The 82,722-nt window shown below is 37.0% G+C and carries 70 protein-coding genes and 1 riboswitch (1 of these 71 running past the window's edge); of the genes, 22 read left to right on the top strand and 48 right to left on the bottom strand.

The features are described 5' to 3' along the window. Positions 1-849: 849 nt before the first annotated feature. The 6 genes from EO244_RS06635 to EO244_RS06610 form a co-directional block, all read right to left on the bottom strand. On the bottom strand, positions 850-1,581 hold the full coding sequence (locus EO244_RS06635; RefSeq protein WP_129253869.1) for a hypothetical protein: 732 nt from the start codon (positions 1,579-1,581) through the stop codon (positions 850-852). A gap of 1,012 nt (positions 1,582-2,593) precedes the next feature. After that, positions 2,594-3,283, bottom strand: coding sequence for a YARHG domain-containing protein (locus EO244_RS06630; protein WP_129253868.1), 690 nt, complete (start codon positions 3,281-3,283; stop codon positions 2,594-2,596). Between the two features lie 159 nt (positions 3,284-3,442). Beyond that, entirely contained in the window at positions 3,443-4,330 is an 888-nt protein-coding gene (locus EO244_RS06625; protein WP_129253867.1) for a PhzF family phenazine biosynthesis protein, read from the bottom strand. Between the two features lie 60 nt (positions 4,331-4,390). Continuing rightward, positions 4,391-4,921, bottom strand: coding sequence for a sigma-70 family RNA polymerase sigma factor (locus EO244_RS06620; RefSeq protein ID WP_129253866.1), 531 nt, complete (start codon positions 4,919-4,921; stop codon positions 4,391-4,393). 216 nt (positions 4,922-5,137) lie between these two features. Beyond that, positions 5,138-6,007: a hypothetical protein gene (locus EO244_RS06615; RefSeq protein WP_129253865.1), complete on the bottom strand. Its 870-nt coding sequence runs from the start codon at positions 6,005-6,007 to the stop codon at positions 5,138-5,140. 787 nt (positions 6,008-6,794) lie between these two features. Further along, positions 6,795-7,718 carry a carboxypeptidase-like regulatory domain-containing protein gene (locus tag EO244_RS06610; protein WP_129253864.1) on the bottom strand — a complete coding sequence of 308 codons (924 nt, stop codon included), beginning with the start codon at positions 7,716-7,718 and terminating at the stop codon, positions 6,795-6,797. A 320-nt stretch (positions 7,719-8,038) separates the two neighbouring features. Here EO244_RS06610 and EO244_RS06605 point away from each other — a divergent pair, with 320 nt between their 5' ends. The 3 genes from EO244_RS06605 (at position 8,039) to EO244_RS06595 (ending at position 10,873) form a co-directional block, all read left to right on the top strand. Continuing rightward, complete coding sequence (locus EO244_RS06605; RefSeq protein WP_129253863.1) at positions 8,039-8,362, top strand: hypothetical protein; 324 nt, start codon at positions 8,039-8,041, stop codon at positions 8,360-8,362. Between the two features lie 847 nt (positions 8,363-9,209). Further along, positions 9,210-10,421 carry an L-serine ammonia-lyase gene (locus tag EO244_RS06600; protein WP_129253862.1) on the top strand — a complete coding sequence of 404 codons (1,212 nt, stop codon included), beginning with the start codon at positions 9,210-9,212 and terminating at the stop codon, positions 10,419-10,421. Between the two features lie 182 nt (positions 10,422-10,603). Continuing rightward, positions 10,604-10,873 carry a transporter suffix domain-containing protein gene (locus EO244_RS06595; protein WP_129253861.1) on the top strand — a complete coding sequence of 90 codons (270 nt, stop codon included), beginning with the start codon at positions 10,604-10,606 and terminating at the stop codon, positions 10,871-10,873. Positions 10,874-10,875: 2 nt separating this feature from the next. Here the strand turns inward: EO244_RS06595 and EO244_RS06590 are convergent, their stop codons facing one another. Both EO244_RS06590 and EO244_RS06585 read right to left on the bottom strand, forming a co-directional pair. Next, the gene (locus EO244_RS06590; RefSeq protein ID WP_129253860.1) at positions 10,876-11,301 is read right to left on the bottom strand and encodes a DUF3592 domain-containing protein; all 426 of its coding nucleotides are present in this window, start codon (positions 11,299-11,301) and stop codon (positions 10,876-10,878) included. 75 nt (positions 11,302-11,376) lie between these two features. Beyond that, positions 11,377-12,537 carry an iron-containing alcohol dehydrogenase gene (locus EO244_RS06585; protein WP_129253859.1) on the bottom strand — a complete coding sequence of 387 codons (1,161 nt, stop codon included), beginning with the start codon at positions 12,535-12,537 and terminating at the stop codon, positions 11,377-11,379. 296 nt (positions 12,538-12,833) lie between these two features. Between EO244_RS06585 and EO244_RS06580 the strand changes: the two genes are divergently transcribed. Then, positions 12,834-14,447, top strand: a complete 1,614-nt coding sequence (locus EO244_RS06580; RefSeq protein WP_129253858.1) for a dipeptidase — start codon at positions 12,834-12,836, stop codon at positions 14,445-14,447. A gap of 69 nt (positions 14,448-14,516) precedes the next feature. On the opposite strand, the gene EO244_RS06575 is transcribed toward EO244_RS06580, so the two are convergent. The 3 genes from EO244_RS06575 to EO244_RS06565 form a co-directional block, all read right to left on the bottom strand. After that, positions 14,517-15,236 carry a protein-L-isoaspartate(D-aspartate) O-methyltransferase gene (locus EO244_RS06575; RefSeq protein ID WP_241687953.1) on the bottom strand — a complete coding sequence of 240 codons (720 nt, stop codon included), beginning with the start codon at positions 15,234-15,236 and terminating at the stop codon, positions 14,517-14,519. A 168-nt stretch (positions 15,237-15,404) separates the two neighbouring features. Then, a complete protein-coding gene (locus EO244_RS06570) occupies positions 15,405-15,680 on the bottom strand; it encodes a hypothetical protein (RefSeq protein ID WP_129253857.1) in 276 nt (91 codons plus the stop codon). A 293-nt stretch (positions 15,681-15,973) separates the two neighbouring features. Then, entirely contained in the window at positions 15,974-16,291 is a 318-nt protein-coding gene (locus EO244_RS06565) for an ASCH domain-containing protein (RefSeq protein ID WP_164977429.1), read from the bottom strand. 100 nt (positions 16,292-16,391) lie between these two features. On the opposite strand from EO244_RS06565, the gene EO244_RS06560 reads away from it, so the two are divergent. Continuing rightward, a complete protein-coding gene (locus EO244_RS06560; protein WP_129253855.1) occupies positions 16,392-17,891 on the top strand; it encodes a M28 family metallopeptidase in 1,500 nt (499 codons plus the stop codon). 170 nt (positions 17,892-18,061) lie between these two features. After that, positions 18,062-18,847, top strand: coding sequence for a hypothetical protein (locus EO244_RS06555; protein WP_129253854.1), 786 nt, complete (start codon positions 18,062-18,064; stop codon positions 18,845-18,847). On the opposite strand, the gene EO244_RS06550 is transcribed toward EO244_RS06555, so the two are convergent. The 14 genes from EO244_RS06550 to EO244_RS06500 all read right to left on the bottom strand — a co-directional run bounded on the left by EO244_RS06550 (position 18,848) and on the right by EO244_RS06500 (position 34,946). Continuing rightward, on the bottom strand, positions 18,848-19,645 hold the full coding sequence (locus EO244_RS06550) for an alpha/beta hydrolase (RefSeq protein WP_129253853.1): 798 nt from the start codon (positions 19,643-19,645) through the stop codon (positions 18,848-18,850). 133 nt (positions 19,646-19,778) lie between these two features. Continuing rightward, positions 19,779-23,003 carry a carbamoyl-phosphate synthase (glutamine-hydrolyzing) large subunit gene (carB, locus tag EO244_RS06545; protein ID WP_129253852.1) on the bottom strand — a complete coding sequence of 1,075 codons (3,225 nt, stop codon included), beginning with the start codon at positions 23,001-23,003 and terminating at the stop codon, positions 19,779-19,781. Positions 23,004-23,058: 55 nt separating this feature from the next. Continuing rightward, complete coding sequence (gene carA / locus EO244_RS06540; protein ID WP_129253851.1) at positions 23,059-24,141, bottom strand: glutamine-hydrolyzing carbamoyl-phosphate synthase small subunit; 1,083 nt, start codon at positions 24,139-24,141, stop codon at positions 23,059-23,061. Positions 24,142-24,198: 57 nt separating this feature from the next. Next, on the bottom strand, positions 24,199-25,536 hold the full coding sequence (gene argH / locus EO244_RS06535) for an argininosuccinate lyase (protein WP_129253850.1): 1,338 nt from the start codon (positions 25,534-25,536) through the stop codon (positions 24,199-24,201). 21 nt (positions 25,537-25,557) lie between these two features. Then, positions 25,558-26,634, bottom strand: a complete 1,077-nt coding sequence (locus EO244_RS06530) for a M20 family metallo-hydrolase (protein WP_129253849.1) — start codon at positions 26,632-26,634, stop codon at positions 25,558-25,560. After that, positions 26,634-27,413 carry an acetylglutamate kinase gene (gene argB, locus EO244_RS06525; protein ID WP_129253848.1) on the bottom strand — a complete coding sequence of 260 codons (780 nt, stop codon included), beginning with the start codon at positions 27,411-27,413 and terminating at the stop codon, positions 26,634-26,636. The genes EO244_RS06530 and argB overlap by 1 nt, the downstream gene beginning before the upstream one ends. A gap of 2 nt (positions 27,414-27,415) precedes the next feature. Continuing rightward, on the bottom strand, positions 27,416-28,543 hold the full coding sequence (locus EO244_RS06520; protein ID WP_129253847.1) for an aspartate aminotransferase family protein: 1,128 nt from the start codon (positions 28,541-28,543) through the stop codon (positions 27,416-27,418). Positions 28,544-28,635: 92 nt separating this feature from the next. Beyond that, a complete protein-coding gene (gene argC, locus EO244_RS06515; protein ID WP_129253846.1) occupies positions 28,636-29,601 on the bottom strand; it encodes an N-acetyl-gamma-glutamyl-phosphate reductase in 966 nt (321 codons plus the stop codon). Position 29,602: 1 nt separating this feature from the next. Continuing rightward, on the bottom strand, positions 29,603-30,802 hold the full coding sequence (locus tag EO244_RS06510; RefSeq protein ID WP_129253845.1) for an argininosuccinate synthase: 1,200 nt from the start codon (positions 30,800-30,802) through the stop codon (positions 29,603-29,605). 26 nt (positions 30,803-30,828) lie between these two features. Then, positions 30,829-31,398, bottom strand: coding sequence for a GNAT family N-acetyltransferase (locus tag EO244_RS06505; protein WP_241687952.1), 570 nt, complete (start codon positions 31,396-31,398; stop codon positions 30,829-30,831). Between the two features lie 1,128 nt (positions 31,399-32,526). Further along, on the bottom strand, positions 32,527-32,700 hold the full coding sequence (locus tag EO244_RS16905; protein WP_164977428.1) for a hypothetical protein: 174 nt from the start codon (positions 32,698-32,700) through the stop codon (positions 32,527-32,529). 138 nt (positions 32,701-32,838) lie between these two features. Continuing rightward, positions 32,839-32,994 (bottom strand): hypothetical protein, encoded by a 156-nt coding sequence (locus EO244_RS16900; RefSeq protein ID WP_164977427.1) that lies wholly within the window; start codon positions 32,992-32,994, stop codon positions 32,839-32,841. A 117-nt stretch (positions 32,995-33,111) separates the two neighbouring features. Continuing rightward, a complete protein-coding gene (locus EO244_RS16895; protein WP_164977426.1) occupies positions 33,112-33,267 on the bottom strand; it encodes a hypothetical protein in 156 nt (51 codons plus the stop codon). Positions 33,268-33,347: 80 nt separating this feature from the next. Continuing rightward, the gene (locus EO244_RS06500) at positions 33,348-34,946 is read right to left on the bottom strand and encodes a vitamin K epoxide reductase family protein (RefSeq protein WP_129253844.1); all 1,599 of its coding nucleotides are present in this window, start codon (positions 34,944-34,946) and stop codon (positions 33,348-33,350) included. A gap of 537 nt (positions 34,947-35,483) precedes the next feature. Here EO244_RS06500 and EO244_RS06495 point away from each other — a divergent pair. Continuing rightward, positions 35,484-35,792, top strand: a complete 309-nt coding sequence (locus tag EO244_RS06495) for a YciI family protein (RefSeq protein ID WP_129253843.1) — start codon at positions 35,484-35,486, stop codon at positions 35,790-35,792. 105 nt (positions 35,793-35,897) lie between these two features. Here the strand turns inward: EO244_RS06495 and proC are convergent, their stop codons facing one another. The 7 genes from proC to sfsA form a co-directional block, all read right to left on the bottom strand. Next, complete coding sequence (gene proC / locus EO244_RS06490; RefSeq protein WP_129253842.1) at positions 35,898-36,698, bottom strand: pyrroline-5-carboxylate reductase; 801 nt, start codon at positions 36,696-36,698, stop codon at positions 35,898-35,900. A 198-nt stretch (positions 36,699-36,896) separates the two neighbouring features. Beyond that, on the bottom strand, positions 36,897-37,385 hold the full coding sequence (locus tag EO244_RS06485) for an AAA family ATPase (protein ID WP_129253841.1): 489 nt from the start codon (positions 37,383-37,385) through the stop codon (positions 36,897-36,899). Between the two features lie 53 nt (positions 37,386-37,438). Beyond that, the gene (locus EO244_RS06480) at positions 37,439-37,987 is read right to left on the bottom strand and encodes a GNAT family N-acetyltransferase (protein ID WP_129253840.1); all 549 of its coding nucleotides are present in this window, start codon (positions 37,985-37,987) and stop codon (positions 37,439-37,441) included. Between the two features lie 140 nt (positions 37,988-38,127). Further along, entirely contained in the window at positions 38,128-39,168 is a 1,041-nt protein-coding gene (locus EO244_RS06475; RefSeq protein WP_129253839.1) for an endonuclease/exonuclease/phosphatase family protein, read from the bottom strand. 42 nt (positions 39,169-39,210) lie between these two features. Continuing rightward, the gene (locus EO244_RS06470; RefSeq protein ID WP_129253838.1) at positions 39,211-40,110 is read right to left on the bottom strand and encodes an aldo/keto reductase; all 900 of its coding nucleotides are present in this window, start codon (positions 40,108-40,110) and stop codon (positions 39,211-39,213) included. A 39-nt stretch (positions 40,111-40,149) separates the two neighbouring features. Beyond that, entirely contained in the window at positions 40,150-40,683 is a 534-nt protein-coding gene (locus EO244_RS06465; protein WP_129253837.1) for a YkgJ family cysteine cluster protein, read from the bottom strand. 114 nt (positions 40,684-40,797) lie between these two features. Beyond that, a complete protein-coding gene (gene sfsA, locus EO244_RS06460) occupies positions 40,798-41,517 on the bottom strand; it encodes a DNA/RNA nuclease SfsA (protein ID WP_129253836.1) in 720 nt (239 codons plus the stop codon). A 150-nt stretch (positions 41,518-41,667) separates the two neighbouring features. Here sfsA and EO244_RS06455 point away from each other — a divergent pair, with 150 nt between their 5' ends. Both EO244_RS06455 and EO244_RS06450 read left to right on the top strand, forming a co-directional pair. Beyond that, positions 41,668-42,894 (top strand): hypothetical protein, encoded by a 1,227-nt coding sequence (locus EO244_RS06455; RefSeq protein ID WP_129253835.1) that lies wholly within the window; start codon positions 41,668-41,670, stop codon positions 42,892-42,894. Between the two features lie 418 nt (positions 42,895-43,312). Beyond that, positions 43,313-43,504 (top strand): cold-shock protein, encoded by a 192-nt coding sequence (locus tag EO244_RS06450; RefSeq protein WP_129253834.1) that lies wholly within the window; start codon positions 43,313-43,315, stop codon positions 43,502-43,504. A 284-nt stretch (positions 43,505-43,788) separates the two neighbouring features. On the opposite strand, the gene EO244_RS06445 is transcribed toward EO244_RS06450, so the two are convergent. After that, positions 43,789-44,244, bottom strand: a complete 456-nt coding sequence (locus EO244_RS06445; protein ID WP_129253833.1) for a cold-shock protein — start codon at positions 44,242-44,244, stop codon at positions 43,789-43,791. 270 nt (positions 44,245-44,514) lie between these two features. Beyond that, positions 44,515-45,696 (bottom strand): MalY/PatB family protein, encoded by a 1,182-nt coding sequence (locus EO244_RS06440; protein WP_129253832.1) that lies wholly within the window; start codon positions 45,694-45,696, stop codon positions 44,515-44,517. Between the two features lie 355 nt (positions 45,697-46,051). On the opposite strand from EO244_RS06440, the gene EO244_RS06435 reads away from it, so the two are divergent. Then, positions 46,052-47,233 carry a phosphopentomutase gene (locus EO244_RS06435; RefSeq protein ID WP_129253831.1) on the top strand — a complete coding sequence of 394 codons (1,182 nt, stop codon included), beginning with the start codon at positions 46,052-46,054 and terminating at the stop codon, positions 47,231-47,233. A 156-nt stretch (positions 47,234-47,389) separates the two neighbouring features. Then, positions 47,390-50,773: a ligand-binding sensor domain-containing protein gene (locus tag EO244_RS06430; protein ID WP_129253830.1), complete on the top strand. Its 3,384-nt coding sequence runs from the start codon at positions 47,390-47,392 to the stop codon at positions 50,771-50,773. A gap of 59 nt (positions 50,774-50,832) precedes the next feature. Here EO244_RS06430 and EO244_RS06425 read toward each other — a convergent pair whose 3' ends face one another. Further along, entirely contained in the window at positions 50,833-51,786 is a 954-nt protein-coding gene (locus tag EO244_RS06425; protein ID WP_164977425.1) for an ankyrin repeat domain-containing protein, read from the bottom strand. 386 nt (positions 51,787-52,172) lie between these two features. On the opposite strand from EO244_RS06425, the gene gatE reads away from it, so the two are divergent. Together gatE and gatD are read left to right on the top strand one after the other, a co-directional pair. Further along, a complete protein-coding gene (gatE, locus tag EO244_RS06420; protein WP_129253828.1) occupies positions 52,173-54,143 on the top strand; it encodes a Glu-tRNA(Gln) amidotransferase subunit GatE in 1,971 nt (656 codons plus the stop codon). Positions 54,144-54,152: 9 nt separating this feature from the next. After that, the gene (gene gatD / locus EO244_RS06415; protein ID WP_129253827.1) at positions 54,153-55,535 is read left to right on the top strand and encodes a Glu-tRNA(Gln) amidotransferase subunit GatD; all 1,383 of its coding nucleotides are present in this window, start codon (positions 54,153-54,155) and stop codon (positions 55,533-55,535) included. 126 nt (positions 55,536-55,661) lie between these two features. On the opposite strand, the gene EO244_RS06410 is transcribed toward gatD, so the two are convergent. The 3 genes from EO244_RS06410 to EO244_RS06400 all read right to left on the bottom strand — a co-directional run bounded on the left by EO244_RS06410 (position 55,662) and on the right by EO244_RS06400 (position 61,438). Then, a complete protein-coding gene (locus EO244_RS06410) occupies positions 55,662-58,856 on the bottom strand; it encodes an efflux RND transporter permease subunit (RefSeq protein WP_129253826.1) in 3,195 nt (1,064 codons plus the stop codon). 125 nt (positions 58,857-58,981) lie between these two features. Further along, positions 58,982-60,067 carry an efflux RND transporter periplasmic adaptor subunit gene (locus tag EO244_RS06405; protein ID WP_129253825.1) on the bottom strand — a complete coding sequence of 362 codons (1,086 nt, stop codon included), beginning with the start codon at positions 60,065-60,067 and terminating at the stop codon, positions 58,982-58,984. A 39-nt stretch (positions 60,068-60,106) separates the two neighbouring features. After that, a complete protein-coding gene (locus tag EO244_RS06400) occupies positions 60,107-61,438 on the bottom strand; it encodes a TolC family protein (RefSeq protein WP_129253824.1) in 1,332 nt (443 codons plus the stop codon). A 296-nt stretch (positions 61,439-61,734) separates the two neighbouring features. On the opposite strand from EO244_RS06400, the gene EO244_RS06395 reads away from it, so the two are divergent. From EO244_RS06395 to EO244_RS06380, 4 genes are all read left to right on the top strand, one after another. Beyond that, positions 61,735-62,955, top strand: a complete 1,221-nt coding sequence (locus EO244_RS06395; RefSeq protein WP_129253823.1) for a 6-phosphofructokinase — start codon at positions 61,735-61,737, stop codon at positions 62,953-62,955. A 193-nt stretch (positions 62,956-63,148) separates the two neighbouring features. After that, entirely contained in the window at positions 63,149-63,592 is a 444-nt protein-coding gene (locus tag EO244_RS06390) for an STAS/SEC14 domain-containing protein (RefSeq protein ID WP_129253822.1), read from the top strand. 585 nt (positions 63,593-64,177) lie between these two features. Beyond that, the gene (locus EO244_RS06385; RefSeq protein ID WP_129253821.1) at positions 64,178-64,756 is read left to right on the top strand and encodes an acetate uptake transporter; all 579 of its coding nucleotides are present in this window, start codon (positions 64,178-64,180) and stop codon (positions 64,754-64,756) included. A gap of 168 nt (positions 64,757-64,924) precedes the next feature. After that, positions 64,925-66,085, top strand: a complete 1,161-nt coding sequence (locus EO244_RS06380) for an ATP-grasp domain-containing protein (protein WP_129253820.1) — start codon at positions 64,925-64,927, stop codon at positions 66,083-66,085. Positions 66,086-66,169: 84 nt separating this feature from the next. Here EO244_RS06380 and EO244_RS06375 read toward each other — a convergent pair whose 3' ends face one another. Beyond that, complete coding sequence (locus tag EO244_RS06375; protein WP_129253819.1) at positions 66,170-67,465, bottom strand: voltage-gated chloride channel family protein; 1,296 nt, start codon at positions 67,463-67,465, stop codon at positions 66,170-66,172. 24 nt (positions 67,466-67,489) lie between these two features. Beyond that, positions 67,490-67,552, bottom strand: a riboswitch (Fluoride riboswitch). A 211-nt stretch (positions 67,553-67,763) separates the two neighbouring features. On the opposite strand from EO244_RS06375, the gene EO244_RS06370 reads away from it, so the two are divergent. Continuing rightward, complete coding sequence (locus tag EO244_RS06370; RefSeq protein WP_129253818.1) at positions 67,764-68,168, top strand: hypothetical protein; 405 nt, start codon at positions 67,764-67,766, stop codon at positions 68,166-68,168. A 52-nt stretch (positions 68,169-68,220) separates the two neighbouring features. Here the strand turns inward: EO244_RS06370 and EO244_RS17095 are convergent, their stop codons facing one another. The 9 genes from EO244_RS17095 to EO244_RS06330 form a co-directional block, all read right to left on the bottom strand. After that, entirely contained in the window at positions 68,221-68,475 is a 255-nt protein-coding gene (locus EO244_RS17095) for a heavy-metal-associated domain-containing protein (RefSeq protein ID WP_394343724.1), read from the bottom strand. After that, the gene (locus EO244_RS17090; protein ID WP_241687950.1) at positions 68,463-69,197 is read right to left on the bottom strand and encodes a hypothetical protein; all 735 of its coding nucleotides are present in this window, start codon (positions 69,195-69,197) and stop codon (positions 68,463-68,465) included. The genes EO244_RS17095 and EO244_RS17090 overlap by 13 nt, the downstream gene beginning before the upstream one ends. Positions 69,198-69,269: 72 nt before the next feature. Further along, on the bottom strand, positions 69,270-69,803 hold the full coding sequence (locus EO244_RS06360; RefSeq protein WP_129253817.1) for a hypothetical protein: 534 nt from the start codon (positions 69,801-69,803) through the stop codon (positions 69,270-69,272). Between the two features lie 132 nt (positions 69,804-69,935). After that, positions 69,936-70,367 carry a heavy-metal-associated domain-containing protein gene (locus tag EO244_RS06355; protein ID WP_129253816.1) on the bottom strand — a complete coding sequence of 144 codons (432 nt, stop codon included), beginning with the start codon at positions 70,365-70,367 and terminating at the stop codon, positions 69,936-69,938. Positions 70,368-70,556: 189 nt separating this feature from the next. Then, entirely contained in the window at positions 70,557-71,060 is a 504-nt protein-coding gene (locus EO244_RS06350; protein WP_129253815.1) for a hypothetical protein, read from the bottom strand. A gap of 39 nt (positions 71,061-71,099) precedes the next feature. Then, complete coding sequence (locus EO244_RS06345) at positions 71,100-72,959, bottom strand: efflux RND transporter periplasmic adaptor subunit (RefSeq protein WP_129253814.1); 1,860 nt, start codon at positions 72,957-72,959, stop codon at positions 71,100-71,102. Between the two features lie 56 nt (positions 72,960-73,015). Then, positions 73,016-74,263, bottom strand: a complete 1,248-nt coding sequence (locus EO244_RS06340) for a TolC family protein (RefSeq protein ID WP_129253813.1) — start codon at positions 74,261-74,263, stop codon at positions 73,016-73,018. Positions 74,264-74,278: 15 nt separating this feature from the next. Further along, positions 74,279-78,073 (bottom strand): efflux RND transporter permease subunit, encoded by a 3,795-nt coding sequence (locus tag EO244_RS06335; protein ID WP_129253812.1) that lies wholly within the window; start codon positions 78,071-78,073, stop codon positions 74,279-74,281. An 86-nt stretch (positions 78,074-78,159) separates the two neighbouring features. Continuing rightward, positions 78,160-78,528 (bottom strand): HYC_CC_PP family protein, encoded by a 369-nt coding sequence (locus EO244_RS06330; RefSeq protein WP_129253811.1) that lies wholly within the window; start codon positions 78,526-78,528, stop codon positions 78,160-78,162. A gap of 587 nt (positions 78,529-79,115) precedes the next feature. Here EO244_RS06330 and EO244_RS06325 point away from each other — a divergent pair. The 4 genes from EO244_RS06325 to EO244_RS06310 form a co-directional block, all read left to right on the top strand. Further along, the gene (locus tag EO244_RS06325) at positions 79,116-79,901 is read left to right on the top strand and encodes a hypothetical protein (protein WP_129253810.1); all 786 of its coding nucleotides are present in this window, start codon (positions 79,116-79,118) and stop codon (positions 79,899-79,901) included. 667 nt (positions 79,902-80,568) lie between these two features. Then, positions 80,569-81,342, top strand: a complete 774-nt coding sequence (locus tag EO244_RS06320) for a sensor histidine kinase (protein WP_129253809.1) — start codon at positions 80,569-80,571, stop codon at positions 81,340-81,342. After that, a complete protein-coding gene (locus EO244_RS06315) occupies positions 81,342-82,037 on the top strand; it encodes a response regulator transcription factor (protein WP_129253808.1) in 696 nt (231 codons plus the stop codon). The genes EO244_RS06320 and EO244_RS06315 overlap by 1 nt, the downstream gene beginning before the upstream one ends. Before the next feature lie 42 nt (positions 82,038-82,079). After that, positions 82,080-82,722: the 5' portion of a hypothetical protein gene (locus EO244_RS06310; protein WP_129253807.1), read on the top strand. The gene runs 581 nt beyond the window's last position; only the first 643 of its 1,224 coding nucleotides appear in the window; the start codon lies at positions 82,080-82,082; the stop codon falls past the right edge of the window.

Here is an 82,722-nt window from a genome sequence, read left to right as displayed (position 1 = left end):
ACTTAACTCAACAGCATTCAATTTAAACTCTCTACTAAATTTTCGTCTTTCTTTTTCCATAATCTAAGATATAAATTATTAATATTCTATATCTTAACTCACTGTCCGTATAAATGTAGCAACTTCATTCATTATAAATTCTCCTCCTTTTTAAGGAGGAGTACCCAAACTTGTTTGGGGGAGGTGGTTATAATTGAAAAAGGTTTTGAAGACTAAGGATACTGGAGGGGAATTTATTAACCTGATTCAATTTTGGTAAAATATGGGGTCTAGTCATACCCTGATAATTACAGCTTACTTATAATCAGAGCATGACTATTCAATTCGCCACACATTTCTCCTCCTTTTTAAGGAGGAGTACCCAAACTTGTTTGGGGAAGGTGCTTATTAAGAAGGGGAAACTATTAGTATAGAATAAAGCTGATTTTAAAAAAACAGCTTCTCTCCTCCTATTAGGAGGAGAATTTTTACGTTTTGCTTCATAAAGCCAGGCGCTAAAGAGAAACTTTTTATAAGCTGTACATGAAGCCCGTAAAGGACTTGGGGGTTAATGAGCATAAGCACTGAAGCGTAATTGAGGGTCTCACTTTTTTTTGTGAGGCTCTCAATACGGCGCATCTCGACTCCGCTCGATGCCCGGCAACTCGCACACAAAAAAAGCTGTGGCTCTCACACCACAGCTTAGGTCTGTCTGTTTAAATTTTAAGCTTATTGCTTTACCAAGCAAAAGCTTACTTTCTTTTATCGCCTACTGGTTTTTCATCTATTTTATCATTTACAATAAACGATTTACATCCCCTTCCTTTTGTTTTTATTATTATTTACATTTTTTTTTCTATCGGACGGGCACTAATGCAGACCCGCAGCTTTTTCTTTCTTGTCAGTTGATGCAGCTTGCCCGGCGCCAATTTCATCGAAAGTTGATATAAATTTTGATTCGACTTTATTCCATCTGGCCAGAGCCTCAGGGTATCCCAGTTCTAAATAAAAACGATTTTCTTTAGACATACCTGCGCCTCCGCCATTATCCGATTCCTCATTATAACTATCGACATAAGCCTTCACATTTTGAAAACCTCCAAGACGGTTTTCAGCAAGCCAGGTAACAATATCTCCCAATGGTTTAATCACCGGAATATTCTCATCAATGCTAAAAACAGTATTACTTGATTGGTGTAACATCACATAAAAACCATAATCTGCTGCCCAGGGGTTTGATCCAATTACGATATAGTCTTTCATTGATGTACTTGGACAATTATTATCTCTAAAAATACCAGGCCACCAATCCGGATCATCCATTATGGTGTTCATGCTTGATTTATCGAATCTCACCCATGTGTCTATAGGAGCGAGAGTGGCCTCGGCAGAAAAATCGATACTGTATCCGGAAGGAATGTCAAATGCACTATAAATGCTAATTAATTCTTTAAGTCTGGGTTGAAGTATAACATCTTCCTTCATCTGGAAAGCTTCAATTTGTTCTGTACTTGCCCCCGGCACCAATAAAAATGAAAAAGGAGACCAAAATGAGATCAGCTCATCCCATGCTTGTTTAGGTGTTACTAAATTTTTATTCATCATTTAAGTTTTTAATATTAAAAAAGGGGAATCTCTTTATAATAAAAGTCACCACACATTGCCTTAATCGACAGATATACTTATAGCATCCTCTTCATTCACCCATAAAGAGCACTATTAATCAGACACATAAATACACCAATTATTTAAACTCTATTAAATTTATGAAAAACAAACAGCAAATAATAAATTATGATTAAGCAAAATACAAACTAGACATAAAATAGAATAGGTCTACATAATTACGAACACCCCTAGCCCCTAAAGGGGAACTTTTCTTTAGCTATACTTTAAGCCCCTTCAGGGGTTTGGGGTTAATTTTTAAAGAGAACGCACCACCCAATCCTGCTTCGCAAGCCACCCTTTCTCCTCCTTTTTAAGGAGGAGTACCCAAACTTGTTTGGGGAAGGTGCTTATTAAGGAGGGGAAACTGTTAGTATAGAATAAAGCCTATTTTAGAAAAAACAGCTTCTCTCCTCCTATTACGAGGAGAATATTTACTTTTTGCTTCATAAACCCAGGCGCTAAAGGGAAATTCTCCTAAGTTGTACATGAAGACCCTTAAGGAGTTAGGGGGCAATTTTTAAATAAAATGCAACACCCCGACTTGCTTCGACAGCCACCCTTTCTCCTCCTTTTTAAGGAGGAGTACCCAAACTTGTTTGGGGGAGGTGGTTATTAAGAAGGGGAAATTGTTAGTATAGAATAAAGCTGATTTAAAAAAAACAGCTTCTCTCCTCCTATTAGGAAGAGAATTTTTACGTTTTGCTTCATAAACCCAGGCGCTAAAGGGAAACTTTTCCTAAGTTGTACATGACCCCTACAGGGGTTTGGGGTTAATTTTAAATAAAATGCAACACCAAATCCTGCTTCGCAAAACAAAGCATTCCCCATAAGGTAGCAATTCTCTGAACGGTTACGTCAACCCACCGAATGTTAGCTCCGCTGTTCTTCGAAACATGTTAGGCGGTTCCCGCCACACGAACGCTTAGTTGTTGTATGTAGTATTTATTTATTTATTTTCAAATTTTAGGATTAAATCTATATTTTCCTTATCAATATTGGTCAAAAAGTGCTGTACATTAATATAACGTGGATTGTACCAATCTTTATTAGTAAAATAGTCCTTTAAATCTTTTGATTTAAAAATGTAGCCATATCTAGCAAAAATCAGATTTCTTTTAATTCTAAGTTCCTTTTTTGTCAAACTCAACAAATCTGTTTCATTTAGAAGTTTTGAGGAACTTTGGAATGTTACCCAGTTAAAAGTTTTGAAATCCGTAATCTTTAAAGAGTCGATAACATAACCTCCATAGTCAGGTAAATTGTTTAAATCAATTATTTCATTTTCTGATATCTGTTTATGGATTGATTTGTATTTATCACAATCCATCGTATTACATCCTACTTGTGATGGGACTTGTTTCCCAACACATTCTCCGCCATAGAAATCTGAAAATTCCATTTCAACAATCCCTTGATGACATTTCCAAGTGCCGATCATTGTAAAATTGTCATAATCACTAATATGCTCTTTCTTTATTGCTACACTATCAGGAAGGAAATAATAATCTTTTTGGAATACACAACACGCATCACAACAATGACTTGCTCCAATTCTTAAGTTTGCAGCTGAATTATAATTTTGTCCGAATATTATACTCGGGATAATAGTAATAAGAATTATAAAATATAGCTTCATTTAATTGAGTTTGTATATTACACACAACGGTCTTGTATAAGAGTAGTCGCGGATAAAAAGCTCTATTTTTTTTTAACAATTTGCATTATTAAAATTAAATAGTGATTAAGGTTGACACCTAAACCGCTATTACTTTTATGCGGTTTTACGTGCTGGTTTTTAGTTATTCAGTTCTAATTTTATTTGTTTATTTAGTAGTCCTTTTCCACCAGCCATTAAATCTTTAATTTCTCCTTTCTCTATTCGTAAGTTAACGATAATTAAACTTGGAGAAGGCTCTTTCATATACTTACCTTGTTGAATATTAAAACTTTTTTTATTAATTTTTAAAGTATCAAATAAATAACATCCAAGTGGTCCAGCTGCCATTCCTGTCCCTGCCTCTTCTAATATTCCATAGCGCGGTCCAAACATTCTTGAAGTGGCATCATATTCAGCATTTTCTGTATTGGTAGAAAATACATAATAACCAATTAAATCAAATTCTTCGCTAATTTCGCTTATTAAGTTAAAATCTGGAACTATATTTTTTAAAATCTCTTTGTTTTTAACAGGAATCAATATAAATGAGTTTCCAGTATTTACCAATTGAATTGGTGCGTTGGGTATAAGGTCATTCTTTTTTAATCCCAAAGATTTTAAGATAACCCTTTCTTTATTGCTTATGTCAAAATATTTTGGAGCTAACTGTTCCATAAATGCTAGGTCTCCAATCATTTCTATTTTTCGTTTCCCATCTATAGTTTCTTTTGAACAACTATCATTCTTTAAAGCACCTATTTGTTTTAAATATGAAAATGTTGCCACTGTAGCGTGCCCACAATGCGCTATTTGTTTGTTTGGTGTGTAGAAATCTAATTTAAAATCTTCGGTTTTTGATCTTGAAACAAAAGCAGTTTCTGATAAACCTACTTTTTTAGAAATCTCAAGCTTATTCTTATCAGATAATTTATCTGCATTTAAAACAACACCTGCTGGATTACCGCCTTTGCCGTTTTCAGCGAAAGCATTAAGAATTTGTACTGTAACTATTTTTGAATTTTCCATTTTAATATGTTTTATATTTATATAATGGACGCAGTTAATTAGAAAAGGACGTTATTACTTTTAATTATTTTCAAAGTCTAGTAATTTTCCTTTGCTATCAGATTCCACATTTGGGCAATCTAAAATATTTTCTCTTAAAATTTCTTTAGCTTTTTGAACTCTTGACTTTGTGCCAGAATATGAGATTTTTAGATGTTCTGCTAGCTCTTTTTGAGAGTAGTTTTTAAAGGATGTCAAAATAATTGCTTCTTTATGAGGAGCCGAAAGGCTTTCTATTTTTTGATTGATACAGTTAGTAAGGTTTGAGTAATCAAAATTATTAGCTTCCGTTTCTGGAATTTCTAAATCATTTATTGATATGTTTTTGTTGTTTACTTTTCTGAAGTAGTCAATAATGGTATTTCTTGTAATTTGATAAACCCAAGATGTGAGTTTAGAAGTATGTTTTAGTTGATGAATTTTAGTTTGAATTTTTAAGAAAACCTCTTGATGAATATCTTTTGATGTTTGTTCATCTTTTATTTTTCCTAAAATGAACTTATATAGTTCTTCATTAAGGTCAATCCAAATAGTATTGATTTCAGTTTTCATGATTTTAGTTTTTCAGATTGCACATAACGTTGACGTGTATGGCAAGTAAGGCACTTCAAAGGTCTGACTTGTCCGACCGCTAATGAGCCGAAGCTTTTGCTTTGGCACCGCTGAAATGTTTACTTTGGCACCGCTGAAATGTTTACTTTATAGCCGAAGCAAAAGCTTCGGCGGGGTTGCAACGAAGAGCTGCCGTTGAATAACCTACTTTCTGCCTTATTTGCTATATACATTGTTGTGTGGTCGTACTTTTATTAATTCGTCAAACAATTCTGTTTTTGTTATATATTTCTTTCTATCAAGGGTTTTCCCTTGTTTTTCAATTTCAACAAGTCCAAAATAACTTAGAAATCGTTCAAAAGTCCTGACCGAATAGCAGTGGCTAGCATATTCTTCAACAGTCCCATAAGTCGGTGTAATCGATTCTATAAATTGCGGAAATGCTTTTAGGTATTTATCGGAATAAAAATTGTCCAACCGTTTCTCTGCACCATATTTTGACAAAAGTATCAATGAAAAACCAAAACCAAATTGCCCGATTTGTTGGTCTTCATAGCCGTCATAGAATGCCCAACTAAATTTTTGAGTCATTGTTTTAAAAATCAAATCAAACAATTCCTGATTATCCGAAGCCATTTTTTCTCCGGTTTTTGTTAGGCTTAATTTACCATTTCTTTTTTTAGTAAGTCCGGCTAATTCAGCCAAAAGTCTGGTTAGATTAACAGTTAAGGAATCAGTTTCTTTGTAAAGTTTCGAAATTCCTGATGAAAACTGATATTCCTCCAAAAATCCTTGACTATAAATCTCTTGGACAATTTTTGTTGGTAAAAATCCTTTGGTAGTCAATTTAATTTCTCCTAGATTTTTAACTAAGTCCAAGTAATATTTGACCACATTAAACATTGGGCACATAGAAAAATCCGAGTCTGCAAGTTTTTGCAAAATTATCGGGCTGTTAGGTTCGAACGTAAAATGTAGAATATGGTGCATTTCAAACGGTGAATATCCTTCAAAATCTGGGATTTCCCGATTGTTCTGTTCGTTCATTACTTGGTCTATATGTTTTTGTAGGTCTCTTAAGTCCATTAAAGTTATTGTTTAGTACGAATTTGGTATGCCACACAACTTATTTATATATTCACAAAACCTGACCTATATTTCCAAATAAGGGATATAATGTACAGGTTTATGGTCTTTTATTATTTTTCAAAATAATAGAGCCTATCAAATTTATAAAAATAAGATATCAAACAATAAATATGGATATCGTAAAACCTCAGACACACATAAAATAGAATAGGTCTACATAATTACGAACACCCCTAGCCCTAAAGGGGAACTTTTCTTTAGCTATACTTTAAGCCCATTCAGGGGTTTGGGGTTAATTTTTAAAGAGAACGCACCACCCAATCCTGCTTCGCAAGCCACCCTTTCTCCTCCTTTTTAAGGAGGAGTACCCAAACTTGTTTGGGGGAGGTGCTTATTAAGAAGGGGAAACTGTTAGTATAGAATAAAGCTGATTTTAAAAAAACAGCTTCTCTCCTCTTATTAGCAGGAGAATTTTTACGTTTTGCTTCATAAACCCAGGCGCTAAAGAGAAACTTTTTATAAGCTGTACATGAAGCCCGTAAAGGGCTTGGGGGAAAATGAGCATAAGCACTGAAACGTAATTGAGGGTCTCACTTATTTTTTGTGAGGCTCTCAATACGGCGCATCTCGACTCCGCTCGATGCCCGGCAACTCGCACACAAAAAAAGCTGTGGCTCTCACACCACAGCTTAGGTCTGTCTGTTTAAAAAGAAACCTCCAAGCTCTTTTTAAACAGGCAGATGTTTCAACAATTATGGCCATTGTCGAAAGTTTTTAGCAAGTCTTAGGCAAGCTGCGTTTGCTCAACAGGAAGTGCCTCCATTTGTAAGTTCAGCTTCAGTTTTTCGGGCGCATACCGACTAATTGGCACATAAAGTGTCTTGTAATCCATATTCTCCACTCTCAGCTGGTATTTACCCGATGGAATGCTCTTAAACCTAAAGGCCCCGGTTTGTGTGATGTCGGCCTTCATATCGAGTTTTTCAATCCAAGCCGTACCATAAGCAATAGGCTTGCCCGTTGCAGCATCGGTAATATACCCCAGCAGGTCGTACGAATGATGAGCTGGTCTGCTAACTTTACGCAAGGAAAAATACTGGCTTACAAATTTGGGATAGCTTGCTCTAAGGTTCTCGATTCTACGATCCAGCTTATTATTCAACAGGCTATTGATCTCTTTCTTTAAGCTGGAAAATCCCTTTTTATCATCTTTCTTTGCATCCATCCGAATCTTATACTCTATTATTTTTTTTTCAAAAGAAGCAAAATCAGTTTCCAGGCTTACAAGTTTAGCCTCTGTTAATCCATAAGGCGTCAATTCATCGATATGTTCCCGACATATAACTAAGGCCTGTTTGGTATAGACTGTAAACTTAACCTCAGACATTCGCCTCAATTCGGCATTCGAGATAGACACCTTCTGTAGCATCGAACTATCCGAAAGGTTATCAGCCAAACACTCTAAAGCATTTACTACAAGGTAAAGCTGCGGAAGAAGAGATGCTTTTATGGTATTTTTATCAGCAATCAACCAGCCCAGGGGTTCGTCCATTTTATTGGAATAACTTAATAAAGATGCCAATAAACTTGAAAATGAGTCAACTTCTGCTTTCGTCCTTACATCGGTTTCATAACAGCTTATATTCTTCACCAACAATTGGTTTGTGTCGATATATGCGTTTACTTTTAAACTATCATACGTATTCATGTTAGTTGGGTTTTAGGCAGTACAAATAAATCGAGAGCATATGAAAAGCAGAGCTCTTCCTTAAATTATACTGCATGATTAACACTCGAATCGTTTGTATGACACAAACAGTTCAGTCATTTAACACGGATAAGCCTAATTGATGAAGATCTTATTTCATGGGGCTTTCAGCCATTTTCCTGGTCCTTATCAATCTTCATTTTTGTCTTTACTTTGACTTTATCAGGAGGCTGTAAATTTCAAAATTCACCTCTTAACTGTATTCGCTTTAGCTATTCAAACAAGCTTTTCAGCTGTTCCGGAATGCCATAAACCTGCTTTTGAATAGCTTAGAGCAGCTCTTGAATGCCATAAACCTGCTTCTGAATGGCTTGAAGCAGCTCTTGAATGCCATAAACCTGCTTCTGAATGGCTTGGAGCAGCTCTTGAATGCCATAAACCTACTTCTGAATGGCTTGGAGCAGCTCTTGAATGCCATAAACCTGCTTCTGAATGGCTTGAAGCAGCTCTTGAATGCCATAAACCTGTTTCTGAATGGCTTGAAGCAAGTCTTGAATTTGTTACAACTCGCTTTGCAGGACATACTGCAAATGCTTCAAATAATTATGAAAGTAAAGTGCTTTGTTTTTTTAAGGATGAAATAATTCTCTAATCGTAGATGGCTGACAGCGAAGGTTCCGATTGATATCGGTATCGAGGTGAGAGTTTCAGTCAATACAAAATACGTTTTGTTTATATTCAGAATCAACTTACAGTCAAAAAACAAGGTTTATGATCTGTAATCCAGTACGCCTTGGAGGTTAAACCGTGATACTAAGTTAAGGATAAATTTCTTTAATGTCCAATTATTAATTCAACTAATCATACAAATAGTGTCATTGGTCAGTAAAAAATACACGTTCACAACAAACCAAATACACTGTAATTATTAGGCTTTCATGCGCCAATCAGTAAAAAATATTTTTTTATCAAATTTAAATTTTCATGATAAGCCTTTTATTAATAGAGATAAACATCAGTATTTGATCGTAAAATGGGAAAATGAGCTTATATGTATTGTTTAATCAAAACAAAAGAACAAACTCACCTTAAATCAGCCCAATAAATGAATTGGAATGATGCTTTCTTCGAATTATCTTTTTACTACCTTTGCGGCGTTGGCTGGTTTTATATTTCTTCTTATCGGGGTGTGAGTTATTCTATAATCTCGATCCAATGGCATTCCCGGCTGGAAGACAATATAAGGCAGTGGATAGATACCTGAAACTTAAAACGAATATTGGCTCGTGCCGGTGTTCGTTTTTTTGTTTTTAAAGACTTCTGTATTTATTCTGAATAATATTGAATTCCAGTGATGTTTACTCAATAAATAAAGCATTTAAGTCGGCTTAATGTTTCAGATCTAACACCAGGCACTAAATATCACAATAAGATCAACAATCTAACAGAATTTCTTACATTTGCCGGAAACATTAAATACTTCAAACAATCATGCAATCATTAAGAGAACTCTACAAAATAGGTTATGGCCCATCAAGCAGTCATACCATTGCTCCGGGGCGGGCAGCTAAAATGTTTATCGACAAACATCCCACCATCAAAAGTTTTCGTGTGACCCTTTACGGAAGCCTTGCGGCTACCGGTGTGGGGCACGGTACCGATAAGGTGATCGAAACTGTAATTAAGCCTTTGGATGTTGAAATTATCTGGAAACCCGAAATTGAATTGCCTCTTCACCCCAACGGTTTACTTTTTGAAGCCATAGAGGGCGATAAAGTTATTGATGCCTGGGAGGTTTACTCTGTTGGCGGTGGCGATTTACGCGACAACACAGGTCTTTTAAACGATGCCAGTCAGGTTTACGAACTGACCACCATGAATGATATTCTGGCCTGGTGTATTGAAGAAGGACGATCGTTTTGGGAATATGTGGAGTTTTGCGAAGGCAAAGAAATCTGGTCTTTCCTCGAAGATGTATGGGAAGTGATGAAAGATTCAATCGCACGTGGACTGGAAGAAGAAGGCGTTTTGCCCGGCACTTTACGAATTGCCCGTAAGGCTGGCTCCTATTACATCCGCTCCAAAACCACAACCGGGTCAACCGGGAATATTGGACTAATTTTTGCCGCTGCCTTGGCCGTTGCCGAAGAAAATGCAGCCAGTGGTAAGGTGGTTACTGCACCAACCTGTGGTGCTTCGGGTGTTGTGCCTTCTGTACTTTATTTCCTTAAGGTGGATCAGGAATACAGCGATAAGCGAATCATTCGTGGCTTGGCAACCGCTGGTCTGATTGGAAATATTGTCAAAACCAATGGTTCTATTTCAGGCGCAGAAGTTGGCTGTCAGGGCGAATTAGGAACGGCATGTGCAATGGCTGCCGGTGCTGCTGCACAAATTATGGGTGGTACGCCCAAACAGGTTGAATATGCTGCCGAAATGGGTTTTGAACACAATTTAGGACTAACCTGCGATCCGGTTGACGGTTATGTACAGATTCCGTGTATCGAACGAAATGCCTTTATTTCGCAAAAAGCCCGAGAATGTGCCGTCTACTCTCTTTTTTCTGACGGTTCGCACAAGGTTTCTTTCGATCAGGTTGTTGAAACAATGATGCAAACAGGTAAAGATTTGCAATCGAAATATCGGGAAACCAGTTTGGGCGGTTTAGCAAGAATTGTAAGGCCTGTCATCAAAAAAGGCTAACTATATTGTAAAAATAAAAGGCATTGAAAATTGTATTTCAATGCCTTCCTTTTAAGATCTTTATATCTTTTTAACATTTCAAACGGCCATATATCTCTAAAAAACACTACATTGCGTACCGAATTGTAAAAATTAACTCTTCCTACAGTTAGATTTTAAAACAATAATACCAATAGGGGCGTATGAATTCGAAGAAATTGATTGGTTATATTTTAATGACTTTAGCAGGTATAACCTTTTTACTTTACCTCACTTTTCCTTTTTTAAACTTACCTGCCGAAAACAAATTACTGATCATTGCAGGGACCTATATAATCAATAAGGTCTTTTTCTATTCAGCCTTATATCTTCTTGGCAAACAAATCATCGTAAAGATTGCTTCTTATCTTCCCACTTGGGCTGAGAGACTGATCTTTCGTTTGCTGAAGGTTCAAAAAGTCGCTACGAATTAATTCTATTCCAACAACTTATTCTTATTGGTATTAGCTGAACGGGTGTATGCGGGCTTCCCTTTTAGGAAGCTCAGGTAAAATGCATTCCATAAAATAAGGAGTACCAAGGCCAGAATGGTGTACCACTGACTCAAAAAACCAGACACTGAATAAATAATCGCAGCAGAGGGTTTGTCCTTTGGATAAACAAGCTCCAATTGTTTCCCAATAGGATAGTCAGCATTCTCAGGCCCTTGTATCTTGTAGGTCTTATCTCCCACTCTATAGTTAATAATCGGGTACGTTTCGTAGAACAACTGCTGTTTGATCTCTTTTATATCAACCACTGTTCCCTGACACCGCTCTCCCTTACTAATCAAATCCCAGTTACCATAAATTGGAGCTAATAAAATTAATAGATTGACGAATACATAGCGGAATTGTTTCATTAGGGAAAGTATTGGTTCGTAAAAGGGTTAAAGAAAGAGCTCACATCCTCAGACGCAAGCTCTCCAACTTATTTTTTATAATCTATCGACTAGAATCTTTTCTGCATCTTCAATTTTCACATCAGGCAGCATGCCAATAGATGGCAGTTGTCTGTCAGTAAATCGTTTGATAATGGTATCAATGGTCGCTCGTCCTACCTTATGCTGACTCAAACGGGTTTGAATACCAATTCGATTGAAAAAGTCCTCGGTTTTCACGATAGCCATCGCTATTCTTTCCTCCTCGCTTCCTTCGGTAATCTTCCAGACTCTCTCAGCATATTGCAATAGTTTTACGTTTCGCTTGTCCTTTAGATGAGTCATCAAACCCGGAAGCACAATCGCTAGTGTAACAGCGTGGTCGATACCATGAAAAGCGGTCAGCTCGTGGCCAATCATATGCGTTGCCCAGTCACTTTGTACACCAGCACCAATCAATCCATTCAGAGCCATAGTTGCAGCCCACATCACATTGGCATACTCGTCATAATTTGGTGTTTCAGAATTGTAAGCCTTGGTGCCTTCTTCAATCAAAGTCATCAACAGACCTTCTGCAAAACGATCCTGAACAGGCGAATTCACCGGATAAGTCAGGTATTGTTCCATCACATGAACAAAAGCATCGGCAATACCATTTGCTATTTGTCTCTTTGGAAGAGAATAAGTCACTTCCGGATCTAAAATTGAGAATTTAGGAAACAATAAAGGCGAACCAAAAGCGAGTTTCTCTTTGGTCGCCACTTTTGTAATAACACCACCGCTGTTCATTTCAGAACCTGTAGCTGCAAGCGTTAAAACAGCACCCAAATCAATTGCCGACTCAACACGTGCTCGTTTTGCCAAAATGTCCCAGGCATCTTCGCCTTTATAACATGATGCCGCCGCAATAAATTTAGTTCCGTCAAGAACCGAACCCCCACCAACGGCCAATAAAAAATCAATCTCTTCAGCTTTTACAAACTCAACGGCTTTCATCAGAGTTTCAAAATGCGGATTGGGTTCAATACCGCCAAACTCTTTTACATTATAACCATCCAAAGCAGCCATTACCTGATCGTAAACGCCATTTTTCTTAATGCTTCCCCCACCATAAGTGACTAAAATTTTAGCATCTGCAGGGATATGTTTATTTAATTCTGAAATTTTCCCTTTTCCAAAAAGAATCTTAACGGGATTGTAAAAATCGAAATTATTCATAATCTGTGTTTTATATTGTTTTGTTATGAAATGACTCATGAAAATTTGAGACTTCAAGTTAAGTTTAATTTCAAATAATTAAAAACAATATGCAGATGTTAAGCATTATTTAACAGCTTCAATCTTTCAAACCGGAAGCTCCACTCTTTTTCATCAAAAAAATCTGTCTATAAACATTGCATTTATCATGAAATAGCAATTGTAAATAAACTATATTGGGCATCTGAATTTTTACAGAACACAACCCTAGCTAGAAATAGCTGTTAAAACCAATAATAAACCTTTTTAAACAACACATGAAAAAAACATTTTTATTAGCCCTTATGAGCTTGAGTATTGCACTGCAATTTACTTATGCTCAAGGCGCTTTAGAACAAAAAAACGATCCGTTTTTTGGGGAAAGCTGTACCAGTATTATGGTCGGTAAAAAAGCAACAACCGATGGTTCTGTTATTACCAGTCATACCTGCGACGGACGTTACCGCACCTGGTTAAGCATAGAAAATGCTCAAAAGTTTGACAAAAAAGAGACTCATAAGGTCTACAAAGGAACTTTGAAAACAGAAACGGCCTGGGATCAAAGAAAGGTTGAACTTGCGGGTGAAATTGATGAAGCAAAATCGACTTTTGCCTATTTAAATACCGCTTACCCATGTCTTAACGAAAAACAACTTGCTATTGGAGAAACAACCATTGTTGGCCCCGAAGAATTGGTTAACGATAAAGGGATGTTTCTGATTGAAGAATTGGAACGTATTGCTCTGCAGCGTTGCACAACGGCTCGCGATGCGATCAAGCTAATTGGCAAACTGATAAAAAAACATGGTTACGGCGATTGGGGTGAATGCATCACAATAGCTGATAAGAAAGAAGTTTGGCAACTAGAAATCTTTGGTGAAGGTCCGGATCAGATTGGTGGCGTTTGGGCCGCACAACGTATTCCTGACGATCACGTAGGTATTTCTGCTAACATTTCCCGAATTGGAAAACTTGATCTTAAGAATTCAGACTATTTTATGGCATCGGATAACGTCTTTGAAGCGGCTAAACGTTTGAAGCGTTGGGATGGCAAAAAAGAATTCAAATTCTGGGAAGTCTATGGTGGCGTTGAGAAACCTTTCAAAATTCGTGAGTTTTTCGTTTTAAATCACTTCGCTCCTTCACTGAATCTTGATTTTGAAGCTGATGAATTGCCTTTTTCAGTAAAACCTGATAAAAAAATCTCTGTGTATGACGTGATGGCTATGTACAGAGAAACCTATGAAGGCACTCAATATGACATGACTCAGAATCTTAAGGTGATTAAGAAAAGATACAATGACAAAAAAGAAGTGATTGGTCAGGACACTGTAATTGCTCCTAATGCACATCCCTGGCCAACGGGTAACACCCGCAACTTAAGTAATTTTCTGAAAGAAGGAACCATTGAATACCAGCGTACCGTTGCTGTATCGTGGTGTTCTTATTCATTTGTTACACAATTGAGAGATTGGTTACCTGATGAAATTGGTGGTGTAGCATGGTTCTCATTTGACAATCCGGGTCAAAGTCCGCGTATTCCGATATATGCTGGTACAACTGAATTACCTGAATCATTCAATTACTGCGGACAAAAGCGTTTCCGTGCTGATGCCGCTATTTGGGCTTATCGTAAAGCCAACAAATTAGCCACTGTTGAATGGCAAACCACACGTGAAGAAATGATGGCTGATGTTGCACACTTTGAGACCAAAGGTCTTGAAGATGGCGCAATTCTTGAAACTAAAATCGAGAAACTGATTAAAGCAGGTCAGAAAGATGAAGCTCGTAAGCTTCTAAATCAATACACCAAAGACTTCACCGGAGCCACAATGCTTCGCTGGAAAGAATTGGAAAACAAGTATTGGGGAAAATTTGGCTTGGGATTCTAAGCCTGTAAATAGAAACTAAAAACGCTCGTTCCATCAGGAACGAGCGTTTTTGTTTTAAGTCTGTATTATTTAATATTCTCTGCCCTTTTCATCAATCATTGGGACAAAACGAACCGGAATCACATCTTTTCGAACAAGTTCACCATCTATTTTTTTCAAAAGGACCAAACTCTTTACATTTTTAGCACCAATTGGAATCACCAAATTACCATTTTCACCCAACTGATCGATCAAAGGCTGTGGAATCTTGCTCGGCGAACAGGTTACGATAATAGCGTCATAAGGCGCATGTTCCTCCCATCCCATATAACCATCTCCCCATTTCAAATGCAAGTTGTCGTAGTTTAATGATTCTATTGTCGATTTTGCTTTCAGAGCCAGGCCTTCAACAATTTCGATGCTATAAACCTCCTTACACAACTCTCCCAGTATAGCTGCCTGATAGCCCGAACCTGTACCAATCTCTAAAACCTTACTATCAGGATTAATATCCAATAATTGGGTCATAATTCCAACGATATAAGGCTGAGATATAGTTTGCCCAAAGCCAATAGGCAATGGCGAATCAGAATAGGCTAAATGACGAAACTGAATGGGCACAAACAGATGACGTTCGACCTTTTGCATGGCTTTAATGACATCCTTATCGTTAATGCCCCGAGCTTCAATTTGTTCCTTCACCATTTTATGTCGCAACTGCTTGTAATTCATCTTTTGAGCTCTGGCTTCCCCATTTCGTCCGCACACGCCAACTAAAAGGAAGAAGCTTATTAATAGGTATTTATTCATTATTTTCCTTTTTATTGGAAATAAAGTTACAATAATATTATACTTAATACACATTAGAGCTTCATATTATCAAGCTTTCTTTAATATTTTATGGGCAAAAAAAAGAGTTGAAGGTAAAACCAACAACTCTCATATCTTGTGTAAAAATTATTAACCCAAAATAATATTCTAATTACACATCATTGCAGATTGAATTAAACTCACCCTTAACACAATGTGTCCGTTAGGTTTATTGCCTACAAATTCAGGTTTAAAACCTGCAGCTTCAAGCTCCGACTTTACCAATCTGATTAATTCAGAACTCACATGATTAAAATGATGAGCAACAACCAAACTTCCTTTATTAAACTTCTTTTCGAATTTGTCTAATATTTTACGAGCCTCAATTTTATGTTGTTCAATTTCCTTTTCTACAATATGGCTATATTCTGCAACGTTCTTCATAATTTGATCTATTTTTCAAGTGAATGGTTGTAAGTATATTTTTTATCTCTAATTAATGTTCCTAATAAACGACTATTGAGAACTTATATTCCCGTACTCAAAATATCAATGAGAATTATTTAATTAAATTTCTCTCTGACAATTATAAAACTTTTTTATTAATAATTAATGATGAAATATGAAATTATTTAGACTAACGTCAAAATAATTATGACTAAAGAAATCACACCAACATATATCACCCTCAAAAACAAGTAGTTTAATATCTATAACGAAGAAAGACTTTAAATATTTTATTTTTTATTCATAATGCATCTAAATTCGACCAACATTAACAGATCATCTGCTTGCAAATGTGGGTAAAAACCAAGTAAAGCATTCCATAATTCATCCTTGGTGTTAAAGCCATCCTTTTGTACAGCACTCAAACTCATTTCATTAATAGTCTGATACGTAATTTCAACAATCTCAATTGGTAAACTTTTCCCATCTGAAAAATCAGCCATAGCCGTCCCAAGTGGATAATGTGGCTCTTCAATACGAGCCGTTTGAGTCTTCTCCCCTTGCAGGATCATATCGTAAAAGCTTTCGTGAAAATGTATTCTTGTCATATGCATTTATTTTGTACTATTAAAATTAAACCTAAGGTGCAGGTATCTAATCTTAATATAAAATCACTATTTTTAAATTTTATGATATCTAATATTCTGTATGAAACGATTAAGATTTTACTTATTATTATCCATAGGCCTTCCGTTGGCTGGTTTTTCACAAAACTATTCTAATATTGACTTCGCTCGACAAATTAACGAGAAAGAACTCAAAAAAAATGTTGAAGTTTTGAGCTCTGCCAAAATGCAAGGTCGCGAAACGGGAACGAAAGGCCAGAAACTTGCTGCGAACTTTATCTACAATCAATTCAAAAATTGCGGACTTACGGGTATCAACAAAAACACCGATAGCTTAAACTATTTCCAAAGCTTTAATTTATCGAAACTCAAATTACCTTCAGGTAAAATACAGACTGAAAGAAAGAGCTTTTCTAATTATAAAGACTTTATTGCTGACCCCCGACAGGATTCTATTTCATTGAATATCAATGTTGTCTTTATTGGTAATGAGCCAATAGAAAACTTTTCAGAAATTGATTTTACTGATAAAGCCGTACTTTTTCTAACTTCAAATTTTCATAAAGCATACGGCCGTGCCCATCACATATGGAAACACTCAACTCCCAAACTAATTCTTTTTAATGATCCCATCAATAATAAAGTATTCAATCGGTTTTTGAATACAAAAAAGCGTGTACGAAATCAACGATTTCTGCTAAATGAACCCATTCAAGACTCAACACATCTCTCCAGTCAAACTGATTTGTACACATGCTTAAAAGAGAAACTCATTATTCCCATCTCAACACAAATGGCAAAAACACTGACAGGACTGAAGACAAAAGAATTAAAAGAAATAGCGAATAAACAAAAACATCTCAATAAAACGACAAACTGTCCAATCCATTTTGAACTTAATAAGGAAGACGATATTATTAAAACTGAAAATGTATATGCTCTGATTGAAGGCTCTGAAAAACCTAATGAGTACATTGTTATTTCATCGCATTACGACCATTTAGGCAAACAGGGAGAACATTTATTCTATGGTGCAAATGATAATGCTTCGGGAACTGCTGCCGTAATCGAAATCGCAAAAGCTTTTAAAGAAGCTGTCAATAATGGAATCAGACCCAAACGCAGCATTCTGTTTGTCGCCTTTACAGGGGAAGAAAAAGGCCTGTTGGGCTCTAAATACTTTATCGATCATTCACCGGTTCCTTTAAAATCTATTAAGACAAATCTGAATTTAGATATGCTGGGTCGAATGGATGACAAGCATTCTAAAAGCGACTATATCTACCTCTTAGGAACTTCTCATTTAAACCCTAAACTGAAAAAGATGAGTGATAGTCTTAACACTCTGCATCCCAAACTCATTCTCGATTATGAATACGATCAGCCCAACAACCCACTCTACGGGGCTTCTGATCAAGCCTCATTTGTTCGAAAAGGCATTCCTGCCATCATGTATTTTAATGGTCTCCATCAAGACTATCATACAGAAAATGACACCGCAGATAAATTAAACAATAAAAATATTGAGCGTGTTGCACAACTCGTTTTCCTTACTGCTTGGGAGCTTGCTAATCAACTTTGAAGCAAAGCTTCAAGTCTTAAAATTAAGGTCACTCATCCACAATTCAGATTCTTTTATCAACAAAAACTTAATATGTCATTTCATTTTTAATTATTATTTGTTCAGTAAAATTCTGATTTTCTAGATAAGAAGCACTATTTTTGTGGAATATAATCAATAATTTCATACTTATGAGAGCGTTTTTACCCCTATCGATCATTACCTTGAGCATCGTATTTTTCTCTTGCAAGAAAGAGTCCAAATATCTTGGATATGTTGATGAAAACGAAGCTTTAGTTGAAAAATTAGAGAAGATAAATGGTGATGCGAGAACATATAATTACGATTTTAAGATTTTAGAAAATCCTAAGGCTGAAGGGGTCAATTATTACAAACCAACGCTTATTTCTGAAGCTCTAACAAGTATTCCTGAAGAAATGGAGGCTGCCATTCACTTACCATCTGTAGATGATTTTCCTTTTACAACAGGTACTGAAAAAGCAAATATTGTCACGTTTTGGAATAGAAGTAATAAGCTTGTCTTTCAAATTCAGATCGCTTATTTAGAAGAAGCAGCTGAATACAAGGCAAACAACCAGGATTTCTTCATTATATCTGCAACCCAACTTCCGGATAACCCCTTTATTGATACGGCATCAGAAGATGATCCTATTGACAAATGGATTGAAGAATTCAAAATGGATGGGCCCAGTGAACCGGTAGATGTTCGAATCTATCAGAAATTGGAATTAACTCCCGAACTGCCACTATTCTATAAAGATCGATTCAGGAATTGGTCGACCATGTATCCATATTACTCATACGATGAGTCTAAAAACTATATTGAACACACCTCAACCGGGGCTTCGATCTATTACGCATGGCACGATGGTCTCATTTTCCAGATTGGATACAAATTCACTGATGATACAATTGATGTGGAATCTCTCGTTAGAAAAATCATTTTAGGATCCTAACTATAGTCCATCACAATGCCTTTTCAGATGTCTTAGACCATTCTGCATGTCATCATCAGAATAATGCTGCCAAAAGCTATCAAAACCATGTTCTACCCCATACAGATACTCAAAGCTGTGGGGTAGTTTTATTTTATCCAAAAAATCATGCATCTCGAAAGAGGCCTTTCTGTTTTGGTTTCTAACAAAACGATCTTCAGTTCCAATTTCAAGATACAAGTTCACTCCTGATTCAACTAAAGCCTGTCTGTTCCTTTCAGCCAGATCTTTATTCATCTCAAGGCTGTAATCGCTAACATAGCCTATGGCAATAACAGATTTAAAACTCTCCGGATATTTAAACAGATAATGCAAGGCACCTCCGGCTCCCCGGGAATGCCCCTCAAGCGACACGCCTTTTTCTATACTCCCGGCTTTAAAATTCGTTCTGCAAAATTCGATAAATTCCCCGTTGATTTCCGGTACAAGCAAAGCCTCATTTTCAGGTGTAAACCACTGAATCAGATCCGGATCTTCATTTCCCCGAATACCTGCAATCACAACATCAGGAATCTCTCCCAACTTAATCCATTGATTTAAGTCATCCTCCCTAACATACTTTGAGAAAGTTGTTTCATCACCTCCCTGCCCATGCAAAAACAAGATCAATCGATAACTCCCATTGGGATTCCAATTGGGTGGTAAGTAAGCGAAATAGGGTACGCTCGATCGAACTTTACTTTCAAAAGTTGAAAAGGTATACTGACCTGCTGCATTAGAATAATCGAAGTTTAAAGCCATAGTTGATCCAATCGTCATATAAATGAAAACAAAACTAATTATTTTCCATACTAAAACAGAAGATATGCATGGAGTATGATTCCTGTATCAAAAAAAATCCTGACAAAGCTCAAAGCCTGTCAGGATTAATTTTGGTTAATTGATTAGAAGCCTAGGATAAATAGTGGCTATAAGTATTGATATCCAAAGTCTCCAACGATTTTTTACAGAATGAGTAAATAAACGCACTGGCTAATCGAGCATTGGTTACCAAAGGCACATTCAGATCAATAGCTGCACGTCTGATTTGATAATCATTATAAAGCTCATTTTCACTCAAATTCTTTGGAATATTAATGACAAAATCAACTTCTTTGTTTCGAATTAAATCCAAGGCTGTTTTCTCACCCTTTTCATCCGGCCAGGCGACAGCTTCTATCTCAACATCATTCTCAGAAAGGAATTTTGCTGTCCCGCGTGTTCCATATAGTTTGTAACCTTTCTCCTGAAGCATCTGAGTACTCTGAAGCAGTTCAATCTTCGAGCGAATAGGTCCACTACTAATTAAAACAGCTTTCTTCGGGATGCGATAACCCACTGAAATCATTGACTTTAGTATTGCATCATAATAATCCGGTCCTATACAGCCCACTTCACCCGTCGAAGCCATATCGACACCCAAAATTGGATCTGCTTTTGACAGTCTTGAGAAAGAGAATTGTGAGGCTTTCACCCCAATATTTTCCAATTCAAACATAGAAGGCATCTGCGATGGAATAGTTCCATTCAGCATGGCTTTCATAGCTAATTCCACAAAATTGTAATCCATAACTTTCGATACAAATGGGAAACTACGACTGGCTCTCAAATTACATTCGATCACTTTTATATCGTTATCCTTTGCCAGAAGCTGCATATTAAATGGTCCGGTAATATTTAAGGATTTCGCAATTTCTTTTGCAATCTTACGAATTCGACGAATCGTCTCGAAATACAGCTTTTGAGGTGGAAATACCAATGTGGCATCTCCTGAGTGAACCCCAGCAAACTCAACATGCTCAGAGATCGCATCAATCAAAACCTCACCATCCTTAGCAACACCATCAAACTCAATTTCCTTGGCTTGCTGAATAAACTCACTAACCACAACCGGATATTGTTTTGATACCTGAGTCGCCAGATTTAAGAAATGTTCCAATTCATTCTTATTGGATACCACATTCATAGCTGCACCTGAAAGGACATAACTTGGACGAATCAGCACAGGGAATCCAACTTCATCTATAAAATTGTGGATGGCCTCAATGCTTGTCAGCTCTTCCCAACGGGGTTGATCAATTTTTAAATAATCAAGCATAGCTGAGAAAGTCTTTCTGTTTTCCGCTCTGTCGATGCTTTCGGGAGATGTGCCTAAAACCTTTACATTCGCTTTGTGCAAGCGCATCGATAAGTTATTAGGTATTTGACCTCCTACTGATACCACAACGCCCTTAGGCTGCTCTAATTCGATAATATCAAGAACTCTTTCAAATGATAGTTCATCGAAGTATAAACGGTCGCAAACGTCATAATCCGTACTCACCGTTTCCGGATTGTAGTTAATCATGACTGATCGGTAACCTTCTTTCTTCACACCATTTAAAGCATTCACACTACACCAGTCGAATTCCACACTGGAACCAATACGATAAGCACCCGAACCCAAAACGATAACAGACTTATTATCATTCTCATAAGTCAAGTCATTTTCACTTCCACTATAAGTCAAATAAAGGTAGTTGGTTTGAGCAGGATATTCAGCAGCAAGGGTATCAATTTGCTTCACAACAGGAACAATACCGAGTTTTTTACGGGCATTTCTCACCTGCAAAAGCTCAGCTTCCATATTGCCATCTTGTGGTTTTAAAACAAAACGTGCAATCTGAAAATCAGAGAAACCATACACCTTAGCTTTTCTCAAAAGAGTCGAATCCAAAGCATCAAGCTGATTAAACTTTTTAAGCTCCCATTTTAGCTTGCTGATATTCTCCAATTTACTTAAGAACCACTTATCAATCGCTGTTAAGTCGTGAATCTGATTGACAGAATACCCTTTCTCAAAAGCTTGTGCGATAGCAAAAATTCGCATATCCGTTGGATTAGAAAGCTCCTGATCAACATCTTCAAACTTTGAATGTGGATTACCAACGAAACCGTGCATCCCCTGTCCGATCATTCTAAGGCCTTTCTGAATCGCTTCTTCAAAGTTTCTACCAATGGCCATCACTTCACCCACCGATTTCATACTGGAACCAATTTCCTTGGTTACCCCTTCGAACTTATTTAAATCCCAACGGGGAATTTTACACACCACATAGTCCAAAGCAGGCTCAAAACAAGCCGTTGTGGTCTTAGTCACCGCATTCTTCAAATCCTGAAGGGCATAACCCAAGCCCAGTTTTGCAGCAACAAAAGCCAAAGGATATCCCGTTGCCTTTGAAGCTAAAGCTGATGAACGAGACAGACGAGCATTCACCTCAATCACACGATAATCCTCGGAATTTGGATCCAAAGCATACTGCACATTACATTCCCCAACCACACCCATGTGACGGATGATTTTAAGAGCCAGCGATCTGAGTTTGTGATATTCAGAGTTCGTCAGGGTTTGCGAAGGAGCAATCACGATACTCTCACCCGTATGAATTCCCAGCGGATCGAAGTTTTCCATATTACAAACGGTAATACAGTTGTCGTAAGCATCGCGTACCACCTCGTATTCAACCTCTTTCCATCCTTTTAAAGATTCTTCTACCAAAATTTGAGACGAATAGGATAAGGCATTTTCTGCCAGAGTTCTCAATTCATCCATATTGTTACAGAAACCTGAACCTTGTCCACCAAGGGTAAAGGCTGCACGAACAATAATCGGGAAACCCAACTCTCCTGCTGCCGCTAAAGCATCATCAATCGACTCTACAGCCATACTCTTTGGCGTCTTCACGTCGATCTTGCGAAGCTCGTTAGCAAAAATCTCTCTATCTTCTGTTTTGATGATGGTTTCGATAGGCGTACCTAAAACCTTCAGATTATATTTTTCAAGTGTTCCGGCATTAAAAAGCTCAATCCCGCAATTCAAGGCTGTTTGCCCGCCAAATGCCAAAAGAATACCATCGGGTTTTTCTTTAAGAATCACTTGTTCCACAAAATATGGGGTCACAGGTAAAAAATAAATTTCATCAGCAATCCCTTTGGATGTCTGTACGGTTGCAATATTGGGATTAATCAAAACGGTTTTAATCCCTTCCTCTTTCATGGCTTTTAAAGCCTGCGATCCCGAATAATCAAATTCTCCAGCCTCTCCAATTTTTAGAGCTCCGGAACCTAATACCAATACTTTCTTTATATTATGAGTCATACTTTTCTGAGTTAATGTTAAGTCACTTTTCTTTTAAATCTTCTCCTTTTTTACTTTACGCTTTACCCTTGTACTTTTCCATCAATTCGATGAACTCATCAAACAAGAACTCAGTATCAGTAGGCCCACTTGAGGCTTCCGGGTGAAACTGAGAGGCAAAGAAAGGTTTGCTTTTGTGCTTAATTCCCTCACAGGTATTATCATTGGCATTTTCAAACAAAACCTCCCAATCTGATGGTAATGTATCTGTATTGATCGCATAACCATGATTTTGAGAGGTGATAAAACAACGCTTGGTTCCGTTTAATAGCACAGGCTGATTGTGTGATCGATGCCCGTATTTCAGCTTATAAGTATCTGCTCCGGCAGCTAAAGCCATCAGTTGGGTCCCGAGGCAAATTCCCATAATAGGACGATCCTGATTAATGGCTGTTTTAACATGCTCAATAGCCTTAACATTTAGTTTTGGATCGCCAGGGCCATTCGAAATAAACAAACCATCGTAATCTTCATTCGTAAAATCGAAGTCGTAAGGAACACGTGTAATTGTTGTATCTCGTTTCAACAGACAGCGAATGATATTGTTTTTAACCCCGCAATCCAACAAAAGAACTTTGTGCTTCCCGTTACCATATGTTTTAATTTCTGTAGTGCTGACCTCAGAAACCAAATGACGGGAATTTGGATCCTCGAAAGGCAAATCCTGATCATCGAAAACAATCTTAGCTTTCATACTTCCCCCATTTCGAAGCTTCTTGGTTAGTGCCCGTGTGTCCACACCATAAATACCAGGAATCTGATGTTCTTTCATCCAATCCGAAAGACTCAAACTGGCATTCCAGTGGCTAAAATCCTCAGTGTAATCCGAAACGACAAAACCAGATAACTGAATCTTCTCTGACTCGAAGTGACGAAACAAATCATCTTCTTTTCGGTCTCCCGGAACACCATAATTCCCAATTAAAGGAAAAGTTGTCACCAAAATCTGCCCGCGATACGAAGGATCACTTAAACTTTCGGGATAACCCGTCATGGCTGTATTAAAAACCATTTCTCCGGCTACAGAGCCTTCGTAACCAAAAGAAGTACCCAGGTATTCACTCCCATCTTCAAGTATTAACTTTGCTTGTTTCAACATAAATTGTAATTATATAATGGTTGTTATAATATTTAAAATCAATCGTCTATTAAGATACTAACTTCTGCCTAATAATTCCTGATAAGCTTTATCAATCTTAGAGAAATTGAACGCAGATATCGTTTTTTCTAACTTCTGTTTAATCTCTTCGTTACAGAGATTTCCTAAACTGCCCTCGTGCTGATGGTTTAAATGACCGTCGAATTTAAAGTCACCAGACTCAACCAGTGCACCAACTTGTTTGTAAGCATCACGGAAAGGAACACCTTTAAGCACCAATTCATTCACCATCTCAACCGTAAACAGGTACTGGTATTTCTCATCATCCAACAAATGCTTATTGACTTTCACATTTGAAAGCATGATTTGTGTCATTTCTAAACATGAAATCAGCTGATCGAATGCCGGCATAAAGAACTCCTTAGTCAGCTGGTAATCTCTATGATAGCCTGAAGGTAAATTTGAACTCACAGCCTGTATTTGTGCCGGTAATACCTGAAGCGCATTCGCCCGGGCCCTTACCAACTCGAAAACATCCGGATTCTTTTTATGCGGCATAATGCTGCTTCCGGTTGTAAACTCGTCAGCAAAGCTGATAAAACCAAAGTTTTGAGAGTTATACAAGCAAGCATCCATTGCTAGTTTTCCAATGGTGTAAGCCATGTTGGACAAAGCCGACAAAACGGCGAATTCCATCTTACCTCTACCCATCTGAGCGTAAACCACATTATAATTCAGGTCATCAAATCCTAACAATTCGGTTGTCATCTTACGATTGAGAGGAAATGAAGAGCCATAACCCGCACCAGATCCCAATGGATTCTGATCAACCAACTTAAAAGCTGCCTGTAAGAGAGCCAAATCATCAGCTAATGCTTCAGCATAAGCTCCAAACCATAAACCAAATGAAGATGGCATGGCCACCTGCAAGTGGGTATAACCTGGAATCAAAATATCCTTGTATTTCTCTGAATTTTCAATCAAGACCTTAAAAAGTTCCTGAGCTTTACCAACCAACTGCTCAATCTGATGACGTGTAAACAGTTTCAAATCCAAAAGAACCTGATCGTTTCTTGAACGGCCTGAGTGAATCTTCTTTCCCACATCGCCTAAAGCCTGAGTCAGAAGAAATTCAACCTGAGAGTGCACATCTTCTATGCCCTCTTCAATCAGAAAATCGCCCTTTTCTATATCAGTAAATATCTTTTGCAGCTCCTTTTCAACCAAAGTAAACTCCCCTGATTCCAAAAGGTTAATGCTTGTCAGCATTTTGCAATGCGCCAATGAACCCAATACATCAAAAGGAGCCAATTGCAAATCAAGCTCGCGATCTTTCCCAACCGTAAAGTTTTCTACATTCTGATTAATCTTCGTGCCTTTATCCCAAAGTTTCATATCTGTTGATTTTACGTTTAGTTATCCTTTTATCTCAATATCAAGTCCATTCAATAGCTGATAATAGATCTCAACCCCCTCTTCTATTTCTGACAAATTGATGTATTCGTTAGCCGTATGCGAACGAGCTGAATCTCCCGGTCCAAATTTCAAAGTTGGGAAGCCTTTCATGATAGCCTGATCCGATGTGGTTGGCGAACCATAATAGCTTCTCCCCATCTTAATCCCAGCCTGAACCAGCGGGTGATTCATATCGATGCCTGAAGAATTCATTCTAAAAGATCTGGCTTTTACATCACTTTCAATTTGCTGATCAATCAAATCAAAAAGGTCCTGATTGCTATAGTGTTCATTACTTCTCACATCCACAACAAATCGGCAACTATCCGGCACTACATTGTGCTGACAACCAGCTTCAATCTGAGTCACCGTCATTTTTACTAGTCCCAGTATATCCGATTCTTTTTCGAATTTGTAGGTTTGAAACCATTGCAAATCCTTCATGGCTTTATCAATGGCATTCACCCCTTCGCCTCGGGCTGCATGTCCGGCAACACCTTTGGTTTCAACATCCAAAACCATTAAACCCTTTTCGGCAATAGCCATTTGCATAAGCGTGGGTTCCCCAACAATTCCCAAGTCAATCTTTCCAATTTCATTCTGAATCAGTTCGAAACCATTTACACCCGAAATTTCTTCTTCAGCAGAAGCGGCAAAAACCAAATTATAGGCTTGTTCCTTTTCATCCAGAGCCAGAAAAGTCGCCATCAGCGAGCATAAGCAGCCACCAGCATCATTCGATCCAAGGCCGTACAGTTTCCCATCTTCCACAAGAGCTTCAAAAGGATTCTTTGTCCAGGATGCAGAAGCATTTACCGTATCCAAATGAGAATTCAGTAACAATAAGGGTTTCCCATCGGCATTGTGTTTGCCGTAAACCCATACATTATTCCCTTTTCTATAGGTCTGATAAGCCTGTGATTTTAGAATCGTTTCGATTAAATCAGCAGCCTGATTTTCCTCTTTACTGTATGATTGTATGCCAATTAATCCTTTAAGGCTTTCAATGGCAAGTATTTTATATCTCTCTAAATTCATCACTTACAGGCTATCAATTCGGTTCCACAATAATCATCACCCGACATTCTCAAAAGATCTCCAATAAGCACGTCAACCCCTTTATTAAAAGCTTTAAACGCATTTTCAGTCTTTGGCAACATGCCCTTGTTGATGGTCCCATTTTCTTTCATTTCCTGATACAATACGGCATCTAAACATTTCAGATAACTCATATCGTCATCAGGATGAATTAAAACACCAGGCTTTTCAAAAGAATAAATCAGTTTCACCTGATAATTCTCACTCAAAGCTATAGCAATTTCCGTAGCAATTGTATCCGCATTGGTATTTAAAAGCTGACCTTTCCCATCGTGTGTGATAGCTGAAAGCACCAATACCTTATCTTGTTCAATGTAGGTTGATAAAGCCTCCTTATTAACTGCAGTCACATCACCTACAAAACCATAATCGATACTTGTATGCTGACGTTTTTCTGCTAAAATCAAATTGTCATCGGCACCACATAAACCCATCGCTTTTTGATTTAAAGCCTGAAGACCTGCTACAATTTTTTTATTGATCCAACCGGCATACACCATACTAACCAACTTTAAAGTCTCAGTATTGGTGATTCTACGACCATCAATCATGGGTGAATCAATTCCCAATTGCTTCGCCATATCTGTCGCCAATTTGCCTCCTCCATGAACCAGAAGTTTAGCCCCTTTTATCTTCGAAAAGACTTCAAGACTGGCTGACAACTTACTTTCATCATCAATCAGCTTGCCTCCAATTTTCACTAGCGTTAGTTCCTTCATCTCTATTGTTTTTTTATCAAAGATGAAAACTCGCTAATAAATGTTTCAGCCTCTTTCATACTAAGGGTTAAAGGCGGTAATAATCTCAGGGTCTTTTCCCCTGAAGCACCTGTAAAATAGCCTTTCTCAAAAAGTAAGGCCGACTTTATCTCAGCCATATTTTCCAAATCAACGCCTATCATCAAACCTTTGGCTCTTATGGCTTTTTCTCCCACAAGTTTCTTCAGTTCATTTTCTAAATACTGCCCCACTTTGGCCGCATTCTCAATCAGTTTTTCTTCTTTCATCACTTCCAAAACCGCAATTCCTGCAGCACAAGCAAGATGATTGCCACCAAAAGTGGTTCCCAAAAGTCCTGATTTCCCTTCAATTTTAGGATGAATCAGCACACCAGCAAGAGGAAATCCATTCCCCATCCCCTTAGCAGTTGTAATGATATCGGCTTTGATATCTAAGTGCTGGTGTGCAAAAAACATCCCTGTTCTTCCGTAACCCGATTGAATCTCATCGAGAATCAACAAGGCCTCATATTTTTGACAAAGGCTTTCTGCCTCTTTTAAAAACTTCTTCTCGGGGATGACAACGCCATTAACCCCCTGTATACCCTCCACAATAAATGCAGCAACATCACCTTTTACAAGTTCCGTTTTTAAGGCTTCACTGTCATTCATATCTATAAAAACCACCTCGTGTTGGGCATTATAGCTTGAGGCCAGCTTGGCATTATCTGTAACAGCAAGTGCGCCACCAGTTCTTCCATGAAAAGCACCTTTTATGGCAATAACCTTTGATTTCCCGGTATGAAAAGACGCCAATTTTAAAGCATTCTCATTAGCTTCTGCTCCTGAATTGCATAAAAACAGGTTATAATTGGTATAGCCCGAAAGCTCACCCAATTTCTCTGCCAATTGATCTTGCAGCTTGTTCTCTACCACATTGGAATAAAAACCCAAACATCTTATCTGATTTTCGATACGAAACAGGTAATGTGGATGAGAATGGCCGATTGAGATCACACCGTGTCCTCCGTAAAAATCCTTATATTCTTTCCCCTTAGCATCGGCGAGCGTAATGCCCTCGCCTGATAGCAGGTTGATATCGTATTTTGTATATGTATTGAATAATTGCATAGCAAAACTTATTTAGAAATTGAGACAGATGAATCAGAAATTTGAATGGCGTAGAAATCTCTAATCACCCATCTCAACTCAAAATTCATAAATTAAAAAGCGACTGGTTTCAGTCTTAATCCCAAATCCTCAGGCAATCCAAACAGAATATTCATATTCTGAACTGCCTGTCCTGATGCTCCTTTCAACAGATTATCAATCGTTGAAACAATCAACAGTTTATCACCGTGTTTCTCCAAATGCAAAATGCATTTGTTGGTGTTCACCGCTTGCTTCACATCGGTATTCGCATCACTAATCACCACAAAAGGGTGATCCTGATAATAATTCTGATAATGAACCATGGCTTCGATAAGACTCCACTGACATTGGGTATAAACCGATGCTAAAATCCCTCGGGAGAAATTCCCCCGAACCGGAATAAAATTTACCGCTTGCTTAAAACTATTCTGTAATTTACAAAGACTCTCTTTAATCTCAGCTAAGTGCTGGTGTTCAAATGCTTTATAAAGTGATACATTATTATTCTTCCACGAAAAATGAGACGTTTCAGTAGGTGCCTGACCGGCTCCTGTCGAACCTGTAATGGCTGTTACATGCACTTCTTCGTTTAAAGCCTGATGCTTAGCCAAGGGCAATAATGCCAATTCAATTGCAGTAGCAAAACAGCCTGGATTTGCAATGTATTTGGCCTTGGCAATCGCTTCTTTATTCATTTCCGGCAGACCATACACAAACTCATGTTCCTTATTTTCCAATCTAAAGTCCATACTCAAATCGATGACCTTTAGATTTTCCGGCAATTTGTTCTTTTCAAAAAAACTTTTACTCTGACCATGTCCCGAGCAAAGAAAAATAACATCTACCGCCTCAAAATTGGCTGGCGTAAAATTCAAATAACATTCGCCAAGTAAGTCTTTATGTACCTTACTTATGGCCTGTCCATTATGACTGCTACTCTGTACAAAAACAATTTCTGCTTCAGGATGCCAAAGTAAGAGTCTCAACAACTCACCTGCGGTATAACCCGCTCCTCCTATGATTCCAATTTTAATCATCTTACTTTGCATTTACGGTATGATAAATTTTCATCGAATTGGCCAAAATCGTTGTGAACCCTTTCACATCCTCTGCTGTCCATCCCTCATTTTTCTCACCATACTGACCAAAAGCATCGTTCATCAAATCGTGTTCTGAATTCACACCAATCATTTGATAATACTTTGGATAAAGCATCAACTTCACTTCTCCCGAAACGGTTTTTTGTGAATCTTCGAGGAAACACTCTATATTTCTCATCAATGGCTCAAGATATTGAGCTTCATGCAGCAACATGCCGTAAAAATCACCCAACTGGTCTTTCCAATGCATTTGCCACTTACTCAAACAATGCTTCTCAAGCATTTCGTGAGCTTTTAAAATTAAAACAGGTGCAGCTGCTTCAAAAGCAACCCTCCCTTTGGTGCCCAAAATGGTGTCACCTATATGCATATCACGGCCAATTCCGTAGGCCGATCCTATTTTCTCTATGGTTTTAATGGCATCAAGAGGATTCTCAAATATCTCTCCATTTACCGACACAAGTTCACCCTTTTCAAAACCGATACTCAAGGCTGAAGGTTCAGTTTGTGTTACCTGTGAAGAATAAGCCTCCTCAGGAATGGTTTGATCTGAAACCAGGGTTTCTTTACCTCCGATACTGGTTCCCCAAATCCCGGCATTTATTGAGTAAGCCATCTTCTCAAAAGCATCATCAATACCCGCTTCTTTTAGGTATTGGATTTCCTCCTCACGACTCAGCTCCAAATCTCTGGTAGGGGTTATAATTTTGGCATTGGGAGCCATTATCTGAAAAATCAAATCGAATCTGATCTGATCGTTACCAGCACCTGTACTCCCATGGGCAATAAAATCGGCTCCAATTTCATTGGCATATTGGGCAATGGCCATGGCCTGAAAAGCTCTTTCTGAACTCACCGATAAAGGGTAACAATTGTTCTTCAGAACATTGCCCATAATGAGGTATTTGATACACTTTGCGTAATAGTCTTCAGTCAAATCGATGCTGATGTGTTCAATTACGCCCAGCTTTTGAGTTTTCTTCTCAATTGCGGCCAGCTCTTGCTCGCTGAATCCGCCCGTATTTCCCAATACGGTATAAACTTTCATTCCTAAATCCTTCGACAAGTGAAGGGCACAATAGGTTGTATCTAATCCGCCACTGTAGGCTAAAACGACTTTTTTATCTTTTGTTACCATGTTTTTCTTTTTGCAATGCGTGACTACTAAAATGTTTTTTGAGGCTTATTCGGTTCGCACAACATACCTGTACACAAACACATTTTGTGTTGAGTTCTTTGCAGAATGTCGTAGTTCACACACGAGGCGCATCCTTTCCAAAAAGAAGCATCGGTGGTGAGTTCCGAAAAAGTAACGGGCTTGTATCCCAAGTCTGAATTGATTTTCATGACAGCCAAACTGGTGGTGAGTCCGAAGATTTTAGCTTCGGGGAAACGCTTTCTCGACAGAGCAAAGGCTTTCTCTTTTATTTGTTTGGCTAAACCAACATAACGGTAGTCCGGATGGACAATCAGTCCCGAGTTGGCCACATACTGCTCATGCTCCCAGGTTTCGATATAACAAAAACCAATAACCTGATTCCCGGCAAAGGCAATTATCGATTTTCCTTCCTGAAGTTTTTGAGCGATGTATAAGGGATTTCTTCTAGCAATCCCTGTTCCTCTTATTTTAGCAGCTGTTTCAATCATTTCGCAAATTTCAGTCGCATAATTGGTGTGCATTACGCCTGCTTCGATAACAGCTATTTCTTGTTTTATATCTACAGTCAATTCCATTTGTTCTTAAAAATCTATGTTTCCCAAAATAAGGCTACACCTGTCAGGCTTAACCATTTGTTGTTAATGTCAATATTGAAGCTTTCTCTTAAGCCATTTGTTAGTTTGCTTTGTCGGAGCCTTAGTTGCCTTTTCCTGGTCAAAAATGTGTTCATCTTGTTAAAATTTAGTTCTGATTGATATCTTTATTTTCTCTTTAAATCACTCTTTATCTGCACCTTTTATCACTAATAGGGCACAAAAAAAGCCCACCGTGGTCGACGGCAAGCTTATACATATCCTATTTCAGTTAATAGCACATCAGACTCATCCGCCCCTTCTGGGTAGCAGTTCGAACGCAAGTGGCGTCGGCTTACTGTGTAGATAGTTGTTGGCATATGAGTTACTCTTGTGAATGAAACTGTTGTGAAAAAAATAGTTTAAAAAAAAGGCTTACCGTTCAAACGGTAAGCCTTTAAAATATATCATGATCAATTCTGATTACACGACAATAAGACACCTACCGCTTTCTTTGAAAGTGCGCTTCGTCTTCGTCGGATGTTAAAAAATTGATTCATTGTTCTCTGTTTTACTCTTTGTTTATATTTTGAAATTGGGCATAAAAAAAGCCTTCCGCTGTAAAGGAAAGCCTGGACAATAATCCATAAACGTTGCTTCCTTATTGTTTGAATAAAGATCTGCGTCGTCGGATTATCATTTTTGTAGCCATGCTCTTTCTGTTTTTTGTTGTGACAAATGTAGAAACAATTTTTCAATAAATCCAAATGATGATAGCCTGCTCTATCCCTGCAAAGGTGTGCGGCGCTTTTATATTCCGAAGTTAAACACCTGTAAATACTAGCCTTAATAAGGATTTATTTTTTTTGAAAATTTTAAATTAATTGCCGCTTTATTGCTTCAATTTAAATAGATGACACCCTATATGCTAAAGGAAAGCTATACCACACTTCTACAAAAACTATAAAACTCCAAACTTCTAATCAAAACCTTAAGAAGTCCATTTTCTGATCCTGTCAATATTTAGTTTTTTCTACCAGAAAAACCTGTTTGTCATCCACTCTGTAAATAAAAAAAAGACTATCTCAAACAGAAGACAGTCTCATTTACATGGATTTATAAACTTAAAGATTAACGGTTTAGATCAGAAATATATCTCAATCGACAGTAACCATTTCTACATTCCCAGGCAGAAACATCACCACAATCACTATCTACAGAACACTGTTTTTGTCCACCTTTAACAGTTTGCTGTTCCTTTTTGCTTAAAATTTTAGCGTCGGTTAAATTTTGTAATTTCTTCATTTTATTAAATCTTATTAATATCTGTTTTGAATATTTATAATCATCAAAAATTTTGTTCCTTACTTAGAATAAATAGCTTTATAAAAGGAAGGTTGGTCCAGGTATCCTGAACCAACCTTCCTTTTATATAATAGTCAATTACTCTAACATATAGCGTTCACAAGTACCATTAATAAAAGTCCATCCTGCAGGGCAAGTTCCGTCAGCATAACATTGCATTTTACCACCTTTAACTACTTGTTGTTCTTTTTTACTTAAAATTTTAGCTTCAGTTAAATTTTGTAACTTTTTCATAAAATAAAATTTTAATGTAATTAATATTTGGGGTAATTAAAATGACTCAAATTTTAGTTTAGAATTATTTAGCCTATTAAAAGTTTTATACTTCTTTAAGCTATATCAAACTTAAATCTACATAACACCCTCAACACAAATCCCTCTATAGCAAGTAAATCCAACCCAACATTCAGCATTGGTTTTACACTCTTTAATGTACCCACCTTTAACAGATTGTTGCTCTTTTTTGCTTAAAAATTTAGCTTCGGTTAAATCTTGTAACTTTTTCATAATATAAATTTGAATTGTATTTAATTGTTCCGAACTTTTTGCAACTGTCGGAACTTCAGTTTTATATTAATCAACGTCCCTTAGCTCATGACAAGCTCTGAATCAACCTGTTCCCCTATTTCATGCAAGTCACTTAAGAAATATTGTAATTCTTCAAAGTCATATTCTTCCGGATAAGATCTCCCATTAACCAAAACCTTAGGTGTAAAGAGAATTTTATTATTGACACACCATTTTTTCTCTTCTAATAAAGCATGAAAATACCTCTCGTTCCTCGTTTCGCCCCATTTGTCTAACCATTTTAAATATGATGTATCAGAATAAACTTCATTCATAGCTGCAAGACACATCTGCTCACCACTTGTATGATATATCTCCAATAGTCTTGCTGATATTTTATTATCAATTGACTCAGTATTATTTGACAAATTGAAACGAATAATAATTTTCACATCTGTCTCATGGTTTAATAATAGATGAACCAATTTATGAGCATTTTTACAAAAACCACATAAAGGATTAGTGATAATAACAAGCTCCAATTCAGATGCTTTTGCACCCAATATGATTTCATTAGCACCTGTGATAGTTGTGTTTATTGCTTGGGATCGCGAAAGCAGATTGTAAAATATTTCGAAGTTTCTTTTGAATTTATTAAACTGTATACTCAGTTTAAAGTATTCAGGTTTTAGTCTTATTTGAGGAGCAACATACAACCATCCTGCGGTGATAAGATATGCACTAAAAGCAAATATTATAAATGCACCGGCTTCTGAAATCTCTATTGGTATTGACTGAATATTCGCAATTGCCAAAGCTGATTGCAGCCACAACACAAACACAACCCCAAGGCAAAGGAGACACCACTTTTTAACAATCCGAAATTGATAATAAATGGAATAAATTGTAAACGGAAGTGCAATAAGACTTATCAGATAGATTGGGTTGAAGTTAGACTTACTGATGACAATAAGGAAAGTAGCTACAATCGATGTTAGAAAATATATAATCCCAAGATCACTCAGTTTAAATAAACCTAAAACAATGGCTCCTTTTGACTGCATCACATCATCACAACTTATTTTGTTGCTGACACCCGTACAAATTTTATTCAGAATTTGAGACGATGCTCCAATCTCGTGCTGAAGGATAAACACACATATAGTAAGTCCCAGTAGTGATAAAACAAAATAAAGGAATTCATATAAATTCAAACTCATGAAATAAAAACAGATCGCTAATAAAACTGGACTTGTAATAAGTAATCCTCTTGAAAGCCAAGGTGCTGAATCTGTTTTTATATTCTCATCTGCTTCAACAACCAAAACAACGCCATTCCAAATGTCAATAAAATCAGCTATGGATATAAGTTCTGTCTTTTGATCCTCATATGTAATTTGAACCCCCTTCTCTTTCTTGCTAATTAACACAAAATGATTATTCCCATTAACTCCAACATGAGCGATAAAATGAAGGGGCAAAAGATCAATACTTTCTTGCGTTTGGGGAATTTCTATTGCAAGATTTGGGATATGGAAATGATCCAATACACCTGTAATTGAATGTAAACTGGGATATGAAGGATGACCAAGCAACTGAAGCCTTAATTCGTCATTGTTAACTTTTATATTGTTTCTGGTCAATAATTGTTTTAGCAAGTAATATAAACTCTCATCCATCTGAAGTAAGAAATTTTAGTGTATCCTAATATTAATTGGCTGGTGAAATGGATCAAAAGTCGATCAAAACTACTAAGGCAACATAAAAATAAATCCACAACACCGACATTCATTTTTTGAACAGATCTAATTTAATAAAATAATATTTAAATAATCATTACAACTTAACATTTATTTACGCTTAAACTAAAACAATGTCTGTTTATCAATGAATTCCGTTTATTCACAAGACATACAGACGAAATTACATTTTACAAAACCTGATATTTAAATTGCAACTCAAAACTACAAACTCATCTCACAACAGTAATCATATTTATTTCACCAAGTAAATATCTTAATACTGTTTTTCTGTATCAATCGAAATTTCATCCACTCTTTTGGGGCATTGTCACTATCTCACAATTGCAACTTAAGCATTGGAATAAAAAATCTGTTATTTAAACAAAAGCGTATCGACAAATCAAATCTGACACAATGATTCAAATGCATATTTTTTATAGATTTGTCTGAACATAACTAAAAACAAAAATGCAAATGTTTATTGTATCTGTAAATTACAAAGTCAGTCTGGATATCATAGAGCAGCATTTGGCAGCTCATGTCGACTATTTGAAACAACAATATGCCCTTGGAAATTTTATAGCCTCAGGACGACAAGTCCCTCGCACGGGCGGTGTGATTCTTTCCAATATGGAAAATAGAGAGGTTTTAAATGCGGTATTGGCACAAGATCCTTTTAATCAAAACAATTTAGCGGATTATATAGTCACAGAATTTGTGCCCAGCATGACTTGTGAGGAGTTGGAATTTCTAAAAATACCCCAAACCCCTAAAGGGGCTTAGGAGAGATATCGATATTCAAAACCTGACAGGTTAATTTTCATTATTGTAAATAACCTGTCAGATTTAATACCGCTTAGAGTAAAGCTGTTTTTTTTAAGTCTTTCCTTATGAAATCTTATCGTACGAAGTAACAATCCCTTTGATCAGCGAGGAACTCAGTCCATTGTGCTCCATCTCATTCAATCCAAGAATGGTACAACCCTTTGGGGTGGTTACTTTATCGATCTCGAATTCCGGATGATTCCCTCTTTCTATCAATAAATCAGCAGCTCCTTTTACGGTTTGATTCACGATGGCAGTAGCCGTTTTCGAATCCAAACCAATTTGAATTCCCCCCTGCACCATGGCGCGAATAAAACGCAGAACAAAAGCGGTTCCGCAAGAGCCCAGAACCGTAGCCGCATCCATTAGTTCTTCATTAATGATAATACTGGTTCCGATTTTATCGAAAAAATATTGTACCGTTTTAAGTTCAGATAACCCGGCTTCGTTGTGACAAATACTAGTCATCGATTCCTTCACATCCGCAGCCGTATTGGGCATGGCTCTAAAAATAGGCAAATTAGCAGGCAGAGCTTCTTGCAGCTCGTTTACGTGCACGTTAGTTGCCAGGGAAATCACTGTATGTTTTTCTGGGTTCAAATGCTCCTTAATATCATTCAATACACTCAAAACCTTATAGGGTTTCACAGCAACAATAATCACATCCGACTCGCCTACTGCCCAAACGTTATCGGTCGTGATTCTCACCCCATGCGCCTCATACGACTCAATGGCTGCAAGACTTCGCTTGGTTGCTATAATATGTTCTGAGGGGTAGTCCGTATCATCAACTAAACCATTTAATATCGATTTGCCCAGGTTACCACAGCCTATGATACATACTCTTTTGTTTTTTAAATCCATGTCTTGTTTTCTTAAGTCTATTATGCACACAATTAAAGCTGCTTTGAATAAACAAAGCAGTTATTAAACTTGAAAATGCTAATAGAAATTGTATTTGTTGAGTTTTCGGGCCGCAAGTTAGCTATATAAATTCGGAAATAGGTGATGAAAGTCAATATCAAAAGGGCTTTGAACAAATTTTATGACTTGAGGACAGTTTTATTTTGTAATGACAACTGAACATTCTAATTCATGAGATTGAGGAATTTCAAACCAGGATTCCATAAAATTAAAATTAGCCTCACTCACTTCAAATTCGAAGCTATCCCCTTTCTCCTTATTGCGTCGACAGATACGTTCCCACCTAACTTCTTTGGGAATATCTAAATAATGAAGTTTGATATCAAAACCATTTTCTTCGGCAAAATTTCTAAACTTCTCTCTATGTTCAAATTTTGAAAGTCCTAAATCAAGAATTGAATCCGTTCCTGCATGTTCCAACTGACTCAGCAAATTAAGTATAATGTTCTCAGCACGCTCTATACGTTCCAGAAACCATTCCAAACCATCATCCTCCGTTTTATCATCAAGAAACAAGGTTTTATTCCACTTATCGATAGAGAAAATAATAGCCTGGGTTTCCTCTTTCAAACCTTTTGCATAAGTGGTTTTACCCGATCCTGTATTCCCTACAATTAAGTGTATCATCTTGTTATTCTTTTCAAGCCCTTGTATTCTCCTGAATCAGCAGATAGAGCTGATTAGTCATTCTTCAATTTACTGTAGATCTCCAAATCGGTAAATACGCCACCCGTCAATAGCTCCCCATCACGTTCGATCCCTTCGAACACAAAGCCCAATCGTTTGGGTATTTTCTTGCTGGGAAAATTTCTCTCAGCACATTTAATTTGAATCCGGTTCATTCCCAATTCTTCAAAAGCAAACTTACATAGTCTTTGTACCGATTTGGTAACAATCCCCTTCTTCTGGAAGTTCTCGGAAAGCCAATAACCAATCTCCGTCTTCCTATTTTGCTTGTCACTGTCTTTAAATCCGATTAAGCCGGCAAATTTTCCATGTAAATGAATCACAAAGACGTAATTATCATGAGGATGTTCCAGTATTTTTTTGATAAAACCCTCAGTATCTTCAAGTCTTCGGGAAAATTCAACAAAAGGTAACCATTCCCCCAGATACGCCCTTTGGCTATCAATAGTTCGGAAGATATCTTTTGAATCAGACAATTCAATTTGCTTCAACAGGATACTATCAGATACCCTTATTTTTTTAACTTGTTCTGTTATTGCCATTAATTAATTTTTAGGTTAGCCTAAATTAATCTTTTTCGGCAGACAAAAACTTATGCTGTTTTATTTTTATGTGAAAACATATTTTTTTCTTGATAAAAGAACAAGCAAAGACCGACTCATCCCAATTATTCACAATTCTCTTAAAATTGAAAAACGGCTAATAAAGCTTTATGATCAGATGGCCACACCTTTGTTGGCTGACTAAACACATCCTTATCCTCTACAAAAACCTCCGATTTTACAATTGAGGCATCAGGCCCCACTACCACAACATCTTTAAGCTGAAGCCGGGATGTTTTGTTATAGAAAATGAAATCAATCCGTTCGCGTTCATCAGACTTTGGTGCCCAGGTCAATTTATCAATAGGGATTTGAGGATTATATGAGGGATAGGTAAAGCCCGGATTCTTCACCGGATCGGGATACTGTTCGCGATACGTATCGATAAAACCAGCGTTCTCAAGTAGTTTGGTACACTCCCATTCTATCACCACCCCATTGTGATCGTAAAGATTGCTGTTTTCAGCAATCCAATCCCTATGGGAGGGTTCATTAAAATCGCCACCAATAATCACCTGGCTTCCTTTTGCCATTTCTTCCTTGGCATCCTTGATAAATATTTTTATGGCATCGTCGCGTTTTGAAGCTCTGCTTACAGCTAGAAGCTCAGCGACATCGATAGTCGGTTCAGGTAATTCTTCCCAGGTATTACCCGAATAACCCCTTGGCATATAATAGCTACAATTCAGATAATCGAGATGAGCCGAATAAAAGGCCACAATATGACCATCGATATTGATTCTGGCTTTTGTGATGGAACCATGATCATCTTTCACCGGGTAAAGGGCCGAACAAGTTTCAATCGGGTAGCTTGAAATCAATCCACTATCATACGTTTTGTCACCATAAAATTTTAATCCCCGAAGTTCCAGCTCAGCAATAATCCTTTCGATAAAATTACTCTGATTGTAATTTCGAACCTCGCTAAATGCCACCAGTTGAGCATTTGTTCGAACAATTTCTTCAACAATCGCATCGAAACCACCTGTAACAACAGTTCCTTCCTGCCAAATATTAAATTGCAGAACTCTCAATTCCTGTTTGGATTGACAAGCGTTTAAACTTGCCAACAGACCAATAAGAATCAGATAAATTAGCTTCAGATTAAATGGGGATTTCATAAAATTAGATTTAGATACACGTTTAAACAATTGGTATTTTAATTAAGGCATAGCAGCTCCCGTTGAGGCATATATCCGAAACCACTGTTCATGACTCAGATCAATCTTCATGGCATCTACAGCACTTTTCACACGTTCAATTTTGCTGGTTCCCACTATGGGCATAATACCCGCCGGATGTTTCAACAACCAGGCGTAAATCACCTGATCAATCTGCTCGATATTCAATTCCTCAGCAATTTCAGAGAGCACTTTAAATATCGCCTTTCCTTTTTCGGTTTGAGGATTCAATAAACGTCCGCCAGCCAGTGGCGACCAGGCCATAGGCTTAATTCTTTCCTTCAGAAAGAAATCCATATTACCATTTTCGAAATGATCCAAACAATAAGGCGATATCTCAACCTGATTGGTCACCAATTTTTCTTCGGTATACGAATTGAGCATATCGAACTGGCCTGCTGAAAAGTTCGATACGCCAAAATGCAAAACTTTACCCTCTCGTTTCAAATCAGAAAAAGCTTTTGCCACTTCCTCGGGATTGAAAAAGGGCGATGGACGATGCAGCAATAAAACATCAAGATAATCGGTTCGCAAATTTCGCAATGAGTTTTCAACCGAATTCACAATATGCTCATAACTGTAATCATAGGTCTTCAATTTCCTTTCAGGATACTTATCCGACATCAGCTTAATACCACATTTGCTGATAATTTCCATATTCTGACGCAAAGATGGTTTTAAAGCAAGCACTTCGCCAAATAACGATTCACAAGTATAATTGCCATAAATATCAGCATGATCGAAACTTGTGACACCCAGTTCGATGGATTGTTCGCTTAGTTTCAATAATTCCCGGGAAGACAACTTCCAGTTGGCCAGTCGCCAATGTCCCTGAATAATTCTTGATAACTCCAGATTTTCTGTTAGCTGTATACGTTTCATCCCTTATTGTTTTTATGCAATAAAATCGAATTCCTGTCCTTATTTTTTCAAATCCTGAACCAATCGGTTAATCGATATCAGATCAAACTCGCCAAATTGCTCTTCATTATAATGCTTTATAAATTCTTTATTTATCAGAAAAAGTTTGCTGTTGTAGGTATCCTGAGGAAAGGTATTTTCGGTATGAAAATCATCAAATTCTGTAAAATTTAGCGGACAAGCCGATAATTCCCAGGCGTCTCCTCCCTCATTCATAAAGAGTAATGGCAAACCATGAGTTCTGCAAATAATAGGACGAGCTCCATACACCTGACACATATCTTTAATCAAGAAACAGCAATCATCATGCTCGGCATCCAATTCATTAAATTGCTGAGGCGGGTTCTTTTTCAGCTCTTTTAAAATACTGAAATACTCAACTGGCAAAACCTGAAAATTCATGCAACAGGACGAACAACCTTTTTTGCAAGCCATCTCATTTTTATGCAAAGCGCCCAACTTATCACTCAATTCACTAATCTCGGTTCTTAATTGCAGGTATTTATTTATCTCTTGTATGGCTTTCTCGTTCATTATTCTGTTTTTTTAAATTTCAACAAAGATAAAATCTTAATTTGGTAATGAAATATTTTGTGAATTGAGTTGATTTAAAAATCAAATCTAATTGCAACCTTTAACCTTTAACCTTTAACCTTTAACCTTTAACCTTTCAGGTATCATATCCACAAGTAAGCGTTTCACCAGCCTAATCCCTTCAGGTTTTACCTCTGCTTGGAAAGCAAAAACCTCTACACCACTATCAATCGCCTTCTTTAATGCTTCCGCATAAGCGGGATCTATATCCCAGGCTGGACCAAAAACCGAGACATCTGATCGTTGTATCACATAACACATCACCGCTCGAAGTCCCGATTCTTTAACTCTCATTAAAGTTTCCAAATGTTTTTTACCACGGGTTGTCACAGCATCCGGAAAACGGGCATACGCTCCCACTTTCATACTCACATTTTTCACTTCAATAAAGCAGGTTTCCTGCTCATTTTGGGCAAACACATCAAAACGGGAATCTTCGAATTTCACTTCCCGTTTTACTTCAGTATATCCGCGAAGCTCTTCAATTTCCTGATTCCTCACTGCTTCGTAAACCAAAACATTGGGAATCCCGGTATTAATGCCAACCCAATCGCCATTTATATGAATCATCTCCCAGGTATACTTTGTTTTTCGTTTGGGGTCATCAACATATGTAAGGTAAACTTCAGCACCGTTTTCGAGACAGGTTTTCATGCTTCCCGAATTGGTACAATGTGCCACTACAATTTCACCCGTATCGAGTTCAATATCTGCTAAAAATCGCTTGTAACGCTTAATGAGTCTGCCATGTATCAAAGGATTTGTAAATTGCATAATAGATAAGTGTATTTATAATTACAAAAAAGCTTACAGATGTCAGACGACTGATTTATTGATTCATTTCGACTTTATCCCTTTTAGCAGTCAATCTTCAACTTGAAACTTCTTGCTTAAATATTACTTTTGCTGTAAATATACAATCATATGAGTCACAGAGCACCCCAATTATACATTTTCAACGCCACAAGCGAAATGGCTATATCGAATGGTACCGTTAGTTTCATGCCCAATAAAGTGCTCACGCGTTTCGAACACGATTTGGATGTTCTCCCGATGTATTATGCCAATTCACAGGATATTATCCTGGTTAATCAATTGCCGGATTCTGCTTTTATAAATAATCTTAAAAGTAAGGGCGTACTCATTCCCCAATTTAAAGTTTTTGCAGAAGCACTAAAAGATTCCGATTTTTTAAAACAAAGCAAAGCCGGACTTAAACCCTGGGGCTGGAGTCCGCGCATGCATTATCAATTGGCACCCTTCAAAACACAATGTCAAAAAGATTTTCTCGATCAACCCAATGCCTATTGGAAGGATAATCACAAGGAATTGTACAGTCGAAAAATGGCTCTATCCTGTCTTAAACACCTGGTTGAACACAATCCTTCAGATTTATATATGTCGAAAGATTTATTCCCGGTAATCTGCACAAAACTCTCTGAAGTGGTTGATCTACAAAAAAAGTGGCAACAAATTGTAATCAAATCACCCTGGAGTTCATCAGGTCGGGGCTTACAAATCTTACGTAAAGCTTTCATGAATCAATCCGTTGAGCAAGCCTTGGGAGGTGCTTTAAAATCTCAGGGTTACGTTATGGTTGAAGCATTTGTCAATAAACAAAGTGATTTCTCCGTTCAATTTTATGCTGACGGCAGAGGCAATCTCGATTTTAGAGAATTCGCATACTTTAAAACCAATGAAAACGGTCAGTATCAATCTAATATACTAGGTCATATTCCTCACGAATTGAAACAAATTCTAAGTTCTCATGTTCAGAAAGAATTAATTTCCGGATTGAAAGATACGCTTATAGCTCACCACATTCCTGATGAATACTGTGGATATCTAGGAATCGATTGCATGCTGTTTAAAAACTCAAAAGGAGAAACAAAAATTCAGCCTTGTCTGGAAATCAACCTAAGATATAATATGAGTGTGATCGCCTCTCACCTATCTCCATATTTACATCCCAATGCCAAAGGCAGTTTTAATATTTTTGCAGATTCAAAATCTGATTTTGTTACTTTTAACAGAGTGATGTCGGAAAAACACCCTTTCGAAATGATAGATGGGAAATGGCTCAAAGGCTACCTGCCTCTTAGCAGTCCAAACCAGAACAAACAATTTGGAGCCTATATTTTTCTGGAATAAAAGAGCCATTTTCAGACGCAACAACCGCTAATTTCTTTAATTCCAAGAAAAAAAATCAGATTTTTCTTTTGCCTATTATGTCATCAAGTTTTATAAAATACAGACCAATGAAAAATCGTACAAGTCTATAGCCATGGGATATAGAGAGCTTTTTACGCTTCATTTTACATCAACTGTCTTCTGCTCGAAATATTTTTTTATCATAAATATGACACTTTTAACTAAAACTATTGGCGTTTATTTTGGATTCTGAAATTATTACTATTACATTTGTTGCGTTGTAAAGCATTAACAAGAAGATAATATCATTAATATTCGTTACCTGATTCTTTCGAGAATTAAATTTATTGAATCTTTACTTGGAATTATACTGACAGGAAGGCTTTCCACAAATATTTATTATTTTAAAAAAATTACAATGCAAGGAACAGTAAAATTCTTTAATGAAACCAAAGGTTTTGGTTTTATTAAGCCAGCAGATTCAAGTGAAGACATTTTCGTACACTCTACAGGTCTTATTGACGAAATTCGTGAAGACGATAAAGTTGAGTACGATATGGAAAAAGGCCGTAAAGGTATGAACGCTGTAAACGTAAGAGTAATCGACTAAGTCCATTACTACGCAACATAAAGAAAACCACCTTCCGAGGTGGTTTTTTTATGCCCTGATTTTTCTGGTTCTACTCTGATTTTCCACACTCCCCATTATCTGTGTTACAGTTTCTCATATTAGTTATTCACATTATCGAATCTCATTTTTAGATAAGAAAGTCAGACAAACTTATTGTACAAATACAATCGCCTCGCTATTCGATTTTAAATAAAAAAAAGGATACAAATCTTATCGATAAGTATCCTTAAATATTGAAGAACAGTTTTTAAACTGTATCAGTATTATTTTTTAATCAAAGTCACATTTACGGCATTCATCCCTTTAGGACCACGCTCTGTTTCAAAATTTACTTTGTCATTTTCATTCACCTGATCGACTAGACCATTAATGTGAACAAAGATACTCTCTCCTGTATCTGCATCTTTAATAAAACCGTACCCTTTACTTGTGTTGAAAAAAGTAACTGTTCCTTTACGAATAGGATCTTCAACGTGTCCTGCGTTACTATTTCTTGCACCTAGAACAATACTCTCAGCGTCAATTTCTGTTTTCTTAGTTGGATCTGGAGGAGTAGATACAAGTTGTCCGTTTTCGTCAACGTAAACCAACATATCTTCAAAAGATAGGCTACCACCGTTAGCTTTTCTTTCTTCTTTGCGTGCTTCTTTTTCTTTTCTTTTTTTGAGTTTCTTTTTTTCTAACTCTTTTTTACCGAATGTTTCTTTTGATCTGGCCATTTAATTATTTAGTTCTTTTACAATGATATACCTCTTAAGATCCAATCTCATAATAACTATGCTATCACTTATCAAGTCCTAAAGGTCGTGCAAGATACAGAAATTATTCAACTTTTACATATTTTTCTCTGTTCATCAAGAAAAAGAGACGATATATTTCATTGAATACCATTAAGAATGGTAAAATCAAACTCAAATTATATGTTCAGTAGACACATTAAGTTAGTATGACAGGGGTTTAAGCACTATGAACTTACGTTCTATAATGACTTATACTCTTTCGTATTTTTTTAGAGCTGACACCATTCTTTCCAGACCTTCGAGAATAACAGACTGAGGCGATCCAATATTTAAACGCATAAAATTTGAACCATTCAAACCAAAAGACAAGCCCTTATTAAGGCCAACTTTCGCATCATCTACAAGAATCTGATACAATTTTTCGTCCTCTAAATTCAAGGCCGAAAAATCGAGCCACAAAAGATAGGTCCCTTCGGGCTCCACCACTTTTATGGCAGGTAAATTCTCTGCAAAATAAGACTTTACCAATTCAACATTACTTTTAAGGTAAATCAACAACTGCTTCAACCACTCTTCTCCATGTGTGTAAGCCGCCTCAAAGGCAACTGTCCCAAACACATTCCCCGAATCAAGATGCAGACGGGAAGCCAATGCTATAAATTGTTTGCGAAGTTTTTTATGAGGAATAATCGCAACCGAAGTACCCAAACCTGCAATATTAAATGTCTTGCTTGGTGCCACAAAACTTAGGCTATTATTATGAGCATAGGAACTGATACTCGCAATAGGTGTATATTGATGAGGGGCGAAAACAATATCAGAGTGAATTTCATCTGCAATAATCAGAATTTTGTTTTTCTCACAAATGTCCACCAACTTTTTAAGTTCATCCTTTGTCCACACTCGCCCTACCGGATTATGAGGATTCGAAATAATAATCATCTTTGTATCCTGATCGATACTATCTTCCAATTGTTCAAAATCCATTCTGTAATTTCCATCTTCAAACAACAATTCGTTTTGAACCAATACACGATCGTTGGATTTTACTAAATGGAAGAATGGGTGATACACAGGAGGCTGAATAATGATTTTGTCGCCTGGATTAGTCAGAGCCATAATAGCTATGGAAATTCCACTTAACACCCCCGGTGTAACTTTAAGCCACGATGGCTCAATTCGATGACTGTGTTTTTTCTTCATCCAGTTGATCAGAGACTGGTAAAAATCCTCGCTAAAATATGTATAAGCATAAACCGGATGTTCTACCCTCTTTTTCAAGGCATCGCTTATAAAATCCGGTGTTTCAAAATCCATGTCAGCCACCCAAAGAGGCAGAATATCATCAGTTCCAAAAAATGTTTGTAGAGCATCGTGCTTAACACTATTTGTGTTTTTCCGATCGATTATTTTATCAAAATTATATTGCATGAAAATATTTTTATTAGACCATTACCTAAAGAATAATGCTTCGAAATTTAGCTTTTTTTACTTTGTTCATTCAATTATTCCAAAAGATTTCAAACTTAAAAAAAGATAGAGACATTCGCATCCCTGTTATGTGAAATCATTACAAATAAGATTTGAATTTCATTAATTTGTTTTTACCTTTGCCTCACTACAAGCAACCACGAGGAAATCCCTCCGATTGAATATTCAGAATAAATATTTAATCAATACAGATAACTACGAGACCATAACCTATTGTTTAGACAGCTCCTGCTGAATAGACCTGTTATGATTACCCTACTCAAAAGGCTATCTTAAATAATTTAAAATTAAAGATATGATTCCTAAAATTGAACGCGCTACGATTGTAGTACTTGACAGTGCTGGTGTTGGGGCTTTACCTGATGCTGCTGATTTTGGAGATGTAGGCTCAAATACATTTGGAAATATTGCCAGTCATTGTGGCGGTATGAATCTTCCAAATATGCAAAAATTAGGTTTGGGTAACCTAACCCATATTCAGGGAGTTGAACCCACTCAGAATGCAACAGGTGCTTATGGAAAAGCTGCCGAAGCGGCTAAAGGTAAGGATACAACCACTGGTCATTGGGAGATTGCAGGAGTTGCTATAGATAAACCCTTCCCAACCTACAGCAATGGTTTTTCCGATGAAGTAATTCGTCGATTCGAAGAAAGAACGGGACGTAAAGTCATGGCTAATAAGCCTGCATCCGGAACAGCTATTTTGGATGAATACGGTGAAGAGCATATGAAAACGGGCAATTGGATTGTTTATACATCAGCTGACCCTGTTTTTCAGATCGCTGCTCACGAAGAGATTGTTCCTTTAGAGGAATTATATAAAGCTTGTGAAATTGCCTTGGAAATTTGTACCGAATTGGCTCCGGTTGCTCGTGTAATTGCCCGACCATTCCTGGGTAGCGGCGAAGGTCAGTTCACAAGAACATCACATCGTCACGATTATTCGGTTACGCCTCCTCGTCCAACAGTTCTCGATCGTTTATTGGAAAACAAACTGGATGTGATTGGTATTGGTAAGACCAGCGATATTTTTGCCGGACAAGGCATCTCCGATTCCCGTGGAACCAATAAAGACAATAATGATGGCGTTGCCAAAACACTTAAAGCGTTAGAAGAGGATACAAAAGGTTTGATCTTCACCAACCTTGTTGATTTCGACATGAGCTATGGTCACCGTAGAAACCCTGAAGGTTATAAGGCTGCTCTTGAAGAATTTGATAGCCAATTGCCGGAAATTCAAAGCCGTCTGAAAGAAGATGAAATCCTAATCCTTACCGCTGACCATGGTTGTGATCCAACCTATAAAGGAACCGATCACACTCGTGAATACATTCCAATTTTGGTTTATGGTAAAAATATCAAAACCAATATCAATCTGGGAACCCGTTCAACTTTTGCAGATATTGCTGCAACCGTTGAAGAATTATTATTAGGAACAAAACCAGAAGGTAGTTTCGCAAAAGACTTATACCTGTAAGTTGCATTGTAATATTAATAGCTAAGCCTTGACATAAGCGTCAAGGCTTTTTTTACATCTACACCGTTCCAACTAACAGACAGAACAATTTGATTTTTAATTCGATAAGTGGACATTTTTAAGTAAATTAATAGTCACAAATCAATAAAAGGCTCCATGTTTAGAACAAAAACAACAGTTCTGGTCTTATTCCTATTGCTCGTCAATTTCCTGTCTGCACAACAGCAGCACATCCAATTCAAACGACTTACCATCTACGATGGGCTTTCGTTGAGTTCTGTCTACTGCATTTTTCAGGATTCCAAAGGTTTTATGTGGTTTGGCACCGAAGATGGACTCAATCGGTATGATGGACAAAGTTTTACCATATTTCGAAACAAAAGCAACGATGCAAACTCAATAGCTTACAAGTGGATTGAACAAATTTACGAAGACAGCAATGGTAAACTGTGGTTTGCTTCACAAGGTGGGTTGACTCATTTTGACATGAAAACTGAAAGATTCACCCAGTTCACGACTTTATCTGATCCCTCCAAACAAATTAGTAACGACACCATTACCCAACTATTTGAGGATAATAATAAAACGCTTTGGGTAGGTACAAAAAATGGCTTAAACCTCATAGATACCCGGCAACTAAAAGTTCTAAAAAATAAAACATCAGGGCTTAATCTAGCCTGTCGGATCAATGCTTTCTTACCGAGCGCTGATGCTTCCATCTGGATTGCGACTGACAATGGCCTATTTCTTTACAATAGCAAAACTGATGAGTTTGCAACATCACCATCCGATCAATTCAGTTCTCAAAAGATTAACTGCCTGGCTATTTACAATGACAGTCTTCTCATTGGGTGTCCCAATGGGCTCTATGCTTTAACTACTCAACCTGAAATTAAGTCTGAAACATTATTGAGCAATTCTCATGTAGAAAGCATCTATATTGATAAAAAAAATAACATATGGATAGGCACACAAAATGGGCTTTATGGAAAACGATACGGCGAGAAGGAATACAAACTTGTCATTGAAGCTTATGACTCCTCAAACAGTCTGGCCACAAACACAATCAAACCGATTATCGAAGACCAAATTGGAAACATCTGGTATGGTTCATTCGGATCGGGCCTATATAAAATCAACTCACTAAATGGTAAAATCAGCCATTACACACACAATTCTGCCGATCCTCAAAGTCTTTCTGAAAACTCGATCAACTGTTTATATGAAGACCGATCAGCTTGCATTTGGTTAGGAACCTTTGGTGCTGGCATCAGTATTTACGATCCGCAAGCACACAAATTTGAACTGCTCAAACACGATGCTCTTTCGTCTAACAGTCTTGCCAGCAATTTTGTGTGGAGCATCTGGGAAGATCACAAACAAACTGTTTGGATAGGCACCAATAATGCCGGACTGAGTGCCTACGACAGAACAACAGGAAATTTCAAGCATTACCAATTCCCTAACAATCCAGCCATTCGTGATGTTTATGAGGATAGCAAAGGTCAAATTTGGGTTGGCACCGATGGTGAAGGTCTTTTCAAAATGAATTCTCAAACGGGACAAACCATCAACTACAAACACAACATCCAGAATACAAATAGCCTGTCAAACAATTCGGTGCGTGTTATTTTTGAAGATAGCGAAGGAATCGTATGGGTTGGTACCCGTCGAGGTTTAAATCGTTTCAATCCGCAAACAAATACCTTCAAAAGGTATTTGCACAACAATTCTGATCCAAACAGCATCTCGCATGATTTTATTTATTCATCTATTTACGAAGACCACAAAGGACGACTTTGGATAGGAAATTATGGTGGTGGATTTAATATTCTGGATAAAAAGACAGATCAATTCACGTCTTATCAGTTTATTCCCAATAGCAGCAATTCCCTATCGAATAATGTTGTTTTTTCATTTTATGAAGATCCCAATGGCATATTCTGGATTGGAACAAACGATAAATTAAATCGATTCGATCCCAAAAGCAAACAGTTTACTCACTTTGGAATCAGCGAAGGCTTACCCAATGAGGTGATTTATGGTATTCTGCCCGATGAGCAGAACCATATCTGGTTGAGCACTAACTTTGGGGTTTGTCGATTTAATATTAAAGACTACTCAGTAAAAAATTTCAGCACACAGGATGGTCTTCAATCCAACGAGTTCAACGGTGGTGCCTTTCATAAAGGTGCATCAGGTCTGCTCTACTTTGGTGGCGTTTACGGTTTGAATATTATCGATCCTAAAAAAGAAATTAAACCCCGTCCAGCTTATAATGCAGTCATTACCAAACTACAAATCTTAGGAAAAGATGTGGTCGTCGCTCAGGAGAAGGATTCAATTGATGATAATGATTTACACTACGATCCACAACATGATAACTATTGGCTGAAAAACAGCATCATCTACACAGACAATATTGTTCTTGACTACCAACAAAGACATTTTTCTTTAGAATTCTCATCACTTTCAGGCTTTACGCCTGAGAATGTAGCTTACAAATATCGCATGCTTGGCCTCTATAAAACATGGATTGATGCGGGTGAACGGAATTTTGTGTCCTACTCAAATCTGAAACCCGGCAACTATCTATTTCAGCTAAAGGCACAAAACCCTGATGGCATTTGGAGTCCTAAAACCCGTGAATTAAGCATTATAATCAATCCGCCATTTTGGATGGAATGGTGGTTTATCCTTCTCGAAATTTTACTGCTAATAGCCATTATTATTTTTAATTACCGATACCTTTTAAAAATCAGAACAAACAAACTGCTTCGGATTCAAAATGAAAAAATCAGTACAGCCAATAAAAAGCTCACCGAATCCGAGCAGAATCTCAAAGAATTGAATGCAACGAAAGACACGTTCTTTAAAATTATTTCACACGATTTAAAAAATCCTTTCACCAGTTTAATGTCTATTTCCCAGGCGATAGACGAAAATTACGAGGCAATTGACAATGAGGAGAAAAAGATGGGTATTAAAAAGATTAATGAGGGGATCAATCATATTTATGCCTTGTTGGAGAATCTACTAACCTGGTCACGTTCGCAAACCGGGAAAATTAAGTACGATCCACAAATCTGCAACCTGTCTGATTTAATTAAAGAAAACATCGCCCTTTATATGGTAAGTGCCAACAAAAAAAACATCAATATAGACTGTGATTTACCCGATGAGCCTAAGGCTTTTGCCGATAAAGAAATGATCAGTACTGTTATTCGAAACCTGATTAATAATGCCGTCAAATTCACAAAACTAAATTCCACAATCCATATCATACTTAAATCGCAGGATTCAAATTATAAAGTAGAAATCACTGACCAGGGTGAAGGTATTTCAGAAGAAAACATAAACAAACTCTTCCGAATTGATAAAAAATACAAAACCACAGGAAGTTCCGGTGAAAAAGGAACCGGATTAGGTTTGTTGCTTTGCAAGGAATTTATCGAAATCAATAAAGGAACAATTGGTGTCAAATCTACTTTGGGAGAAGGTTCTTGTTTTTATTTCACCCTTCCCAAGGCTAAAAGTTAATTAACACACTTTATGTGTCCCTGTCGGATTTCAAAAAGAATATAAATTCTGCCTGACTGTCATTTTAATAGTTTCACAATTTTCTTGTCCCCTATTTCTTTTGCAACATCAAGTACTGATTGTTGTTTATTCTTGGTTTTGAGTGTTACATCGGCACCAGCCCGCATTAAAAGCTTAATTATTTTCAAAACCTGATCTCTTTTAGTCTCCAGTATTTCTGATTTTCCCTTTAACTGATACATAAGAAAGTGCAAAGGGGTCAGATTATCATCAAAAATAATATTTGAACTAAGTTCTGATAATTTTCGACTATAAATCGGTAGGTTTACATCCGCTCCGCTATCAATTAATAAGGAAACAGCCTTTATATTCAATGAAAGAATTGCATAATGGAGCGCCGACAGACCTCTTTTATCTCTTAGATTAACATTTAAACCATCTTCTATCAATTCCTTAGCGAGAATAAAATCGTCACTCTCAGTATTGGTAATTGCTGCAGCCAACAATAAGGGATCCGAAGGATCTACATATTCCATGTATGGGGCATTTTGATAATCCACTTTATGCTTATACAATGACTCAATAAGCTTAGGCATCCATGCCGGACTAAGCGAATCGCCGGATTCATATCGATCAACCCAATACTGCATTTCTTCTGTTCGTGGATTGAATCCATGATCCAACAGAATACGGATAATATTCATATGTCCCTTTTCAATAGCCCAATGAGCAGCAGTTCCATAAACCGAAGGGATATTGGAATTAGCCCCTTTCGAGAGTAAAAACTTAACCATACCTTCATTCCCTTCTGAACATGCATAAAATATCAAAGGCACCTCAAAACGATCTTCAACTAAATTAACATCTCTCCTCCCCAATGACTGACTTATAACTGTGGTATCACCAGATTTAACAATACGAACCAAATCCTGATAGTCTGAAAAGGAACTTTTCTGTCCATATCCAATAAAAACAATAAATAATAAACCTGCAATAAAAACAACTCTTCTCATCCAATATATTCTTCTACTCTGATTATTAATAATTAGCAATACAAAACATAAACTAATTAACTTAAAATTTAAATTTGCTCGCAAAAGTAGTAATTCAAGGTTAAATAACATTTTAACGAATCATTTAAATTTTACAGCTAGAGTCTAAAAATTTCATAAAGATTAAATTGAATTCCCTTACTTATATTTATTTTAAAATACACCTTCCCACATACTTCTTTAAATACTACAAATATTCCACGAGCACAGAGAACACCTCTCATTCATCGAATTCACTCTTCTACCCACAGCTTTATAAACAATTAAGTCTTAGCCCATTCTACCTTCACCTCTTGCTAAACTTAATTATCTTATTTACCTTATGACATCCAAAATTAAACAACACTATGCCTAAATTTAACCCAGCAAAAAACTACCAGAATACCCGCAAAACGATTGGGTATGTCTCCAGAAAAGAGGCGACAGAGAAGGACTACAAAAGAATCGGATTTATGTCTGGCCTCGAAGTACATCAACAACTCAAAACGGAAAAAAAACTCTTCTGTCATTGTCCGGCAGGTATTCTGCACAATCACAACGATTTTGATGCAGAAATTATCCGCCACATGCGTCCCACGCTTTCCGAACTTGGCGAATATGACGGAACGGCCCTGATGGAATTTAAAACCCGTAAAGAGATAACCTATCGGCTGAACAACAATTCGGCCTGTACTTACGAAATTGATGATACCCCACCTTTTATTATAAATAAGGAGGCTCTGGAATATGCTCTTGAAATCTCCTTGCTTTCCAATCTGAATATTGTGGGAGAAGTCCACATCACGCGTAAACAATATTTGGATGGTAGTATTCCTGCAGGTTTTCAAAGAACCGCCATTCTTGGCGTTGAAGGTCATATTCAACTCAAAAACAAAAAGGTTCGTTTGATTCAATTGAGCATAGAAGAAGATTCCTGCCGGGAAATTTCAGACATTGGCCACAGCCGGGTGTATAAAACCGATCGCCTGGGTATGCCATTGATTGAAACCGTAACCTATCCCGATTGTGAAACACCTGATGAATTAAGAGAGGCGGCTGAATACATTCGATTCCTTAATCGCAGTACGGGAAAAGTTAGGACTGGAATGGGCGCAGGGCGCGAAGATGTGAATGTAAGCTGCAAAGGCGGTACGCGTATCGAAATAAAAGGGGTTGCCCATAATAAATGGATACCTGAACTGTCGCACAACGAAGCTTTCCGGCAATGGGCTTTACTGCATATCCAAAAGTTGCTTAAACATCAGGTGATAAATCAGGAAACCTGGAAAATCAAAAGTATCAAGATTGATCCAGATCAGTTGAATCTTAAAAATAAACTGATGGCTTCTATTGATTTCTCCAACAAAGAGGTTTATGCTGTCAATCTGGAAGGTTTTCGGGGCATACTCTCCCACTTCACTCAACCAGGGCAATGTTTTGCTAATGAAATAACCGATCGGTTAAAAGTCATTGCTTGTATCGAAAAGCCAAATATGATCCATTCCGAAGAAATTGATGGTTCGAGTTATGAAGAAGACTTTAATCAAATAGGGCAACTTCTCAACGCAAACGATAAGGATGCACAAATTATTTTCTGGGGACCCAAAGAAGATATCCCTACAGCGCTTGAAACCATTGAGGAAAGATGCCTAATGGCATTCGACATCATTCCCCAGGAAACCCGTAAATCCTTTAAGGATGGTACCACAATCTTCGAAAGAGTTTTGCCGGGAGCAGACAGAATGTATCCAGATACCGATTCGGCTCCTATCCCCTTGCCCAATGATTATATCGAGAGTCTCAACAAAAACCTGCCAGTTGAGATATTCAAACGCTATGAGCAACTCCGCTCTTGGGGTATACCAAGCGATACCGATCATTATATCCTCAAAAATAATTTGGTTCCGGTTATCGAGAAAAGCGAAAAACTAAAAATCCCGGCCAAGTTTGTCGGCACTTTCTTCGGGCACACCTTTAAATATGTAGAAGGCAAATACAAAAAGCACGATGACTTTAAATACAACCGAATTGTAAAAATGTTCGAATACATTCAAAAGAACAAACTGCATTATACCATATCCAAGCTGATGCTTCCTGTGCTAATTGAGCATCCCAATATGGATTTTTCTTCAATTCTAACCATTATCAATTTTAAGAAAAAAAGTCTTGAAGAATTATTGGCTCCTGTCAATTATCTGAACGAAAAATACAGAGAAAGCAACTCTCAAATTCATAAAGACAAAGTGGTTAATTGGATTATGGGGCAGCTTCACAAGCAGGCTACAGGTAATTTAGCATTAAGTGAATTGAAAACTAAAATTGAGAAAGCTATTAAATAGTCGACTATTATGGAAGATATTTTTCAAGGATATAAGGGCGGTGCGCTCGAAGTACTAAAAAACTATAATGTCAGAGTTTGGGGAACGGCAAAAATTACCACAACCCGTGGCGATTTTGAAGGCACCATTTTACCCCGATCAGAGAATGATGACGATCAGCATATTGTTTTAAAAATCATTACCGGGTATAATATAGGTGTAGATATCCTGACCATTACCGATATGCAGGAAACAGGCTATAAAAAAGCCAACTATAAAATTCCGGAAAAGGAATTTCCTACTACGGAAGGGTTACCCAATGTCAAACTCTTCGGTACGGGAGGAACTATAGCCTCGCGTCTGGATTACAGAACCGGAGCCGTTATTCCGGCATTCTCACCCGGTGAATTATATGGTGCTGTCCCTGAGTTGGCCGATATCTGTAATTTAACCACAGAGAAAGTCTTTGCCGTATTTAGCGAAAACATGGGGCCTAAACAGTATTTGCAATTGGCAAAAGCCATTGGTAAAGAAATTGAAAACGGAATTGATGGCATTGTCATTGGTCATGGTACCGATACCATGCATCACACTGGTGCCGCCCTAACCTTTATGGTGCAGAACTCACCCGTACCTATTGTGATTGTAGGATCGCAACGCTCATCCGACCGGCCAAGTTCCGATGCTGCTTTAAACCTGATGCATGCCATGTATGCTGCCGGGAATTCGGATATTGCTGAGGTGATGGTCTGCATGTTCGGCCCCACTTCAGATGAATACGGCTTGTTGCATAAAGGAACCCGTGTTCGTAAGATGCACTCTTCCTACCGATCAACATTCCGAACCATTGGAGACACCCCGCTGGCCATGGTCAATCGTCATAAGATAGACTACATCAAAAAAGAATACAGGCCCAGAAGAAAGGATAGAAATGTAACAATCAAACCTTATTTTAGTGATAAGGTAACCATGCTTTATTATTATCCGGGTATGAAACCCGATGTTTTGGATGCCTTGGTTGATTGTGGCTATAAAGGCATTGTTTTTATAGGAACTGGGCTGGGACATGTGAATAAAGAATTGTATCCATCCATCGCAAGAGCTAAGAAAAAAGGTGTGTATATGTTTATGACCCTTCAAACCCTTTGGGGCTATGTTCAGATGTTTGTATACGAAACCGGGCGTGAAATGATGGCAAGAGGCATCGTTCCCGGAGGAAATATGCTGCCTGAAGTGGCCTACATCAAATTGGGGTGGGCATTGGGTCAGACAGACGATCTTGATGAAGTACACAGATTAATGCTAACCCCTATCAACGATGAAATAACTGAAAGAGAGCCCTACAATGGATATCTGCTGTATCAGGGAGGAATTCCTGAAGTAGAAGAATTTATCAAGGTGGTTCATAAATAATAATGCAATGCCAAAAGGCAATATATTGCATTACATCTTATTTTTCATTGCATATTCTAAATACTTATTACAAAAACGCCCCAAACCAGAATAGGTTTGGGGCGTTGGATTACATATAAAATCAGACTATTTATAATTTTTCTTCTCAGTGATATAATAAATCAAAGGAACAATTAGGAGCGTTAAAAATGTTGATGCGATAGTTCCCCCCATAAGTGAAATGGCCAATCCCTGGAAAATCGGATCGAATAAAATCACAACTGCTCCAATCACAACGGTTCCTGCTGTTAATAGAATAGGTGTTGTTCGCACCGCTCCCGCTTCAATCACAGCTTCCTTCAAAGGAATCCCTTCAGCCAACCTTAAATTAATAAAGTCGATAAGTAGGATGGAATTACGAACCATAATTCCTGCCAGAGCAATCAACCCAATCATCGATGTTGCCGTAAAGAAAGCTCCCATCAACCAGTGACCAATCAGAATACCAACCAAAGATAAAGGAATGGCTACCATCATCACAAAAGGTACTTTAAAGTTCTGGAACCAGCCAATAATAAGCATATAAATCACCAAAAGGACAACAGCAAAAGCAGTTCCCAAGTCTCGGAACACTTCATAGGTTATTTGCCACTCACCATCCCATTTCAGGCTGTAATCATCCTCAAAAAAGGGTTGATGTGTATATTCCTCTGTCAATGAAAAACCTTGAGGAACTTTAATCTCACCCAGATTTTCTGAGATTCCCATAATACCATAAACAGGACTTTCAAGCTTACCAGCGACATCAGCAGTCACATAAACCACACGCTTTTGATTTTTGCGGTAAATGCTCTTCTCTTTGGTAACCTCATTCACATCAACGATATCACCAATGGTAATCATTTCGCCTGTTTGAGTGAGAATATTCACTTTTTTCAAATCGTTCAAACTCGATCTCTCCTCTTCTTTCAAACGCAGGTTAATGCCAATTTGTTCGTGTTCTTTTTCCTTATAAAATTGAGAAACATCCTGACCATTTAAAGTCATGGCAATAGACTGAACAACTTGCTGTGTATTCACACCAGCCAGCATGGCTTTTTCTTTATTCACATCAAATTGAAATTCTTTCTGATCATCTTCAATCAACCAATCCACATCGACCACATCGGGTGTTTTAGAAAATAGCGTTTTCAATTGAGAAGCAATCGCAATTTGTTCCTGATCATTAGGTCCGTAAACCTCAGCCACTAATGTTGACATTACCGGTGGCCCGGGTGGAACTTCGACGACTTTTACGTTAGCATTAAATTTCTTACCAATGGCTTGTAAACCCGGGCGCATGGCTTTTGCAATATCATGCGACTGCTCATCTCTGTCCTTCTTATGTGTTAAATTAACCTGAATGTCAGCCATATTAGCCCCTCTACGCAAATCGTAATGACGAACCAAACCATTGAAATTCATTGGAGCTGCCGTTCCTACATAGCACTGGTAATCCAAAACATTTTCTTGTTGTGCCACATAGGCAGCAAGCTCTTTCGTCACCATAGCCGTACGCTCAAGGGTGGTTCCCTCAGGCATATCAATAATCACCTGAAACTCATTTTTATTGTCAAAAGGCAACATTTTAACCGCTACCATCTTAAAATAAACCAAGGTGGTTGAAGCCAGTAAAAGAACCGTTACTGAAATAATAAACGACCAGCGCAGTTTTGGAGATTCCAACATGGGACGCATGGTTTTATTATAAATTTTATAAATAAAACCATCCTCCAACTTAAACTTACTCTCAATCTCTTTTTTATCATCCTCACCACCTTTCAACAAACGATAAGCCAAATAAGGCGTAATGGTTAGTGCAACCAATAAGGAAAATATCATGGCAATGGATGCGCCAATAGGCATAGGACTCATATAAGGCCCCATTAAACCTGAAACAAATACCATGGGCAAAACAGCCGCAATAACGGTAAATGTTGCCAAAATAGTCGGATTCCCAACCTCGTCGATAGAAAGAAGAGCCGCCTCCATAAAGGACTTTTTCTTCATTTTGAAATGACGGTGCATATTCTCAGCAATAATAATGGAGTCATCCACCACAATTCCCGTTACAAAAACTAAAGCAAATAAGGTAATTCTATTTAAAGTATAATCCAGAAAATAATAACTAAACATGGTTAAAGCAAAGGTGATCGGTACCGAAAGAAATACAACCAATCCACCTCGCCATCCCATGGCCAGCATCACAACAAAAGTTACCGCCAGAATAGCCCCTAAAAGGTGTAAGAGTAACTCTCCCACCTTATCTGATGCCGTTGCACCATAATTACGAGTTACTTCCACATGTACATCCGAAGGAATTAAATCTTTTTTCAAAAATTCCAACTTATTTAAAATCTGATCTGCAATCTTCATTGCATCAGCCCCTCTACGTTTGGCTACCGAAAGTGTCACAGCAGGGTATTCTCCTTTAAAAGCTGCATGCTTATCATTCACTTTTCCATAACCAAAACTCACATACTGAGAAGGAATTTCCGGTCCATCAAGAACTTCAGCCACTTGTTTCAAGTACACAGGACTACCACTGTTTACACCAACAACCAAGTTTGAAAGCTCTTCGGCATTCTCAATAAAATTCCCTGTCTTAACTAAAAATTGATTATCGTTATTATTAAAAGAACCCGAACCCATTTGTTGATTTGAAGTCTGAATTTTTTGCGCAATGCTCAAAATATCAATATGGTAGTTAGCCATCAATTCACGGTTCAAAATCACCTGAAGCTGACGCGAACGGCCACCCCTTATCGCTGTAGATGAGACTTCGCCAACTTTTTCAACTTCATTATTCAATTCCTGAGCCATTCGACGCAATTGAAAATCGTCATATTTCTCACTCCACAGCGTTAAGCCTAAAACCGGAACATCATCAATGGCACGTGTTTTAATCAGTGGAAAAGAAACCCCTTTAGGCATCTCATCCATATGTTTCATGATCTCATTGTACATCTTCACAAGAGAACGCTCAACATCCTCGCCTACGTAAAACTGTACAATCAACATAGCTTGTTCAGACATAGAAGTGGAATAAACATATTCTACGCCTGGTATATTTGCAACCACTTTTTCAAGTGGCTTTACAATTCTTGATTCAACCTCAATGGGTGTGGCTCCCGGGTAAGCTAAAAAAATATCAGCTATAGGAACATCAATCTGCGGTTCCTCTTCCCGAGGTGTGAGATACGAACTGTAAGCCCCAATCACCAAAAAGGCAATCATCAGTAGTGGGGTCAGCTTCGATTTTATAAAAAGTTTGGCAATACCGCCAGCAAATCCTGTTTTCATATGTTTTTTATTTCATATTCTTGCAATATGGAAGTCGCCAAATAATCTTCTTTCAGTCTGTAGAAAGCTTTACTTATGGCTCGTTTCATATATTATAGAAAATTAGTCCTGAATTTTGAAAAACCTTATTTTGTATTGTTCACCTTAAGTTTAGCTCCATCCCATATCTTACCCTCATAAGACACAACATATTGCTCACCGGAACTTAAACCTGAAAGCACTTCAATTGAGCTGCCATAAGTCTTTCCAACACGAATCCAACGTAAAAGAGCGGTTCCACTCTGACTTAAGGTATAAACACCAACAAGTTGCCCTCTCTCTATCAGTACTGATTTTGGAATAAGAATGCGATCTTTTTCACCCATACAAATAAGAACCTTAGCAAACATTCCCGAATACAATTTAAATTTTGTGTCTTTCAAATCATCAAGCTGCAACTTCATTTCGTACTGATTACCGGAATCGAGTGCTGATGGATTAATTTCAGACACGCGTGCCTGTATGCGACGATTATCCTGAGCTGAGAGTTCAACTTCAACATAGTCACCAACCTGTAACTGCGAAATTTCGGATTCAGGTACCTGAGCAACCACTTCATATTCTCCTTTTTTCTCAATTGAAATTAAGGGCATCCCTGGTGAAGCCAAATCACCAGCCTTAACAAAATGCTTGGTTACCCGTCCATTATATGGCGCTCTGACGTTGGCATATTTCAAGGTTTCCTCAATTTCAACAAGCATTCCCTTTGTAGCTTGTAATTTCGACTCAGCTACCTGTTTTTGGATCTGCATCCCTTCCAACTCTTTCTTTGATGCCGATTTTTTATCGAATAAAGATTGATAGCGTTCTAAATTCTTTTCGGCATCTGCCAAAAGCGTTTCTGCAACACGAACATTTGCTTCTGCTTGCTTCTTTTTTGCAAGTATATCTGTATTTCGAATCTGCAAGAGGAGTTGACCTTGTTTAACCTGCTCTCCTAATTTGACATATACTTTCTCGACTTGCCCCATTATTCGGGTACTCAACCTTGAATAAGTCGCTGCCTCAAGCCTACCTGTAAAGCTTAAGAGTTCGGGTTGTTTTATGGTTTTTGCTTTTGCAACTTCAACTGTCAGGTCAAATCCTTCGGTTTTCTTTTTAACCGGCTCACTGCTACATGAAACCAAAAATCCTAAAGCAATTATAACGCTTAAATAATATCGTGTGTTCATATCTTCTTTTTTGAATAGTTCTTGTTGATGATTTTGATTTTAGTTTAATTCTTTCTCCAATAGAAATTCTAAATAAAACTTCGCAGTATAGTAGGTGAAAATTGCATTTAGATATTCTAAGTTCTTAAGCGCAGACATGCTCTCTGACTGAATTAAATCAGTCGTTTTTTCCAAACCTTGTTTAAAACGATTGGTTCGGATTCTCATAGCTTCTTCAGCTTGCTCTTTTGCTAATCGTCCTGTTTCAATTTTTTGAATACTCAGAACTAAAGAACGTTTAGCTTCTTTCAACTTCAAATTATTTTTCTCGAGGTAATCCTGAAAATCAAGCTCCTGAAGTTGAAGTTCAGCTTTGGCTTTTTTTATCTTTCCAACATTCTGGTATCCTTTAAATAAATCCCAAGATAGAGAAGCTCCAAGCATATAATTATTAGCTTTAGTCCCTAAGAACTCCTTATCATTCCATTCATAAGCTCCAAAAGCATTAATACGTGGCAGGAACTTATTACGAGCTGATTTTAACATCTGCTCTTTTGCCATTACACCCTTTTTATAGGCTAGAATGTCTGATCGATCTTCGTTGTTTTTCTCATCCTGAATCGTTGATCCCGAAAGAGGTTCCTGAAAGGCATCAACCGCTACTAAAATCTCTGCAGATTCAAATCCGAGTAGAAAAGCTAAATAATCTGCCGCTCCCTTGCGTTGGTTTTTAGTTTGATTCAATTGATTTTCGACCTCTAATGCACGAACTTTTGCAGATAAAACATCTGCCTCCATCAGCAAGTCCTCAGATAAAAAATCCAAACTCTGTTTTAAGTTGGCATCAGCACTCGCTTTAGCCTTTTCAAAAACTTTTACAGCCTCTTGTGCAACTTGCAATTGCTTGTAGGCTTTCTTGACTTCGAATTTGATATACTCGCTGGTTCTATCGGCTTGCAAACTCACTGCTTCAAAACCAAATTTAGCAGCCTTACGCTCATGAATCCCGTCAAAATTTAATAAAGGTTGTTCAACCTTAACCTGTGTTTGGAAATTTTCCATTGAACCTGGATCATTTAGTAAGACCGGGTTAAAATCAGCACTTGTCACCACCTCTTGTTTAAGCTTGAAACCAAAGCTAGCTAAGGGATCATTCGTTCTGATAGCTGTGTGCGAAAGATTAATTCCCGGAAGAAACAGGGAATGTGATTGTTGATAATTTGCTTTAGCAATATCAATACGGGCTTTTGATTTTTTAATCTCTTTATTATTTTGTTCTGCTTTTACCAAAGCCTCCTTAAGGCTAATAGCTAGCTCGTTAGTCTGTGCTGCTCCGTAAAAAGCATTAAAAAAAACAAAAATGATTATCAATCGATAGGATAACTTTTGCATATATATTCTGATTTTAGATTCTTTGATGGCTCAAAACTATATAAAATTCAACACATATCCAACTATCTATATATATAAAGAATTTATAACATCATAGATTAACCCCGCATATTTTTATATTAAAGGAAATTAACACTTTAGCTTGATATGTACAAATAATGTTTTGTATTAAATACGATAGGTTTATCTTTGCCAACTAATTGTCAGAAATGAGTCAAGCCAAACTAAGTTTGACAAATTTCATAATACAGGAAGACTTAAAATTGAAAGCTAGTCGTAAAATACAACTAAAAACCATGAAAGATTCTATAGTAATATTATGTGGCGGAGGTCCAGCTCCAGGCATTAACACCGTAATAAGTAGTGTTGGAAAAGTATTCTTAAAAAATGGCTACCGTGTTATTGGTATGCACGAAGGTTATAAAGGGCTTTTCTCCGATAATCCCGAAACCATAGAATTGGATTTCCCATTTTTAGATGGCATCTTCAGTAAGGGAGGTTCTTCACTTAAAATGAGCCGTTTTAAACCCAAAGATACTGACTTCAACACCAACTTCTTTGTTAAGAATAATGTCAAACTATTGGTGACCATAGGTGGTGACGACACAGCTTCAACAGCCAACCGTATAGCGAAATATCTGGAAGACAATCAGATTTCGATATCAAATATACATGTTCCAAAAACCATCGACAACGATCTGCCTTTGCCAGTTGGTTCACCAACATTTGGTTTTCATTCAGCAAAAAATGAAGGCGTTCGTATTGCCACAACTGTATATGAAGATGCCCGCACTTCACAAAACTGGTTTGTTTTATCTGCCATGGGACGTGAAGCGGGACACTTAGCCTTCGGAATCGGGACATCTTGTCATTTCCCTATGATTATCATTCCTGAGATGTTTAATAAAACTGAAATTTCAGCTGAGAAAATAGCTAACTTGGTTATTTCTTCCATTATCAAACGACGTATTCTGGGACTGAATTATGGTGCAGCCATTATTAGTGAAGGGGTTTTCCATTTTATGGATCAGGAAGAAATTGAAAGTACAGGTATTAATTTCACCTACGATGCCCATGGACATCCTGAATTATTCAACGTGAGTAAATCACATGTGTTCAATATGTTTATTCAGCGAAAAATTAAATCATATAAACTAAACATTGGAACACGTCCGGTTGAATTGGGATTTGGATTACGTTGTTGCCCACCTGTTGCTTACGATTTGGATCTTTGCACCATGCTTGGAAATGGCGTTTATAATTTATTTAAAGCAGGTAAATCCAAATGTATGATCACAGTTGATCCTAAAGGTGATGCTTCTCCTCTGTTCCTTAAAGATGTTGAAGACGAAAACGGAAAAGTTAAACCTCGATTAGTTGATATCAACAGCGAGAAGGTTCAAACAGTTATGAATAATAACCTGCATTACCTTTGTGAGGAAGATTTAGAAGCTGCCAAAGCTTATTTACCTGATGCAGAAAACTATCTATTCAAAAAGATCCTGAATTGGGAATAAGTCAGTTCCTGATCAAATATATTTCTTAAAATCCATTTCGTTGATTCGAGATGGATTTTTTCTTTTCTCTTAATGCCTCATTAATTATAAAAACCCACACATTCAAAACAATAATAACTCATGACTCATATTTTTATTATAGTTAATTTTTTGTAATTTACTATAACTAATCGTTCTATTTAAAATCCAGCCTATGCAATTCCTAAGTAGCTATCAGATTTTTTTTGATGAAAAATTTATTATTGAGTATCATGAAGGGATTATGACTCTGGAAAAAATGAAGAATTTCAATTTAAAAGAATCTTCAAATCAGGATTATTCTCCCAATTTTGACCTGCTTTTGGATATCAGACAAATCACTTTTAAAGGCTTCGTAAAAGATATCAAGGATTATATTGAATTTGTCAGATCCCATAAAGACATATCTGGTAAGAGAAAATTAGCGGTATTAGCAAGTAAGCCCTATCAGGTCGTCTTTAGCACATTTCTAAGCATGTTTTCTGTCAAATTACCGCAAACAATGAAAATATTTAATTCTCTGGAAGCTGCTATGTTTTGGCTTGGACATCCATTGGATATCCGCAAGGTTAATTCTTGTCTCAATCATTTAAAAGAAAATGCTGAGCTTTGCGTATAATCAATTGTCTCGCTATTCAGCACAGGAATTTTCTGTTTTAAATTTCAAACATATTAGAATCAAGCCTTTAAATTATTTTGAAATGGTTTCACATATCACAGATAAAATTATTTTCAATAAATTCCTTTAAAAGCCTTGTATTATCTAATAAAAACAATACTTTTGCCAACGCTTTGAAACAAGACATACACTGTATTCTTAGTTCAAATCAAATTTGATTAAACCTTTCTTTTAATTAAGAATTAGATATAAAGATCTTTCTCACACTTGGCTTCCACCTGTGTGAGCTAAGCTAAACCCTTATCATTTATTTGGTAAGGGTTTTTTGCATTAATAAACCGCCACCAATCTAAACCAGATCCAGCTATTTAAAACAACTCTAAGCAAGGTGAAAATCAACTACAATCAAACAATTAAAACCTTATATAAAAGCCAATTACACAACATCTTCAACAAAGACTCTTTTAGTTTATTTTACATTAATCTTGTCCAAATTTAAGCATTGAATAATAATCAATTTTTGACCTTGTGATATTTGATAAAAAGAATACTTTTGCGGCTGCTTTTTTACAACAAATATCTAATATGGAAAACACACAATTCATTATTCAAAAAGACAACACAGCAAATCCAGGACCATTAGGACTTTGCGGTTTTGGTTTAACAACCATCTTATTAAACTTGCATAATGCAGGTCTATTCGGTATGGATACCATGATTCTTGCAATGGGTATCTTTATGGGAGGTATCGTACAAGTGATTGTCGGAACTATGGAATGGAAAAAGAACAACATCTTTGGAACCATGGCCTTTACATCTTATGGTATCTTCTGGCTAACACTGGTATTTTTAATGATGCTTCCTAAAATGGGATTGGGCACTGCTCCTTCTCCAATTGCAATGGGATATTACCTGACTGTTTGGGGGATTCTTTCTTTAGGATTCTTTGTTGCAACATTAAAATTGGGTAAAGTAATGGCTTTCCTTTTTGCAACTGTTGTTTTATTATTTGCTCTATTGGCAATTGCAAACTTTACAGGTAGCCATATGATTCACACAATTGCGGGTATCGAAGGGGTTATTTGTGGTTCAACTGCTGTTTATATGGCAATTGCTCAACTTCTTGAAGCTGTATACGGACGTCAACTTCTTCCGTTAAAATAATATAAAGATCTTTTCAGGCTTGGCTTCCACGAGCCTGTTTAAGTTAATCCCTCATCATTTATTTGGTGAGGGATTTTTAATTGGCTTTTTTGTTTGAAAAATACCATAAACAAATTTTGTAGCTTTAGCAGAAATTCAAAAAACTTTTAAAACAAACAGACAACACCCATGATACTACTAGATAAACCCTACGTATCCCAATTTCTTAAAAACACAATTACGAAGTATAAGCTTCCGGCCATTGATACGGGAGATATTATAGAAGATGGCGAGATCTCTTTGATCAATTCGGAACAAATCATTCAAAACTTCAAAAACAAGCCAGATAGCCGACTGTACACAAATTCGGAAAACTCAATCAATTGGGTGATCAACAATCTTGGTTTTACAAAGCTTCCGGAGTACATCAACCTGTTCAAAAACAAGTTCGAATTTCGAAAATTAATTAAAAGCATTTATCCTGATTTCTTCTTCAAAGAAGTGGCACTAAAGGATCTTGATCAGATTAATTTAGAAGAACTTCCTATGCCCTTCATTATTAAGCCCGCAATTGGCTTCTTAAGTTTAGGCGTACATAAAGTCGTTAATAAAGAAGAATGGCTCAAGGTTAAACAAGATATCCAGGATGAATTTACAAATGCGAAAAAATTGTTTCCCATTGAGGTCGTAAATGCCTCTTCGTTTATAATTGAAGAAGTAATTGATGGTGACGAATTTGCTTTTGATGCCTACTTTGATGAAAATGGTGAGGCTGTTATCCTTGGGATATCAAAACACTTATTTGCTTCTGAAAAAGATGTTAGCGATCGTGTTTATTACACCTCAAAGAAACTGATCCAATCCTATTTACCTCAGTTTACCCAATTTGTTGAAGCTTTGGGCCGACGTGCTGACATTAGGAACTTCCCGGTACATATCGAGGTGCGTGTGGATGATAAAGGCAAATTAATTCCCATTGAAGTCAATCCAATGCGATTTGGAGGCTGGTGCACCACGGCCGATCTGACTCATGCTGCAACCGGCTTAAATCCCTATTATTCATATCTGAATAACACGCCTCCGGATTGGACACAACTATTAGATGAAATGGATGATGAAATATATAGCCTAATCATTCTTGATAATTCCACAGGTATTCCATCGACAGACATTTCTCATTTCGATTACGAAAAACTGCTGACCAAATTTTCAAATCCTTTAGAACTGAGAAAAACCGATTACAAAACCTACAATATCTTTGGCATACTCTACACCAAATGCAAGCAAGATCAATTCATTGAAATTGAGGATATTCTTGTTTCAGATCTTAAAGAATATGTTTGTCCTTAGTGAAGGATTAACTCGGATATAAAAAAAGAGATGCTCTTATATGCAGCATCTCTTTTCTTTACATCGTAAAATGTAAAAATTCGATTACACTTCGCCCAGTGTCCGCCCGGTTTCCCTAATTTTAGTGGCAATTTTAGTTTCACCAATAACCTGAGAACTATAAATACCGTGATGTCCCGAAATCAAGTACGCTACAATACAAGCAATAGCAACATAAGGGCTGCAGGCTATTCCAAAAAGCTCAATCGCCATAATGCTCGATGCCAGTGGCGTATTGGATGCGCCTGAGAAAACAGCCACAAAGCCCATAGCCGCTAAAAGGCCTACTGGTAAAGGTAAAAATAGGGATAAGGCACTTCCCAAGGCTGCGCCGATAAAAAACAAAGGCGTCACCTCTCCTCCCTTAAATCCTGCTCCAAGCGTAATAGCAGTCAGCAGCAGTTTAAAAAAGAAAACGTAAGGCGCTTGCTGAACAGTAAATGATTCAGCAATTGTAGGTAAACCCAAACCCAGATATTTTGTAGTGCCTAAAAGTCCGGCGATCAATAAAATCAAAAGACCTCCAAAAAATGGTCGCATATAGGCTCTTTTAATGTATTTACTACTGAGCTTACTGTATGAGGATGTCAGCTTTATAAAGCCCAATGAAGCCAAACCAAAACAGATTCCTGCCAATATTGTAATCAGTAAGCCTTGCAAATCGATGTGCGGCACAAAACCCAGAATATAGTGAGAATGAGAGACGCCGTATAAACGAGTGACATAATCAGCCATAAACGATGAAGCAAAGGCCGGGAAAATAGCATTGTACTTGATTTTTCCCATATGATAAACTTCTAAACCAAAGATTGCCCCGGCCAGTGGTGTTCCGAAAACTGCACCAAAACCTGCGCTCATTCCCGAAATCAGAATCACTTGTCGATTGTATTTACTGAGTTTGAATACCCGGGTCAGTTGATCCGATATTGCAGCACTCATCTGTATGGCAGTTCCCTCTCGTCCTGCTGACCCACCAAAAAGATGTGTAAAAACAGTCCCTCCCAAAATAAAAGGTGCCAAACGAAAAGGAAGAATCTTCTTGGGTTTGTGGATATTACTAATCACCAGATTGTTTCCCGGTGCAATCTCTTTCCCCCATCGAAAAAAGACATAGCCCAGCAGAATTCCGGCAAAGGGCAACAGGTAAATAAGCCATTCATGCGCATTTCGATAATCAGTGGCATATTCCAAACTAATTAAGAAAAATGCACAAGCCGAACCGACACAAATAGCGATTACTATAGATAAAAGTAACCACTCCAATATGGATAAAAGAGCCGGTTGCCGGGTCAGAATAAATTTACGAACACGTGAATATGAGCTGTATAGATTTTTTTGCATAACAATCCTGTGAATTTGGATACTATTTTCGCAGGAGTCATCAGCCAGAAGGCAGTTAAGTAGGAAAACCCCATTTCCTTTAGAGCTCGCAAATTTATGACTTTTTTTTAAGATCAAAAATCTCACAATAAAAATCCAGAATAAACCCAGCTTATTTTCACAAAACGCCTGTGAGACTTAAATTTCAACTCAAGCGTTTTATTTTGATATTGATATTTCTTAACTTGAACTAAGGCGAGTTTCAAGTATAACAGACTCAATTTCGAAGGTTTATAATATTCACTTAAAAACTACCGCTATGGGAACAAATTATTTATGTCCGCATTGCAGAGGATTATTAAATGTAAAGGATTATATCATTTTCTCTGCTAAGAATTCTAACGATGAAAGTGGACTGCTGTTGCTTCATCCAGAAATAGGAAATTATACCAGCTTTAAGAATAAAGATTTTAAAATTGATATCGGTGAAGAGCTTACGATATCTTGTTCCATTTGTCATTCCAATTTAGAGACAGAAAAGCATGAAAATTTTGCTCAAGTACAATATATAGACCCTAACGGACATGAGTCGACAGTCATTTTTTCAAAAATTTATGGCGAAAAAGTAACCTATCATGTGGATAATAAAAAAATATTATCATATGGTGAACATTGCAAACGATATGCTGATCCGGAATGGTTTTTAGAGAATTCCATCGATTAAAAAAGGGATAGAACCAAGCTCTATCCCTACTGAATTTCACAAAAACAATCCTTTATTTGGCTCTTTCGTATTGACAACAGCCATGAAGTTTTTCATAAACCTCATCTGTTGCCTTATGCATATCGGTATCGTGACCTGCTTTCGCTATGGCCATATGTATCTTATGCAAATCCGTTTTTTTCTCATCAAATGTAACGACAATCATCTTCGTTTTCTTATCCCAGTCAACACTCGTCACACCATCAACAGATTGAGCTGCTTTTTCAATTCTAAGTTCACAAGCACCGCAATTACCTAAAAACTTAATCTCCTCATCGATTTAAAATAAATGATGAAACCACTGATTATTGTCACAAGACCCAATATTGAAAACACCTTCAATAAAAGATTGCTAATGTTATCTCTAGTCTGATAATCCATGGTGTGCATCATCCATAAATAATCGAAAATTCGCCAATTAGAATTACGAATCGTAACAAGTTGACCATATTCTGCACTAATGTAAACAACAGTTTCTGGATCATTTGAAAAACTTATCGCGTAGGCAGGTAATGGTCCACCACGATATTCATGATGCTTACTAAGAGAACCTTTTTCGAGGTATTCTACTTTTTCAATCGCAGATTCAGGGGTGAATGCCTCTTTGGCAAGATCGATTGCTTCATTCTTATTAACGAAACCTTTAATTCCACCAGTCTTAGCGTTGACTAAAGCGAATTTCTTTTGAGAACCTTCAAAATAACGCAATTGATAGTATGGATGGTTCAGAAAATTAATTGTTTTTACAGAAATAACTGAATCGATTTTTGAAGCCTTTGATAGTTCCTCAAAAACATCAGACGGTGATTGCCAATCCTTCAAATCACTAATTAAACTAATAGGCTTGCGATTATTATCTCCATGAATTTGATCCATATCACTCCATGCAAAAAACAATCCTCCTAAAGTCCAAAATAGAAATTGGATTCCAATAACAACACCAAAATATCGATGGATTTTTCTATAGTAATACATTGTTGTGTATTTCATTTTCATTCATTTTAAAAAAAAATATCGATATTAAGACGCAATGTATTTCTTATAACAGATAATTATTGAAGATCAATCAGCAGGCAAAGTATAAATAAGTGTTTCTCCATTTTCTTCAAAATGTTTACTGGGATGCTTATAAATTAGCAATTTCTTTGTACCATTAAAGTCGATAATTTCCATATCATTACTGTCAGGAACCTTTAGAATTATCTCTCCCGATTCGTTTATGATATTTAATGTAAATTCGATTTTCACACTCTCATTCTCAGGATCTTCATAGTCATCATACAAACTATACACAAGACATGAATAAACCAACTCAACAGAATCATCATTGTTAAAAGTACGCTGAGAAATGTACTTGATCTCATCGAGAAGATGCTGTTTGGGCAGAGGCAGATCTATAGTTCGCCATAGTGAATAATCTGAGTTGAAGATCAGAACCTCTTGCTCCTTCTTATTGTACTTCACAAACTTTAAATTTCCGTCATCAAGCTTAATACTTTTATACTTAGCATCAAGCTTTCCTTCATATTTTAACTGTGAGAATAAACTTGCAGTCAAGAATATCATTATCGATAATGTTAAAAAAAGTGTTTTCATAACTCTCTTATTTACATGAATACTATTTTTTTTAGATCTAGATATTGGTGATGAGCATGAAAGTTAGGTTGGTTTATAGTGGGCAAACAGATTATGACACTGTCACCCACTACTCGTTAGCTTAATAAATCATTACTTTTTGCAGCAAGAACTGCTTTTAGATTTCTTTTGAGAATCTGTACAATTTGAATGATCATGTCCCTTGTGACTTTTATGTTCATTCTCTACCGATTTGGCTCTTTCGTATTTACAACAAGCAGGCAATTTTTTATAAGCCTCATCGTTTGCCTTATGCATCTCGGTATCGTACCCTACTTTAGCGATTGCCATATGTACTTTATGCACATTGGTTTTCGCTTTATCAAAAGAAACTTCCATCATTTTTGTTTCCTTATTCCAATCTGCGGCAGTCACACCTTCTACTGATTGAGCTGCTTTTTCAATCGTTTTTTCACACATGCTACAATTACCATAAACCTTGAATTTTTCGGTTTTGCTTTGAGCCAACAAGCTCATTGTTCCCATTAGGAATAATACGCCTAAACTTAGAATTTTTGTTCTCATCTTTTTTAAATTTAAAGCCGTCCCAATAATGTTCAGGATCGGAATAACACACTAGATTATTAAAATAACTTTCTTTACTCACCCACAAAAAAGGTAATGACTAACTCACACAGTCCATAACTACATGATTTTAAACAGCTCCACCTAAAACAATCGCTCTGTCAATTACACTTATTTAAGTCGAACAACTTACTTTGTTCCTTGAAAGATGACTTCTCCAGCTTCCATAGTGAATGAATAACTAAAAGATTGATGCTCCAGATCAAAACCACCAAAATGCTCATCACCTTCGTTATGCTCATCGTTCAAGTGGTGCATCCATTCAGTTTCTCCATGATACATATCACCCATCATTCCTCCTGACATATGGCCATCCCCTTTCATATGTCCATATAGATTTTCAAATTCTTCACCAGTATGGCAAACAAACACACTATCGTTATGTTGATAAAAATCAAGCATAAATGTAGTATCTAATTCACCACCATAGCAGTGTACCTCAATTTGATCGCCAATTAATTTTACATTGGCAAAAGCCTCAATTGGTGATAGTGTTGAAAGTGATTTCAAAACATCAATGGAAGAGAGGGTTCCAACATAAGTTCCATCAATATTATTCTCATAATCATTGCTTTTTTCGCATCCAACAAATAACAAACTTGCGGCAATCAAACTGATCATTATTATTTTCATAATTTTGCTTTTTAAAAAACATATTTCTATTAATTCAATCTATTTTCTATCGTACTGACAACATTCTGGCAAGGCCTTATAAACACTATCAGCTGCCTTATGATTTTTTGTATCATATCCTTTTGCTGCAATGGCTTTTTCAACAGCATCAACATTATTTGAACCCAAATCTAAATTCAACATATGGGTATCACTATTCCAATTGGCACGAAGAACACCATCAATCGATAATGCAGCTTTTTCTATAGTAGCTTTACACATATCACAATTCCCATTAACCCAAACTGAAACTTTTTCCATTCTGGAATATTGACAACATTCAGGTAACTCAGCATATATCTTATCATCTGCACGAAAATCACCAGCATCGTAGCCCTTTTCAGTAATTGCTTTTTGCACTTTTTCAGGATTCACTTGTTTAGCATCATAATGCATGGTTAGTGCTTTGGCTTCCTTATCCCATAGAACATGAGCAACACCTTTCACTGCCAAAGCAGCCGTTTCAATAGTCTCTTTACACATTTCACAAGCACCATTTACAAAAAACTTAGCCTCATCCATACCTGGCATCAACGTCTTAGTATCTCCTCCATGATTGTGACCTGTGGGGGCAGACCCACCATCAGGGTTCATCATACTTCGTAAGCCAATCAGTTGAGCCGCAGCATCAATTTTAAATACGCCATTGGTTGCAATTTCTTCGCCTTCTTTTAAACCGTCCTTAATTACATAAAAGGCTCCGGCCTCCGGGCCTAAAACCACTTCACGATAAAGGAATGAAGGCGATTTGCGATCGGGTACTTTCACATAAACCACCGATCGTTTACCTGTCCAAAGTACAGCCGATTTTGGCACCATGATTTCAGTTTTATTTTCAGCAATCTCGGATTGTAAAATCCCTTGGGCAAACATTTCAGGTTTCAACATCTGATCCTTATTCGAAACTTCGAGACGAACTTTTGCTACACGGGTCTTATTACTGATAAAAGGATCGATATAACTCACCTTTGCAGAATATATTTTACCGGGTATTGCCTGAAGATTATAATTAACTTCATCCCCCAGTTTAATCCATGGCAAATCCCTTTCGTAGGCATCAAACATCACCCAAACTTTCGAAAGATCAACCACTTTAAACAAAGGCATCCCCTCTTTCACATAATCACCAAGTGCCACATGACGCATACTGACTGTTCCCGTTATAGGCGAAAGAACATTAAAATATGACTGAGGTTCTCCTTTTTCTTCAATAGCTGCAATTTGATCCTCCGTCAAATCCCAAAGTTTCAATTTCCCCTTTGCAGCCAAATACAAACCTGGACGCGTTTCTTTAAATGAAATAGCTTCAAGCAATTCGCGCTGGGCACTTAACAAAGCCGGGGAATAAATGCTGGCTAATTTCTCTCCTTTTCTTACATTTTGCCCGGTAAAATTAACAAAGAGCTTTTCAATCCGACCACCAAAACGAGAGGTCAATTCCGATATACGACGCTCGTCCACCTGAACTTTCCCTTGCAAATTAATCGTCATAACCGGCTTCCCCTTTTTCACTATTTGAGTCTGCACATCAGCCAACTTGGCTGCTGATTCCGACATCACGATTTCATTGGGATCAACATCATCACCACCCGACTGCATACTTTTTAATGGAATAAGATCCATAGCACAAATTGGACACAAACCTGGCTTATCCTGCTTAATTTGCGGGTGCATGGAACAGGTCCATGTTTGAGGATCTGCACTCTCATGCTTATGACCTTCATGATTCTCAATCCCTTTTTCTGATGTATTTACATTATCAGAGCTGTTTGAAATTAACCATCCTAGAAACAAGCCTAGTAATAGAACCCCAATAGCTAATTTGTAATTCTCTTTAATATTCTCGATTATACTTTTCATCGTATTATATTTTTATTAATCTATTACCACCCTTCGACTCCGCTCAGGGTTCGGAATTAGTTACCCATTAGATAGGAGATAAATGAAATAGCTGCTTGCTTATCTGCTTTAGCTTTTTCTAATTCTAAATTATATTTCAAGAGTTTGCGTTCCATTCTTAAGACCTCCTCGAAATTCTTATTCCCGCTTGCATAATTGGTTTCCAATAAATGCAAAGCTTTTTGTGCCAATTCGAGTTGCGAGCGAAACAGATAAATGCGACGATCACCATCACGATAATCTTTCCAGCCCTTCTCAAAGAGACTCTCAAGAATATTACTTTTATCATCCTTTTCAAGGGCTTTGGCTGTCTCCAGATAAACCACTTCTTTAATCATCGCTTTATACTTATTTCGATAAAGAGGAATGGTTAAACCTATTTTTGGAAAAACAAAAGCATCGGTTCCAGCCAAATTCATATCCCCCTTACCTGTTACGATATAATCAAGACCAATATTGATATTGGGATTTCCAGCTTTTTTAGCCACTTCTTTCCTAAAAGCTAAAGCTTGTTGCTGAAAGTTTAAACTTAAAAGCTGATGATTATTCCTTTGAATTGAATCCAGTAAAGCTTCCTTGCTTAATGTTAAATCTGTCTGCCACAAATCATCAGGAATCAAAATTTCACTTTTGCTTTCGGTATTTAATAGATTATTAAACATCACTTCAAGTACAAACTGCTTATCCTTTAGCAAAGCCAATTGATTTTCCAGATCGCCCATTTCAATCTCGATGCGATAACCATCCAGGGCAGATACCAAGCCTGCCTCTAATTTAATCTCAGCCATTTTTTTGAAAGACTGAAGAATATCAATATTCTCCATACTGATGGCTATGGCTTTCTTATTAAAATAGAGATTGTAATAATTACTGCGAACCTCATGAAAGAGCTTAGCTTTTGCTTCTTCAAAAGCCTCATATTTCCCCTTAGCAGCCTGAATGGCACTATTTTCTTTTGCCTTTAATGTTCCAAACCAGGGAAACATTTGAGAAACCGAAAATTTAAATTCCTGTGGTCCCATTCTTGTCTCAATGGGCTTTATGAAGTAAGCAAAAGCTACTTGTGGATCAGGTAATGCCTTTACCTGAGGAGCACGTTCCAATGCTGCCAAATAATCGTTGAACTTCGCTTTAAGTCCGGGATTATTTTCTGCAGCCTCTTCCAAATAGTTCCCAAGTTCGCTTTGTCCAAATCCTGTGATAGGAATCGCGATCAATAGAACCAGAAAGAAACAGATCGATATATAATATTTTTGTGTATTCATTTTCTCGCCATTTAATTAGAAACCTGATTTTTTTACTCGCCTTTCCTGCCACATGCTATAAAGTACAGGAACCACCAACATGGTTAATATCTCAATGGTCATACCTCCAAATAAAGGGATCGCCATCGGAATCATGATATCAGATCCTTTTCCTGTTGAAGTAAGTACAGGTAAAAGTGCAATGATGGTAGTAGCGGTCGTCATAATAGCTGGACGTACTCTTTTTGAGCCAGCTTCGATAATCAATTCCCGAACCTCCTTTACTGATTTAGCTGGTTTTTTATCCTGCAATTGCTTGATATAAGTACTGATCAAGACCCCATCGTCAGTTGCCACACCAAAAAGAGCGATAAAACCGACCCAAACGGCGACACTCAGATTTATGGTCTGTACTTGGAATAAGTCCCTAAAATTCATACCTGCCAAAGAAAAATCTAAGAACCATGTCTGACCATATAGCCAAAGCATGATAAATCCTCCTGATAGGGCAACAAGAATACCTGTAAAAATCAGAGATGTTGATACAACAGACCGGAATTGAAAATAAAGAATCAAGAAAATAATCATTAGTGATACAGGTACCACAATCATTAAACGTTTGGTCGCTCTTATCTGGTTCTCATAATTACCCGTAAACACATACGAAACACCAGCTGGCAAAACAAATTCACCTGATTCAAGTTTTTCATTCAGATATTCCTGTGCATTCTCAACCACATCGATCTCAGCAAATCCTTCTTTTTTGTCGAAAATCACATAACCTACAAGGAAAGTATTCTCAGACTTGATCATTTGAGGTCCACGTACATAATGAAATATTACTAAATCACCCAAAGGAATCTGAACACCTGTTGGTGTGGGAATCAAAATTTTCTTTAAAGCTTCCGGATTATCTCGGTATTCACGGGCATATCTCAACCTTACAGGAAAACGTTCACGCCCTTCAACTGTAGAAGTCAACTTCATACCGCCAATGGCTGAACTGATAACCGCTTGAAGATTTTTTATGGATAAACCGTAGCGAGCAATAGCATCACGATTAATTTCCATTTCCAGATAAGGCTTACCTACAACTCGATCGGCAAAAACAGACATTCCATTCACACCTTCCACTTGCTTTAGCTGTTTTTCCAATTCAAAGCCAACCTTTTCAATGCTTTCCAAGTCAGGCCCAAAAACCTTTATTCCCATTGGCGCTCGCATACCTGTCTGTAGCATTACCAATCGGGTTTGAATAGGCTGCAACTTAGGTGCTGAAGTCAAACCTGGAATACTTGATTGCTTGATGATTTCATCCCAAATATCATCAGGCGATTTAATCTCATCTCGCCACTGACGAAAATATTCACCATTCTTATCTATAATCAAATCTTCCTGGGGTATCAAACGAAACCCATCTTCTTTCGGATTATAAACAGAACCATCCTTTAAAATAAAGGCTTCATCACGGTTTACCTTAAAACGCATTTTGTGCCCATCCTCATTCAAAATGTATTCTGATTTGTAATTAATTACATTCTCATACATAGAGGTTGGTGCCGGATCCAGTGCTGAATTCACACGCCCCCACTTTCCAACTACCGACTCTACTTCTGGGATGTTATTCAGTTTTTTATCGAGGATACGAATCACCTCAAGGTTTTCTGCTATACCCGAGTGAGGCATGGTTGTAGGCATCAGTAAGAAAGAACCCTCATCCAAAGAAGGCATAAATTCTTTTCCAATACCTGGTAATTTTTCATCCAGGTTCTGATAAAGAGCTGTTTCTTTTACAAAATTGGGTGCAAAACTAAATAGCTTATCGAAGCCCTGCCAGCTGGTAATCCCAAATAAAACAATCAAAATTGGCAGGCTTAAAAACTTCCATTTGTTGTTTAAACACCAGCTTAGAATTCTTGAATAGAAGTACACAAAACTTGACATCAATCCTAGAATTAAAGCCACGATCAAAATAACAAACATGAAATTTGCAAACATGCTGTATTGTGCTCCCATAGGCATCCACGCCTTTGTCAGGAAGAATACAATGACTACAATTGTGATGGCAACATTGATAACATTTACCAGAAACTTCTTGCTTTCATCCCATCTATCAGCCATTAAACTGTTTAATCCATAAGCCGAAATCACAATAGCAATATAGTAACCCGAAAAAATTGAAATAAGCAGACCTGACGCAATCAAAAAGATACTCCAGATTTTCTTAAACTTATTTTTATCGAATCGAATTGAGAAAATTAAGTGAGCCAAAGTTGGAATAATAATCAATCCAATCAACAGAGCTGCAAGCATGGTAAAAGTCTTGGTAAATGCAAGGGGTCTGAAGAGTTTCCCTTCAGCAGCCTCCATGGCAAATACCGGTAAAAAACTGACAATGGTAGTAGTAAGCGCCGTAATCACAGCACCTGCAACCTCAACAGTTCCTTCGTACACTACATTCAGCAAGCGCTTTCCCTTGGCTCCTAAGTTTTCGGGCAAATCGATATGCCGAATTATATTTTCGGTGAAGACAATCCCCACATCAACCATAACACCAATGGCAATAGCAATCCCCGAAAGGGCTACAATATTGGCATCCACACCAAATTGACGCATGGTGATAAAGGTGATTAGAACCCCAATAGGTAATAAAGAGGAGATCAGAAAGGAAGCTCGAAGATTCATTACCAAAACGATCACAACCAGAATACTGATAAGGAGTTCGAGTGATATCGCTTCTTCAAGCGTACCAAGCGTTTCTTTAATCAGACCTGTTCGATCATAAAAAGGGACTATCGTTACTTTAGAAACCGTACCATCAGCTAGTGTTTTTGAAGGTAAACCAGGTGTAATCTCAGCTATTTTTGCTTTTAAATTATCAATGGCCTCCAATGGATTTGCACCGTACCGAGCTACAACAACACCTCCTACAGCTTCAGATCCTCCCTTATCGAGACCTCCACGACGAGTGGCTGGTCCAAAGTTAATTTTAGCCACATCTTTCAATCGAATGGGCACATTATCACGCACTGTAACAACCGATTTCTCAAGATCTTCGAGGTTTTTAATATAGCCCAAAGCCCTAATCAAATATTCAACCCGATTAAATTCCAGGGTACGCGCCCCAATATCCAGGTTGCTGTTTTTTACAGCTGCCATAATTTGAGATACATTTACCCCATGTGCTCGCATGGCATGCGGATCAATATCAATCTGATATTCCTTTACAAAACCACCAATAGAAGCGACTTCCGCAACACCTTCAGCAGCTGTTAAAGCATACCGAACATGGAAGTCTTGCAAACTTCTCAGCTCGTGAGGATCCCAACCACCAGCAGGATTACCATCCTTATCCCGCCCCTCGAGGGTATACCAGTATATTTGACCTAAAGCCGTAGCATCAGGTCCTAAAGCTGGAGCGACATCATCAGGCAAAGTACCTGATTGAAGTGAATTTAATTTCTCTAAAATTCGTGTTCGACTCCAATAGAATTCGACCTCCTCATCGAAAATGATGTATATACTGGATAATCCAAAAATAGAGTTACTTCTGATTGTTTTAACACCAGGAATCCCCAACAATGACGTTGTCAAGGGGTAAGAGATTTGATCTTCGATATCCTGAGGCGAACGGCCTGGCCACTCGGTATATACAATTTGTTGATTTTCTCCAATATCAGGAATGGCATCAACAGGCACAGGATCTTTTGGTAGAAAACCAGTATCCCACCCAAAAGGAGAATTAATAATCCCCCATGAAATGAAAATAGTAAGCACCAAAAATGTAACCAGTTTATTCTCAAGAAAAAAACGGATAGCTTTATTGAGCATAATTATCTTTTTATAATTTTTAAACACATTAATTTAAGCAAAAGCTGAGACATTTCTCAACCCTTGTATGAATTTATTGTGTTAAATCATAAACGATAAACCTGTAAATCAGAAAGAATCCTTTGAATTTTTAATGGAGGTGGCTTACAATAAGCTATTTGTTCCACTTCATCGGTATAGATGGAATCCTGAAACAGTTGAATCAATGCAGGAAGTACTGTTGGGAAGGAAGTAAAATCAACCGTAAAACTACTAATTGAAAAGTCATCCTTAATCTTCACCTGTATAATCTCATTGTGACACGAATCACAAGCTACCCCACAACATGAATCAGATGTCGTTAATACCTGAACAGATTTCAACTTTCCACCACAATAATGTGCAGATACAGTCATCCCCATGGTGGTCACCAATATGAGCAGGGCTAAAATAATATGACTGATCTTTTTCAACATTCTATTTAGATTCTATCAACAAATATAAACGATTATAATCTAAAGACAAGTTAATGAGATGTTAATTATAAAGCTCTCAGGGGATGTTTACTAATTAAATTAACGGACCTTCCCTTCTGTCATATGGTTCTAATATAAGGACCCGTGAGCTACGTATTTTTACGTGTTTTAGTAAAACACGTAAAAATCCTCTTATTTGTCTCATTGGGCCTCTTTATATTTATATGATCAAATCGAAACTCTATAAATAAGTTATATTATCAAGCAACATGGCAAAGAAAAACGACACTCTTACAAGATTAGATAAGCTCATCCATACTAAAACAACTACACTTCATTGTATCAATAAGAAGAATGAAAAAGCTTTCGATCTATTTCGAAAAAGTAAAAGATATCAATCAATTGTATCTAGAAACAATCGATTCAACACTAATTTATAAAAGACAAATAAGAATTGAATTGAACCCCATATTCTAATAATCAATATGAATTTAAATTTATGATTATAAATAAAACTTAGATAAATACTTTATAATATATTATGTACTTTTATTTCAATCCTTTTTCACATCTAAAATCAAAAAATAATGGCATCAGAAGAAAAAAAAATCAGAATAACAAACATGGTTAATCAATGGAATCAGATTCGTTGGAATAATAAAAAAGCTCTTAGACTTTTAAGTTCAGGCTCCTATTTCCCAATCTCATCAAGCGAGGTGAAAATGTGGGCTAATGCCCCAATCAAACCCAAAAATATCCATTCATATATCGGAGTAGAAAATCAAAAATTGTATTTTATTTTAATCGATAGTGAAACCGATCGAAAACCACTGTCAGAATTAGAAAGCTTTGAACTGGATAAAATTATTATTCGTGAGTTTGATAATAATCTCGATATTTTCACTCCAAATTTCATTGACAAAACTATTGATGGAAATATTACAGTTAAGGAAGCACTTTCACGCAATTTGTTCTGGCAATTGATGAAAGGAAGCTGGGTAAAAGATCAAATCGAAAGCGTTAGAGATATGCAAGTCGGAATTGCCCGTGTTTTCTCGACTCCTTTTTCTGATTTGGAGAATATACTTCATCATGATGAAAATGCAGATATTCTAGCAGTTATGGGACTCAAACATCAAGATGAATCGGAAACAAAAAATGAAGATGATATCGTTTATAAAAAATCACCTTATCAGTTAGACCTGTGTTTCTGGGGATTAAACACTCGAACATCAGATTTACGTCTGGCATTGGCTCACAATGAAAGCCCCGTTGAGGATTTAACGCAAATTTGTCCACCTTATCTTGGAAATTCTGATAGTTTCTCTATTATCTTTCCGGAAAAAAGTTTAGAAACCAGTAATATCCAATAATTCTAAAAAAACAATTCATTTTCAAATAAAGCATGAGTACAATTCAAATAATATGGCAGATTTGTAATAAACTTAGTTTAATTCTTTTGGTGTGCAGTTTTATTTTAAGCTTAAGATTTTACAGAAAACTAGGATCTGAATTAAAGTTTTTCTTCTTATTTATCCTCTTGGGGATAAGCACAGAGGCATTTTCCTATATTTATATTAACATCCTCGAACAAAAGAATAATCTCTTTGTTATTCCACTCTATTATAATTTTGAATTTTTCATCATGACTTGTTTGTTTTTTAAGTATTTCTACAACAAAATAAACTGGATCAGTATAGGTATTGCTATACTGATCCAACTATTTCTATGTATCGAAGGTTACCGAAGTATTTTCCACGAGCAAATCTATTCATTTCATGCCTATGGGAAAGTTCTGGTCAACTTTGTCATCATTATTTACAGCTTAAAATTCTTTTTAAATTTAGCCAAAGGGAAGTCTCCCAATGGAGTCTCAAAAGTTGCATTAAACAGTCTTTTCTTTATCTATTATGTACTGTCCTTAATTCTATTTATATTTATCAACTTTCTTATTAATGGAGATACAACAATAACTATTTATTTTTGGATTTTCTATTCATTTTTAACAGCACTTTATTATTTGTCAATTTCATTACTGATATGGAAAGTTGGAACAACTCACAAACTGTCGCTCTTTGGTTATCAATCGTTTTGATTTTTTTCCTATTCTTAAGTATTTCCATCATTTATATCATTCGAATTTATCTTTTACGCATTCATTCGGAGAAAGAAAAAGCAAATAAACTCAAACTCGAATATCAAACAAACCTAATCCGCGACAGTATTACCATACAAGAATACGAAAGAGAACGCATTGCTGCTGATTTACATGATTCCCTGATTGGAAAATTAAACTCCATCAAATACCTGTTTTATAGTGATGAAGCCTGGTCAACTCAAGAAATTCAAAGCAAAATTGAGGATAGTATAAAATTAACCCGTCATATTTCACATGATCTCTGTCCACCCTTAATTGAAGAGTCGAGCTTAATTGAAATTATAGAAGAATTCACTTATTCCAAACCCGTTGAGGTAAATATTCAACTAAGCCTCTCTGGTGTTGAATACGAAAACATTGGTAAAAACAGCAAACTGCAATTGAGTCGTATTTCTCAGGAAATTCTCAACAATATATTCAAACACGCCCAAGCCGACTGCATTACGATTCATATACATTTTGGTTCAGCCTATTTTGCCCTTTACTTTACCGATAATGGGATAGGATACAATACAGAAACTAAAAACAAAGGTTTAGGCTTAAAAAATATCATGCTTCGTTCAGAATACTTAAAAGCCTTTGCTCAGCCCAAATCAAAAATTGGTAAAGGAAGTTCATTCTTAATTCTTACACACAAATCAAACTTAAAAGCCTAATGAGTAGCTTCAAAATAAAAATCTCTTTAGTTGATGATGAAAGCCTCGTGAATCAACTGCTAAGTAAATTCTTAGGTGCCATTGATCGCTTTAAAGTTATTTCCATTTCAAATGATGGATCAGAGTTTATTGATTATCTAAAGGATACCAAGACAATCCCCGATATCGTATTACTCGACCTAAAAATGAAACGCGTAAATGGAATTGAAACCATGGAGTTCATTCGAAACAACTTTCCTGACATAAAGATTATCAGTCTCACATCACATTATAAAGATTCCAATTTGGGTTATATGGTTAAAACGGGAGTTGCAGCATTTTTACCCAAAGAAATTTCTCCCGATAGACTCGTGCAGGTTATTGATGAAGTCCATAAAAAAGGATTTTATTTAAGTTCCGAACAAATTGATATCCTTCGTAACCAACTCTCTCATAACCTCCAAGCACCCAATATTACAATTGAAGAACAATTATCTGAACGTGAGCTTGTTGTTCTGAAACTCTTATGCAAACAATTAACAACGGGCGAAATTGCTGAACAAATGTTTATCAGTAAGCGAACAGTTGAAGGACATCGTAAAAATCTATATCTAAAAACCGGCGTTAAAAATCTAGTTGGGCTGATCATATACGCAGCTAAATTTAAATTAATCGATTTGGATGAATGCGAAATCTCACCTCAAACAAATCCATAAATAGTCCTCTTTAGTGCTCAAACTTGAAATGATATAATCGATATGATAATTCAATCTGCTTTTCGCAAAAGCCTCCAATCTCAATTTATAGCTAAATGGAACGAATGTCCGGATCAATTTCCCGAATCGAAAAGACAATTCAACTACCTCGAAAAACGAATTTGGGAAATCAAATTCAATCATTTTCTTCGTCTCATCAAAAAAGAATTCAGAACTGAAAAACCCGATAAAACAAAAATTCTAGACCGTTCAAAAAGCTTCTTCGAAGAAAATTTAGCCTACAGTAAAGACCAGATGCAACTCATCTTTTCTGAAGACATGCTGGACGCGACCAAAGATTTTATCCGAAAAGCCTGGACTTTTGATTCCGAATTGAGCTTCGAGGATATTTTTCAGGCTCTTCGCAACCTTTGGATCATGCTTGGCTTGCAATCATTCTTTGGCAAAGAAATCAAAACTACTCCCTCACTGATGGCTTATAGCTTGCTATATCCATACACCGATAATTTAATTGATAGTGCCAACATTAATAAAAATGAGAAACTCGATTTTTGTTCTCGCTTTGCGCTTCGATTAGCCGGCGAACAAGTTGCAGCTGAATCGCAAATTGAAAGTCGGATTTTTGATCTGGTAAGTATGATAGAAAGCGAATTTGAGAGACAGACCTACCCCGAAGTTTATGAAA

The sequence above is a fragment of the Ancylomarina salipaludis genome, assembly GCF_004122035.1.
Classification (GTDB): domain Bacteria; phylum Bacteroidota; class Bacteroidia; order Bacteroidales; family Marinifilaceae; genus Ancylomarina; species Ancylomarina salipaludis.
The sequence above is the reverse complement of the archived record's forward strand: the minus strand, read 5'-3'. Positions and strand labels throughout refer to the sequence as shown.

What these genes read in the sequence shown, in the direction of transcription:
- EO244_RS06635 (WP_129253869.1), bottom strand. Translation starts at nt 1,581, where the DNA reads ATGAATAAAAATTTAGTAACACCTAAACAAGCATGGGATGAGCTGATC.
- EO244_RS06630 (WP_129253868.1), bottom strand. Translation starts at nt 3,283, where the DNA reads ATGAAGCTATATTTTATAATTCTTATTACTATTATCCCGAGTATAATA.
- EO244_RS06625 (WP_129253867.1), bottom strand. Translation starts at nt 4,330, where the DNA reads ATGGAAAATTCAAAAATAGTTACAGTACAAATTCTTAATGCTTTCGCT.
- EO244_RS06620 (WP_129253866.1), bottom strand. Translation starts at nt 4,921, where the DNA reads ATGAAAACTGAAATCAATACTATTTGGATTGACCTTAATGAAGAACTA.
- EO244_RS06615 (WP_129253865.1), bottom strand. Translation starts at nt 6,007, where the DNA reads ATGGACTTAAGAGACCTACAAAAACATATAGACCAAGTAATGAACGAA.
- EO244_RS06610 (WP_129253864.1), bottom strand. Translation starts at nt 7,718, where the DNA reads ATGAATACGTATGATAGTTTAAAAGTAAACGCATATATCGACACAAAC.
- EO244_RS06600 (WP_129253862.1), top strand. Translation starts at nt 9,210, where the DNA reads ATGCAATCATTAAGAGAACTCTACAAAATAGGTTATGGCCCATCAAGC.
- EO244_RS06595 (WP_129253861.1), top strand. Translation starts at nt 10,604, where the DNA reads ATGAATTCGAAGAAATTGATTGGTTATATTTTAATGACTTTAGCAGGT.
- EO244_RS06590 (WP_129253860.1), bottom strand. Translation starts at nt 11,301, where the DNA reads ATGAAACAATTCCGCTATGTATTCGTCAATCTATTAATTTTATTAGCT.
- EO244_RS06585 (WP_129253859.1), bottom strand. Translation starts at nt 12,537, where the DNA reads ATGAATAATTTCGATTTTTACAATCCCGTTAAGATTCTTTTTGGAAAA.
- EO244_RS06580 (WP_129253858.1), top strand. Translation starts at nt 12,834, where the DNA reads ATGAAAAAAACATTTTTATTAGCCCTTATGAGCTTGAGTATTGCACTG.
- EO244_RS06575 (WP_241687953.1), bottom strand. Translation starts at nt 15,236, where the DNA reads ATGAATAAATACCTATTAATAAGCTTCTTCCTTTTAGTTGGCGTGTGC.
- EO244_RS06570 (WP_129253857.1), bottom strand. Translation starts at nt 15,680, where the DNA reads ATGAAGAACGTTGCAGAATATAGCCATATTGTAGAAAAGGAAATTGAA.
- EO244_RS06565 (WP_164977429.1), bottom strand. Translation starts at nt 16,291, where the DNA reads ATGACAAGAATACATTTTCACGAAAGCTTTTACGATATGATCCTGCAA.
- EO244_RS06560 (WP_129253855.1), top strand. Translation starts at nt 16,392, where the DNA reads ATGAAACGATTAAGATTTTACTTATTATTATCCATAGGCCTTCCGTTG.
- EO244_RS06555 (WP_129253854.1), top strand. Translation starts at nt 18,062, where the DNA reads ATGAGAGCGTTTTTACCCCTATCGATCATTACCTTGAGCATCGTATTT.
- EO244_RS06550 (WP_129253853.1), bottom strand. Translation starts at nt 19,645, where the DNA reads ATGACGATTGGATCAACTATGGCTTTAAACTTCGATTATTCTAATGCA.
- carB (WP_129253852.1), bottom strand. Translation starts at nt 23,003, where the DNA reads ATGACTCATAATATAAAGAAAGTATTGGTATTAGGTTCCGGAGCTCTA.
- carA (WP_129253851.1), bottom strand. Translation starts at nt 24,141, where the DNA reads ATGTTGAAACAAGCAAAGTTAATACTTGAAGATGGGAGTGAATACCTG.
- argH (WP_129253850.1), bottom strand. Translation starts at nt 25,536, where the DNA reads ATGAAACTTTGGGATAAAGGCACGAAGATTAATCAGAATGTAGAAAAC.
- EO244_RS06530 (WP_129253849.1), bottom strand. Translation starts at nt 26,634, where the DNA reads ATGAATTTAGAGAGATATAAAATACTTGCCATTGAAAGCCTTAAAGGA.
- argB (WP_129253848.1), bottom strand. Translation starts at nt 27,413, where the DNA reads ATGAAGGAACTAACGCTAGTGAAAATTGGAGGCAAGCTGATTGATGAT.
- EO244_RS06520 (WP_129253847.1), bottom strand. Translation starts at nt 28,543, where the DNA reads ATGCAATTATTCAATACATATACAAAATACGATATCAACCTGCTATCA.
- argC (WP_129253846.1), bottom strand. Translation starts at nt 29,601, where the DNA reads ATGATTAAAATTGGAATCATAGGAGGAGCGGGTTATACCGCAGGTGAG.
- EO244_RS06510 (WP_129253845.1), bottom strand. Translation starts at nt 30,802, where the DNA reads ATGGTAACAAAAGATAAAAAAGTCGTTTTAGCCTACAGTGGCGGATTA.
- EO244_RS06505 (WP_241687952.1), bottom strand. Translation starts at nt 31,398, where the DNA reads ATGGAATTGACTGTAGATATAAAACAAGAAATAGCTGTTATCGAAGCA.
- EO244_RS16905 (WP_164977428.1), bottom strand. Translation starts at nt 32,700, where the DNA reads ATGAAGAAATTACAAAATTTAACCGACGCTAAAATTTTAAGCAAAAAG.
- EO244_RS16900 (WP_164977427.1), bottom strand. Translation starts at nt 32,994, where the DNA reads ATGAAAAAGTTACAAAATTTAACTGAAGCTAAAATTTTAAGTAAAAAA.
- EO244_RS16895 (WP_164977426.1), bottom strand. Translation starts at nt 33,267, where the DNA reads ATGAAAAAGTTACAAGATTTAACCGAAGCTAAATTTTTAAGCAAAAAA.
- EO244_RS06500 (WP_129253844.1), bottom strand. Translation starts at nt 34,946, where the DNA reads ATGGATGAGAGTTTATATTACTTGCTAAAACAATTATTGACCAGAAAC.
- EO244_RS06495 (WP_129253843.1), top strand. Translation starts at nt 35,484, where the DNA reads ATGTTTATTGTATCTGTAAATTACAAAGTCAGTCTGGATATCATAGAG.
- proC (WP_129253842.1), bottom strand. Translation starts at nt 36,698, where the DNA reads ATGGATTTAAAAAACAAAAGAGTATGTATCATAGGCTGTGGTAACCTG.
- EO244_RS06485 (WP_129253841.1), bottom strand. Translation starts at nt 37,385, where the DNA reads ATGATACACTTAATTGTAGGGAATACAGGATCGGGTAAAACCACTTAT.
- EO244_RS06480 (WP_129253840.1), bottom strand. Translation starts at nt 37,987, where the DNA reads ATGGCAATAACAGAACAAGTTAAAAAAATAAGGGTATCTGATAGTATC.
- EO244_RS06475 (WP_129253839.1), bottom strand. Translation starts at nt 39,168, where the DNA reads ATGAAATCCCCATTTAATCTGAAGCTAATTTATCTGATTCTTATTGGT.
- EO244_RS06470 (WP_129253838.1), bottom strand. Translation starts at nt 40,110, where the DNA reads ATGAAACGTATACAGCTAACAGAAAATCTGGAGTTATCAAGAATTATT.
- EO244_RS06465 (WP_129253837.1), bottom strand. Translation starts at nt 40,683, where the DNA reads ATGAACGAGAAAGCCATACAAGAGATAAATAAATACCTGCAATTAAGA.
- sfsA (WP_129253836.1), bottom strand. Translation starts at nt 41,517, where the DNA reads ATGCAATTTACAAATCCTTTGATACATGGCAGACTCATTAAGCGTTAC.
- EO244_RS06455 (WP_129253835.1), top strand. Translation starts at nt 41,668, where the DNA reads ATGAGTCACAGAGCACCCCAATTATACATTTTCAACGCCACAAGCGAA.
- EO244_RS06450 (WP_129253834.1), top strand. Translation starts at nt 43,313, where the DNA reads ATGCAAGGAACAGTAAAATTCTTTAATGAAACCAAAGGTTTTGGTTTT.
- EO244_RS06445 (WP_129253833.1), bottom strand. Translation starts at nt 44,244, where the DNA reads ATGGCCAGATCAAAAGAAACATTCGGTAAAAAAGAGTTAGAAAAAAAG.
- EO244_RS06440 (WP_129253832.1), bottom strand. Translation starts at nt 45,696, where the DNA reads ATGCAATATAATTTTGATAAAATAATCGATCGGAAAAACACAAATAGT.
- EO244_RS06435 (WP_129253831.1), top strand. Translation starts at nt 46,052, where the DNA reads ATGATTCCTAAAATTGAACGCGCTACGATTGTAGTACTTGACAGTGCT.
- EO244_RS06430 (WP_129253830.1), top strand. Translation starts at nt 47,390, where the DNA reads ATGTTTAGAACAAAAACAACAGTTCTGGTCTTATTCCTATTGCTCGTC.
- EO244_RS06425 (WP_164977425.1), bottom strand. Translation starts at nt 51,786, where the DNA reads ATGAGAAGAGTTGTTTTTATTGCAGGTTTATTATTTATTGTTTTTATT.
- gatE (WP_129253828.1), top strand. Translation starts at nt 52,173, where the DNA reads ATGCCTAAATTTAACCCAGCAAAAAACTACCAGAATACCCGCAAAACG.
- gatD (WP_129253827.1), top strand. Translation starts at nt 54,153, where the DNA reads ATGGAAGATATTTTTCAAGGATATAAGGGCGGTGCGCTCGAAGTACTA.
- EO244_RS06410 (WP_129253826.1), bottom strand. Translation starts at nt 58,856, where the DNA reads ATGAAAACAGGATTTGCTGGCGGTATTGCCAAACTTTTTATAAAATCG.
- EO244_RS06405 (WP_129253825.1), bottom strand. Translation starts at nt 60,067, where the DNA reads ATGAACACACGATATTATTTAAGCGTTATAATTGCTTTAGGATTTTTG.
- EO244_RS06400 (WP_129253824.1), bottom strand. Translation starts at nt 61,438, where the DNA reads ATGCAAAAGTTATCCTATCGATTGATAATCATTTTTGTTTTTTTTAAT.
- EO244_RS06395 (WP_129253823.1), top strand. Translation starts at nt 61,735, where the DNA reads ATGAAAGATTCTATAGTAATATTATGTGGCGGAGGTCCAGCTCCAGGC.
- EO244_RS06390 (WP_129253822.1), top strand. Translation starts at nt 63,149, where the DNA reads ATGCAATTCCTAAGTAGCTATCAGATTTTTTTTGATGAAAAATTTATT.
- EO244_RS06385 (WP_129253821.1), top strand. Translation starts at nt 64,178, where the DNA reads ATGGAAAACACACAATTCATTATTCAAAAAGACAACACAGCAAATCCA.
- EO244_RS06380 (WP_129253820.1), top strand. Translation starts at nt 64,925, where the DNA reads ATGATACTACTAGATAAACCCTACGTATCCCAATTTCTTAAAAACACA.
- EO244_RS06375 (WP_129253819.1), bottom strand. Translation starts at nt 67,465, where the DNA reads ATGCAAAAAAATCTATACAGCTCATATTCACGTGTTCGTAAATTTATT.
- EO244_RS06370 (WP_129253818.1), top strand. Translation starts at nt 67,764, where the DNA reads ATGGGAACAAATTATTTATGTCCGCATTGCAGAGGATTATTAAATGTA.
- EO244_RS17090 (WP_241687950.1), bottom strand. Translation starts at nt 69,197, where the DNA reads ATGAAATACACAACAATGTATTACTATAGAAAAATCCATCGATATTTT.
- EO244_RS06360 (WP_129253817.1), bottom strand. Translation starts at nt 69,803, where the DNA reads ATGAAAACACTTTTTTTAACATTATCGATAATGATATTCTTGACTGCA.
- EO244_RS06355 (WP_129253816.1), bottom strand. Translation starts at nt 70,367, where the DNA reads ATGAGAACAAAAATTCTAAGTTTAGGCGTATTATTCCTAATGGGAACA.
- EO244_RS06350 (WP_129253815.1), bottom strand. Translation starts at nt 71,060, where the DNA reads ATGAAAATAATAATGATCAGTTTGATTGCCGCAAGTTTGTTATTTGTT.
- EO244_RS06345 (WP_129253814.1), bottom strand. Translation starts at nt 72,959, where the DNA reads ATGAAAAGTATAATCGAGAATATTAAAGAGAATTACAAATTAGCTATT.
- EO244_RS06340 (WP_129253813.1), bottom strand. Translation starts at nt 74,263, where the DNA reads ATGAATACACAAAAATATTATATATCGATCTGTTTCTTTCTGGTTCTA.
- EO244_RS06335 (WP_129253812.1), bottom strand. Translation starts at nt 78,073, where the DNA reads ATGCTCAATAAAGCTATCCGTTTTTTTCTTGAGAATAAACTGGTTACA.
- EO244_RS06330 (WP_129253811.1), bottom strand. Translation starts at nt 78,528, where the DNA reads ATGTTGAAAAAGATCAGTCATATTATTTTAGCCCTGCTCATATTGGTG.
- EO244_RS06325 (WP_129253810.1), top strand. Translation starts at nt 79,116, where the DNA reads ATGGCATCAGAAGAAAAAAAAATCAGAATAACAAACATGGTTAATCAA.
- EO244_RS06320 (WP_129253809.1), top strand. Translation starts at nt 80,569, where the DNA reads ATGGAAAGTTGGAACAACTCACAAACTGTCGCTCTTTGGTTATCAATC.
- EO244_RS06315 (WP_129253808.1), top strand. Translation starts at nt 81,342, where the DNA reads ATGAGTAGCTTCAAAATAAAAATCTCTTTAGTTGATGATGAAAGCCTC.